At 34.1% G+C, this 115,343-nt stretch carries 96 protein-coding genes and 4 tRNA genes; 46 read left to right on the forward strand and 54 right to left on the reverse strand.

The window, feature by feature from the left end; translation table 11 throughout:
- On the forward strand, positions 1 to 248 hold a 248-nt coding region (locus AC3Y25_RS17890), incomplete at its 5' end, for a hypothetical protein (protein WP_489903677.1).
- Positions 249 to 881: 633 nt separating this feature from the next.
- Here AC3Y25_RS17890 and AC3Y25_RS17895 read toward each other — a convergent pair.
- The gene (locus tag AC3Y25_RS17895) at positions 882 to 1,898 is read right to left on the reverse strand and encodes an LLM class flavin-dependent oxidoreductase (RefSeq protein ID WP_489903678.1); all 1,017 of its coding nucleotides are present in this window, start codon (positions 1,896 to 1,898) and stop codon (positions 882 to 884) included.
- A gap of 174 nt (positions 1,899 to 2,072) precedes the next feature.
- Between AC3Y25_RS17895 and AC3Y25_RS17900 the strand changes: the two genes are divergently transcribed.
- The 16 genes from AC3Y25_RS17900 to AC3Y25_RS17975 all read left to right on the forward strand — a co-directional run bounded on the left by AC3Y25_RS17900 (position 2,073) and on the right by AC3Y25_RS17975 (position 21,225).
- Positions 2,073 to 2,588 (forward strand): DUF2975 domain-containing protein, encoded by a 516-nt coding sequence (locus AC3Y25_RS17900; protein WP_427872455.1) that lies wholly within the window; start codon positions 2,073 to 2,075, stop codon positions 2,586 to 2,588.
- Between the two features lie 2 nt (positions 2,589 to 2,590).
- Positions 2,591 to 2,797: a helix-turn-helix domain-containing protein gene (locus AC3Y25_RS17905; RefSeq protein ID WP_012024053.1), complete on the forward strand. Its 207-nt coding sequence runs from the start codon at positions 2,591 to 2,593 to the stop codon at positions 2,795 to 2,797.
- Positions 2,798 to 2,912: 115 nt separating this feature from the next.
- Positions 2,913 to 3,797: an ABC transporter ATP-binding protein gene (locus AC3Y25_RS17910; protein WP_489903679.1), complete on the forward strand. Its 885-nt coding sequence runs from the start codon at positions 2,913 to 2,915 to the stop codon at positions 3,795 to 3,797.
- 4 nt (positions 3,798 to 3,801) lie between these two features.
- Positions 3,802 to 7,341 carry an ABC transporter permease/M1 family aminopeptidase gene (locus AC3Y25_RS17915; protein WP_489903680.1) on the forward strand — a complete coding sequence of 1,180 codons (3,540 nt, stop codon included), beginning with the start codon at positions 3,802 to 3,804 and terminating at the stop codon, positions 7,339 to 7,341.
- 355 nt (positions 7,342 to 7,696) lie between these two features.
- On the forward strand, positions 7,697 to 9,043 hold the full coding sequence (locus AC3Y25_RS17920; protein WP_489903681.1) for a sigma-54-dependent transcriptional regulator: 1,347 nt from the start codon (positions 7,697 to 7,699) through the stop codon (positions 9,041 to 9,043).
- A gap of 477 nt (positions 9,044 to 9,520) precedes the next feature.
- Positions 9,521 to 9,802, forward strand: coding sequence for a DUF7674 family protein (locus tag AC3Y25_RS17925; RefSeq protein ID WP_012024048.1), 282 nt, complete (start codon positions 9,521 to 9,523; stop codon positions 9,800 to 9,802).
- 193 nt (positions 9,803 to 9,995) lie between these two features.
- On the forward strand, positions 9,996 to 10,073 hold the full coding sequence (gene kdpF, locus AC3Y25_RS17930) for a K(+)-transporting ATPase subunit F (RefSeq protein WP_073099479.1): 78 nt from the start codon (positions 9,996 to 9,998) through the stop codon (positions 10,071 to 10,073).
- Between the two features lie 105 nt (positions 10,074 to 10,178).
- Positions 10,179 to 11,900 carry a potassium-transporting ATPase subunit KdpA gene (kdpA, locus tag AC3Y25_RS17935; RefSeq protein WP_489903682.1) on the forward strand — a complete coding sequence of 574 codons (1,722 nt, stop codon included), beginning with the start codon at positions 10,179 to 10,181 and terminating at the stop codon, positions 11,898 to 11,900.
- A 271-nt stretch (positions 11,901 to 12,171) separates the two neighbouring features.
- Complete coding sequence (gene kdpB, locus AC3Y25_RS17940; protein ID WP_489903683.1) at positions 12,172 to 14,229, forward strand: potassium-transporting ATPase subunit KdpB; 2,058 nt, start codon at positions 12,172 to 12,174, stop codon at positions 14,227 to 14,229.
- A 123-nt stretch (positions 14,230 to 14,352) separates the two neighbouring features.
- On the forward strand, positions 14,353 to 14,904 hold the full coding sequence (locus AC3Y25_RS17945) for a K(+)-transporting ATPase subunit C (protein ID WP_489903684.1): 552 nt from the start codon (positions 14,353 to 14,355) through the stop codon (positions 14,902 to 14,904).
- Positions 14,905 to 15,333: 429 nt separating this feature from the next.
- Positions 15,334 to 16,413 carry a porin gene (locus AC3Y25_RS17950; protein WP_489903685.1) on the forward strand — a complete coding sequence of 360 codons (1,080 nt, stop codon included), beginning with the start codon at positions 15,334 to 15,336 and terminating at the stop codon, positions 16,411 to 16,413.
- 148 nt (positions 16,414 to 16,561) lie between these two features.
- Positions 16,562 to 17,686, forward strand: coding sequence for a sensor protein KdpD (locus tag AC3Y25_RS17955; RefSeq protein WP_489903686.1), 1,125 nt, complete (start codon positions 16,562 to 16,564; stop codon positions 17,684 to 17,686).
- Positions 17,687 to 17,823: 137 nt separating this feature from the next.
- On the forward strand, positions 17,824 to 19,539 hold the full coding sequence (locus AC3Y25_RS17960) for an ATP-binding protein (protein ID WP_489903687.1): 1,716 nt from the start codon (positions 17,824 to 17,826) through the stop codon (positions 19,537 to 19,539).
- Positions 19,540 to 19,865: 326 nt separating this feature from the next.
- Positions 19,866 to 20,627, forward strand: coding sequence for a phosphatase PAP2 family protein (locus tag AC3Y25_RS17965; protein WP_489903688.1), 762 nt, complete (start codon positions 19,866 to 19,868; stop codon positions 20,625 to 20,627).
- 76 nt (positions 20,628 to 20,703) lie between these two features.
- On the forward strand, positions 20,704 to 20,883 hold the full coding sequence (locus AC3Y25_RS17970) for a hypothetical protein (protein ID WP_489903689.1): 180 nt from the start codon (positions 20,704 to 20,706) through the stop codon (positions 20,881 to 20,883).
- 33 nt (positions 20,884 to 20,916) lie between these two features.
- Positions 20,917 to 21,225, forward strand: coding sequence for a hypothetical protein (locus tag AC3Y25_RS17975; protein ID WP_489903690.1), 309 nt, complete (start codon positions 20,917 to 20,919; stop codon positions 21,223 to 21,225).
- Positions 21,226 to 21,234: 9 nt separating this feature from the next.
- Here AC3Y25_RS17975 and AC3Y25_RS17980 read toward each other — a convergent pair whose 3' ends face one another.
- Genes AC3Y25_RS17980 through AC3Y25_RS17990 form a run of 3 tightly spaced genes read right to left on the reverse strand, consistent with a single transcriptional unit; the run spans position 21,235 to position 23,022 of the window.
- Positions 21,235 to 21,684 carry a GNAT family N-acetyltransferase gene (locus AC3Y25_RS17980; RefSeq protein ID WP_489903691.1) on the reverse strand — a complete coding sequence of 150 codons (450 nt, stop codon included), beginning with the start codon at positions 21,682 to 21,684 and terminating at the stop codon, positions 21,235 to 21,237.
- 13 nt (positions 21,685 to 21,697) lie between these two features.
- Positions 21,698 to 22,225, reverse strand: a complete 528-nt coding sequence (locus tag AC3Y25_RS17985) for a hypothetical protein (protein WP_427872444.1) — start codon at positions 22,223 to 22,225, stop codon at positions 21,698 to 21,700.
- Positions 22,226 to 22,248: 23 nt separating this feature from the next.
- The gene (locus tag AC3Y25_RS17990) at positions 22,249 to 23,022 is read right to left on the reverse strand and encodes an XRE family transcriptional regulator (protein WP_095928784.1); all 774 of its coding nucleotides are present in this window, start codon (positions 23,020 to 23,022) and stop codon (positions 22,249 to 22,251) included.
- Between the two features lie 90 nt (positions 23,023 to 23,112).
- Here AC3Y25_RS17990 and dinB point away from each other — a divergent pair, with 90 nt between their 5' ends.
- The 6 genes from dinB (at position 23,113) to AC3Y25_RS18020 (ending at position 30,965) form a co-directional block, all read left to right on the forward strand.
- The gene (dinB, locus tag AC3Y25_RS17995; protein WP_095928783.1) at positions 23,113 to 24,294 is read left to right on the forward strand and encodes a DNA polymerase IV; all 1,182 of its coding nucleotides are present in this window, start codon (positions 23,113 to 23,115) and stop codon (positions 24,292 to 24,294) included.
- Positions 24,294 to 27,347, forward strand: coding sequence for a DNA polymerase III subunit alpha (locus tag AC3Y25_RS18000; RefSeq protein WP_489903692.1), 3,054 nt, complete (start codon positions 24,294 to 24,296; stop codon positions 27,345 to 27,347). The genes dinB and AC3Y25_RS18000 overlap by 1 nt, the downstream gene beginning before the upstream one ends.
- 386 nt (positions 27,348 to 27,733) lie before the next feature.
- Positions 27,734 to 29,116, forward strand: a complete 1,383-nt coding sequence (locus AC3Y25_RS18005) for an exonuclease domain-containing protein (protein WP_489903693.1) — start codon at positions 27,734 to 27,736, stop codon at positions 29,114 to 29,116.
- Between the two features lie 39 nt (positions 29,117 to 29,155).
- Positions 29,156 to 29,782, forward strand: a complete 627-nt coding sequence (locus AC3Y25_RS18010; RefSeq protein ID WP_379801257.1) for an alpha-ketoglutarate-dependent dioxygenase AlkB family protein — start codon at positions 29,156 to 29,158, stop codon at positions 29,780 to 29,782.
- 161 nt (positions 29,783 to 29,943) lie between these two features.
- Positions 29,944 to 30,405 (forward strand): DUF1810 domain-containing protein, encoded by a 462-nt coding sequence (locus tag AC3Y25_RS18015; protein WP_427872439.1) that lies wholly within the window; start codon positions 29,944 to 29,946, stop codon positions 30,403 to 30,405.
- Positions 30,406 to 30,563: 158 nt separating this feature from the next.
- A complete protein-coding gene (locus tag AC3Y25_RS18020; protein ID WP_379801253.1) occupies positions 30,564 to 30,965 on the forward strand; it encodes an MFS transporter in 402 nt (133 codons plus the stop codon).
- Between the two features lie 86 nt (positions 30,966 to 31,051).
- Here the strand turns inward: AC3Y25_RS18020 and AC3Y25_RS18025 are convergent, their stop codons facing one another.
- Positions 31,052 to 32,461, reverse strand: coding sequence for an APC family permease (locus tag AC3Y25_RS18025; RefSeq protein ID WP_489903694.1), 1,410 nt, complete (start codon positions 32,459 to 32,461; stop codon positions 31,052 to 31,054).
- A gap of 273 nt (positions 32,462 to 32,734) precedes the next feature.
- On the opposite strand from AC3Y25_RS18025, the gene AC3Y25_RS18030 reads away from it, so the two are divergent.
- The 5 genes from AC3Y25_RS18030 (at position 32,735) to AC3Y25_RS18050 (ending at position 36,509) form a co-directional block, all read left to right on the forward strand.
- Complete coding sequence (locus AC3Y25_RS18030; protein ID WP_489903695.1) at positions 32,735 to 33,022, forward strand: hypothetical protein; 288 nt, start codon at positions 32,735 to 32,737, stop codon at positions 33,020 to 33,022.
- A gap of 3 nt (positions 33,023 to 33,025) precedes the next feature.
- Entirely contained in the window at positions 33,026 to 33,424 is a 399-nt protein-coding gene (locus tag AC3Y25_RS18035) for a DUF5958 family protein (protein ID WP_489903696.1), read from the forward strand.
- Positions 33,425 to 33,530: 106 nt separating this feature from the next.
- Positions 33,531 to 34,289 carry a methyltransferase domain-containing protein gene (locus tag AC3Y25_RS18040; RefSeq protein WP_489903697.1) on the forward strand — a complete coding sequence of 253 codons (759 nt, stop codon included), beginning with the start codon at positions 33,531 to 33,533 and terminating at the stop codon, positions 34,287 to 34,289.
- Positions 34,290 to 34,705: 416 nt separating this feature from the next.
- A complete protein-coding gene (locus AC3Y25_RS18045) occupies positions 34,706 to 36,130 on the forward strand; it encodes a sensor histidine kinase (protein WP_489903698.1) in 1,425 nt (474 codons plus the stop codon).
- On the forward strand, positions 36,120 to 36,509 hold the full coding sequence (locus AC3Y25_RS18050) for a response regulator (RefSeq protein WP_489903699.1): 390 nt from the start codon (positions 36,120 to 36,122) through the stop codon (positions 36,507 to 36,509). Before AC3Y25_RS18045 ends, AC3Y25_RS18050 begins: the two co-directional genes overlap by 11 nt.
- Here the strand turns inward: AC3Y25_RS18050 and AC3Y25_RS18055 are convergent.
- Positions 36,506 to 37,660 (reverse strand): C40 family peptidase, encoded by a 1,155-nt coding sequence (locus AC3Y25_RS18055; RefSeq protein ID WP_489903700.1) that lies wholly within the window; start codon positions 37,658 to 37,660, stop codon positions 36,506 to 36,508. The genes AC3Y25_RS18050 and AC3Y25_RS18055 overlap by 4 nt on opposite strands.
- Before the next feature lie 240 nt (positions 37,661 to 37,900).
- On the opposite strand from AC3Y25_RS18055, the gene AC3Y25_RS18060 reads away from it, so the two are divergent.
- Positions 37,901 to 39,280 carry a Kelch repeat-containing protein gene (locus AC3Y25_RS18060; RefSeq protein WP_489903701.1) on the forward strand — a complete coding sequence of 460 codons (1,380 nt, stop codon included), beginning with the start codon at positions 37,901 to 37,903 and terminating at the stop codon, positions 39,278 to 39,280.
- 210 nt (positions 39,281 to 39,490) lie between these two features.
- Complete coding sequence (locus AC3Y25_RS18065; RefSeq protein WP_489903702.1) at positions 39,491 to 40,894, forward strand: Kelch repeat-containing protein; 1,404 nt, start codon at positions 39,491 to 39,493, stop codon at positions 40,892 to 40,894.
- A 76-nt stretch (positions 40,895 to 40,970) separates the two neighbouring features.
- Here AC3Y25_RS18065 and AC3Y25_RS18070 read toward each other — a convergent pair whose 3' ends face one another.
- The 4 genes from AC3Y25_RS18070 to AC3Y25_RS18085 all read right to left on the reverse strand — a co-directional run bounded on the left by AC3Y25_RS18070 (position 40,971) and on the right by AC3Y25_RS18085 (position 48,967).
- Positions 40,971 to 43,235 (reverse strand): aconitate hydratase, encoded by a 2,265-nt coding sequence (locus tag AC3Y25_RS18070; protein WP_489903703.1) that lies wholly within the window; start codon positions 43,233 to 43,235, stop codon positions 40,971 to 40,973.
- Between the two features lie 118 nt (positions 43,236 to 43,353).
- Complete coding sequence (locus tag AC3Y25_RS18075; protein WP_489903704.1) at positions 43,354 to 46,125, reverse strand: bifunctional aconitate hydratase 2/2-methylisocitrate dehydratase; 2,772 nt, start codon at positions 46,123 to 46,125, stop codon at positions 43,354 to 43,356.
- Positions 46,126 to 46,504: 379 nt separating this feature from the next.
- Positions 46,505 to 47,458 (reverse strand): AAA family ATPase, encoded by a 954-nt coding sequence (locus AC3Y25_RS18080; RefSeq protein WP_095928768.1) that lies wholly within the window; start codon positions 47,456 to 47,458, stop codon positions 46,505 to 46,507.
- Positions 47,459 to 47,536: 78 nt separating this feature from the next.
- Complete coding sequence (locus AC3Y25_RS18085; protein WP_489903705.1) at positions 47,537 to 48,967, reverse strand: peptidylprolyl isomerase; 1,431 nt, start codon at positions 48,965 to 48,967, stop codon at positions 47,537 to 47,539.
- Between the two features lie 487 nt (positions 48,968 to 49,454).
- Between AC3Y25_RS18085 and AC3Y25_RS18090 the strand changes: the two genes are divergently transcribed.
- Both AC3Y25_RS18090 and AC3Y25_RS18095 read left to right on the forward strand, forming a co-directional pair.
- Positions 49,455 to 50,897, forward strand: a complete 1,443-nt coding sequence (locus AC3Y25_RS18090) for an alpha-amylase (RefSeq protein ID WP_489903706.1) — start codon at positions 49,455 to 49,457, stop codon at positions 50,895 to 50,897.
- Positions 50,898 to 51,047: 150 nt separating this feature from the next.
- A complete protein-coding gene (locus AC3Y25_RS18095; protein ID WP_177210637.1) occupies positions 51,048 to 52,640 on the forward strand; it encodes a peptide chain release factor 3 in 1,593 nt (530 codons plus the stop codon).
- Between the two features lie 95 nt (positions 52,641 to 52,735).
- Here AC3Y25_RS18095 and AC3Y25_RS18100 read toward each other — a convergent pair whose 3' ends face one another.
- The 21 genes from AC3Y25_RS18100 to AC3Y25_RS18200 all read right to left on the reverse strand — a co-directional run bounded on the left by AC3Y25_RS18100 (position 52,736) and on the right by AC3Y25_RS18200 (position 71,375).
- Positions 52,736 to 52,996 carry a hypothetical protein gene (locus tag AC3Y25_RS18100; protein WP_489903707.1) on the reverse strand — a complete coding sequence of 87 codons (261 nt, stop codon included), beginning with the start codon at positions 52,994 to 52,996 and terminating at the stop codon, positions 52,736 to 52,738.
- A complete protein-coding gene (locus tag AC3Y25_RS18105; RefSeq protein WP_489903708.1) occupies positions 52,983 to 53,471 on the reverse strand; it encodes a hypothetical protein in 489 nt (162 codons plus the stop codon). The genes AC3Y25_RS18100 and AC3Y25_RS18105 overlap by 14 nt, the downstream gene beginning before the upstream one ends.
- Before the next feature lie 352 nt (positions 53,472 to 53,823).
- Positions 53,824 to 54,135 carry a DUF3467 domain-containing protein gene (locus AC3Y25_RS18110; RefSeq protein ID WP_055094614.1) on the reverse strand — a complete coding sequence of 104 codons (312 nt, stop codon included), beginning with the start codon at positions 54,133 to 54,135 and terminating at the stop codon, positions 53,824 to 53,826.
- Between the two features lie 10 nt (positions 54,136 to 54,145).
- Complete coding sequence (gene rpoC, locus AC3Y25_RS18115; protein ID WP_250833872.1) at positions 54,146 to 58,456, reverse strand: DNA-directed RNA polymerase subunit beta'; 4,311 nt, start codon at positions 58,454 to 58,456, stop codon at positions 54,146 to 54,148.
- A 260-nt stretch (positions 58,457 to 58,716) separates the two neighbouring features.
- Entirely contained in the window at positions 58,717 to 62,529 is a 3,813-nt protein-coding gene (rpoB, locus tag AC3Y25_RS18120) for a DNA-directed RNA polymerase subunit beta (RefSeq protein ID WP_248729635.1), read from the reverse strand.
- A gap of 264 nt (positions 62,530 to 62,793) precedes the next feature.
- Positions 62,794 to 63,165 carry a 50S ribosomal protein L7/L12 gene (gene rplL, locus AC3Y25_RS18125; RefSeq protein WP_008466917.1) on the reverse strand — a complete coding sequence of 124 codons (372 nt, stop codon included), beginning with the start codon at positions 63,163 to 63,165 and terminating at the stop codon, positions 62,794 to 62,796.
- 94 nt (positions 63,166 to 63,259) lie between these two features.
- The gene (gene rplJ / locus AC3Y25_RS18130; protein WP_012024014.1) at positions 63,260 to 63,763 is read right to left on the reverse strand and encodes a 50S ribosomal protein L10; all 504 of its coding nucleotides are present in this window, start codon (positions 63,761 to 63,763) and stop codon (positions 63,260 to 63,262) included.
- A gap of 22 nt (positions 63,764 to 63,785) precedes the next feature.
- Positions 63,786 to 64,475: a 50S ribosomal protein L1 gene (gene rplA / locus AC3Y25_RS18135; protein ID WP_025572415.1), complete on the reverse strand. Its 690-nt coding sequence runs from the start codon at positions 64,473 to 64,475 to the stop codon at positions 63,786 to 63,788.
- A gap of 13 nt (positions 64,476 to 64,488) precedes the next feature.
- The gene (gene rplK, locus AC3Y25_RS18140) at positions 64,489 to 64,926 is read right to left on the reverse strand and encodes a 50S ribosomal protein L11 (protein WP_008466923.1); all 438 of its coding nucleotides are present in this window, start codon (positions 64,924 to 64,926) and stop codon (positions 64,489 to 64,491) included.
- 67 nt (positions 64,927 to 64,993) lie between these two features.
- The gene (gene nusG / locus AC3Y25_RS18145; protein WP_008466925.1) at positions 64,994 to 65,545 is read right to left on the reverse strand and encodes a transcription termination/antitermination protein NusG; all 552 of its coding nucleotides are present in this window, start codon (positions 65,543 to 65,545) and stop codon (positions 64,994 to 64,996) included.
- A gap of 10 nt (positions 65,546 to 65,555) precedes the next feature.
- Positions 65,556 to 65,753 (reverse strand): preprotein translocase subunit SecE, encoded by a 198-nt coding sequence (gene secE / locus AC3Y25_RS18150; RefSeq protein ID WP_008466927.1) that lies wholly within the window; start codon positions 65,751 to 65,753, stop codon positions 65,556 to 65,558.
- A gap of 18 nt (positions 65,754 to 65,771) precedes the next feature.
- Positions 65,772 to 65,842: transfer RNA gene (locus AC3Y25_RS18155), tRNA-Trp, on the reverse strand.
- 56 nt (positions 65,843 to 65,898) lie between these two features.
- On the reverse strand, positions 65,899 to 67,086 hold the full coding sequence (gene tuf / locus AC3Y25_RS18160) for an elongation factor Tu (protein WP_026730432.1): 1,188 nt from the start codon (positions 67,084 to 67,086) through the stop codon (positions 65,899 to 65,901).
- 55 nt (positions 67,087 to 67,141) lie between these two features.
- A tRNA-Thr gene (locus tag AC3Y25_RS18165) sits at positions 67,142 to 67,213 on the reverse strand.
- An 87-nt stretch (positions 67,214 to 67,300) separates the two neighbouring features.
- Positions 67,301 to 67,381: transfer RNA gene (locus AC3Y25_RS18170), tRNA-Tyr, on the reverse strand.
- A 59-nt stretch (positions 67,382 to 67,440) separates the two neighbouring features.
- Positions 67,441 to 67,514, reverse strand: a tRNA-Thr gene (locus AC3Y25_RS18175).
- A gap of 91 nt (positions 67,515 to 67,605) precedes the next feature.
- Complete coding sequence (gene hpf, locus AC3Y25_RS18180; RefSeq protein WP_008466930.1) at positions 67,606 to 67,908, reverse strand: ribosome hibernation-promoting factor, HPF/YfiA family; 303 nt, start codon at positions 67,906 to 67,908, stop codon at positions 67,606 to 67,608.
- A gap of 32 nt (positions 67,909 to 67,940) precedes the next feature.
- Positions 67,941 to 68,834, reverse strand: coding sequence for a tyrosine-type recombinase/integrase (locus tag AC3Y25_RS18185; RefSeq protein WP_489903709.1), 894 nt, complete (start codon positions 68,832 to 68,834; stop codon positions 67,941 to 67,943).
- A gap of 89 nt (positions 68,835 to 68,923) precedes the next feature.
- The gene (gene rpsU / locus AC3Y25_RS18190) at positions 68,924 to 69,118 is read right to left on the reverse strand and encodes a 30S ribosomal protein S21 (RefSeq protein WP_026730435.1); all 195 of its coding nucleotides are present in this window, start codon (positions 69,116 to 69,118) and stop codon (positions 68,924 to 68,926) included.
- Positions 69,119 to 69,331: 213 nt separating this feature from the next.
- The gene (locus AC3Y25_RS18195) at positions 69,332 to 70,474 is read right to left on the reverse strand and encodes an acyl-CoA dehydrogenase family protein (protein ID WP_489903710.1); all 1,143 of its coding nucleotides are present in this window, start codon (positions 70,472 to 70,474) and stop codon (positions 69,332 to 69,334) included.
- A gap of 13 nt (positions 70,475 to 70,487) precedes the next feature.
- On the reverse strand, positions 70,488 to 71,375 hold the full coding sequence (locus tag AC3Y25_RS18200) for a ComEA family DNA-binding protein (protein WP_427872424.1): 888 nt from the start codon (positions 71,373 to 71,375) through the stop codon (positions 70,488 to 70,490).
- A 263-nt stretch (positions 71,376 to 71,638) separates the two neighbouring features.
- Between AC3Y25_RS18200 and AC3Y25_RS18205 the strand changes: the two genes are divergently transcribed.
- Positions 71,639 to 73,105, forward strand: coding sequence for an APC family permease (locus tag AC3Y25_RS18205; RefSeq protein WP_489903711.1), 1,467 nt, complete (start codon positions 71,639 to 71,641; stop codon positions 73,103 to 73,105).
- Positions 73,106 to 73,154: 49 nt separating this feature from the next.
- Here AC3Y25_RS18205 and AC3Y25_RS18210 read toward each other — a convergent pair whose 3' ends face one another.
- The 7 genes from AC3Y25_RS18210 to AC3Y25_RS18240 all read right to left on the reverse strand — a co-directional run bounded on the left by AC3Y25_RS18210 (position 73,155) and on the right by AC3Y25_RS18240 (position 83,812).
- A complete protein-coding gene (locus tag AC3Y25_RS18210; protein ID WP_008466940.1) occupies positions 73,155 to 73,382 on the reverse strand; it encodes a PspC family transcriptional regulator in 228 nt (75 codons plus the stop codon).
- A 72-nt stretch (positions 73,383 to 73,454) separates the two neighbouring features.
- Entirely contained in the window at positions 73,455 to 74,726 is a 1,272-nt protein-coding gene (locus AC3Y25_RS18215; protein ID WP_489903712.1) for a DUF2851 family protein, read from the reverse strand.
- A gap of 75 nt (positions 74,727 to 74,801) precedes the next feature.
- On the reverse strand, positions 74,802 to 75,284 hold the full coding sequence (locus tag AC3Y25_RS18220) for a 3'-5' exonuclease (protein WP_489903713.1): 483 nt from the start codon (positions 75,282 to 75,284) through the stop codon (positions 74,802 to 74,804).
- An 81-nt stretch (positions 75,285 to 75,365) separates the two neighbouring features.
- Positions 75,366 to 76,727 carry a pyridoxal-phosphate dependent enzyme gene (locus AC3Y25_RS18225; protein WP_250833880.1) on the reverse strand — a complete coding sequence of 454 codons (1,362 nt, stop codon included), beginning with the start codon at positions 76,725 to 76,727 and terminating at the stop codon, positions 75,366 to 75,368.
- Positions 76,728 to 76,773: 46 nt separating this feature from the next.
- The gene (locus AC3Y25_RS18230; RefSeq protein WP_489903714.1) at positions 76,774 to 78,759 is read right to left on the reverse strand and encodes a putative porin; all 1,986 of its coding nucleotides are present in this window, start codon (positions 78,757 to 78,759) and stop codon (positions 76,774 to 76,776) included.
- Positions 78,760 to 79,006: 247 nt separating this feature from the next.
- Positions 79,007 to 80,521 (reverse strand): SusD/RagB family nutrient-binding outer membrane lipoprotein, encoded by a 1,515-nt coding sequence (locus tag AC3Y25_RS18235; RefSeq protein WP_489903715.1) that lies wholly within the window; start codon positions 80,519 to 80,521, stop codon positions 79,007 to 79,009.
- 3 nt (positions 80,522 to 80,524) lie between these two features.
- Positions 80,525 to 83,812 (reverse strand): SusC/RagA family TonB-linked outer membrane protein, encoded by a 3,288-nt coding sequence (locus AC3Y25_RS18240; protein WP_489903716.1) that lies wholly within the window; start codon positions 83,810 to 83,812, stop codon positions 80,525 to 80,527.
- A 661-nt stretch (positions 83,813 to 84,473) separates the two neighbouring features.
- On the opposite strand from AC3Y25_RS18240, the gene rnhB reads away from it, so the two are divergent.
- Positions 84,474 to 85,136, forward strand: a complete 663-nt coding sequence (rnhB, locus tag AC3Y25_RS18245; RefSeq protein ID WP_489903717.1) for a ribonuclease HII — start codon at positions 84,474 to 84,476, stop codon at positions 85,134 to 85,136.
- A 33-nt stretch (positions 85,137 to 85,169) separates the two neighbouring features.
- Here the strand turns inward: rnhB and AC3Y25_RS18250 are convergent, their stop codons facing one another.
- From AC3Y25_RS18250 to AC3Y25_RS18265, 4 genes are all read right to left on the reverse strand, one after another.
- Positions 85,170 to 86,021: a nuclear transport factor 2 family protein gene (locus tag AC3Y25_RS18250; RefSeq protein ID WP_489903718.1), complete on the reverse strand. Its 852-nt coding sequence runs from the start codon at positions 86,019 to 86,021 to the stop codon at positions 85,170 to 85,172.
- Between the two features lie 276 nt (positions 86,022 to 86,297).
- Positions 86,298 to 86,996, reverse strand: coding sequence for a lipoyl(octanoyl) transferase LipB (gene lipB, locus AC3Y25_RS18255; RefSeq protein WP_489903719.1), 699 nt, complete (start codon positions 86,994 to 86,996; stop codon positions 86,298 to 86,300).
- Positions 86,997 to 87,001: 5 nt separating this feature from the next.
- The gene (locus tag AC3Y25_RS18260; RefSeq protein WP_489903720.1) at positions 87,002 to 87,745 is read right to left on the reverse strand and encodes a hypothetical protein; all 744 of its coding nucleotides are present in this window, start codon (positions 87,743 to 87,745) and stop codon (positions 87,002 to 87,004) included.
- A gap of 68 nt (positions 87,746 to 87,813) precedes the next feature.
- The gene (locus AC3Y25_RS18265; RefSeq protein WP_489903721.1) at positions 87,814 to 88,617 is read right to left on the reverse strand and encodes a hypothetical protein; all 804 of its coding nucleotides are present in this window, start codon (positions 88,615 to 88,617) and stop codon (positions 87,814 to 87,816) included.
- A gap of 293 nt (positions 88,618 to 88,910) precedes the next feature.
- Between AC3Y25_RS18265 and lysS the strand changes: the two genes are divergently transcribed.
- The 6 genes from lysS to AC3Y25_RS18295 all read left to right on the forward strand — a co-directional run bounded on the left by lysS (position 88,911) and on the right by AC3Y25_RS18295 (position 97,074).
- Positions 88,911 to 90,611 carry a lysine--tRNA ligase gene (lysS, locus tag AC3Y25_RS18270; protein WP_489903722.1) on the forward strand — a complete coding sequence of 567 codons (1,701 nt, stop codon included), beginning with the start codon at positions 88,911 to 88,913 and terminating at the stop codon, positions 90,609 to 90,611.
- Between the two features lie 87 nt (positions 90,612 to 90,698).
- Positions 90,699 to 92,048: an AAA family ATPase gene (locus tag AC3Y25_RS18275; protein ID WP_489903723.1), complete on the forward strand. Its 1,350-nt coding sequence runs from the start codon at positions 90,699 to 90,701 to the stop codon at positions 92,046 to 92,048.
- Positions 92,045 to 92,539: a hypothetical protein gene (locus tag AC3Y25_RS18280; RefSeq protein ID WP_489903724.1), complete on the forward strand. Its 495-nt coding sequence runs from the start codon at positions 92,045 to 92,047 to the stop codon at positions 92,537 to 92,539. The genes AC3Y25_RS18275 and AC3Y25_RS18280 overlap by 4 nt, the downstream gene beginning before the upstream one ends.
- A gap of 16 nt (positions 92,540 to 92,555) precedes the next feature.
- Complete coding sequence (locus tag AC3Y25_RS18285) at positions 92,556 to 92,690, forward strand: hypothetical protein (RefSeq protein ID WP_489903725.1); 135 nt, start codon at positions 92,556 to 92,558, stop codon at positions 92,688 to 92,690.
- 349 nt (positions 92,691 to 93,039) lie between these two features.
- A complete protein-coding gene (locus AC3Y25_RS18290; RefSeq protein WP_489903726.1) occupies positions 93,040 to 94,185 on the forward strand; it encodes a S1 family peptidase in 1,146 nt (381 codons plus the stop codon).
- Positions 94,186 to 94,266: 81 nt separating this feature from the next.
- Positions 94,267 to 97,074 carry a DUF2135 domain-containing protein gene (locus AC3Y25_RS18295; RefSeq protein ID WP_489903727.1) on the forward strand — a complete coding sequence of 936 codons (2,808 nt, stop codon included), beginning with the start codon at positions 94,267 to 94,269 and terminating at the stop codon, positions 97,072 to 97,074.
- A 100-nt stretch (positions 97,075 to 97,174) separates the two neighbouring features.
- Here AC3Y25_RS18295 and AC3Y25_RS18300 read toward each other — a convergent pair whose 3' ends face one another.
- The 8 genes from AC3Y25_RS18300 to AC3Y25_RS18335 all read right to left on the reverse strand — a co-directional run bounded on the left by AC3Y25_RS18300 (position 97,175) and on the right by AC3Y25_RS18335 (position 105,041).
- The gene (locus AC3Y25_RS18300; RefSeq protein WP_489903728.1) at positions 97,175 to 97,771 is read right to left on the reverse strand and encodes a hypothetical protein; all 597 of its coding nucleotides are present in this window, start codon (positions 97,769 to 97,771) and stop codon (positions 97,175 to 97,177) included.
- A gap of 27 nt (positions 97,772 to 97,798) precedes the next feature.
- Complete coding sequence (locus tag AC3Y25_RS18305) at positions 97,799 to 98,818, reverse strand: 2-hydroxyacid dehydrogenase (RefSeq protein WP_489903729.1); 1,020 nt, start codon at positions 98,816 to 98,818, stop codon at positions 97,799 to 97,801.
- A 13-nt stretch (positions 98,819 to 98,831) separates the two neighbouring features.
- A complete protein-coding gene (locus tag AC3Y25_RS18310; RefSeq protein ID WP_095928740.1) occupies positions 98,832 to 99,086 on the reverse strand; it encodes a DUF6755 family protein in 255 nt (84 codons plus the stop codon).
- Between the two features lie 18 nt (positions 99,087 to 99,104).
- The gene (locus AC3Y25_RS18315; protein ID WP_489903730.1) at positions 99,105 to 99,614 is read right to left on the reverse strand and encodes a QcrA and Rieske domain-containing protein; all 510 of its coding nucleotides are present in this window, start codon (positions 99,612 to 99,614) and stop codon (positions 99,105 to 99,107) included.
- An 11-nt stretch (positions 99,615 to 99,625) separates the two neighbouring features.
- Entirely contained in the window at positions 99,626 to 100,195 is a 570-nt protein-coding gene (locus AC3Y25_RS18320; RefSeq protein WP_379799107.1) for a 4Fe-4S dicluster domain-containing protein, read from the reverse strand.
- Positions 100,196 to 100,214: 19 nt separating this feature from the next.
- Positions 100,215 to 102,431, reverse strand: coding sequence for a molybdopterin oxidoreductase family protein (locus AC3Y25_RS18325; protein WP_489903731.1), 2,217 nt, complete (start codon positions 102,429 to 102,431; stop codon positions 100,215 to 100,217).
- A gap of 84 nt (positions 102,432 to 102,515) precedes the next feature.
- Positions 102,516 to 103,565 (reverse strand): MFS transporter, encoded by a 1,050-nt coding sequence (locus AC3Y25_RS18330; protein WP_489903732.1) that lies wholly within the window; start codon positions 103,563 to 103,565, stop codon positions 102,516 to 102,518.
- Positions 103,566 to 103,571: 6 nt separating this feature from the next.
- Positions 103,572 to 105,041 carry an MFS transporter gene (locus AC3Y25_RS18335; protein WP_201998198.1) on the reverse strand — a complete coding sequence of 490 codons (1,470 nt, stop codon included), beginning with the start codon at positions 105,039 to 105,041 and terminating at the stop codon, positions 103,572 to 103,574.
- 284 nt (positions 105,042 to 105,325) lie between these two features.
- Between AC3Y25_RS18335 and AC3Y25_RS18340 the strand changes: the two genes are divergently transcribed.
- Entirely contained in the window at positions 105,326 to 105,766 is a 441-nt protein-coding gene (locus AC3Y25_RS18340; RefSeq protein ID WP_489903733.1) for a DUF4890 domain-containing protein, read from the forward strand.
- Between the two features lie 43 nt (positions 105,767 to 105,809).
- On the opposite strand, the gene hemL is transcribed toward AC3Y25_RS18340, so the two are convergent.
- The 4 genes from hemL to AC3Y25_RS18360 form a co-directional block, all read right to left on the reverse strand.
- Positions 105,810 to 107,096 (reverse strand): glutamate-1-semialdehyde 2,1-aminomutase, encoded by a 1,287-nt coding sequence (hemL, locus tag AC3Y25_RS18345; protein WP_250833893.1) that lies wholly within the window; start codon positions 107,094 to 107,096, stop codon positions 105,810 to 105,812.
- Positions 107,097 to 107,226: 130 nt separating this feature from the next.
- On the reverse strand, positions 107,227 to 108,126 hold the full coding sequence (locus AC3Y25_RS18350) for a glucosaminidase domain-containing protein (protein WP_201998201.1): 900 nt from the start codon (positions 108,124 to 108,126) through the stop codon (positions 107,227 to 107,229).
- The gene (locus AC3Y25_RS18355; protein ID WP_489903734.1) at positions 108,119 to 109,027 is read right to left on the reverse strand and encodes a 1-aminocyclopropane-1-carboxylate deaminase/D-cysteine desulfhydrase; all 909 of its coding nucleotides are present in this window, start codon (positions 109,025 to 109,027) and stop codon (positions 108,119 to 108,121) included. Before AC3Y25_RS18355 ends, AC3Y25_RS18350 begins: the two co-directional genes overlap by 8 nt.
- On the reverse strand, positions 109,024 to 109,359 hold the full coding sequence (locus AC3Y25_RS18360; RefSeq protein WP_489903735.1) for a hypothetical protein: 336 nt from the start codon (positions 109,357 to 109,359) through the stop codon (positions 109,024 to 109,026). Before AC3Y25_RS18360 ends, AC3Y25_RS18355 begins: the two co-directional genes overlap by 4 nt.
- A 115-nt stretch (positions 109,360 to 109,474) precedes the next feature.
- Here AC3Y25_RS18360 and AC3Y25_RS18365 point away from each other — a divergent pair, with 115 nt between their 5' ends.
- The 5 genes from AC3Y25_RS18365 (at position 109,475) to ilvA (ending at position 115,292) form a co-directional block, all read left to right on the forward strand.
- Complete coding sequence (locus AC3Y25_RS18365) at positions 109,475 to 109,654, forward strand: C1orf53 family protein (protein ID WP_095928730.1); 180 nt, start codon at positions 109,475 to 109,477, stop codon at positions 109,652 to 109,654.
- A gap of 11 nt (positions 109,655 to 109,665) precedes the next feature.
- A complete protein-coding gene (locus AC3Y25_RS18370) occupies positions 109,666 to 110,640 on the forward strand; it encodes a 2-hydroxyacid dehydrogenase (RefSeq protein WP_489903736.1) in 975 nt (324 codons plus the stop codon).
- A gap of 451 nt (positions 110,641 to 111,091) precedes the next feature.
- Positions 111,092 to 113,068 (forward strand): urocanate hydratase, encoded by a 1,977-nt coding sequence (gene hutU, locus AC3Y25_RS18375; protein ID WP_489903737.1) that lies wholly within the window; start codon positions 111,092 to 111,094, stop codon positions 113,066 to 113,068.
- 116 nt (positions 113,069 to 113,184) lie between these two features.
- Complete coding sequence (locus AC3Y25_RS18380) at positions 113,185 to 113,721, forward strand: DUF4136 domain-containing protein (RefSeq protein ID WP_489903738.1); 537 nt, start codon at positions 113,185 to 113,187, stop codon at positions 113,719 to 113,721.
- A gap of 326 nt (positions 113,722 to 114,047) precedes the next feature.
- The gene (ilvA, locus tag AC3Y25_RS18385) at positions 114,048 to 115,292 is read left to right on the forward strand and encodes a threonine ammonia-lyase IlvA (RefSeq protein ID WP_489903739.1); all 1,245 of its coding nucleotides are present in this window, start codon (positions 114,048 to 114,050) and stop codon (positions 115,290 to 115,292) included.
- The last annotated feature ends 51 nt before the right edge of the window (positions 115,293 to 115,343 follow it).

Raw genomic sequence — 115,343 nt, forward strand, 5'->3', positions numbered from 1 at the left:
TGTCTACGAACGTGTCTTCTTTTTGTGTTTCGCCTGTGTTTCAAAGCGGGTGCAAAACTAAAACTTCTTTTTGTTTCTCGCAAGAAAAACTTGAAAAAATTTTGAAGCTTTTTTTTAGCTTCAGTTTCTCAACTTTCCCTTCCAGTCTTTCAATGAGCTTCCGTGTTTTGCGGGGTGCAAATGTAAAAAGCATTTTCAAATCTCGCAAGCTTTTCCGAATCTTTTTTTCTGAAAATTTCTTTTCTTAAAATCCTTCCTTCCTGCCAGTATTTCGATGAGCGCCTTTCGCTGTTGCGGGTGCAAAAGTAGAACCTTTTTCCGCTTAAGCAAGCTTTTTATCCGCCTTTTTTTGATCTTTTTCAAAACTTTTTCTTAACTCGCTGATAACGGATTCTTTACAGCACAAAGTTTTTTATCATCTTGTGGGGTTTTTCTGCGTTTGGCTATTGTTTTGCTGTTTTGCCGCGAAGGCGCTAAGGCGCAAAGCCTTCTTTTCTGCCCTTTTTGATATCGAAAACACGCAAAGGCGATGGGTTTTTAATGTGTTTTATTATGAAAACGTCTTTTTCTTCCGAAATTTTCTTCTGAAAACGCATGCCCTAGCCCCGATAGAAGCGGAAATCCTTTTGCTTTTTTCTTTAAAAAGCAAAAGATTGGAGCGGATAGCGGGATTAAGCTCCTAATAAACCACATTACTCAAATCTCAATTCCAAAATTACTCCTGCAAAAGAGCTTCACCTTCGCTCAGACAAAAATATTCGCTTTTACTCTTATATATTATAGTATACTTCTCTACTTATATATGCACAAAAACAAACCCGACAGGTTTTCAAAAACTGTCGGGTTATGGGAATGAAATCTACTCTTATATAATAGTATACTTATATATGTATATTTTCATTTAAACTATCGATTGCTTCTTTTGTGATTTGAATGCTTTTTAGTTTTGCCTGATGGTCGAAGATTGGACTTGTTACCATTAGTTCGTCTATTCTGGCATAGTCGATAAATTTTTTCAAATCGGTTATTAATTGTTCTTTGTTTCCTGTGAAAGTTCCTGCAGTCATTTGATTGACATGGAAATGCTCTTGCTCGTTCATGATATCATCTAATGACGGAACTGGCGGCTGTAAACCTTTACGGTCGTTTCTAATTAAGTTCAAGAACATTTGATACAAACTTGTAGACAATAGTTCTGCTTCTTCGTTTGTGTCGGCCGCAATGATATTAACACAAGCCATTGTTTTTGGTTTGTCTAAATATTCTGAAGGCTGGAAATTTTCGCGGTAAAACTCAAATGCCTGAATCATTAATTTTGGCGCAAAGTGTCCGGCAAAAGCATAAGGCAATCCGTATGCTGCCGCTAAAGCTGCGCTGTCCATGCTTGATCCTAAAATCCATATTGGGACTTTTAAGCCTTCGGCTGGGAATGCGCGGACTTTTCCTGTTGCATTTTCGCTTGAAAAATACTCTTGAAGTTTGCTTACGTTTTGCGGAAAACGCTGCGCCTGTTCGAAAAAGTCTTTTCGAATTGCTTCGGCAGTTGGCTGATCTGTTCCTGGTGCTCTTCCTAAACCTAAATCGATTCGGTTGGGATAAAGCGTTTCCAAGGTTCCAAATTGTTCGGCAACTACTAAAGGAGAATGATTCGGCAACATAATACCGCCAGAACCTACACGGATATTTTTTGTCTGACTTGCCACATAACCAATTAAAACCACTGTTGCCGTACTTGCAACGTGTGCCATATTGTGATGTTCTGCAAGCCAAAATCGCTTGTATCCTAAAGTATCTGCTAATTGCGCTATGTCTTTTGTTTTTTGAAATGTTTCTGTGGCATTGCTATCCTGAGTAATGATAGCGAGCTCTAATAATGAGACTGAAATTGGGTTTTTCATATAAAAAAATGCTAATATGCAAAATTAAGCCTTTTATATGGATGCCTTTTGTTTTCTAATGTTAATAGATTTATAATATTTCTAAAACCATCTAAAAGTTTATTTTACAATAATTAATTATTGTTTTACAATAATTAATTATATATTTGCAATATCAATCTAATTTTTCATTATATGAAGACAACTCATATTGTATCTAGAATATTATTTTACTTTACCCGATTTTTGTCTGTGGTTTATTTCTTTTTGGCCGGATATTCTGTTTTTACTTTACTAACGGGATTGTTTTTGACTTTTAAGGACAACGGAAAGTATTTTCAAGTTTGTTATCCGTTTACAACTCATCCAATAATGTTAGGTGATTATAATCTGCCGTATATTCTTTTTGATTTTTTGGCTCCGCTGAGTTTGTACGGGCTTTTCTTTTTATTAAGCAGTAATGTATTCAAAATATTTTTTCAGCCTAAATTGTTTACTCTTAACGGAATTTCTCATTTAAGGCGTTTCTATTTATCCAATTTATTAATTCCAGGTATTGTAATATTTGTGGCTTTCTTTTTTGTTCCGCTGGATAATGAAGTTTCACTTTTTATATTATTACACGGAATGCTGGGTGTTTTCGCTTACTTTTTAGCCGCCATTTTTAAACAAGGTTTAAACCTTCAGAACGAACAAGACTTATTTATATAGCTATGCCAATAATTGTAAATGTTGATGTAATGCTTGCCAAACGCAAGATGCAAAGTAAAGAGTTGGCAGAAAAACTAGATATTACGCCTGCCAATTTATCGATTCTAAAAACTGGAAAAGCAAAAGGAATTCGGTTTGATACTCTTGAAGCTATTTGTAAAATATTGGATTGCCAACCCGGTGATATTTTAGAATACGTGGCAGAATAGCTTTCTTTTAAATCTTATTTCACTCTTAATAAATCGGTTTTTGAAGCCGACAGGCATTCTATTGCCTAAATTTTTCAAATCATAGTTTAATTCAATCATCAAAATCAATCAAAAAATGAACAGTTTATCCATCAAAAATCTCAGCAAAACGTATGAGAACGGCACAAAAGCGATTGACCAATTATCGCTTGAAATTACAAACGGAATGTTTGGTTTGCTCGGGCCAAACGGCGCCGGAAAATCGACTTTAATGCGAACTATTGTCGCTTTGCAGGAACCTACGTCGGGAATTATTGAATTTAACGGAATTAATATTCTGGAAAATCCAATGTTTATCAGGCAAAATCTAGGTTATCTGCCACAGGAATTTGGCGTTTATCCTAAAATTTCTGCTTATCGCCTGCTCGATCATTTGGCGGTTTTAAAAGGAATCGTCGAAAAAAAAGAACGTCACGATCAAATTTTGTATTTATTACAGCAGACTAATTTACTGCAGCATAAAGACAAAGCAGTTCATTCTTTTTCGGGAGGCATGCGTCAAAGGTTTGGAATTGCTCAGGCTTTACTGGCAAATCCGAAGATAATTATTGTGGATGAACCTACTGCAGGACTTGATCCAGAAGAAAGAAACCGATTTAATAATTTGCTAAGTGAAATTGGCGAAAACATTATTGTAGTTCTATCGACTCATATTGTAGAAGACGTTCGCGATTTATGCCCAAAGATGGCCATTATCTCTAACGGAAAATTGATTTTGGAAGGAAAACCAAACGAAGCAATCGATTCTTTGAAAGATAAAATCTGGATGAAAGCCATTCAGAAAAGAGAACTGAAAGAACATCAATCGAACTTTAATATCATTTCGTCCAACTTAAATTCAGGGAAAATCAATATTCATGTTTTCTCCCATCAACGTCCAGATTCTGGGTTCGAATTGATATCGCCAGATTTAAGCGATGTTTATTTTAGTGTTTTAGCTCAAAATCAACTTAAAAATTAATGTTATGCTTTCTAAATTAATTCAATTTGAATGGCATAACAATACCAGAAGCTGGACTTTTTATGCCACATTTATCATTTATTTGGTTTTAGGATTTTTTGTGAGTGCTTTTGCGAATTTTTCTTTTTCGGGCGCTTACAAAAATAGTCCGTATGTGCTTACGTATGCAATTGGCCTGATTTCGCTAATGACGATATTTTCGATTACACTTCAGGTCGCGCAGAGTTTTTTAAAGGAATATGAAACGAAATTCGATTCGATTATTTTCTCCTCTCCTATTTCTAAGTTTCATTATTTGGCTCCCAAATTTATTACTGCATTTATAATCGCTGTAGTTTCTTTTGGAATGTTTATCGTCGGAATGATCGTTGGACATCAAATGTCTTGGATTCCGAAAAGTGAGATTGGTCCTTTTGAAATTATAAATTATCTCTGGCCGTATTTTGTAATTGTGATTCCGAATATTTTCTTGTGCCTTGCAATATTGACGGCTTTGGTCTGGCTTACGCGAAGTAAGCTTTTCATTTACGTTGGGGGTTTATTAATTTACATTTTATATATCGCAGGTTCCATTTTTTCTAATTCGCCCATCTTTGCAAATGCTTCTCCGTCTTCGGCGAAAGCCATGTCTTTGGCAGCTAAAATAGATCCGTTTGGTTTGGCAGCGTTTTTAGAACAAACGAGATATTGGACTTCAATTGAAAAAAATACGGAACTGGTTTCCCTTTCGGGGAACTTTTTATTTAACCGATTGTTGTGGATTTTGGTTTCACTGTTTTTGCTTTTTATTTCCTATCGATTGTTTACCTTCCGAAAAACGAAAACCAAAAAGGTAAAAACGCCTAAAGTTATTTCAAAAGAAGCAAAAATCCTTTCTTCGGAAATTCCGAAACGCATCGAGTTCAAAACTTTGAGGCATAATTTTACTGTTTTTAAAAGCAATATCAAGCTGGATATTTTTTTAGTTCTAAAAGGAATTCCGTTTTTATTGATTGTTCTTTTATTTTCGGGATTATTGGCAATCGAAATTTCGGATGAAATTGAAGGCGGAATAAGATTAGCCGAAAAAATTACAGATACGGCTTTAATGATTTCCACCATAATGGATCGTCTACCTTTTATTCTGATCTTGATTCTGCTTTTTTACAGCAGCGAATTATTAAACCGAAGCGAAAATTCGAGATTTGAAATGCTCGAAAATACTGCACCGTATTCTCAATTTATGGTTTTACTGGCAAAATTGACGGCACTTTTTATTATTCCACTAATCATTATCAGCATTAGTATTTTGATTGGATGCAGTTTTCAGATTGTGAATGCAAATGCTCCAATCGAAATTGGTCTTTACTTTTCTTTGTTTTATTATCTGGGATTTCCGTTGCTGTTGATCTCGATTTTGGTAATTGCGATTCAGACTTTTATTAAAAATAAATATATCGGACTTTCGGTTGCTGCTTTTGTCTGCATTTTGTTTTGTACAGGAATTGGAGAACAATTGGGAATTTCGCATCCTATACTTCGATTTGGAGATGCTTTTAAAAGAGAATATTTTGATTTGAATGGTTTCGGAAAATATACTTTTCCGTTTCATATTTCGATGTTGTACAATTTCGGATTGGCTTTACTGCTTCTTACTTTGACAGGAATTTTATGGAAAAGAAATGCTTCAATCGTAAAAACCTTTCGAAGAAATTTATTGAATGGTATTCAAAAAACAACTTTTGCTTTCGGAGTTATTCTTTTTCTTGGTTTTGGAAGTTATCTTTTTTATAAAACGAATATCGAATATCCTTATTTGACCGAAGACGATCAAAACAACTGGAGCGAACAATATGAAACTCAATTTAAAAAATATACCAATCTTGCCCAGCCCACGATTGTTTCTGTAAAAAGTAAAGTCGATTTATTTCCTGATGAAAATCGTTATGAAGTAAAAGGCACTTATGAATTGATCAATAATTCTGAAAAATCAATTGATAGTTTACTCCTATATATAGATCGAAATTCAAAGCTGACTTCTCTTGAAATTCCGAATTCTAAAAACCTGGATGATGTTTCGGCATTTCATCATTATTGGTATCAATTGGAAAAACCTTTGTTACCTCAACAGAAAATGAAAATGAGTTTTTCTTTTGAGTCGTCGTGGTCGCCATTTAAAGGACATACTGCCTTTAATTCTATAATCGAAAATGGTTCATTTATGCGTATAAGCCGTTACTTCCCGCTTTTTGGCTATCAGGAATCGAATGAAATCAGCAGTAAAAAAGAGCGTGCAAAAAGACATTTGAAACCGCAGGCACCTCTTAAAAAACTGGAAGACAAATCGGAAATTAAATATGATTTTGTTGATTATGATGCTGTGGTTTCGACTTCTAAAAATCAAACGGCGATTGGCATTGGAGATTTAATTGGAAATTGGAAAAAAGACGACCGCAATTATTTTCATTATAAATCTAACGGCAAGATTCCGTTTCGATTTGCTTTTTCTTCTGCTGAATATGAAATTCAAAAAACGAATTATAAAGGTATTTCCATTGAAGTTTTTTACGATAAAGGACATTCGAGAAATATCAAAAAACTAATTCAGGATGTAAAAAACACTTTGGATTATTGCCAGAATAACTTTGGGAAATATCCATACAAAACGATTCGTTATGCCGAAGTTTCAGCTTTCGCGGATGGATTTGCTGCGACTTCTTATCCGTCGACGGTTTTTATGAAAGAGAATTTCGGATTCTACAGCAACCTCAACAACAAGGATAAAGAAGATGTGATTAATCAATTAACGGCGCATGAATTGTCGCACGAATGGTGGGGAAATTCACAAATAAGTCCGGAACAAAAAGAAGGAAGCTGGATTTTGACTGAAACCTTGGCGCAATACACCGAATTGATGCTTTATGAAAAAGAGCATGGCTTGGAAAAAGCGCTCGAAACTTTAAAAATTCATCTGGATCTATATTTGAGTAGCCGAAGTTATGATCCTGAAACGCCTTTGTATAAAACGAATTATGACACACCGCATTTACCTTATGATAAAGGAATGCTGGTAATGCATCAGCTTCGAGTTTTAATTGGTGAAGAAAAAGTAAATCTGGCTTTGAAAAATTTTCTGAATCATTATAAATATCCAAATCCGTTTCCTGATTCTGAGGCTTTATTAAAAGAAATTTATGCTGTAACGGATAAAAAGTTGCATTCTAAACTAGACGAAATGTTTAAGCAGATTATCACGTATTCTTCAAAAATAGAGTCAGTTTCAAATAGTAAAAAGAATGGTTTTTATGAAGTTTCTTTTAAAGTTTATTCTAAAAAGTATCAGGAAAATGCGACCGGAGAACGAAGACAAATTGATAATGATACCACAATAGATATTGGAATTTATGATGAAAACGGAAAATTATTTCGTTATCCTTTTGCCATCAAAAAAAATAAAATTGAAGGTAAAGTTAAACTCAAAATAAAACCTCAACGCATTGTTATTGATCCGTATTTAATGAACATTGATACTTTTATAAAGGACAACGAGAAAGAAATTGATTAGATTTTTTTGCCATTATCCGAGCGATAGCGAACAGGCGAATCAATTCACCAATTTTTACTAATTTTTAATTTTAGTTTTTCGCAAATGCTCAAAATATAGCTCGCGATTTCAACCGCGGGACACGTCACGAATTGGGTGTAATTATATATTGTGTACCCGTGGTTGAAACCACGGGCTATGTTTTAAATAAAAACCAGTCAACAAATAGGAATTAGAGAAATTCGTGAATTGCTTCGCCTGTTCGCTATCGCTCGAGTCGTGGCAAAAAATTATTTCAGCTGAATCAAAAAAGGAAAATGATTTAAAACCTACATTTGTACATCAAAATACCAATTCGGTTTTAGCTTATATGCAAATGACACACAAAATTTTAATTATAGACGACGAAGAAAAACTGAGAAGTCTGTTGGTTCGTATTATAAAATCGGAAGGATTTGAAGTTTTTGAAGCAAAAGATTTAAAGTCTGGTTTTAAAAAACTGGAGCAAACTGATATTGACGTTGTTTTGTGTGACGTAAAACTGCCTGACGGAAACGGTGTTAATTTTGTTCAAAACATAAAAGGAAGTTTTCCGCTGACAGAGGTTATTCTGTTAACTGCTTTTGGGAATATTCCCGATGGTGTTCAGGCCATGAAAAACGGTGCTTTTGATTATATTGTAAAAGGCGACGATAACGATAAAATTATTCCGCTTCTTTATAAAGCTGTCGAAAAAGTACATTTACAGAAAAAAGTTCAGCAATTAGAAAAACGTATTAACGATAAATATTCTTTCAATACCATTATTGGAAAATCGAAAGGAATTGAACAAGTTATTGATCTTGCCCAAAAAGTAGCCAAAACAGATTCTACTGTTTTATTGACTGGTGAAACTGGAACCGGAAAAGAAGTTTTTGCACAGGCCATTCACGAAAACAGCAATCGTGTAGGTAAATCTTTTGTGGCATTAAACTGCAGTACTTTTACAAAAGAAATTTTAGAAAGCGAACTTTTCGGTCATAAGCAAGGTGCTTTTACGGGAGCTGTAAAAGATAAGAAAGGTTTTATTGAAGAAGCAAATGGCGGAACTTTATTTCTGGATGAAATTGGAGAAATGCCAATTGATCTTCAAGCCAAATTATTGCGTGTTTTAGAAACTTCTGAATATATCCCTGTTGGAGACACCACTCCGAAAAAGTCAAATTTCAGATTAATTGCAGCCACGAACCGAGATTTAAAAACAGAAAGCGACGAACATCGTTTCCGTTCTGATTTGTATTTCCGTTTGAATATTTTCGAAATCAAATTGCCTTCTTTGCGAGAAAGAATTAAAGATATTCCGCTTTTGGCTAATTATTACGTGAAGCAGTTTTCTGAAAAAACGAATAAAAAAGCTTTAAATATAGCTGATGATTTTCTGCAAAAATTAGAAAATTATTCGTGGCCGGGAAATATCCGCGAACTTAAAAACATCATCGAAAGATCGGTTATTTTGAGTAATGGCGATACTTTAACTTCGGATGTTCTACCTTATGAAATGCAACATCAGGCTGAAAATAATTCAAAACCAATGTCGGCTTTCTCGATGCAGAGTGTTGAAAAACTGCATATTCAAAAGGTTTTAAATTATACGAAAGGAAATAAAGCAGAAACAGCTAGATTATTAGAAATTGGAATTGCGACTTTATATAGAAAGTTGGAAGAATACAATATACAGTTGTAGTCCTACAAGGTTTTGAAAACCTTGCAGGTTTAGATTTTAAATAATTTGAACTTTACACTTAAATAGAATACCTACAAGGTTTTGAAAACCTTGCAGGAATAATCGAAGCAACCTTAATGTCAATGACAAATTCCAAATCCAATTTTTAAAAGCTTCAGAGAAGCACAATATTTATAGATTATTTATTGCCAATGAGAAAAAGCTCCAGAGGAGCGACACCTACGCAATCTGAAAAAATATGTCACCCCGCTGGGGCTCTGATAAATGTGGATTCATCATTTCTATAAATATTTCGCTCCTCTGGAGCTTGACAATAACATATCAAAACGAGAAAAGCTTATCAAAATGATAGGCTTTTTTTATGCCTAATTTTTGGCACAAAACCACATTCCTTTTATTTACAACACTTTAGGCAGAACTCAACTTTTTCGGAACATATTTTGGCATAAGGAGGAAGAACATTAAAATTCATTCCAAATGAAAAATCAAGTCACCTCAATCTACAAACAAGCCGAACGGTTTGCTGAGATAACCAAAAAATCTATTATTTCTGGAAATATAGTAAGAGCTAAGAAATGTCTGGCTCTTGCCGAACGTTTATTCATAACCGGAAGCATCGAAACTAAAAATGCCATTTCTAATGTGTATGTTTTTTCAGTTTCGTCTTTTATGGAAATGCGTCACTGCAATATTTCTCATCTTTTTCCTCAAACGCTTAAAGCGGAATATATCAAGCAGGTTAATGCTTCGGGAGTCTAATGTGAAATGTTGTTTGTGAAATGTAAGATGGTATTCTCACTTTTCACAAATCACATTTTACTTCTCACATTTCACAAATCTAAAATCTAAAATCTAAAATAATATTATGATCTCTTTTCTTTTACTCGCATTGGCCGTTGTGCTTTTTGCCATTTGTTTTCTCTCTGTTGAATTCTTTGAAAAAATCTAAATCATGACTGCACTATTTATCATTTCAATCGCCGTTTTCGTGTATTTGATATATGTATTAATCAAACCCGAAAAATTTTAATCTAGTGAAAAGTTATAAGTGAGAAGTAAGATGTATACCTCAATTCTTATTTATAAATCACATCTCACTTTTTACAAATCACATTTTTACAAAAACTCACATATTATGAACACAGAATTATTAGGCGTCATTGGTATTTTTCTCCTCACCATTGTTTTAGCGATTCCATTAGGAAAATATATTGCTAAAGTTTATTTAGGAAATAAAACACTTCTTGACCCGATTTTCAATCCAATTGAAAAATTTATTTTTAAAATCAGCGGTATTAATTCGGCTGAAGAAATGAACTGGAAACAACACTTAAAAGCACTTTTAAGTATCAATATGGTTTGGTTCTTTCTTTGCTTTTTTGTCTTATTATTTCAGGGCTCTTTACCATTAAATCCGGATAACAACCCTTCTATGACTCCTGATTTGGCATTTAATACTGCCATTTCATTTTTAGTCAATTGTAACTTACAGCATTATTCAGGCGAAAGCGGGGTTTCTTACCTTTCACAAATCGTCTTGATGTTCCTTCAATTTGTTTCTGCCGGTATCGGGATGGCTGCTGCTGCTATGATTTTTACAGCAATGAAGGAAAGAACAACAGAAAAACTGGGTAATTTTTATAATTATTTCATCAAAAGCTGTACTCGTATTTTATTACCACTTTCAGCAATTGTAGCTGTAGCACTAGTGTTTAGTGGTACTCCAATGACATTTGAAGGTAAAGATGCTATTACAACGCTTCAAGGCGATCATGTAGAAGTTTCTCGCGGACCTGCTGCAGCCTTTATTGCGATTAAACATATTGGTACAAATGGTGGCGGATTTTTTGGAGCCAACTCAGCGCATCCATTAGAAAATCCAACTTATTTTACGAATGGAGTTGAGCTTTGGGCGCAAATGATTATTCCGTTTGCGATGATCTTTGCTCTTGGATTTTTCCTCAACAAAAGAAAATTAGCGAATATTATTTTTGGAGTTATGACGGTTGGTTTCTTACTCTTGGTTGTTCCAACAGTTATGAGTGAAATCAATGGAAATCCTGCTATCGAAAAAATGGGTATTGCGCAGGCAACCGGAGCGATGGAAGGAAAAGAAGTTCGGTTTGGCCCAGCAATTTCAGGTTTCTGGAGTATTTCTACAACGGTAATTTCTACAGGTTCAGTAAACAGTATGCACGATAGTTCAATGCCAATGTCTGGAGCTATGCAATTATTATCGATGATGGTAAATGCCTTTTATGGCGGATGTGGTGTTGGTATTTTGAACTATTATGTTTTCATTATTCTGGCTGTATTTATCTCCGGATTGATGGTTGGCCGAACTCCCGAATTTTTAGGCAAGAAAATCGAAGCGCGGGAGGTTAAAATTGCTGCTTTTATTGCCATTCTTCATCCTTTATTAATATTAGCAGGAACTGCTTTAGCTTCTTATTTTGCCGCACATGATACCGCAATGGGTTATTGGTTTAACGGAAATGCAACAGGCTGGTTAAACAATCCTGGTAATCACGGATTCTCAGAAATGTTATACGAATACACTTCAAGCGCTGCCAATAATGGTTCTGGTTTTGAAGGTCTGGGAGATAATAATCCGTTCTGGAATATCACTACAGGAATTGTATTGCTGTTAAGCCGTTTTATTCCAATCATTGGGCCATTAGCAATTGCAGGTTTACTGGCAGGTAAAAAATACATTCCAGAGAGTGCAGGAACTTTAAAAACCGACACCTCAATTTTCGGAATTATGACTTTTGCCGTAATCGCTATTATCGCTGCTTTATCATTCTTCCCTGCGTTGGCGCTTGGACCTTTAGCGGAATTCTTTACACTAAAATAAAAATGCTGGATAATTTAAACACATAGAAACATAGAATTTAAATCAATAAAAAAGAATAAAAAGAAAACTCGTTTTCACACATAGTTAAAATAACGATTTTGCTATTCGTATTTAATATAGCCCGTGGTTTCAACCACGGGAAACGGGTTGCACGTCCACAGATTATGATATACGCTGCGTCCCAGCGGTTGAAACCGCTGGCTATGTTCTATAATCCATGTGTTTTTAGCACACAACATTTAACAAATAACATTTAACTTTTTACAAGAAAATGACAACTAATAAATCCACATCATTGTTTGAAAGTAAACAGGTAAAAGAAGCCTTAGCGCAGTCTTTTGTGAAGTTGAACCCAAAAATGATGATCAAAAATCCGGTAATGTTTACCGTAGAAATTGGAACAGCCATTATGTTTGCTGTTTGCGTTTCGATCTTAATGGGCGCAAATGACCAAGGAAGTTTTACTTATAACCTAATTGTATTTTTAATTTTACTGGCAACGCTTTTATTTGCCAATTTTGCCGAAGCTATTGCCGAAGCAAGAGGAAAAGCACAAGCCGATAGTTTAAGAAAAACAAGAGAAGAAACTCCTGCTAAACAAATTTTACCTAACGGAGAAATTAAAAACATTAGTTCTTCGGCATTAAAAAAAGACGATATTTTCGTTTGTGAAGCCGGCGATTTAATTGCTGCCGATGGTGAAATTATCGAAGGTCTGGCTACAATCGACGAAAGTGCTATTACCGGAGAAAGTGCTCCTGTTATTCGGGAAGCTGGCGGAGATAAATCTTCAGTAACCGGAGGAACAAAAGTATTATCTGATAAAATTAAAGTAAAAGTAACTTCTGAACCTGGCGAAAGCTTTTTAGACAAAATGATTGCTTTGGTTGAAGGTGCGAGCCGTCAGAAAACACCAAACGAAATCGCCTTAACCATTTTATTAGCCGCATTTACTTTGATCTTCGTGATTGTGTGCGTCACGCTAAAACCGTTTGCCGACTATGCCAACGCACCCATCACGATCGCGGCTTTCATTGCTTTGTTCGTTTGTTTGATTCCAACTACCATTGGAGGTCTGCTTTCTGCGATTGGTATTGCGGGAATGGACAGAGCTTTACGAGCTAACGTAATTACAAAATCGGGGAAAGCGGTTGAAACTGCTGGAGATATTGATGTTTTACTTTTGGATAAAACCGGAACTATTACCATTGGAAACCGAAAAGCAACCAATTTTTATCCCACAAAAGGAATTTCTTTTGATGACTTTGTAAAATCGGCTGTTTTGAGTTCGCTTGCAGATGATACTCCAGAAGGGAAAAGCATTCTGGAACTCGGTAAAATGTTAGATGTAAATAGTAAGATGCAGTCAGACATTTCACTTTTTACAGAAAACATCTCACACAGTATAAAATTTACTGCTGAAACCAGAACTTCTGGAGTAGTATTAAAAGACGGAACTAACATTCGAAAAGGTGCACAAGACGCTGCAAAAAACATTGCACAGCAAGCCGGAAATTCTTTCCCAGAAGATACTGCACAACAAGTAATCACCATTTCGTCTAACGGAGGAACTCCATTAGTAGTAATCAAAAACAATGAAGTTCAAGGTGTTATCGAACTTCAGGATATTATTAAAACCGGAATGAAAGAACGTTTTGAACGTTTGCGAAGAATGGGAATCAAAACGGTTATGGTTACAGGAGATAATCCGCTTACAGCTAAATTTATTGCCGAAGCAGCTGGTGTTGATGATTTTATTGCCGAAGCTAAGCCTGAGGATAAAATGAACTACATTAGAAAAGAACAGGCTGAAGGAAGATTGGTTGCCATGATGGGTGACGGAACAAATGATGCTCCTGCCCTTGCCCAGGCGAATGTGGGTGTTGCGATGAACAGCGGAACTCAAGCCGCAAAAGAAGCAGGAAACATGGTCGATCTTGACAATGACCCAACGAAACTAATTGAAATTGTTGAAATTGGAAAACAGCTTTTAATGACTCGAGGCACTTTAACTACTTTTTCTATTGCAAATGACGTTGCGAAATATTTTGCTATTGTTCCTGCTCTTTTTATTACTGCGATTCCTGCGCTGCAAGGTTTAAATATCATGCATTTGCACAGTCCTGAAAGTGCGATTTTATCAGCGGTAATTTTCAATGCGATTATCATTCCGATATTGATTCCGCTTGCGCTGAAAGGTGTTGATTATCGACCAATTGGGGCAAGTGCGATCTTAAAAAGAAACCTTTTAATTTATGGACTTGGCGGATTGATTGTTCCTTTTATCGGAATTAAAGTAATTGATTTGCTAGTAGCATTATTTATGTAAGATGCTAAGGCGCTAAGTTGCTAAGATTCTAAGTTTTTTTTCTTAGAATCTTTTAAAACTTATTTATCACAATTAAAAAAACTTAGAAACTTAGAGACTTAGTCTCTTAGAAACTTTAAAAAAATGAAAAATCTATTTTCTATAATAAAACTTACTGTGGTTACATTAATCTTATTCGCAGTTATTTATCCCCTTGCTATTTACGGAATTGCACAAATTGCTCCAAATCAAGGAAAAGGAGAAACGATTTTGGTTAACGGAAAAGTCGTTGGTTACCAAAAAATCGGTCAGAAATTCGATAAGTCGAATTATTTCTGGGGAAGACCTTCGGCTGTTGATTATAACGCGGCAGGAAGTGCCGGAAGCAACAAAGGTCCAAGCAACGCTGATTATCTGGCTTTGGTTCAAAAAAGAATTGACACACTTTTACTGGTTCATCCTTACTTGAAAAAAACTGATATTCCAGCTGATATGGTTACAGCTTCAGGAAGCGGTTTAGATCCGAATATTTCTCCGCAAGGCGCTTTGATTCAGGTTAAACGAATTGCCAAAGAACGAAAACTGGGTGAAGCGAAAGTGAAATCTTTGGTGGAATCTAAAATTAATTCGGCTGTCGTTGGTCCAGAAACAGTGAATGTTTTGGAATTGAATGTGGCTTTGGATCAGCTTCGCTAAAGCTCTAAGATGCTAAGGTTCTAAGATACTGAGATTCTAAGTTTTTCTCTTGCAAGGTTTTGAAAACCTTGCAGGTATGATAGACGTATTAGAAATTATTGTACAGTGACCACACCGTTTGTCATTCCGAGGAACGAGGAATCTCCGCAAGCAGCTCGACAAAGATTGGCGATTAACTGTCCGGAGTTTCTAGTGTGATTTCTCCTTCGTCGAAATGACAAACTAAGCGATAAAAAATAATCTTTAAAATTAAATACCTACAAAGTTTCAAAAACCTTGCAGGTAACGGAAACGCCTTTTTTACCCCAAATGCCCTAGCCCCGATAGTAGTGAAAATCCTTTTGTGCCGGGGTTCGGCACAAAAGATTGAAACGGATAGCGGGATTAGCTCCTAAAAAATCTACTAATAAATAATTGAATACCACAAAAATGAAAAAAATAATACTTACTGCTTTAATCGCTTTTGGTTTTAGCAATTTACATGCGCAAGAAGAATCTAAAAGTCCGTTGACGTTTTCAGGATATGTAGAAACTTATTATAGCTACGATTTTGGGAAACCTGAGAATCATACTCGTCCCAGCTTTTTTTATAACTTTAATAAAAGCAATGAAGTCAACATTAATTTAGGTTTGGCAAAAGTAAATTATACGAAAGAAAATGTTCGTGGAAACTTTGCCTTAATGGCCGGAACGTATGCTGAATATAATATGTCGGCTGAACAAGGTTTGCTGAAAAATATCTACGAGGCAAATGTGGGTGTGAAAATTTCGAAAAGTCATAATTTATGGATTGATGCAGGGATTATGCCTGCTCACATTGGTTTTGAGAGTGCAATTGGAAAAGACTGCCAGACTTTAACGAGAAGTATTTTGGCTGAGAATTCGCCTTATTATGAAGCGGGAGTCAAAATTGGTTATACTTCTGAATCTGGAAAATGGTACTTGGCAGCGATGTATTTGAACGGTTGGCAGAGAATTCAGAAAATCGATGGGAATCAAACCCCTGCTTTTGGAACTCAAATAACTTACAAACCATCGGACAAAGTGGTTTTGAACTGGAGTACGTATGTTGGAAATGAACAGCCAGATATTGACAAAAAATGGCGTTACTTCAATAATTTTTATGGACAATTTAAAGTGGCCGAAAAAATAAATCTAACGGCTGGTTTTGATATTGGATCTCAACAATCGGCTAAAAGCAGTAATAAATATGATACTTGGTTTTCACCAGTTTTGATTCTGCAATACAAACCAGTTGATAAAATTCAGCTTGCAGTAAGAGGTGAATATTATAGTGACGAAAAAGGTGTAATTATCGCAACTGAAACGCCAAATGGTTTTAAAACATACGGATTTTCAGCTAACTTTGATTACTTAGTTACTGATAATGTTATGTTTAGAATTGAAGCCAGAAATCTTTCGAGTAAAGACGAAATCTTCACAAACAAAGAAAATCTTCCAACGGATACGAATACGTTTGTAACGACTTCGCTGGCGATTTCTTTCTAAACATTAAAAGATTTTTTACCATTAAGAGATTAAGAAAATTAAGTTTTAGCACCTCATTTAAATCTAGAATACAAAACATTAAGCTTAATGTTCTGTAGACTAAGAAAAGCTTAACTTCCTTAATCTCTTAATGGTTAAACCAAAAAATATGGAAAACGAAAATAATAACGCACAGCACTTTCTCGATTTAATTCAGAAATCACGAAAGGGGAAGTTTAAAATCTACATTGGAATGAGCGCCGGTGTGGGCAAAACTTTTCGTATGCTTCAGGAAGCGCATTCGTTATTGAAAAACGGAATCGATGTAAAAATTGGCTACATTGAAACGCACATGCGGAAGGAAACGCATGAATTACTTGCCGGTCTTCCGATTATTCCGAGGCGGACTATTTTTTATAAAGGAAAAGAACTCGAAGAACTCGACGTTCAGGCTATCATCAACCTTAGACCAGAAGTGGTTATTGTTGATGAATTGGCACATACAAACGTTGAAGGAAGCAAAAATGAAAAACGCTGGCAGGATGTTTTAGAAATTCTGGAAGCTGGAATTAATGTGATTTCAGCAGTGAATATTCAGCATATTGAGAGTTTAAATGAAGATGTAAAAAGGATTACCAACATTGATGTTCAGGAACGCATTCCAGATAATGTTTTACGATTGGCAGATGAAGTAGTGAATATCGATTTAACATCAGAAGATTTAATTGCGCGCTTGAAAGAAGGAAAAATTTATACTCCGGATAAAATTCAGACGGCTTTAACGAACTTTTTTAAATCGGAACAGATTCTGCAATTGCGTGAATTGGCTTTGAAAGAAGTAGCAAGTCAAGTGGTTCGAAAAGTAGAAAGCGAAGTACCGAATCTGCATGCTTTACGACATGAGAAACTTTTGGCCTGTATTAGCAGTAATGATAAAACGGCCAAAATTGTAATTAGAAAAGCAGCTCGCTTGGCAAGCTATTATAACGGAAGCTGGTATGTTTTGTATGTCGAAACTCCGCGGGAAAGCAGTACAAGAATTGCACTTGATAAACAAAGACATTTAATTAATAACTTTAAACTTGCCGTGCAACTAGGAGCCGAAGTTATTAAACTCGAAAATTCGAATATTGCCAATGCAATTTTGACAACCGTAGAAGAAAAACAAATTACAACTGTATGCATCGGAAAACCGCATTTGAATTTATTTAAAGTAATTTTGTCTACAACAATTTTCAGACGTTTGCTAAACAAGCTGTCTTTATCAAATGTTGATCTTGTAATACTGTCGTAATTTTTCTAACCATTAAGATATTAAGAAAATAAAGGCTATACTTAATTTTCTCTTTGTAAGTTTCATTAAGTTCAAAAGCTTAATTTCCTTAATATCTTAATGGTTCAAATAAAAAAACTTGTTTTTAAATAAACGTCATGAGAATTAAAACCAAATTGAATCTGGGTGTTGGATTGTTATTTTTAATGATCATCATTCTCTCGTTAGTGAGTGCTTATTCTGTTTTTTTGATTAAGCAGGACACCGAGAATATTCTGAAATCAAATTACAATACGTTGGAATATTCCCGAAATATGATTTTTGCTTTAGACGGAATCAAATCGGGTTCAAAAGAGACGATTCAGAATTTTGAGGAAAATCTCGAAAAGCAGACTCAAAACATTACAGAACCAGGCGAAAAACAAGCCACTGAAAAACTGAAAGCGAGTTTTGCTCTTTTAGACAAAAACAATGCTGATGAATCTGTAAAAGCTCAGATTCGTCAGGATATTTTTGCGATTATGAAACTGAATCTGGACGCCATAAAACAGAAAAGCGATATCGCTAAACATTCGGCTGAAACGGCCAATTTGTCGATTGCCATTGTGGGAACTTTATGCTTTCTGATTGCTTTTAATCTATTGGTTAATCTGCCCAATAATATTGCGAATCCGATTAGAGAATTAACGCAGAGTATTAAGGAAATTGCCAATAAAAACTATTCCGAACGTGTTCATTTTACGAGTCACAGCGAATTTGGAGATCTTGCGAAATCATTCAATACCATGGCGCAAAAGCTGGAAGAATATCATGACAGCAATGTTTACAAACTTCTTTTTGAAAAGAAACGACTAGAAACCCTCATCAATAATATGAATGATCCTATTATTGGTTTGGATAACGAAGGAATTGTTTTGTTTGTGAATGATGAAGCGCTGAAAATTATCGGTCTAAAATCGGAAGATATTATTGGAAAACCTGCTTCTAAATTAGCCGTTTCCAATGATTTAATTCGTTCTTTAATTCTGAAAGAAACTGAAACTCCTAAAAAACAGGCTCTCAAAATTTTTGCTCACGGAAAAGAAAGTTATTTCGAAAAAGAGATTCACAATATCACGATAACACCAACAGGCGAAGAAAAAGAAATCAATATTGGCGATGTCATTATTCTTCGAAATATTACACTTTTTAAAGAATTGGATTTTGCTAAAACGAACTTTATTGCCACCGTTTCGCACGAATTAAAAACACCAATTGCTTCTATAAAATTAAGTCTTCAATTGCTTGAAAATGCTAAAACGGGCAATATGAACGACGACCAAAAACAATTGGTTGAAAGTATAAAAGATGACAGTCAGCGTTTGTTGAAAATTACAGGTGAATTACTGAATTTATCACAATTGGAAACTGGAAATATTCAGTTGAATATTGGAAAAAGCAATCCACAGGAAATTGTGAAATATGCCGTAGAAGCTGTAAAAGTTCAAGCAGATCAAAAACAGATTCAATTAGTTGTTGATGCCAATGAAAATCTCAAAAACGTAAAAGCAGATGCTGAAAAAACAGGCTGGGTTTTAATTAATTATTTATCGAATGCCATTAGATATTCGTCTGAAAAAAGCACAATTCTTATTAAATTAAAAGAAGAAAATAATCAAATGTTTTTTCAGGTTATTGATACCGGAAAAGGAATTGATGCAAGATATAAAGACAGGGTTTTTGATAAATATTTTCAAGTTCCGGGAAGTCAAAAATCTGGAACCGGATTGGGATTAGCCATTAGCAAAGAATTTATTGAAGCCCAAAACGGAAGTGTTGGCGTAGAAAGTAATTTAGGATTGGGAAGCACATTTTGGTTTTCGTTGAAAGTTTAGATTTTTTTGCCACAAAGACACTAAGTCGCAAAGTTTTTTTAAGCCACAGATTGCACAGATTAAAAGGATTTTTAATGGCTTTGTCTAAATTTAATTATTTGTATCAATTTATTGCATCTGTCAGTATGAGCGAAGTCGAAGACCTTTTGTACTGTAAAGCCCTTCGACTTCGCTCAGGGTGACACTCAGAATAATAAAAAATAAGCCAATCTTAATTCAACTACCTCATTTAAAACCAACAAATTAATATTCCCTTAAGGTTCAATTAAGCCCAAAATACCTGCGTCGAACATTCGTTAATTTTGTACAATATAACGACAAAAACAATGTTCCTCAAAACGATTTCCCTTGTATTCCTGTTCGGATTATTTTCTGCGAATGCACAGCAAAACGATTCGATTACAAAAATTGACAGTACTTCGCATCAGCTAAAATTCAATTACAAACAATTGATTATTCCTGGTGTATTAATTGGGTATGGTGTTATTGGACTTGAAAGCGATCAGCTGTTAAGCTTCAATTCACAAATCAAAAAAGAAGTTACTGAAGACATTGACGAGAAAGTTACAATTGATGATTTTTCTCAGTATGCGCCTGCTGCATCGGTGTATGCGTTGAATGCTTTTGGCGTAAAAGGCAAAAACAATATGCGTGACCGCTCTGTGATATTGGTGACTTCGTATGCCATTATGGCTACAACGGTTTTAGGTTTAAAATCAATTTCACATGTAGAAAGGCCCGACGGAAGTTCAAACAACTCCTTCCCTTCTGGACATACTGCAACTGCATTTATGGGTGCCGAATTTTTGTATCAAGAATACAAAGACAAATCAATTTGGTACGGAATTGCAGGTTACGCCGTTGCAACAGGAACTGGCCTGTTCAGAATTTACAACAACCGCCATTGGCTAACAGACGTCGCTGCCGGAGCTGGAATCGGGATTTTGAGTACCAAAATTGCTTATTGGATTAATCCGTATATCACTAAAAAATTGTTCAAATCATCAGCCGAAAATAAATCTACTTCTATGATAATGCCCTTTTATAATGGACAGCAATATGGTTTGGGATTTGCGAAGGTTTTTTAATTTATAATTTGTCATAAAATGCTATTATTCTTTATTTAATATTTTAAGTTTGTTAGAAAAACAAATCAAAAATTAAATGAGTTATATAGTTGTAGACATAGAATCAGACGGACCAATTCCTGGAGATTATTCCATGATATGCTTTGGTGCTGTGCTTGTAAATGAAAAGTTAGATAAAACTTTTTATGGAAAATTAAAACCTATTTCTGATAAGTTTGATCCGCAAGCTTTAGCAATTTCAGGTTTCGACAGATAAACAACTTTAGAATTTGATGATCCAAAAGAGGTAATGCTAAATTTTGAAGAATGGATAAAAGAAAATTCAAAAGGAAGGCCAATATTTATTAGCGATAATAATGGTTTTGACTGGATGTTCATTTGCTGGTATTTTCATCATTTTTTGAATAGAAATCCTTTTGGATATTCATCAAGAAGAATAGGTGATTTATACTGTGGTTTAGTAAATGATACTTTCGCTCAATGGAAACATCTTCGAAAAACGGAACATACGCATAATCCCGTTGATGATGCCATGGGAAATGCTGAAGCATTATTGCATATGAAAAATGAAATGCAACTGAAAATTGATTTAAAATAAACTCCAGAATTAAAGATTCATTTCCATAATCGGCATAAATCTATTTTTTATGGAAGTTTCAAATTCGCCGATTTTTGTAAATCCGATTTTCTGGTAAAATTGTTCGGCATTTGGTTCTGAATCTAAAATGATTTTCTGGCATTTTTCATTTCGCATTCTTTCCAAAAAATCATTCATTAGAAAAGAACCAAATCCTTTTCCTATATATTCAGGTAAAATAAATAAGTTATCCAATTTTACCTGATTACTTTCTAATCTTAAATAAGAATAATAACCAACAATCTGATTCTCATCAACCAAATTAAAAGCAGGATTTGTTTCGATATAATCTATCGTGATCGTTAGACTTTTACTCCATTTCTCCATTTGCTCATCCGAATATCCCCAATACGCTTTTGACTTTTTGGTGATTTCCGTTAAACGGATATGATCTTCGATTTTGGCTTTTTGGATGTTCATTTAAAATATCGGTTTAAAGTAATTTTCTATTTTCGACAATTGCTTTTTCATATTCGATTGAATCCTTTTTCTGTAAATTATCAATCAAATAATCTATTTGTGCTAAACCAATTTCTTTATATCTTTTGATATCCTCTTCGCTTAATTTAATTTCTCTTTGAACATCTGCTATTCCGCCTAAAAAGCACCACAGAAAATATTCTTCATTAAACACTCGAAATATAAAATTCCAATCTTCAAAATACAAAATCTGTCCTTCTATAGCTGTAAAATCTAAATAATTTTCAGCATATCTAAAACCTTCAAAAGCTTTGTTTGTAATTCGAATACTGATAAAACTCTTTTTACTGATTATTTCATTAATCTCTTCAACAGTCTTATCGTCAACACGATATAAAAATCGGAGTTCGTCCAGAAATTCTTCATCACTAATAAAACCAATAACTCTTAGAAACTTGTGAAATCGTTTATCCCATTCTGCAAGTGTTAATTCTGTTCTTGTTATAAAACTCACTGTGCCTGTATAAACAATAAATATCATTACTCTTAATTTCTATAGAACCTCTAGGTATTCGAAGTGTTATTCTTAATCTCTCGAACTTCACGTTTCAATTCTAAAAGCAAATCTTTCATTGCTCCGGTTTCTGTCATTTCTTGTTTTTTATCCGAACGGCCAATATTACATTCGTATTCCCAAATCTCCAAAATATCAGAAGCTTTCACTTCATAATTCGGATAAAAGCTATTATCGGATTCTAAAACCAAAGAGTTCTTTTTGTTTTTATTCAGACGCTTATACACCATTCCTTCATTTTTAGTAATCAGAATATAGGTTTTACCATCCATCACCTCTCCTAGTTTTTCTACATAACGGCCAATAATGATAGAACCGTCTTCGTGTGGAGGCATTGAATCGCCTTCAACGGGAAATCCGCGATGTTTTCCAGGTCCTAAAAACGGAAGTGTAATTTGCTGTAAACTTTCAATATATTCAGGATCAGCATATCCGTTCAAATATCCTGCTTTTGCTTTTTGAGATACAATTTCAATAAAATTTTCTCCAAAACTATCCACTTGAATGGGCAAAATAAGTCGATTGCCTTCCAGTTTTATCAAATTTTGCACATCAATTTTACGGATATCGACAGATAATATCAAGTCAATACTCATGTGAAAATATAATGCAATCTTCTTTAGAATATCATACGGTGCTTCCGAAGTTCCGTCTTCGTATTTCACGTATCTTCCTCTTGTAATACTAAGGTTTTCAGCTAATTTCTCCTGTGATATTTTATGCTTAACCCTTAACGCTCTGATGTTGTCTGAAAATAAGGACATAATAAATTTGTTATAATTTGGAACAGCAAATATACAAAAAAATGTTACCACCTGTACTAATTTTGTTTCATACAAAAACAATAAGGAAAAATGGCACGGGCAATTGTACATATGGATTTGGATACCTTTTTTGTATCCTGCGAACGACTCACCAATTCTGAACTTAATGATATTCCGCTTATTATTGGCGGAGGCGATCGTGGCGTTGTGGCTTCTTGTTCGTATGAAGCCCGCAAATTTGGTGTACGTTCTGCAATGCCTATTGCAATGGCAATGAAACTTTGCCCACAGGCAAAAGTCATGAAAGGAGATATGGAATTGTATTCGCGATTATCTCACGATGTCACAGAGATTCTCCAAGAAAAAGCACCTGTTTTAGAAAAAGCAAGTGTCGACGAATTTTATCTGGATATTACGGGAATGGATAAATTTCATGGAAGCTATAAATGGACAGATGAATTGGCACAAAAGGTAATTAAGGAAACTGGACTTCCGATCAGTTTTTCGTTATCGATCAACAAAACCGTTTCTAAAATCGCTACAGGCGAAGGTAAACCGGTAGGAAATCTTGAAATTCCAGAACATAAGGTACAGACTTTTTTGAATCCGCTTTCGATTCAGAAAATACCAATGGTCGGAACCGTAACTTTCCAACTCTTGTCCCGAATTGGTGTTCGTAAAATTCAGACTTTGGCCGAAATGCCTGCTGAGGTTTTACAGCAAATGATTGGAAAAAACGGCCTTGATATTTGGAAAAAAGCGAACGGAATCGATCATACACCTGTAGAACCATATAGCGAAAGAAAATCTATTTCTACAGAACATACTTTTTCTCAAGATACCATTGATATTGCAAAACTCAAAAGAGTGCTTTTGGGAATGGTCGAAAAACTGGCTTTTCAATTGCGTTCAGAACAATGGCTGACTTCAACAGTTACAGTTAAAATTCGTTATGCCAATTTTGATACCGAAACCAAACAATGCCGAGTTGCTTATACTTCAGCCGATCATATTTTGACTAAAAATGTAATGGAACTTTTTGAAAAAGTGTATCAGCGTCGTATGCGTCTGCGTCTAATTGGCGTTCGCTTCAGCGGATTGGTGCGCGGAACGTATCAAATTGATCTTTTTGAAGACACTCAGGAAATGCTTTCACTTTATGAAGCGATGGATAAAATGAAAAGCCGTTATGGTTTTGATGCCGTAATGCGCTGTGCCGGAGCTCATTTTAAACCAAATACTAAAGACGAAATTTTAAAACGTAAGAAATAATGTATCTCAATTGTCATTCTTATCATTCTCTGCGCTACGGCACGATTCCGCTTAAGGATTTGATTGCCGAAGCTGTTTTGCATGGAGTAAAATCAATGGCATTGACGGATATAAATACCGTTACCGGAATTTACGATTTTATAAAAGCGTGTCAGGAAAAAGAAATCAAACCTTTGATTGGAATGGAATTTCGATGCAATCATGAATTCCGATATATTGGTCTGGCGCAAAATACAGAAGGTTTAGCAGAAATGAACAGATTCTTAACTGACCATAATTTCAGCGGAGAAACTTTGCCTTTACGTGCTCCAAAATTCAAATCGGTTTTTGTGATCTATACTTTAGAAAATGCTCCAGAAACGCTTTTTGAAAATGAATTTATCGGAGTTCGCCCTGAAGAAGTTTCAAGTCTTTTGACTTCAAAACATAAAAATAAAATCTCCAAAATGGTGATTTTACAGCCTGTAACTTTTAGAAGTAAAAAAGAATACAACCTGCATAAAGTGCTTCGTGCTATTGATACGAATATTATTTTATCGAAACTTACGGAAGCTGATTATTGCAAAGTTTCTGATGTGATGAAACCTGTAGAATCGATTCTACCATTCTATGAAAAATATCCTGAAATCATTTTAAATACACAGCGCATCATTGACGATTGTAATTTTCAATATGATTTTTCAGCTAAAAGAAATAAAAAATTCTATACAGAAAACCGTCAAAAAGATTTAGAAAAACTGACCGAATTGGCTTGGGAAGGATTTGAAAAACGTTACGGAAACGAAAATATTGAAGCAAAAGCTCGTGTAGAAAAAGAATTAAAAGTTATTGACGAATTAGAATTCAGTGGTTATTTTTTAATTACTTGGGATATTATTCAATATAGCAATAGTCAAGGTTTTATGCACATTGGTCGCGGAAGCGGTGCCAACAGTATCATTGCCTATTGTCTCGGAATTACCGATATCTGCCCTATTGAACTCGATCTCTATTTTGAACGTTTTTTAAATCTAAATCGTAAAACACCACCTGATTTTGATATCGATTGGAGCTGGCAGGAACGTAATGTAATTTTAGAATATATCTTCAGAAAATACGGTAAAGATCACGTTGCTTTTTGTGGAACGAATGTCGAATTTAAATACAGATCTATTTTTAGAGAAGTTGGAAAAGTTTTCGGTCTTCCTAAAGAAGAATTAGATCTTTTGGCAAAAAATCCGGAAGAACTTCATCCAACCAATAAAATTGTAAAATTGGTTCAGGAATATGGACAAATGATGGGAAAATATCCCAATCAACGAAGCATGCATGCGTGTGGAATTCTGATTTCTGAAGAACCAATTACCAATTATACTCCTTTGGAAATGCCTCCAAAAGGTTTTCCAATTGTACTTTTTGACATGCATATTGCCGAAGAAATCGGTTTTGACAAATTCGATATTCTAAGCCAGCGTGGTATCGGACATATTGATGATAGCGTAAAATTGATTGAAAAAAATAGAGGTATAAAAGTAGACATTCGCAATACTTCTATTTCTAAAGATGAAGCGGTTTGCAATTCTTATTTGGCAAAAGGAGACACAATTGGCTGTTTTTATATCGAAAGCCCTGCGATGCGCGGGTTATTACGCCGATTGAATTGTGATAATTATAAAATTCTGGTGGCGGCTTCGTCTATTATTCGTCCTGGAGTTGCACAATCTGGAATGATGAAAGAGTATATTTTTCGTCATAATAATCCAAATCAGTTTGAATATTTTCATGAGGTTTTTAGAGAACATCTTGGCGAAACATATGGCATTATGGTGTATCAGGAAGATGTGATAAAAATTGCCCAGCATTACGGCGGACTTCCTGCTCCTGATGGTGATATTCTTCGTCGCGCCATGTCAGGAAAAGGAAGATCTCTAGAAGCACTTCAGAAAGTAAAAGATAATTTCTTTGCAAGCTGCGCGCAAAAAGGGCATCCAGAAGCTTTGAGTCAGGAAATTTACCGCCAGATTGAATCTTTTGCGGGCTATTCTTTCTGCAAGGCGCACTCGGCTTCTTATGCCGTTGAGAGCTATCAGAGTTTGTATTTGAAAGTTAATTATCCTGTAGAATTTATGACAGCGGTAATCAATAACCAAGGCGGATTTTATAGAACCGAAGTTTATGTACACGAAGCTAGAATGTCGGGCGGAACTGTCCATAATCCGTGTGTGAATAAAAGCGAATATCAAACGACTTTGTACGGAACCGATATTTATTTAGGGTTTATGCACTTGCAGAGTTTAGAATCTAAAATTGCGAATTTAATAGCATCAGAAAGAGAGAAAAACGGCGATTATCTTTCTCTGGAAAATTTCATCAATCGCATTCCAATTGGAATTGAAGGCGTTAAAGTTCTCATTTTTATTGGTGCTTTTCGCTTTACAGGAAAAACAAAAAATCAGCTTTTGATTAGTGCGAGTTTGCTTTTAAACAATTTTAAACCCGAAAATCGAAATTTGATGCTTTTGCAAGAACCGGTAAAAGAATTCAAATTACCTGTTTTGGAACGTTCTATTTTTGAAGATGCTTTTGATGAAATCGAATTGCTGAGTTTTCCTGTTTCTTGTACGGTTTTCGATCTTTTACAAACCAAACATAGAGGCGATATTATGGCAAAAGATTTAGTAAAATACCATAAAAAACAAGTTAGAATGCTGGCCTATCTCATTTCCAGAAAACACGTCCCGACCAAAAAAGGTTCGATGTATTTTGGAACTTGGATCGATCATGAAGGCACTTATTTTGATACGGCACATTTTCCAGATAGTCTTGCAAAACATCCTTTTCAGGGTGGAGGCTGTTATCTTTTGTTAGGAAATGTTGAGGTCGACTATCATTTTCCGACCATTACGATTCTCAAAATGGCCAAAATGCCTTTTATTCCAGATCCACGATATATGGATTCTAAAGATCAATACAAAACACAAAATCAGATAAAGGAAGATGTTAGTTTAACGCATCGAGCGCCTTATCCGCAAGGACATGAAATTAATCTTCCGAGACATCGAATGAAGTTTTAGTCTTCAGTGTTCAGAATTTAGTGTTCAGTCACAGTCTCAGTTTTCAGTCGCGGTATTCAGAATACTGAACATTTTTGACTGAATACTAATTTTTACTAAACGCCAAAAATTGCTCGCAAAGACGCAAAAGCGCAAAGTTTAATTTAAAAAACTTAAAAAAGAAAATGCTTTGCGCTTTTGCGACTTTGCGAGATTAAAAAATAGAAATAACTAAAGAACAACTTAAGTTATACACATAATGAAGAAAGAAGATATAAGCCTTATCCGTAAGGACATGAAGTCACGGTATTCAGAATACTGAACATTGTGACTGAAAACTGAACACTAAATTCTGAACACTGAACACTAAAAAAAAATAACTAAAGAACAACTTACGTTATACACAAATGAAGAAGCAAGAATATGCCATAGTCGATATTGAAACCACAGGCGGAAATGCCAGTGGAAGCCGTATTACAGAAATTGCCATTATTATTCATGACGGTACAAATGTATTGGATCGTTATGAAACACTTGTAAATCCTGAACAGGACATACCTCCTTCTATTTTTGGATTGACAGGAATTAACAATGAAATGGTAGCCAATGCGCCCATTTTTGATGATATTTCAGAGAAAGTTTTGGAAATGCTTACCGATCGTGTTTTTGTTGCGCACAACGTGAACTTTGATTATTCGTTCGTTCATCATCAACTGGAGCAGGCTGGTTTTAAATGGTCGGCAAAAAAGCTTTGTACAGTTCGTGCAGCTCGAAAAATCAAACCTGGACTGGGTTCGTATAGTTTAGGAAATCTGTGCAATTCTTTAAATATATCTTTAGAAAACAGACACCGTGCCGGCGGAGATGCCGATGCGACTGCTCTTTTATTTTCGCTTTTATTGGAATGGGACGATGCTGGAGAAATTGATAAAATGATCAAGAAAACAGCGCAAGATCAGCGTTTGCCACCCAATTTACCACAAGAAGATTTTAATAATTTACCTGACAAACCAGGAGTCTATTATTTTTATAATCAGGCAAAAAAAGTGATTTATGTTGGAAAAGCAATCAACTTAAAAAAGCGTGTCACTTCTCATTTTACAGGAAACAATATCAAACCGCAAAGACAGCATTTTTTAAGAGATATTCACGGAATTTCTTTTGAAGTCTGCGCTACCGAACTCATGGCGCTTCTTTTAGAATGTACGGAAATCAAAAAACTTTGGCCCACTTATAATAGAGCCTTAAAACGTTTTGAAGCCAAATTTGGCATTTATCAATACGAAGCTCGAAACGGCTATAAATATTTGGCAGTTGGTAAATTGAGTAAATTTCAGACTTGTATTCATGAGTTTAATAGCCAATACGATGGCATTAATTTATTGCGAACTCTAGCCGAGCATTTTGAAATCGATCATCGTTTTTGCAAATATACAAGACCCGAAGAAGGCGAATTTTTCCAAAATAATGAAACCAAAGATTTACCAGACGTTTCATTTCATAACGAACAAGTTGACAATGCTATTGAATTTTTATTGAATAACAGACCAAGTTTTGCCATTATAGACAAAGGACGTTCTAGAGACGAAAGAAGCTGCATTTGGATCGAAAATGGTCATTTTCATGGAATGGGATACATTCCGAGAGATGTTGCCATCAACGATTCTGATGAAGTAAAAAATTATGTTACCCCTTATAAAAGCAATCAATATATTGAACAGTTAATTTTTGCTTACGCAGAAAAACATCCGAGAAAAATATTCTTTAACAAACAACTTTTCATTTCCTAAACCAATAAAAAATAGAGCTGTAAAACTAAAATCTGAATTATGACACTATTTAGCGACACCGAATTATTTACTACAGGTTTGGGAGGGAAAAAAGTATTTGACATTCCAGATTCTGAATTAATTTTAATCGATAACTTTTTCACCAAAGAAGAATCTGATGCTTTTTACGAAAGAATACTTCGCAAAACCAAATGGAGAGAATATGAAATGGAAATTTATGATAAAACTTATACCGTTCCGCGAATGATTTCTTGGTATGAAGATAAAGATAATCCTGGCGCAGATCCAAACGGACCAGATTGGACTTATGAATTGTTAAAAATTAGAGGCCGTGTAGAAAAAGAAACACAGCTTGATTTTAATACCGTATTATTGAATTTATACCGAGACGGAAATGATGGCGTAGGTTGGCATAGCGACAAAGAACATAATACCGGACCAAATCCTATTATTGCTTCCGTTACTTTTGGAGAAACGAGAATGTTTAAACTTCGCCATAAATTCAGAAAAGAAATTCCTCCAATTGAGATTCCGCTTCATCATGGATCTTTTTTATTGATGGCTGGAACTACTAATAGTTTTTGGCAACATCAAGTTCCAAAAACGGCTCGTGATGTTTTGCCAAGGATCAATCTTACCTTTAGAAGAACCAATCGAAATCTTTGATTTTTATAGCATTGAATCTTTAAAAAGAAGCAATTTTTACTCAAAACAACGTAAGATATTCCTTCTTTAAAAAGTTAAAACATGCACTATATGAACCTTTTACTAGGCAAAACCTATCTTTTTTACTATTTTTGCAACCTTTTTTAAAATACAATACCGTAATGGCTTATTCGAACAATGATTTAGCGCGTTTCTTAGACGCACAGAACAAACTTTATCTTACCGCTCTTTCTGAAATCAGTAAAGGGAAAAAAGAAACACACTGGATGTGGTTCATTTTCCCGCAAATAAAAGGCTTAGGAAAAAGCGATACTGCAAATCTTTATGCCATTAATGATTTAAAAGAAGCTACAGATTATTTGGAGCATCCAATTTTGGGAAAACATTTAATTGAAATTTCAGAGTTGTTTTTGACTTTTAAAATGAAATCGGCTGACGGAATTTTAGGAGATTTAGATGCTCGAAAATTGCGTTCATGTATGACTTTGTTTTCTTTGGTTGAAAATGCAAATCCGATATTTCAGGAAATTTTGGACGCTTTCTTCTCTGGAGAAACCGATCCGCTTACTTTGTCTATTATTAATTCAACTATAAAATCTGTTGATGAACCAGTTACCATATAACTAGAGTTTTCGACGATTATTTACATTTAAAAGACACTAATTATAGTGTCTTTTTTTTGTTTGCAAACTTAGCAGTTTAGTAAAACTCAAACATAAATCATTCATTTAAAAAGAATTAATCTTAAATTGCATGATCAACCTCAAATCTAAACCAAATTATGACCGAAAAAATCAAAGCTTTACAAATTATCCATCTTGGCATTTGCGCAGGAACCATTATCGCTTATTTTATTGTGGGCGATATTTCGCTAGAAACACTACAAGTTCCAACTGTCGATTCTGCTTCCATAATATATCTTGCAATTCCTGTTCTAGCTTTTGTTTTGAGTAGCATATTATTTAAAGCACAATTAAAACAGATTGACCCAAAGCTAAAACTTGAAGACAAATTGCCTATCTATCAAACAGCTTCAATTATGCGATGGGCAGTTTTGGAAGGCGCTGCTTTTATTATTTTATTTCTGAAACCCGATTTTATACTATTTGGAATTCTTCTCATTATCTATCTTCTTTTTCTAAGGCCAACAGAAGAAAAAATTAATAACGATTTATCCAATTAGTAAACCGTACATACCTTAATAAAAAAGCATCTTGAAAATCAAGATGCTTTTTTATTAAGTAATTTTCCAACTTCAAATAGAAAATATTATTCGCTTGGTTTGGTTAAATAGTAAACTGGAATTCCAGTTAACATAATTAATACTCCCCAGCCACAGGTTGAAAATTTTGTAATTAATAACGAAACACAAATTGCTGATGCTACAATAATATATACCATTGGCAAAAACGGATATCCAAAAGCTTTATAAGGTCTTTCTACATGTGGCATTTTTTTTCTTAGAATAAAAATTCCGTAAATAGTCAAAATGTAAAAAATCAGTACAATGATAATTACAAAATCTAATAAATCGCCATACTTCCCTGTTAGACATAAAGCCGAGGCCCAAACACATTGCGCCCAAAGTGCCCAAGCAGGAACACTCGAACTATTTAAAACAGCTGCTTTTTTGAAAAACAAACCATCTTTTGCCATTGTATAATATACTCTTGCTCCAGCCATAATTAATCCGTTGTTGCAGGCAAAAGTCGAAATCATGATCATAATTGCGATAATCAAAGCCCCAATATTTCCAAAAATATAATCTGAAGCCACAACTGCAACACGATCAAACTTTGCCGTTGCAATTTCGTCAAACGGAATTACAGCCAAATACATCAGATTTGTCACAACATACAGAGAAGTTACAATAAAAGTTCCTAGAAACAGGCTAAGACCAACATTTCGCTTCGGATTTTTAATTTCACCAGCGATAAAAGTCACACCATTCCAAGCATCGCTAGAAAACAATGATCCAACCATTGCTGCCGAAATTCCAGAGATCAAAGCCGTTCCGCTAATTGGAAGCCATGAACCGCTTTCTTTGTCAAATGTTCTTGTACTCCATCCGTCTGCCCAGTTTGCATCCCAAACAGAAGCTTTCGCGGCAAGCGTTAATCCAAAAATGACTAACCCAAGAAGCGATAAAATTTTAATTATGGTTAAAACGGTTTGTAGAATTTTTCCGTTTTTCACTCCACGACTATTAATAAAAGTCAGAATGATAATGGTTAAAATCGAAACTAGCTGTGCTGCATTCAGTTTAAAAGCGCCTAATTCGTAAAGAATATTTTCATCACTTAACGGCTCATACAAATAAGCTGCAAATTTTGAAAAAGCCACTCCTACTGCCGCGATAGTTCCAGTCTGAATAACCGCAAAAAAACTCCAGCCGTATAAAAAGGCGATCAGCTTGTTGTAGGCTTCTTTCAGGTACACATATTGTCCTCCTGCTTTTGGGAACATCGCACTCAATTCGCCGTAACTAACTGCTGCGACAACAGTAATAAATCCAGACAAAAGCCAGATCAATGTAAGCCATCCCGCCGAGCCCACTTGTCGGGCTATATCGGCGCTTACAATAAATATCCCGGATCCGATCATAGAGCCAACCACAAGCATGGTTCCGTCTAAGAGGCCGAGTTCTCTTTTAAAATGTTCTTGGTCGTTTTCTTGCATTTTTATTGGTTTAGGTTGGCTAAAGATATACTTTTTTTGGAAATCATAATCTTTAATTTATAAATTCTATAAATTCTTAAAAAAGATCATATTTAGCAAGATTTAGCCCTAATCTTTATTAAAAATAGTTTGGGCGTATCCCTTCGGGTCGGGCTATTCACTGTATCTTTTATGGTGAACCCCACCATAAAAGGATGCCGTTCCTATCCCTTACGCAAACAACGACAACAAGACAAAAATCTTTTTTATATTTGGCAGCTAAAACCAATTAATATGAACCAAAAAATAGTTTTCAGATTATTAATTTTTATTACTCTTTTCTTCATCATTTATCTATTACAGAATAACTTCAAGCAACATAAAATTCAAAAAACTAACAAAGCTATTGAGCAATTTTATACTCAATTAGACGAACGTTATATTGGTGATTATATGCAAATCCAAAGAGATTTACAGCAAATATTTTTAAATAATGAATTAACTGAGAGCCAAAAGAAAAGACTCTTATTTACTCAAGACAGCTTGAGAATAGAATTTGGAAAGTCAATTCAAAAGAAATAAGAATTGAAAGATATAGAAATGCTTATTAACAAAATTGCTCAAGATAAAGTAGATTTTCATCTTGGATTGCATATTTTGCTAGAAGAAGAGTACAGTTTTAAAGAGCTTTTTAATACTCTACATAACTATATTATCAATTCCATTCCAAACAAAACAGATTATAATTCAGAAGCGTATCAAAGAGCAATAAATAGTATTCCACTAAAACCAACTTTCACGCCAATTATAATCTTAAAAAGTTTCTCCACTAAAATTGCTTTCTATAAATTGGCTTCACTGCCAGAAAATGAAAATAAAAAAGTAATAACCTCTTTACTTTGGATATTTAAAATTACAGATAAAGAAAGAAGAAATACAGAATGCAAAAACGGTTGCGGTCATCTTTGGCATGAATTAGAATAACTTTAAATAAGTTTTTCAATTTTAAATTGAAAAACAACAGAACGATCTTTTTCCCTTGGTTTTGAAGCATTAGAATTTTTCATTAATTTTAAATAAAAACAGCATCATGACTTGGGATCCAAAAAAATACAACGAATTTAAAGAAGAACGTTCTAAACCTTTTCATGATCTTACAAGTCATATTGTTGACAAACCCAATCTGAAAGTTATAGACCTGGGGTGTGGAACGGGTGAACTTACCCAAAAATTATATCAAAAACTTACCAATCCATTTGTTTTGGGTATCGATAATTCTGCTGAAATGTTGACGAAAGCTCCAATACAAGAAAATCTTGAGTTTAAAGATAAAACCATTTTAGAACAGATTGCTGACGAAACCAAATGGGATTTGATTTTTTCAAATGCCGCATTACAATGGATTGATAATCATTATGAGCTTTTCCCAAAAATTATATCACGCATTAATTCAGGCGGACAGCTGGCGGTTCAGATGCCACAGCAAAATGAAAATATCCTCAATAAAATACTTTTCCAATTGGTGCAAGAAGAGCCCTTTACATCGTATCTTAAAAATTGGACACGTCCTTCACCAGTATTGACTTTAGATGAATATGCCAAAATCCTTTTCGAAAATGGCGGTACAGATTTGGTTCTGTATGAGAAAGTTTATCCTATTATTTCTACTAAAAAAGATGACTTTTTTGAGTTCATTTCGGGTTCTGCCTTAACTGTTTATCAAGAAAGATTGAATGAGCAGGAATTTACTGCTTCAACAACAGAATTTAAGAAAAGAATAGATGCTTATTTCCCTTCAGTTCCTTCAATCTATGCATTTAGACGATTGATTATTTACGCTAAATTTTAAAAAGACGATTCACTGAGTCAGCCTTTAATCTTTAAACAAAAACAATTCTTGTTTTTGTTTATTTTGATAGCTTATAAATTCGTTTTTTCACTTCAAAATTGAAATCAAAAGTTGCTTTCTTTCAACAATATTCCAATAAAAAAGCCTTCAAAAAAGCACAACGAATTAACCGCCAAATACTTAAACAAAATTATTTAGAATGGAAATATTTTTGTTTCGTATCTTTTTTTTTTCTTAAAACCATAAGATAAATTTTACTATATTTGAGATAATCATTACAAAAGCATTTATAAAGAGCAAAATACCTTAACAAGTGTTTAATGTTAAATATAGATTAATTTCCCCAAATAATTATTTATTCATACTGACAAAAAACGCAAAAGGCACTTTTTCATTAACCTACTAATTTTAAGATTATGTCTAAACTGCAAGCTTTAAAAAACTTTCGTTTCCCAAATGTTTTCATCCTTATTTTAATCGTTTTTATTTCGTGTGCATTGCTAATCTGCATCAATTTTTTTACAATTAAAATCTTATCTGCTAATAGAGCTTATGTAAACGGGGAATCACATTATTCGAAAGGACAAAAAGATGCATCAAGACATTTAATTACCTATTTATTCACCAAAAACCATACACAATGGAAATTGTTTCTTGAAGAATTAAAAGTACCGCAAGGAGATGGTATTGCAAGAATCACCCTTTTGAAAGCTGGAGACAATAAAGTTGCTCGCAATGGATTTTTAATTGGCCGAAATCACGAAGATGATCTAGATGATCTTATCTGGCTATTCGAAAATTTTAAAAATGTCAGCTTTTTATCTAAAGCCATAAAAGAATGGGGAGAAGGAGACAAATTAATCTTTGATTTATTTGTTATCGGCCAGCAGATTAATGCAAAAATCGAACATAATATTTTAACCTCAACAGATCAGAAAAAACACTTAAAGCAAATTAGCTCAATAAGTGACCAATTAACCATTAACCAACGTAATTTTTCTAATACGCTTGGTGAAGGAACCCGAAAAATAAAGGATTTACTAATTATTACAAACATCTTTTTTATTCTGGTTATAATCTGCAGCGTTTGTCTTTATTATTCGATAATGGTCAAAAGACTACTGATTTCGAAGAAAGAAACGGAAGTGAAAAATGAAAATCTGATTATTGTAAATCGCGAATTGGATCGATTTGTTTACAGTGCCTCTCACGACTTGAGATCTCCAATTACTTCTTTAAAAGGCCTTATCGAAATAACAGCATTGGAGGACGATGCACAACAGGTTCGGAACTATTTAGAAATGATGCATCAAAGTCTTGAAAGGCAGGATCAATTTATTAGCGACATTATTGATTATTCTAAAAACAAAAGAAAAGAGATAATCTTGGAACCCGTAAGCCTGAAAGAGTTGTGCAATGAAGCCATCCTTCAATTAATGCATATTGAAAATGCAAACAAAATTAAATTCACGCAAGAACTTTTAGTAGATCAGATTGAAAGTGACGGTCTTCGTTTAAAAATAATCATCAACAACCTACTCTCGAATGCTATAAAGTATGCAGATTGCAGCAAACAAGAAATGTTTATCACCATAAGAACCTATTTTAGCGAAGGCTTAAATAAAATTGAAGTAACAGATAACGGAATTGGAATTCATGACGATCATAAAGCCAATATTTTTGATATGTATTTTGGAACAAACAAAAATAAAGGTTCAGGATTAGGCCTATATATTGTAAAAGAAGCTGTTGAAAATATCAAAGGAGATATTTCTGTTTTTTCAGAAAGCAGTGTTGGAAGTAAATTTATAGTAACAATACCAAGTTCATATGCCGTATAAATCTCAATTTATAATTATAGAAGACAATTTGATTGATCAATTTGTCACTAAAAAATTACTTAAAAAAGGGCTCGACATTAATCCTATCTACATAGCTAATAACGGACGAGAAGGAATTAATTGGATACTAAAGCATCAGCCTCAAAACACTTTGATTATTCTTTTAGACATTCAAATGCCTATTATGAATGGTTTTGAATTTTTGGAAGAATTTGACAGATTACCAGAAAATTTAAAAGAAAGAACCGAAATTTTCGTGCTTTCTTCGACTTTAGATATCGATGAAATTAAAAAAGTCAAAGAGAACAAATATGTGTCTGACTTTTGGACCAAACCTTTTAGATTAGAAATATTGAAAAATGCTTTTCTAGAAGCTTAATTTAAAACGCGATTTACTTGAGAAAAAGCTCTTGTATAATATGGTTCTTTTGTCGAAGAAATCATAACCCCGCCATGAGTTGATGAATGTACAAATTTAATCTCACCATCAACATTTTCAACAACCATACCTACATGATTTATATGACGTCTGCCGTTGGTTCTAAAGAAAATCAAATCGCCTTTTTGAGCCTCATCTGAAGCAACTTTTGTTCCTATTCGAGATTGCTCTATTGAGCTTCTCGGCAATTTAATATCAAAATTACCAAAAGTACAGAACATTAATCCCGAACAGTCGAAACCTGCTTTTGTTGTTCCGCCTGATCTATATCTAATACCTATATTCTCAGTTGCACTTGCTATTATCTGATCAATTAATCCAGAATAATCTCCTGTCCTTACAACAGTTGAATCTCTTTTTATTTCTGGAGCAGCTTGAGCTACTTGATTAGAAGGAGTATCTATTTGTGAATTATTATCTTGTAATGCTTTTGCAGACTGAATTGCATCTGCTTTTTCTTTTGGAACTCGAATCTTCAACAAATACCCAACAGGAACTTTTCCTTTAATTGAGGGATTCTGACGTTCTAATTCTGCAACTGTAATACCATATTCTTTAGAAATGCCGTATTTTGTTTCTTTAGCTTTTACTTCTCTATAAAGTTCTACATCTGTCGAAACCGCTTCAGCAACTGTTTCTACTGGCTTTTCATTAATTGAAACTATATTATTAGAAGGAATAATAATTTGCTGTCCTATTTTTAAGCCTTCGGTTTCCAGAGATGGATTTGCTTTCTTTAGATCATCAACAGAAACATTATATTTTTTAGAAATTCCCCAAAGCGTTTCTTTTGAGGCTACTTCGTGAGTTCCAGAAGTATTAAGAGGAGTATCGTTTACTGCAATTTCTTCATTTTTTGACTTTGTCTTTGCAGTACTTTTGTTTTTATTCGGAATTAAAAGTGTCGAGTTTAGTTTTAATACCTTGGGAGCATTCGGGTTTGCATCTGCAATATCCTTTACTTTCACTCCATATTTTTTAGCAATAACAGAAAGATTTTCCCCTTTTGAGATCTTATGCTTAATGAAATTATCCTGTGCAAAAGCTCCAACACTGAAAAAAAACAACACTATTATTAACCGATAAATCATACTCTCTTATTAAAGTTTTTACACTTTTTTAAATTATACATTTATTTCAACTCAAAAAAAGCAAATATATTGCCTAAAAAGCGAATTTAACTTTTTAAAGTAGAAAAATCGGTATTTTTAACAATTATTTTACCTCAAATTAACAGCCTCGGCATAAAAATTGAGCCAACTTTTTGAAAAGCAGTTTTTTATAAAAAACAACCTTTTTAAAAATTTCTAACCAAACTAAAACCTAAGATTGTGAAAAAATTACTCTACATTGTCATTTTATTGCCTTTTATTACAAATGCGCAAACAATAAGCGGAATTGTTAAATCTGAAACTACCAATTTACCAATTGAAGATGCAAACATATATGCACTACGAGCTCAAATAGGAACCATAACCAATGACATTGGAGAGTTTTCATTAAGCAAAGCAAAAGCAAGCGATACACTCCAGGTATCACATATTGGCTACCTAACAGCAAAAATTGCAATTGCTGATTTTAAAAAGTCAAATTTTATCATAGCGCTTAAAGAAGACATTGAAACTCTTAACAATGTAGAAATCACAAATCGTCAGACCAAATTAAAATCTCAACTTGACTTTACTAAGCTTGAATCTTTAAATAATGTTCTATATTCTTTTGGTTCGACAGTCGTAAATGGCAAAATTTACATCATAGGCGGTGACATCAGCGAAGAAGAGAATGTACTAAAGATTTTAAAGGAAAGAAGCATAAGCTATGACAACGATCCTAACTTCCAAAAAAAATATCTACAATTACTTCAAATGCAAGTAGCCAAAAAATTTTACAGGGAAGACTTGCTTATTTACGATCCTAAAACAAATGTATGGGAGAAATCAAATACAAAATTCAAGAGAAGAGCTTATCATAATGTAAATTGCTACAACAATACACTTTATGTTTTAGGAGGTAAAAGAATGTCTACAAACCAAAAATTTGAATATTTAGAAAACGAAATTGAAGTTTTTGACCTTAATAAAAACTCGATTACCATTGACAAAACCAATCCTCATATGGCTGCAGACTTTGCTTCTTTTGTCTATAAAGACAATATTATTGTCATGGGTGGCTCTACAAAAAAGACCGAAAAGGGAGAAAAAACTTTTACAGACAAAGTGCATATGTACAACATCACTTCTGGATTATGGTATGAGCTAGAAAAAATGCCAGTTGCCAAAGAAGTAAAAGGAGTTTTGATTGGCGATAAAATTTTTACCGTTGGAAATAATGACAACAAAAGCTTATCTGAGATTCAGAGTTTTGATTTAACAAATGAAACTTGGAAAAATGAAGCAACTCTAATTTCTCATTTAGAAAATCCAGCAATTGCTTACAATGTTGATGACATTTACCTTTTTGAAGATGGGAAGCTTTCAATCTACAATACAAAATCAAAACAAATTAAAGAATACTTTGCTGATCTTCAATTAAGAGATGCCACCATGCATCTTATAGACAACAAATTGTATATTCTTGGAGGCTATTCATTTGGTTCGTTCATGAAAATTCCTTCATCAAAAGTGTACAGTATTTCTATTGACGAATTTGACACTACCGCACCAAACCGTATTAGAATTTTATCTCAAAATAATGTTGCTCAAAGAAACTAACTCATGATAAAAATGCTCTGCAAAAAACAGGGCATTTTTTTATGTCTTATTTTTAAAATAGAAGTAAACTTTGATTTTTAACTGAAAGTCTATTTTATTTCATTGGAACTCAAAAAATTTAATACTAAATTTACTTCAAATAAGTCACTACAATCCTCAGTTTTAAGAGACTTTTTTAAAGAATTTAATCCAAGACAAAACTTATTTACCGTGAAAAAACTACTGTATATTATCGTTTTACTACCTTTTATTACAAATGCGCAAACAGTAAGTGGAATTGTTAAATCTCAAGCGACAAATTTACCGATAGAAGACACCAATATCTATTTATTGCGTACTCATATTGGAACTTTAACCAATAAAAAAGGAGAATTTTCATTGAATAATAAAATAAATCCAAATGACACTCTTCAGGTTTCTCATATCGGATTCATCACAACAAAAATTGCGATTACAGATTTAAAAAAGTCAAATTATGTTATCTCGCTTGAGGAAGATATTGAAACCTTAAAAAATGTAACTGTAACTGATAATAGGTGGTCTAAATTAAAATCGAAACTTGACTTCACCAAATTATCACCTTTGGAGTATGGTATTTATTCTTTTGGATCTGTAGCAGTAAATGGTAAAATTTATGTTGTTGGAGGTGACAATAGTGAACAATGGAATGTTTTAACTACTATAAAATCAAAAGACATTGGTGGCGGTGATCCTACTAGATTTAATGATCCTATTTTTTTAAACAAATATCTTCAAGAGATTGGAGGCGATCAAGGTAAAGTTTTTTACAAGGGAGATCTCCTTATTTATGATCCAAAAACAGATGTATGGGAGAAATCAAATCAGAAATTAAAAAAACGAGCTTACCATAGTATAAATTTTTACAATAACACACTGTATGTTTTGGGAGGAAAAAGAGGGCCTCTAGGCAATAAAAAACATGAATTTCTAGATAATGAAATTGAAGTTTTTGACCTTAACACAAATCAAATTGCAATTGACAAAACAAATCCACATAAAGCCGTAAACTTTGCTTCCTTCAGCTACAAGGACAACATTATTGTTATGGGTGGATCAATAAAATCAACTGTAAGAGGTGCAAAAATTTTTACAGATAAAGTACATCTGTACAATTTAACTTCTGGCCTTTGGTATGAGTTAGCAAAAATGCCAGTAGCCCAAGAAGTAAGCGGAGTTTTGATTGAGGACAAAATTTTTACAATTGGCAATTCCGACAATAGAAGTTTTTCTGAGATTCAGAGTTTCGATTTAACAAATGAAAGCTGGAAAAAGGAAGCAACTTTACTTTGCCGACTCGAAAATCCTGCAGTTACATACAATGACGACACTATTTACCTATTTGAAGACGGAAAACTGTTTGTTTACAATACAAAATCAAAACTAATTAAAGAATTTTATATTAATCTTGAACTAAAATGTGCTGCAATGCACTTTATTAATGACAAATTATATATCATTGGAGGATACGATTTCAGCAATTACTACGCATCTCCTTCATCAAAAACATACAGCATTTCTATAGATGAATTTGAGACCACAAGACCTTACCGAATTAGAGTTCTATCACAAGATAGTTTAGCAAACAAAAACTAATCGCATCAACATATTGTTTGTAAAAAATAAAAGCCCTGTTTTCACAGGGCTTTTACATTATATTAAATTTAAAATATTAAGCTTTTCCAGCTGCAATTAAATTTAATGCAGAACCCGCAACAAACCAGCCAATTTGACCTGCGTTGTAGGTATGGTTTGCCAAGATAATATCTTTTGTACCATCTGCATGAACAAATTCTAATGTTAATGGTTTGCCCGGAGCAAATTCTGTTAAATCTAAGAAGTTAATGGTATCATCTTCCTGGATTTTATCGTAATCTGCTTCGTTTGCAAATGTCAATCCTAAAAGACCTTGTTTTTTAAGGTTTGTTTCGTGAATACGAGCGAAAGATTTCACCAACACCGCTTTAACTCCTAAGAAACGTGGTTCCATAGCCGCATGCTCACGAGAAGAACCTTCTCCGTAGTTATGATCTCCAACTACGATAGATGGAACTCCAGCCGCTTTGTATGAACGAGCTACAGCAGGAACAGCATCATATTCGCCAGTCAATTGGTTTTTAACCGAATTTGTTTTTTGATTGTAAGCATTTACCGCTCCTATCAACATATTGTTTGAAATATTATCTAAGTGTCCACGGAAACGCAACCAAGGTCCAGCCATAGAAATGTGGTCTGTAGTACATTTTCCGAATGCTTTAATTAACAATTTAGCACCAGTAATATTTTTACCATCCCAAGCATCAAATGGAGCTAATAATTGTAAACGCTCTGAAGCTGGATTAACCACTACTTGAACACTTGAACCATCTTCCGCTGGAGCTTGAAAACCTGGATCTTCAGCATAAAAACCTTTAGCAGGAAGTTCGTCTCCTGTTGGCTCGTCAAGCATTACTTCTTCTCCATCTTCGTTGATTAATTTATCTGTCAATGGATTAAAACTTAAATCACCCGCAATAGCCAAGGCTGTTACCAATTCTGGCGATCCTACAAAGGCCAAAGTATTTGGGTTACCATCTGCACGTTTTGAGAAGTTACGATTGAAAGAGTGCACAATGGTATTTCTTTCTTCTTTTTCCGCTCCTTCTCTATCCCACATACCAATACATGGTCCGCAAGCATTTGCAAAAACTGTTGCACCAATTTTATGGAAAGTATCAATAAATCCATCTCTTTCGATTGTAGAACGTACAACTTCAGAACCTGGAGTGATTGTAAACTGTGATTTTGTTTTTAAATTTTTATCAGCAACCTGTCTTGCCAATGAAGCTGCACGAGAAATATCTTCGTAAGAAGAGTTTGTACAAGAACCAATCAAACCAACTTGAATTTGTAATGGCCAATTATTTTTAACTGCTTCTTCTTTCATTTTAGAAATTGGAGTCGCTAAATCTGGAGTAAAAGGACCATTTAAATGCGGTTCTAATGTAGATAAGTCTATTTCGATAACTTGATCAAAATATTTTTCTGGATCTGCATATACCTCTGGATCTCCAGTTAAGTAAGAAGCAATTTTATCTGCAGCATCAGCCACTTCTGCTCTATTTGTCGAACGTAAGTAACGGCTCATTGAATCATCGTAACCAAAAGTTGAAGTTGTAGCTCCAATCTCAGCTCCCATATTACAAATTGTTCCTTTACCTGTACAAGACATAGCTGTTGCACCTTCACCAAAATACTCTACAATAGCTCCAGTACCACCTTTTACAGTAAGAATCCCTGCCACTTTAAGAATAACATCTTTTGGAGCCGTCCATCCCGATAATTTACCGGTTAATTTAACTCCGATTAATTTAGGAAACTTAAGTTCCCAAGCCATTCCAGACATAACATCTACAGCATCTGCTCCACCAACACCAATTGCCACCATTCCTAAACCACCTGCATTTACAGTATGAGAATCGGTACCAATCATCATTCCGCCAGGAAATGCATAATTTTCAAGTACAACTTGGTGAATAATTCCAGCTCCTGGCTTCCAGAAACCAATTCCGTATTTATTAGAAACAGAAGATAAGAAGTCAAAAACCTCATTACTCTGTGTTTTTGCTCTTGCCAAATCGGTTACAGCATCTACTTTTGCCTGAATTAGGTGATCACAGTGAACCGTTGTTGGAACCGCCACTTTAGATTTACCAGCGTGCATAAACTGTAATAATGCCATTTGTGCAGTTGCATCTTGACAAGCTACGCGATCGGGTGCAAAATCGACGTAATCAATTCCTCTTCCAAACGCCTTCGTAGGATTTCCATCCCAAAGGTGATTGTATAAAATTTTCTCTGTTAAAGTAAGCGGACGACCAACAATCTCGCGCGCTTTATCAACGCGACCTGGCATGTTCTCGTACACTTTTTTAATCATTTCGATATCAAAAGCCATAGATTTTTTGTTTTTATTATTCTTTTTTGAACATGACAAGTTACAAAAAATAGGAGAGTTAAAAAAGAAAAAGCCCGAGTTTATCGCTCGGGCTTTTGATATCTTAATAATCGTAAGATTACATTACTAACGATTTATTAGAAGGTGCAAATTTAGTCAAGTTAATACCTTCAACCGCAGTTGTATATTCTGCTAATGTTGGAGTTCTTCCTAAAATTGTAGACAAAACTACAACTGGTGTAGAAGAAAGTAACGATTCTCCTTTTTTACCTTCTTTATCTTCCACAACTCTTCCTTGGAATAAACGAGTAGATGTCGCCATTACTGTATCTCCTTTAGCTGCTTTTTCTTGGTTACCCATACAAAGGTTACATCCTGGACGCTCTAAGTATAACATGTTTTCGTATTCTGTACGAGCTGCACCTTTTGGCGCATTATCGTCAAACTCGAAACCAGAATATCTTTGTAGAACTTCCCAGTCACCTTCTGCTTTCAACTCATCAACAATGTTATAAGTTGGAGGAGCAACTACAAGAGGAGCATTAAATTCTACTTTTCCTGTTTGTGCCTCTACGTTTTTCAACATTTGAGCAAGGATTTTCATATCTCCTTTGTGAACCATACAAGAACCAATAAATCCAAGATCTACTTTTTTCTCTCCACCATAGAAAGATAATGGTCTAATGGTATCGTGAGTATAACGTTTAGAAACATCAGCATTATTTACGTCTGGATCGGCGATCATTGGCTCAGCAATTTGATCAAGATCAACTACAACTTCAGCATAATATTTAGCATTTGCATCTGGAGTTAAAGCTGGTTTCTCTGCCGATTTAATTTCAGCAATTCTCTTATCAGCTTTATTAATCAATCCTTGAAGAACGTGTTTCTCGTTATCCATTCCTTTGTCGATCATAATTTGGATTCTGCCTTTAGCAATTTCCAATGATTCGATTAAAGTATCATCTTCAGAAATACAGATAGAAGCTTTAGCTTTCATCTCTGCAGTCCAGTCTGTAAATGTAAAGGCTTGGTCAGCAGTTAATGTTCCAATGTGAACCTCAATGATTCTTCCTTGGAAAACATTTTCTCCTCCAAATTGGTGAAGCATTTGAGCTTGAGTAGCATGAACAACATCACGGAAATCCATATACCCTTTCATATCTCCTTTGAAAGTAACTTTTACAGATTCTGGAATTGGCATTGAAGCTTCTCCAGTAGCCAATGCAAGAGCAACAGTTCCTGAATCAGCACCAAAAGCAACACCTTTTGACATTCTTGTATGAGAGTCACCACCAATGATGATAGCCCACTCGTCAATAGTAATATCGTTAAGTACTTTGTGGATAACGTCAGTCATTGCATGATAAACGCCTTTTGGGTCACGAGCTGTGATCAAACCAAAATCGTTCATAAATTTCATCAATTTAGGAATATTAGCTTGTGCTTTTTTATCCCAAACCGAAGCAGTGTGACAACCAGATTGGTAAGCACCATCAACAATTGGAGAAATCACTGTAGCAGCCATAGATTCTAATTCCTGAGCAGTCATTAGACCTGTAGTATCTTGAGAACCTACAATATTTACTTCTACACGAACGTCAGAACCAGCGTGTAATACTTTACCTGGCGCAATACCAACTGCATTTTTGTTAAAGATTTTCTCTACTGCAGTAAGACCTTGTCCTTCATGAGAAACCTCTTTTGATGGAGCGTAAACAAGAGGAGCTTCAACATTTAAAACTTTCGCAGCCAATGTTTGAAGTTTTTTACCAAATACGATAGCATAAGAACCACCCGCTTTGATAAATTCCATTTTTTGAGGAGTAAATGCTTTAGAAATATCAATCAATTCCTGATCGCCATTATAAAGCTTTTTCTCTTTAATATTTATTGTAAGAACCGTTCCTGTAGCAACAGAATATGCTTGCTCTAAAATTGGCTCATCATTTTCATTACGAATAACGTTGCCATCTGCATCAACTTTCTTTACCCAGTTTTTAAGGTCTAAACCAATACCACCAGTAACATCAACTGTTGTTAAGAAAATTGGAGAAATTCCGTTTGTTCCTCCAACAATTGGAGCGATATTAACGAATGGAATATATGGACTTGCTTGCTTTCCTGTCCAAAGTGCTACGTTGTTTACACCTGACATTCTAGAAGAACCAACTCCCATTGTTCCTTTTTCAGCAATTAACATTACGCTTTTATCAGGATGTTGTGCTTGTAACGCCTTAATTTCTTGTTGCGCTTGAGGAGTAATCATACACTGACCATGAAGTTCACGATCTGAACGAGAGTGAGCTTGATTTCCTGGAGAAAGTAAATCTGTTGAAATGTCACCTTCACCAGCAATAAAAGTAACCACTTTAATTTCGTCTGCTACTTCTGGAAGTTTTGTAAAAAACTCAGCTTGAGCATAACTTTCAAGGATTTCTTTTGCAATTGCATTATCATTTTTGAATGCCTCTACCAAACGATCTGTATCTGCTTCGTAAAGGAAAACTTGTGTTTTTAATACTTTCGCCGCTTCTTTTGCAATTGCAGCGTCACTACCTAAAGCTAAATCAAGCAATACTTCAATTGATGGCCCACCTTTCATGTGTGAAAGCAACTCAAAAGCAAAAGCTGGAGTGATTTCTTTTACTACCGATTGGCCAAGAATAATTTCTTTTAAAAACTTTGCTTTTTCACCTGCAGCACTTGTAGTACCAGGTAATGTATTGTAAATAAAAAACTTAAGAGAGTCTTCGCGATTGGCGTTATCTGCATCTTTAATTTGGGAAATGATTTCGCTTAATAATTCGGCTCCATCAATTGGTTTAGGGTGTAACCCTAGATTTTTTCTTTCTTCAATTTCTTGAATGTAATCCTGATAAATATTCATAATAAAAGCGGATTTATTTTTTTGAGGCAAATTTAAGCATTAAAGGCGATAATTAAAAAAAATTTAATAGAACAAGCCTTTTCAAAAATTATTATTGCTAAAAAACGATTTTCACTGCTTGTTTTTGCCAAAAACTCAATTTTACATCAAAATAATGAATTATTAACATTTAAAGATCTTTTCTTTAACAAAGTCGAAATTTGATGTTAGAAAACAAGTAAGTTTTTACCTCTATTTTCATAAAGAATCTTTCTAAATAAGCAATTATAACGTTATAGTTGGGATTTTACACCTCTTTTGAGAAGAGTTTTTGACGTGCTAAAAACAAAAAAATCCTGACAATAAATTATCAGGATTCTATAAATGTAAATATTAAATTTTACATTAATTTTTTAATAATAACTTCTTCTGTTATACCTTCAGCATCAGCTTTATAGTTTTTAATAATTCTGTGTCTCAAGATACCTGTCGCAACGGCTTGAACATCCTCAATATCTGGTGAAAATTTCCCATTAAAAGCCGCATGCGCTTTTGCTGCTAGAATTAAATTCTGCGAAGCTCTTGGCCCAGCTCCCCAATCTAAATAGTTTTTCACAAAATCGTTAGTTAAACTATTATCTGGACGAGTTTTGCTTACTAGAGTTACCGCATATTCTATAACATTATCTGCAACAGGAATTCTGCGAATTAGGTGCTGAAAATCGATAATTTCCTGAGCTGTAAATAACGGATTAATTTCTGTTTTGACATCAGAAGTTGTTCTTTTTACAACTTGAACTTCTTCTTCAAAAGTTGGATATTCCAATTTAATAGCAAACATAAAACGGTCCAATTGCGCTTCTGGCAAAGGATAAGTTCCTTCTTGCTCAATAGGGTTTTGAGTTGCTAAAACAAAATAGGGCAAATCTAATTTATGGTGCTGTCCTGCAATTGTCACCGATCTTTCTTGCATTGCTTCCAGCAAAGCTGCTTGTGTTTTTGGTGGCGTTCTGTTTATCTCATCGGCCAAAATAATATTAGAAAAAATAGGTCCTTTGATGAATTTGAAGTTCCTATTTTCATCTAAAATTTCGCTTCCTAAAATATCAGAAGGCATCAAATCTGGCGTAAACTGAATTCTTTTAAAATCCAGACCTAAGGCCTGAGACAAAGTATTTATCATTAAGGTTTTTGCTAAACCAGGAACTCCAATTAAAAGTGCGTGTCCTCCAGAAAATATACAAAGTAAAATTTGATCTACAACGGCGTCTTGCCCTACAATGATTTTCGCTATTTCTTTTTTTAATTCATTTCTTTTTTGAACTAAATTGTGAATTGCTGTTACGTCAGACATTTATGAATGTATTTAAAATTAAAAAGAGTTAATTCTATGAATTCATAAAACTAACTCTTTTTATTTATTTATTAAAACTTATTTTTTCAACCAATTGTTTGCAAAAGAACAGTCTTTATACTCGCCGATAATTTTGATGTAAGTGTCTTTAATTTTAGCATCAAACCATTTTGCAATGGCATTAATCTGCTTCTCTTTTAATGCTAATTCTTTGATCTTAGTATAATCTTTAGCATAATCTGCAGTATGATCTTCAATTCTGTTGGTAACTGTAATTAACTTATATGTTTTTTTACCTTTATCATCAGTATTTAAAAGTGGCTGAGAAATCTCATCTCCTTTTAAATTTGAAACCTGGCTGTATAATGTCGGATCCATTTTTGTCAACTCAAATCGAGTATCTTGTGTTGTTGGATTTACCAATGTTCCTCCGTTTGCTCTAGTTTCCTTTTCATCAGATTCTGTTCTTGCCGCTTCAGCAAAAGTCAACTCTTTATTGATGATTTTATTTCTAATATTTGTAATTCTTTCCTTTGCTTCTTTTAAAGCTGCTTCAGAAACAGTTGGAGCAATCAAAATATGACGAAGCTCTACTTCTTGCCCTTTAATTTTTTCTACCATAATAATATGGTATCCAAAAGTAGTTTCAAATGGCTGAGAGATCTCACCCGCTTGCAAACTAAATGCAACATCTTTAAACTCTTTAACAAAAGGAGTTTTTCTTGTCATTTTATAATATCCTCCGTTTGGCGCAGATCCTGGATCTTGAGAATACAAAACTGCTTTTGTTGCAAAACTAGAACCTTCTAGAACGTCTTGTCGAATTGCGTTTAATCTATCGATAACTTTTTGCTTGTCTTCTTTAGAAATTTTAGGCTCAACAACAATTTGCGCTACTTCCATTTCAGCTCCAAAAGTTGGCAATTCATCTTTTGGGATTTTCTTGAAGAAATTACGAACTTCTTCTGGAGTGATTTCAACATCTTTAACGATTTTATCTCTCATTTCTGATGCTAATTTTTGCTCTTTTAAGATATCAGCAAAATATGTCTTAAACTCTTCTACAGAGCTTTTTTTATAGTATTCAACAACTTTATTGATATCTCCTACCTGTTGCGTCATGTAATTAAGACGATCTTCCATCATTCCTCTTACCTCCGCATCACTTACGATAATACTATCCTGAATTGCTTGGTGAGCATATAATTTATCTTCTAAAAGTTTACCAAGCATCTGGCATCTTGTAATATCTTTTACAGATCCGCCTTGCGCAGTAATTTCTAAAAATCCTTTATCGATATCAGAATCCAAAACGATATAATCTCCTACTGTCGCAATAATTCCGTCGATTTTCAATTTCCCACCAGAAGGAACTTCAATTGGTTTTTGGGCCACAACATCAGGAATAATTTCTTGCGCTGAGATAATTGGAGTAAAAAAAAGAAAAAAACAAATTGTTAGTGCAAACTTGTAATCAATTGTTTTTAGCTGTAATTTTTTTAATAGCATTATTTTAATTTTTATTTGAATGTAAGCCTGTTTTAGATAATCCCTCTGAAACTATGTATGTTCATCAACATAAATAATTAAAGTATAGTTCTTTCGTAACTTATAACGAACAAAAATAACAATTCAATTACATAATCCAACTATCCGATATAGTATTAACAAAAAATTATAGGATAGTTCTCTTTCAATGTACGAAATCATTTCTTCCAATTTTTCTAATTCAATGAAAGACAGTTTGTAATTGCTTCATAAATTTAGTTTTAAACATCAAATAAACACCTAATTATAAGCACCATAAAAAAAAGTTCTCAACACTACAACGTTTTCGTTGACCTCTATTTTATTGCAAATTAAAATTAAATCAAAAAAACTTTACTTTAGATGCGTAATTAATAATTTACAGGGTAAAAAAATAGAAATATCTGCGTTTTTAAACCTTATAATTAAACAATTACAAAGCTCACTATTTAACTTAACCACATCTATTATGAAAAAACCTATTTTAAAATTATGCCTTATTACGGCATTTAGTGCACTTCTGTATTCGTGTTCTGAAAATGAAACCAGTGAATCGGATGCAAAAACTGAAAGTCAAAAATTTAAAATTATTGATGTTACGCATCACGATGGTAAACCTTTCAGTACAGGAGCTTCAAGCAATTCTACAACAGGAAAATATGTTGATAATCCTGGTGGAGGCGTTATGATGCAAGCTTTCTATTGGGATGTTCCCGCTGGAGGAAATTGGTGGAATACAGTAAGCAGTAAAGTAACGGCTTGGGGAAATGCTGGAATTGGCTCAATTTGGCTTCCACCTGCTTCAAAAGCGCAAAATGGAGCATTTTCTATGGGATATGACCCAACAGATTATTTTGATTTTGGAGATTATAATCAGAATGGAACAACAGAAACAAGATTCGGATCAAAAACCGAATTAGTCAATTTAATTACAGCTGCACACGCAGAAAACATTAAGGTTTATGCGGATATTGTAATTAACCATAACAGTGGCGGACAATCTGAAGCGAATCCTTTTACTGGAACAAATACTTGGACTAATTTTAATGGAATAGCTTCAGGAAAATTTAAACGTACTTATGCCAATTTTTACAAAAACAGCTATGGCAATAATGACGAAGGCTCATTTGGAGGATTTCCTGACTTATGCCATGCCGATCCGTATGTAAAAGATTGGTTGTGGATTAGAGCTGATGGAGTTGGCAAATACTATAAAAATACCATGAAATTTGATGGCTGGAGATTCGACTATGTAAAAGGATTCGGTGCTTGGGTTGTAAATGCTTGGAATGCTAATGTAGGCGGATTTTCTGTTGGAGAACTATGGGATTCAAATGTAAATGTACTAAATGACTGGGCAAACGCAGCTAATAGTTCTGTTTTTGACTTTGCCTGCTATTACAAAATGAATGATGCTTTTGACGGAAATAACCTTGCTCTTTTGAATGATGATATGATGTGGAAACGCAATCCATACAAAGCGGTAACTTTTGTAACTAATCATGATACTGATGAAATTTGGAGCAAAATGCTTGCCTACTCCTATATATTAACTCACGAAGGTTATCCAACTATTTTTTATAGAGATTATGAAGAATGGCTAGATAAAAACAAATTAAATAATCTAATCTGGATCCACAATAACAAAGCAACAGGAACAACTTCTATTTTATATTCTGACAATGACGAATATGTTGCGAGAAGAAACGGATATAACGGAAATCCAGGATTGGTAGTTTACATTAACAACTCAGATGTTTGGCAAGAAAGATGGATTCAGACCAATTGGGCCAATACTCAAATTAAAGATTTTACAGGAAACTCAACTTGGTACCCAACTACTCAGGCAGACAAATGGGTAAAAATACAATGTCCTCCAAAAGGATATTCAATTTGGTCAATTAATCAGTAATTTTAAAAATGACTATTTAAGGCTGTTGCAAAACAGCCTTATTTTTTTGTTTAAAAATCCCGTTAGAAGTAAAGACTACCAAATTTAGGAACTGAATATTTTTATAAAGCCGTAATTTAATAGTACTTTTGCAACCTATTTATACGAAATATGAGCTTTTTAAAAGAAATACAACGCAGAAGAACATTTGGAATTATATCGCATCCCGATGCCGGTAAAACGACATTAACAGAGAAATTACTTTTATTTGGAGGTGCAATTCAAGAAGCAGGAGCTGTAAAGAATAACAAAATTAAAAAAGGAGCAACGAGTGACTTTATGGAAATCGAACGCCAAAGAGGTATCTCGGTTTCGACTTCTGTGCTTGCTTTTAATTATAAAGATAAAAAAATCAATATCCTTGATACTCCTGGACACAAGGATTTTGCTGAAGATACATTTAGAACTTTAACTGCCGTAGACAGCGTAATTGTTGTAATTGACGTTGCTAAAGGGGTTGAGGAACAAACAGAAAAATTAGTTGCTGTTTGTAGAATGCGTAATATTCCTATGATTGTTTTCATCAACAAATTAGATCGTGAAGGTAAAGATGCTTTTGATTTGATGGATGAAGTAGAACAAAAATTAGGTTTAAAAGTTACACCGTTAAGTTTCCCAATCGGAATGGGTTACGATTTCCAAGGAATTTATAATTTATGGGAAGAAAATATTAACCTTTTCAGCGGAGACAGTCGTAAAAATATCGAAGAAACAATTGCTTTTTCTGATGTACAGAACAATCCAGAATTAGATAAAATTGTGGGTGAAAAAGCAGCCAACAAACTTCGCGAAGAATTAGAATTAATTGACGAAGTATATCCTAAATTTGAACGTCAAGATTATTTAGATGGAAAAATTCAGCCCGTATTCTTCGGTTCAGCCTTAAATAATTTTGGAGTTCGTGAATTATTAGATTGTTTCATTACAATTGCTCCATCTCCAAGGCCGAAAGATTCTGAAACTCGTACAGTTGAACCTACAGAGGAGAAAATGACGGGATTTGTTTTTAAAATCCACGCCAATATGGATCCAAAACACCGTGACCGTTTAGCCTTTATCAAAATTGTTTCTGGAACTTTCGAAAGAAACAAACCATATTACCACGTTCGCCAAAAGAAAAATTTAAAATTCTCAAGTCCGAATGCCTTTTTTGCTGAGAAAAAAGAAATTGTAGACATTTCTTATCCTGGTGATATTGTTGGTTTACACGATACTGGAAACTTTAAAATTGGAGACACTTTGACAGAAGGCGAAATTATGAGCTTTAAAGGAATTCCGAGTTTCTCTCCAGAGCACTTTAGATACATTAACAACGCTGATCCGATGAAAGCTAAGCAATTAGAAAAAGGAGTAGATCAGTTAATGGATGAAGGTGTAGCGCAGTTATTTACTTTAGAAATGAATAATCGTAAAGTTATTGGAACCGTTGGAGCACTTCAATATGAGGTAATTCAATATCGTTTAGAGCACGAATATGGTGCTAAATGTACTTACGAGAACTTCCCTGTTCATAAAGCGTGCTGGGTAAAACCAGATGATGCTAAAAATGAAGAATTTAAAGAGTTTAAACGTATCAAACAAAAATTCTTGGCTCACGATAAATATGGTCAATTGGTATTTTTAGCCGATTCTGATTTTACAATTCAAATGACGCAAAGCAAATATCCAACTGTGAAATTGTATTTTACATCCGAGTTTGATTAAATGAGCTTTCTTTAGATAAAAAAAACAAAAAGGCTGTCAAATTTTATTTAGACAGCCTTTTTTCATTTACATTCCCCAATATGTAAATTTGAATATTACTTAGTATAATTAATTCCTAATCCGCCGGCAATATATATTCTGTTAAGTTCTTCTGAACCAACAATTATATTTTTCATTAAAATATTATTTTTAACTGATTTCACATCAAAGGATATCTCTTTTGAAAGGTAATAATCATTAGCTGTGATTGTAACCATTAACGTTTTACTATTCTTTAGAACCTTGGATTCTATAGAAAACTCTCCTGTTTTATAATTTACTTTTACAGGATTCTGCGAGCCACTAAAAGCAATCATTAAATTTAGAATAAGTTTCTCTGTTAAAAGGTTTATTGGTTTTTGCCTCTAATAATTCCCCTTTAATTATTACTGAAACTTCTTCATTTTGAATTTGATTGTAAGCCACCTTACCTACTTTATATACATCTGGTTTAGGGCAGTTTATTTCTGTTTTAATAGGTTCTTTTTCTTGTGCCACAATATTTGATGCCAACAAAACAGAAGCAGCAACAGTCGCATATTTTAAACTATTTATTTTAGAAGTTTCATTATAAACAAATTCCTCTTCCAACTGCTTCGTTTTCAATCGCGCGCAGATATTTTTATCCTTATTTTCATTAATAAACTTGGCTACTTCTGAATTTGTCTTTTTACTCAAATCGATAACATTCTTCATACATGAATTACAGAATGAACCCTGTGAGTTTGGAATCATCTTATCAAAATTTTCAGAACAAGGAGTTGCAATTTCTAAGGTGAATTTCTTTTTCATACTCTATTGTATATAAGTTATAAACTTTCGAGAAGCTTCTTATTTATATAGAGTATTGATTTAATAAAAAGGTTGGGAGAACAAAAAAATATTTTTAATGCTCATTATAAAGATCTCATTTTTAAACATAAAAAAAGCGCTAATACTTAAATCAGCGCTTTTTTATAATTTGAATTAATCAACCTTTACTAAGTCATTATATTTCAAAATTTAATCTTTTTTAGGCAATAGCAAGTTAAATAAATACTTTCTTGAAAAGAAAATTACCCGACTAAAGTAAATTAAATCCGACAAACTGCATTTTAACTCAAAAGCCATAAAAAAAGCCCCTTAAAAAAGGGGCTTTTAAAGTTTATGCTTGTCCAGTTGGACCAAAATTAAGCGGAATTGGCGCTTGTTCCGTTTCTTTGATTTCGCCATGAGCAGCCTCAAATCTATGGATATTTTCACCTATTGCTTTTAATAATCTCTTAGCATGTTGTGGTGTCAAGACAATTCTTGATTTTACCTTGGCTTTAGGAATACCTGGCATAATACTCACAAAATCTAAAACAAACTCAGATGATGAGTGATTGATAATTGCAAGATTAGAATAAATTCCTTCTGCAATAGTTTCGTCCAACTCAATATTAATTTGCTCTTGTTGTTGTTTCGGATTACTCATAGTTTCCTAATTAATAAATGTATTCTTCTTTATTTGCCATCATTTCGTTGTAATCGTCTTTAGATCCTACGATAGTGTTATCGTACTCTCTCATACCAGTTCCCGCAGGAATTCTGTGTCCAACAATTACATTTTCTTTTAATCCTTCTAGATCATCTACTTTACCAGCTACAGCAGCTTCGTTAAGTACTTTTGTTGTTTCTTGGAAAGAAGCAGCAGAGATGAATGATTTAGTTTGTAACGAAGCTCTTGTAATACCTTGAAGAACTGGCGTTGCAGTTGCAGTGATTACGTCTCTTGCTACAACAAGATTTTTATCTGTACGTTTTAATAATGAATTTTCATCACGTAATTCACGAGGTGTAATGATCTGACCTGGTTTCAATACTGAAGAATCTCCAGCATCTTCAACTACTTTCATACCGTACAATTTATCGTTTTGAACGATGAAATCTTTAGTATGGATTAATTGGTCTTCTAAGAATAAAGTATCACCTGGATCCTGAACTCTTACTTTACGCATCATTTGACGAATAACTACCTCAAAGTGCTTATCATTAATTTTTACCCCTTGTAAACGGTAAACCTCTTGAATTTCATTTACCAAGTACTGTTGAACAGCAGCTGGACCTTGAATTCTTAAGATATCATCTGGTGTAATCGCACCATCAGACAATGGAACTCCCGCTCTTACGAAGTCATTCTCTTGTACTAAGATTTGGCTAGAAAGTTTAACTAAATACTTTTTAATCTCACCAAATTTAGATTCGATAACGATCTCACGGTTACCTCTTTTGATTTTTCCAAAAGAAACAACACCATCAATTTCAGATACAACTGCTGGGTTAGAAGGGTTACGAGCCTCAAGAAGCTCAGTAATTCTTGGTAAACCTCCCGTGATATCGCCCGCTTTAGAAGAACGACGTGGGATTTTTACTAATACTTTACCTGCTTTAATTTTCTCACCGTTTTCAACCATTAAGTGTGCACCTACTGGTAAGTTGTAAGAACGAATCAATTCACCTTCTTTACCATAAACTAATAAAGTTGGGATTAATTTTTTGTTTCTAGCTTCAGAAATTACTTTTTCCTGGAAACCAGTCTGCTCATCGATCTCCACCATGAACGATTGTCCTTGCTCTAAATCTTCGTAAGCAATCTTACCTGTAAACTCAGAAACAATTACACCGTTATATGGATCCCATTTACAGATTACAGTTCCTTTAGCTACAGTTTCTCCATCTCCAACAAAGATACTAGAACCGTAAGGAATGTTATGTGTATTTAAAACAATTCCAGTTTTCTCGTCAACTAATTTTAATTCCGTTGAACGTGAAACTACGATATCAACAGAGTTACCTTCTCCGTCCTCTCCTTTAACTGTTTTTAAATCTTCAATTTCAAGTCTACCTGCGAATCTTGTAACGATACTAGACTCTTCAGAGATACCTCCAGCAACCCCTCCAACGTGGAACGTACGAAGTGTCAACTGTGTACCTGGCTCTCCAATAGACTGAGCTGCAATAACTCCGACAGCTTCACCTCTTTGTGTCATTTTACCAGTAGCTAAGTTTCTACCGTAACATTTAGCACAAATACCTTTTAAAGCTTCACAAGTTAATGGAGATCTAACCTCTACTTTTTCAATTGGAGAAGCTTCGATAGTTCTCATAATTGCTTCAGTAATTTGCTCTCCAGATTTAACCATTACTTCGTTAGTAAGAGGATTAATAACGTCTTGTAATGCAACACGTCCTAAAATTCTCTCTCCTAAAGATTCAACGATTTCCTCATTTTTCTTCAATGCAGCAACTTCAACACCTCTTAAAGTTCCACAATCTTCGATGTTAACAATAACATCTTGAGAAACGTCATGAAGCCTTCTTGTTAAGTAACCAGCATCGGCCGTTTTAAGAGCCGTATCCGCAAGACCTTTACGAGCACCGTGAGTAGAAATAAAGTACTCAAGGATCGAAAGACCTTCCTTAAAGTTAGAAAGAATCGGGTTTTCAATAATCTCACCACCACCAGCAGTAGATTTTTTAGGCTTAGCCATCAAACCACGCATACCAGTTAACTGACGAATCTGTTCCTTAGAACCCCTCGCCCCAGAGTCAAGCATCATATATACAGAGTTGAAACCTTGTTGGTCTTCTCTAATATTTTTCATTGCTAACTCTGTTAACTGAGCATTTGCTGAAGTCCATACGTCAATAACTTGGTTGTAACGCTCGTTATTTGTAATAAGACCCATGTTATAGTTAGTTGAGATACCTTCAACTTGCTCTCTAGCATCTGCAATTAACTTCGTTTTTTGTTCTGGAATTCTAATATCACCTAAAGAGAATGATAAACCTCCTCTAAATGCAAATTTATACCCCATATCTTTCATATTATCCAAGAAAGCTGCCGTTGTAGGTACATCAGTTACACTTAAAATGTGTCCGATAATATCTCTAAGGTTTTTCTTAGTCAATACGTCGTTGATATATCCAGCTGCTTCAGGTACTACTTCGTTAAATAATACACGTCCTGCAGTTGTTTGAATAATTTGATACACTAATTCTCCAGCATCATTAAAATCTTTTGCTCTAATTTTTACACGAGCATTCAATTCTAATCTTCCTTCGTTTAATGCAATGTTTACTTCTTCAGCAGAATAGAAAGTTAAATCCTGACCAATAATTTTGTGGTCTTCTGTAGAAATACGCTCTTTGGTCATATAATATAGACCCAAGACCATGTCCTGAGAAGGTACAGTAATTGGAGCACCATTTGCAGGGTTCAAGATATTGTGAGAAGCCAACATTAATAATTGTGCCTCTAAAATAGCCTCTGGTCCTAATGGTAAGTGAACCGCCATCTGGTCACCATCGAAATCGGCGTTGAATGCCGTACATACTAATGGGTGTAACTGGATCGCTTTTCCTTCAATTAATTTTGGCTGGAAAGCCTGAATACCAAGTCTGTGCAAAGTAGGAGCACGGTTAAGTAATACTGGGTGTCCTTTAATTACGTTTTCAAGGATATCCCAAACTACAGGCTCTTTCTTATCAATGATTTTCTTAGCAGATTTTACTGTTTTTACAATACCTCTTTCGATCAATTTACGGATAACGAATGGTTTGTATAATTCAGAAGCCATATCTTTTGGCAATCCACACTCATATAATTTTAACTCTGGACCAACGACAATTACCGAACGAGCAGAATAATCCACACGTTTACCAAGTAAGTTTTGACGGAAACGTCCTTGCTTACCTTTTAAGGAATCAGATAATGATTTTAATGGTCTGTTAGATTCTGTTTTAACAGCAGAAGCTTTACGAGTGTTATCAAATAATGAATCTACAGATTCTTGCAACATACGCTTCTCGTTTCTTAAGATAACTTCCGGAGCTTTAATCTCCATTAATCTTTTCAAACGATTGTTACGGATGATTACACGACGATATAAATCGTTCAAATCTGAAGTTGCAAAACGACCTCCATCAAGTGGCACAAGCGGACGTAATTCTGGCGGGATAACTGGAACCACTTTCATAATCATCCATTCTGGACGGTTTTCGCGGTTTTCGTTAGACTCACGGAAAGACTCAACAACTTGTAATCTTTTTAAAGCCTCAGTTTTTCTTTGTTTAGAAGTCTCGTTGTTGGCACTGTGTCTTAATTCATAAGATAAAGCATCTAAGTCAATACGAGCTAATAAATCCATAATACACTCTGCTCCCATTTTGGCAACAAATTTATTAGGATCTAAATCATCTAAATATTGGTTTTCTTGTGGAAGAGTATCTAAAATATTCAAATATTCCTCTTCAGTTAAGAAATCTAATCTTTGTAAAGATTCTCCATCTGCATTTTTAGCAATACCAGCTTGGATTACTACGTATCTTTCGTAGTAGATGATCATATCTAATTTCTTAGATGGAAGACCAAGGATATAACCAATTTTGTTTGGAAGAGAACGGAAGTACCAGATGTGAGCAATTGGCACAACAAGGTTGATGTGTCCTACTCTATCACGACGTACTTTTTTCTCAGTAACTTCAACACCACAACGGTCACAGATGATACCTTTGTAACGAATTCTTTTATACTTACCACAAGCACATTCGAAATCTTTTACTGGTCCGAAGATTCTTTCGCAGAAAAGTCCGTCACGCTCTGGTTTGTGCGTTCTATAGTTAATTGTTTCTGGCTTTAAAACCTCTCCTCTTGATTCTTTCAAGATAGATTCTGGTGAAGCCAATCCAATAGAAATTTTGTTAAATCTTTTTACTGGATTCTTATCTTTATTATTGTTTCTGTTATTCATCATAGTTTTTACTATTGATTTATTTGCAATTAAAAAATTGAATTTAGATTTATAATCTACTCTTAAAAAAAATAAGAGTTAATCATTCAGCTACTACCTCGGGTTACTTCTCTAAACCTCAAATTCTTATTTGAAGCGCTAGTTATAAAATGCCTTGCATTGTTATAAAAAATCGGAACGGGTTACGGGTATAAATCTTTAAAAACTTATTATAAATGAGTAATCAGTCCCATTAAAAAATGAGACTGATTCCAAAACTTTTATTATTCTTCCAAACGAAGATCCAATCCTAGACCTTTCAATTCGTGCATTAATACATTGAATGATTCTGGTAAACCTGGTTCTGGCATAGTTTCACCCTTAACGATAGCTTCGTAAGTTTTAGCTCTACCAATAACGTCATCAGACTTAACAGTTAAGATTTCACGTAAAGTACTAGAAGCTCCATAAGCCTCAAGTGCCCAAACCTCCATCTCTCCAAAACGCTGACCTCCAAATTGAGCCTTACCTCCAAGTGGCTGTTGCGTAATCAATGAGTATGGTCCGATAGAACGTGCGTGCATCTTATCATCAACCATGTGTCCTAATTTAAGCATGTAAATTACACCCACAGTTGCTTTTTGTGCAAAACGCTCTCCAGTTCCACCATCATAAAGATATGTATGCCCGAAACGTGGTACGTTAGCCTCATCAGTCAAAGCGTTGATCTCGTCTAGAGAAGCACCGTCAAAAATTGGAGTAGCAAATTTTCTACCCAAGTTCATACCAGCCCATCCAAGAACAGTCTCATAAATCTGACCAATGTTCATACGTGAAGGTACCCCAAGTGGATTCAATACGATATCTACTGGTGTTCCATCTTCTAAGAAAGGCATATCTTCATGACGAACGATTCTTGCAACAATACCTTTGTTACCGTGACGTCCTGCCATTTTATCACCAACTTTTAACTTACGTTTTTTAGCGATATAGATTTTAGCCAATTTCAAGATTCCAGATGGTAATTCATCTCCAACCGTAATAGTGAATTTCTCTCTTCTTAAAGCTCCTTGTAAGTCGTTCAGCTTAATTTTATAGTTATGAATTAAATCATTAACCATTTTATTTGTAGCATCATCAGCAACCCACTGACCTTTGCTTAAGTGAGCAAAATCTTCTACTGCGTAAAGCATTTTTTGAGTATATTTTTTACCTTTTGGTAAAACTTCTTCACCCAAATCATTCATTACACCTTGAGATGTTTTTCCGTTAACGATCAAGAATAATTTCTCAACTAATCTGTCTTTTAATTCAACAAATTTAGTTTCGAATTCCATTTCTAAAGCGCCTAAAGCATCTTTATCTTGAGTACGTTTACGTTTATCTTTTACGGCTCTTGCAAATAATTTTTTGTCAAGAACTACACCATGTAATGATGGAGAAGCTTTTAATGAAGCATCTTTCACATCACCCGCTTTATCTCCGAAGATTGCACGAAGCAATTTCTCCTCTGGAGTAGGATCTGATTCTCCTTTTGGTGTAATTTTCCCAATCAAAATGTCGCCAGGTTTAACCTCCGCTCCAATTCTGATCATACCGTTTTCATCTAAATCTTTAGTAGCTTCTTCAGAAACGTTAGGAATATCGTTTGTTAACTCTTCGTTTCCTAACTTAGTATCTCTAACCTCTAATGAATAATCATCAACGTGGATAGATGTAAAAATATCATCGCGAACTACTTTCTCAGAAATTACAATCGCATCCTCGAAGTTGTATCCTTTCCATGGCATGAACGCAACTTTTAAGTTTCTACCTAAAGCTAATTCTCCATTTTGAGTAGCATATCCTTCAGACAATACTTGTCCAGGAACAACTCTATCACCTCTTCTTACGATAGGCTTCAAGTTGATACTTGTACCTTGATTGGTTTTTCTAAATTTAATTAAGTTGTACGTTTTCTCATCAGCATCAAAACTTACCATTCTCTCGTCTTCTGTACGATCGTATTTAATAGTGATGATGTTAGCATCTACGTATTCAACAGTACCATGCCCTTCAGCATTGATTAATACTCTTGAATCTGAAGCTACCTGACGCTCTAAACCTGTACCAACAATCGGTGCTTCAGGACGGATCAAAGGAACTGCCTGACGCATCATGTTCGATCCCATCAACGCACGGTTCGCATCATCATGCTCCAAGAAAGGAATCAAAGATGCAGAAATCGAAGCGATCTGGTTAGGAGCAACGTCTGTATAATGTACTGAACTTGGTTCAACAACTGGGAAGTCACCCTCTTCACGAGCAATAACATTACTAGCTGTAATTTTACCAGAAGCATCCATTTCAATGTTTGCTTGAGCAATCATTTTACCTTCTTCTTCTTCAGCACTTAAATAGATTGGTGCGCTTTCTAAATCAACAACACCATCTGTAACTTTACGGTATGGAGTTTCGATGAATCCCATTCCGTTTACTTTTGCATAAACACCAAGAGATGAAATCAAACCAATGTTTGGTCCCTCAGGAGTTTCAATCGGACATAAACGACCATAGTGCGTATAGTGAACGTCACGAACCTCGAAACCAGCTCTCTCTCTCGAAAGTCCACCTGGCCCAAGTGCAGAAAGTCTTCTTTTGTGTGTAATCTCAGCTAATGGATTCGTTTGGTCCATAAATTGAGATAACTGGTTAGTACCAAAGAAAGAGTTGATAACTGATGATAATGTTTTAGCATTGATCAAATCAATTGGTGTAAACACCTCGTTATCTCTAACGTTCATTCTCTCACGAATAGTTCTAGCCATACGTGCTAAACCAACACCGAACTGTTGAGACAATTGTTCACCAACTGTTCTAACACGACGGTTTGATAAGTGATCAATATCATCAATCTCTGCTTTAGAGTTGATCAACTCGATCAAATATTTAACGATTGTAATGATATCTTCTTTAGTAAGCACTTGCTTATCCATAGGGATATCTAAATCTAATTTTTTGTTCATTCTGTAACGACCAACTTCACCTAAGTTATAACGTTGATCAGAGAAGAACAATTTATCTATAATACCACGAGCAGTTTCCTCATCAGGCGGTTCAGCATTACGCAACTGACGGTAAATGTGCTCTACAGCTTCTTTTTCAGAGTTTGTTGGATCTTTTTGTAACGTGTTGTGGATAATAGCATAATCTGCTTGGTTATTATCCTCTTTGTGCAACAAAATAGATTTTACGTTAGAATCGATGATCTCTTCAACATTATCTTTGTCGATAATAGTATCACGATCAAGGATGATTTCGTTACGCTCGATAGAAACTACCTCTCCAGTATCCTCATCTACGAAATCCTCGTGCCATGTATTCAAAACACGCGCAGCAAGTCTTCTACCAATATATTTCTTAATTCCTGTTTTAGAAACTTTAATTTCTTCTGCTAAGTCGAAAATTTCAAGGATATCCTTATCTCTTTCGAAACCGATAGCACGGAATAAAGTTGTTACAGGTAATTTTTTCTTTCTATCAATATACGCGTACATTACGCTGTTAATATCAGTAGAGAATTCTATCCAAGATCCTTTAAAAGGAATTACTCTCGCAGAATAAAGTTTAGTTCCATTTGCGTGGAATGACTGTCCAAAGAAAACCCCTGGAGAACGGTGTAATTGAGATACTACAACACGCTCGGCACCATTAATAACAAAAGTACCACTAGGAGTCATGTAAGGAATTGTTCCAAGATAAACATCTTGTACAATAGTTTCAAAATCTTCGTGTTCTGGATCTGTACAATATAGTTTTAACCTAGCTTTTAAAGGCACACTATAAGTAAGACCTCTCTCTATACATTCTTGAATTGTATAACGTGGAGGATCAACAAAATAATCTAGGAATTCCAATACAAAGTTATTTCTTGTATCTGTAATTGGGAAGTTTTCCATGAAGGTATTGTATAACCCTTCGTTGCCTCTTTCGTCAGATTTCGTTTCTAATTGAAAGAAATCTTTAAAAGATTTAACCTGAACATCTAAGAAATCTGGATAATCAGGGATATTTTTTGTAGAGGCAAAATTCAATCTTTCAGTCTGATTTGTTATCATCAATGGACAAAATTTTGATTAAAAAAAAGTAATTTTTGTTTGTGTAAACACACTGTTTAATCTATACTTTCTTATTATAATCAATACATCTTTAAAAATAAAACAATAAAACAAGTTCGATTTTCTTTCTTCGTATTGATCAAAAACTTTTTCGTATTTTAAACTATGGGATAATAAAATTTATAATATTTTATTATACGAAAAATGGTTTAGGCCTTTGAGTGTTAACTCAAGACCTAAACCTAGTTCTTAAACTGAGTTTAATTATTTAAGCTCAACAGTAGCTCCAGCCTCTTCTAAAGATTTTTTAAGACCTTCAGCCTCTTCTTTAGAAACACCTTCTTTAACGTTGCTTGGTGCACCGTCAACTACATCTTTAGCTTCTTTAAGACCTAAACCAGTTAATTCTTTAACTAATTTTACAACAGCTAATTTAGAAGCTCCTGCATCTTTTAATACAACTGTAAATTCAGTTTGTGCTTCTTCAGCAGCACCGTCTCCACCTCCAGCAGCAACTACTACAGCAGCAGCAGCAGGCTCGATTCCGTACTCATCTTTTAATATTGTTGCTAATTCGTTAACTTCTTTAACTGTTAAGTTAACTAATTGTTCTGCGAATTGTTTCAAATCTGCCATTTTTTCTATCGTTTAAAATGATTTGTGTAAAAAATATAATTTAATTATTGTGCGCTAATTAAGCAGTAAGGAAGCAAACTCCCTTACGATAAAATTACTCTGCTCCTTCTTCTTCGCTTCCAGCGAATTTGTTTTGTAAAGCAGAAATAATTCTTTGAGCTGGAGATTGTAATAATCCAATGATTTCTCCAATAAGCTCTTCTTTAGATTTAATCGTAGCTAATGCATCTAATTGGTTGTCTCCAATATATACTTCAGAATTGATGTAAGCTCCTTTTAAAACTGGTTTATCAGATTTCTTACGGAAATCTTTGATAATTTTTCCAGGCGCGTTAGCAACATCAGAAATAAAGATAGCACTGTTACCTGATAAAACTGTAGGTAAATCACCATAATCATTAGAAGAAGCTTCCATTGCTTTTGCAAGCAAAGTGTTCTTTACAACCTCTAATTTGATACCTGCTTTAAAACAAGCTCTACGCAAGTTTGAAGTTGTCTCTGCGTTTAAACCAGAAATATCAGAAATGTAAATGATATTTGTACCAGCTAACTGCGCAGTTAAATTTTCAATCGCGATTGATTTTTCTTCTCTAGTCATACTAAAAATTTTTAACTACCAATTATACTGCTTTTGGGTCTAATGCGATAGCAGGACTCATTGTGCTTGTAAGGTGAATACCTTTGATGTATGTACCTTTAGCAGCAGTTGGTTTAAGTTTTATTAATGTTTGAATAATTTCGTGTGCGTTGTCAACAATCTGCTCAGCTCCAAAAGAAACTTTACCGATTCCTGCGTGTACGATACCAGTTTTATCAACTTTAAAGTCAATTTTACCAGCTTTAACTTCTTGAACAGCTTTAGCAACATCCATAGTTACTGTACCTGTTTTAGGGTTTGGCATTAAACCTCTAGGCCCTAAAATACGACCTAATGGACCTAATTTACCCATAACAGCAGGCATAGTAATGATCACATCAACATCTGTCCAACCGTCTTTAATTTTTTGTAAGTAATCGTCAAGACCAACGTGATCTGCTCCAGCCTCTCTTGCTTCAGCTTCTTTATCTGGAGTAACCAATGCTAATACTTTAACGTCTTTTCCTGTTCCGTGAGGTAAAGTAACTACACCTCTAACCATTTGATTCGCTTTTCTTGGATCAACACCCAAACGAACTGCGATATCAACAGACTCATCAAATTTTGCAGAAGCAACAACTTTAATTAATGCCGCAGCATCTTTTAAAGAGTATAATTTGTTCTTTTCAATTTTTGAAGCAGCCTCTTTTTGCTTTTTTGTTAATTTTGCCATTTCTTTTTCTTAATTAAAAAGGAGCATCTCCTGATACAGTTATACCCATAGATCTAGCTGTTCCAGCAACCATACTCATAGCTTTCTCAATTGTGAAAGCGTTTAAGTCTGGCATTTTGTCTTCAGCAATAGTTCTAATTTGTTCCCAAGTAACGCTAGCTACTTTTTTACGATTAGGCTCACCAGAACCAGATTTTAGCTTTGCAGCTTCCATTAACTGAACTGCCGCTGGAGGAGTCTTAACAACAAAATCAAATGATTTGTCTTTGTACACAGTGATTTGCACTGGACAAATTTTGCCAGGTTTATCTTGAGTTCTAGCATTAAATTGCTTACAAAACTCCATGATATTAACCCCAGCAGCTCCTAAAGCAGGTCCAACCGGTGGCGACGGGTTCGCAGCACCTCCCTTAACTTGTAGTTTAACTACCTTACTAATTTCTTTAGCCATTTTTAAAAAATTTTACACTGTAATCAATGGAAGCGATTACAATGGTTTATTATAGTGTAACAAAAAATTATACTTTTTCAACTTGCATAAAGCTCAATTCCAATGGTGTCTTTCTTCCGAAAATCTTAACCATTACCTCAAGTTTACGCTTCTCTTCATTGATTTTCTCAACAGATCCATTAAATCCATTGAAAGGTCCATCAATAACCTTAACTGTTTCACCTACACTAAATGGAATAGAACGAGTATCTGTATTTACAGCTAACTCATCTACTTTACCTAACATACGGTTTACTTCAGAAAGTCTTAAAGGAACAGGTTCTCCACCTTTAGTTTCTCCTAAAAATCCAATAACACTAGTAATTGACTTAATAATATGAGGGATTTCACCAACTAAGTTAGCTTCAATCATAACATATCCAGGAAAGTAAACTTTATCCTTAGATGATTTTTTCCCATCTTTTACAGTAACCACTTTTTCAGTAGGAACCAAAACCTGAGAAACATAATCCTCCATACCTAATCTCGCAATCTCAGTCTCGATATAAGCTTTCACTTTATTCTCTTGACCGCTAACTGCTCTAACTACGTACCATTTTTTCACATTATTATCTGCCATCACAAAAAAATTATCCTTTTAACCAGTTAAAAAATCCAGCCAAAGCTTTTGCAAAAAATTCGTCTACTCCCCAAGTTGCCAAAGCGAATAAGATCGAAAATACAGCCACAACAATTGTCAATTTCTGTACTTCAGCCCAAGCTGGCCAAGTAACATTTGACTTTAACTCTTCGAAAGCCTCTGATAAATAATTAGTAACTTTTGTCATTTGATATATTTTTTATTGCACGGGCGGAGGGATTCGAACCCCCATCAACGGTTTTGGAGACCGCTATTCTACCCTTGAACTACGCCCGTAATTAAAGCCAGTGATTAAAAAAATAATCACTGGCTTTTTTATTTATTTTATAGAATTACTCTACGATTTCAGTAACCTGACCAGCTCCAACTGTTCTACCACCTTCACGGATAGCGAAACGTAAACCTACGTTCATAGCGATTGGGCTTAATAAAGCAACTTCAATAGTTAAGTTATCACCTGGCATTACCATCTCTACACCTGCTGGTAAAGAAATAACTCCTGTTACGTCAGTTGTACGTACGTAGAACTGTGGACGGTAGTTATTGTGGAATGGAGTGTGACGTCCACCTTCTTCTTTTTTCAAGATATAAACCTCAGCTTTGAATTTAGCGTGTGGTTTTACTGAACCTGGCTTAATAATAACCATACCTCTTTTGATATCAGCTTTATCAATACCTCTTAACAATAAACCTACGTTATCTCCAGCTTCACCTCTATCAAGGATTTTACGGAACATCTCAACTCCTGTAATAGTAGAAGTTAATTTTTCAGCTCCCATACCAATGATTTCAACAGGATCTCCAGTGTTAGCAACTCCAGTTTCGATACGACCTGTAGCAACAGTTCCACGACCTGTAATTGTAAATACGTCCTCAACTGGCATCAAGAATGGTTTAGCAACGTCACGTACTGGCTCTTCGATCCAAGCATCAACAGCTTCCATTAATTCGATAATTTTAGGAACCCAGTTAGGATCATTGTTCAATCCACCTAAAGCAGAACCTTGAACAACAGGACCATTATCTCCATCATATTCGTAGAAAGATAATAAATCTCTAATTTCCATTTCAACAAGCTCTAATAACTCAGCATCATCAACCATATCCACTTTGTTCATGAAAACAACGATTCTTGGAATACCAACCTGACGACCTAAAAGGATGTGCTCACGAGTTTGTGGCATTGGACCATCTGTAGCAGCAACTACTAAGATAGCTCCGTCCATTTGAGCAGCACCAGTAACCATGTTCTTTACGTAATCCGCGTGACCTGGACAGTCAACGTGAGCGTAGTGACGGTTAGCAGTTTCGTACTCTACGTGTGATGTATTAATAGTAATACCTCTTTCTTTCTCCTCTGGAGCGTTATCGATTTGATCAAACGATTTTGCTTGACAGTAACCAGCATCTGACAATACTTTTGTAATTGCAGCAGTTAATGTAGTTTTTCCGTGATCTACGTGTCCAATTGTACCTATGTTTAAGTGCGGTTTGGAACGATTAAAATTCTCCTTTGCCATTTTACTTAATTTTTAATCTTAGTTATATATTAATTTTCAATTTCCTACTTACTTGAGCCAATGTCGGGATTTGAACCCGAGACCTCTTCCTTACCAAGGAAGCACTCTACCCCTGAGCTACACCGGCAGAGAGTTCTGAGTTTAGAATTCAGATTTTAAATTTTAGAATTTATTAATCCAAAACCTACAACCTAAAACTTCAACTTCTTTTTAGTGGGGAGAGCAGGATTCGAACCTGCGAAGTTCACACAGCAGATTTACAGTCTGCCCTCGTTGGCCGCTTGAGTATCTCCCCTAATTTTAAAATTCCATTATTTTAAAGAACCAATTTCAAATCGCATTTGAAATATATTGAGCCGATAGAGGGACTCGAACCCACGACCTGCTGATTACAAATCAGCTGCTCTAGCCAGCTGAGCTACATCGGCGAATACATTAAAAAAGTCCGCTATTTCTAACGGACTGCAAATGTAGGTATTTTATCTTTTAATCAAAACATTTTTTGAAAAAAAATTTCAATTAAATGTGTGCTCTAATTTTTTCCTTCCTTTTTACAAGTAAACGTTCTAGCGATTCTGCCGAAAGCTCAACAGCTTCTTCAAATGTTTTACACTGTTTTTTTACCAAAAAATCATCACCAGGAACATTAATCTTTATTTCCACCACTTTATTCTCTTTATCACTCGTTCTTTCAACTTTTAAAAAAACATCTGATGAAACCACTCGATCGTAGTATTTCTCTAGCTTACCCATTCTTTCTTGGATAAAATCGACTAATTTTCTGTCGACAGTAAAATTAACTGCATGAACATCTACCTTCATAATAAAAATTTTAGGGTTAACATTTAGAACCACTATTTATTTCTAGGATGCGCATCTTTATACACTTTTTTAAGTTCCGCCAAACTGTTATGAGTATAAACCTGTGTAGACGCCAAACTAGAATGCCCTAGCAATTCCTTAACTGAATTCAAATCTGCCCCATTATTTAATAAGTGAGTTGCAAAAGTATGACGAAGCACATGCGGACTTTTTTTCACCTTTTCTGAGACCCTACTAAAGTATGAATTTATTAAACGATAAACAAAAGATTCGCTCAATTTTAACCCTTTTTTTGAAACGAAAAAATAGTCACAATCCGTCAAACTTTCCAAACCATCTCTTTCTCCCACATACGAATCAATTTGATCAGCAATAATCGGCAAAATTGGAATAATGCGTTCTTTATTTCTTTTCCCTAAAACCTTAATCGTATTATTTGAGCGATCGACATTTTTAATCATTAAATAAATTAATTCAGCGCGACGCATTCCTGTCACATAAAACATTTCCACAATTAATTTATCCCGAATCCCCTCAAAATCAACCGGAACCTCAATTATAGCAAGTAAATCCTTCAACTCTTTTTCTGAAAAAGGAACCTGAACCACTTTCGGAGTCTTTAAAGACTTATGCTTCAACATCGGATTAACTTCTATCTGCTTCGTCTTCAAAAGAAACTTATAAAAAGCTTTCAAAGAAGCCATCTTTCTATTAACCGAAACATTAGAAATATTATGATCAACCAAAAAGACAATCCAACTTCTGACCTGACTATAATTTACCAAATCAATACTTTCTTGATCAAAAGATTCTTTTACAAAAGCTTCAAAAGAAACCACATCATTCAAATAAGCCTCAACTGTATGCGGAGAATATTTTTTCTCCAGCAAAAGATAATCCGAAAAAGCTTCTCTATTCGTTTTCATAAATCTAAAAATTAAGCATAAAAAAACCGTTAGCATCAAAATTAAAACATTTTGACCACTAACGGTAATTATTTTTGAAAAGCTAAATACTAACTTTCTAAACTGTCTTTCAAGCCTTGAATGTAAGCTGCTTTTTGAATCTGAGCTCTTTTGATAACAGATGGTTTAATAAAAGCAGTACGTGCTCTTAATTGACGAACAGTTCCTGTTTTATCAAATTTTCTTTTATAGCGCTTTAATGCTCTATCGATATTTTCTCCGTCTTTAATTGGTATAATTAACATAATATAGACACCTCCTCTCGTTAAGGCTGCAAATGTATATATTAATTATGAATTATGAATTATAAATTGTGAATTATTTTTAAAAAAGAGAAAAAGAGTATAGAGAAAAAGAGTATAGAGAAGAGATAAATAGATATAATTCTTTATTCTTTATTCTTTATTCTTTATTCTTTATTCTTTATTCTTTATTCTTTATTCTTTATTCTTTATTCTTTATTCTCTTAACAAATTCCTCGAAATAACAACCTTTTGAATCTCAGTTGTCCCCTCTCCTATAGTACACAACTTAGAGTCTCTGTAGAATTTTTCTACTGGAAAGTCTTTAGTGTAACCGTAACCGCCATGAATTTGAACTGCATCATTTGCGATTTTAACACACGCTTCTGAAGCATACATCTTTGCCATAGCTCCTGATGTTGTTACTGGTTTATGCTTTTGTTTCAAGAAAGCCGCTTTATGCAATAGTAATTCTGAAGCTTCAATTTCTGTTGCCATATCTGCCAATTTAAAAGAGATTCCTTGAAAATTACTGATTGGTTGCCCAAACTGATGTCTTTCTTTCGAATATTTCAATGCAGCTTCGTAAGCTCCCTTTGCGATTCCTAAAGACAGAGCTCCGATAGAGATTCTCCCGCCATCCAGAATTTTCATTGCCTGAACAAAACCTTCTCCAACTTCTCCTAATCTATTTTCATCTGGAACGCGACAATTATCAAAAACCAGCTCTGCGGTCTCACTTGCCCTCATTCCTAATTTATTTTCTTTTTTACCTGATGAAAAACCTTTCATTCCTTTTTCAAAAACAAAAGCCGTCATTCCTTTAGAATCACCTTTTTCTCCAGTTCGCACTACCACAACCGCAATATCTCCAGAGATTGCATGCGTAATAAAGTTTTTAGCGCCATTTACAATCCAATGGTCTCCGTCTTTAACAGCTGTTGTATTCATTCCGCCAGCATCAGAACCTGTATTATGTTCTGTAAGTCCCCACGCGCCAATATGTTCAGCAGTAGCTAGTTTTGGAAGCCATTTTTTCTTTTGCTCTTCATTTCCAAAAGTTAAAATATGATTGGTACACAATGAATTATGCGCCGCAACTGATAATCCGATTGAAGGATCTACTTTTGAAATCTCTTCTATTACGGTAATATACTCGTGATAACCTAAACCTGAACCGCCATATTCTTCCGGAACCAAAACGCCCATGAAGCCCATCTCGCCAAGTTGCTTAAACAACGGAATTGGAAAAATTTGCGCTTCATCCCATTCCATTATATAAGGTCTAATATTTTTTTCTGCAAAGTGTTTTATAGACTGTGCAATCATTAGTTGTGTTTCGTTGTAATCAAAGTTCATGAGTTAGTTTCTTTTAGAACTCCAAATATAAACTAATTATTTTTGCTTTTTCAACAGGAAAATCTTTAATTTTTGCCAAATCCTCAATATTATTAAAATTTCCATTCATACTTCTATAGGTTACAATTTGTTTTGCTAGCCCATATTTGAAATATGAAAATTGAGCCAATTCTTTTAAGGAAGCGTCATTTACATTTATTTTCTTCAAGTTTGAGGGAATTACAACTTTAAAATGAGCATTTAGTTCATTTATAACTTCAGGCGAAAGCCCCCAAATCTCTTTCATCTGCTCCATCGATACAAATGACCCAACGATTTCTTTCTGCTTTAAGATTCTAGATGACAACCCTTCTCCTATTCCGTAGATTTTCATCAAATCTTCTTGCGTTGCCTCATTAATGTTCATTATTTCTAACTTTTCTTTTTTAGGAAAACTTTTTACGATGAAATCTTTTTTCTCTACACTATAATTCTTTTTATTCTGTTTCCAATCTGGAAATTTAAACAAAGGAGAAATTTCCTTTAATAGAGAATCCGAAACTCCAGTAACCGCCTGAAACTCTTCTGCAGAGTTAACATATTTATTTTCTTTACGAAATGCCATTAAACGATCTATTTCCTCTACAGACATTCCAAGCTTATATCCTTTATAATCTGAAATAAAATTAGGATTGAAAAGATAAGTAATTGGTTTTACGCTTTTATCAGTTAATTTCTGTTGATCAATTTCTGACTGAAGAGCAAGCCACTCCTCTCTTTCAGAGTTTTTTGCTTCTGAAATATTGAAATCAGATAAAAAATAAAATAATTGCAGTCCTATCATAATAAGAAAAAGCATAAAAATACCAATCCGTTGCTGTTTAGTAAAATGAAAATATTGGTTTAAAGACTTAAAATTCATGATTAAAATTACTTTTCAAGGATAACTTAAGAAAAATCTTTCAAATTTATTAAGAAAATTAGTAAGAAAAGTAACTTTTAAAAAATTATCGAATCTCTTATAAAAGTCCAATTAATTTAATGAATGTCAATACTTAGAGAATCTTTCTTACGAGTACTGTAAAAAAAACAAAGATTTTATAACTTAAAACATGATAATTGTTTTTATTTTTTACAAAAAACAATACATTTGGCACTTAATAACAAATAAACCAATAAAATAATATGTCAATTTGGAGAGTTAAACCTATATCAGCCTTTGAGGCCGATATGAAAAAGAGTGATTTAAAGAGAGTCCTAGGAAAATGGAGCCTTACTGCCATTGGTGTTGGTGCCATTATCGGTGGTGGAATTTTTGTACTTACAGGTACTGGGGCTTATTATCATGCAGGTCCAGCATTAGCTATTTCGTTTATCATCGCAGGTATTGCGTGTGTATTTGCAGCTCTTTGCTATTCTGAATTTGCTTCTATTTTGCCTGTTGAAGGATCTGCTTATGCATATGCTTACGGTACAATTGGAGAAGTTTTTGCATGGATAATTGGATGGGGACTAATTCTAGAATATGCAATGGGATCGATGACTGTAGCGGTTTCCTGGTCTGGATACTTTAACAAATTGCTCAAAATATTTCACATTCACCTTCCTGATTGGCTAACTACAGATCCTGCAAGCTACACAGGAGAAGGTTTTTCTATGAATCTTCCAGCTTTCTTAATCGTTCTTTTAGTTATTTCATTGCTTATTAAAGGAACAAAAAGCGCTGCTAAAGCAAATAACGCAATTGTTATTCTTAAAGTATCTGCTGTAATCTTTGTAATTATTGCTGGTCTTTTCTTTATTAATACAGCAAACTGGAGCCCATTTATTCCTGAAGCAACTCAGATTATTGAAAAAGAAACTACGCACAATGCTTACGGAATTGGAGGTATTATCTCTGGAGCTGCAGCTATTTTCTTTGCTTATGTTGGTTTCGATGCTGTTTCTACACAAGCTGGAGAAGCTATTAATCCTAAAAAAGATGTTCCTTTTGCAATTATCGCTTCTTTATTAATTTGTACTACTTTATATATTCTTGTTTCTTTAGTATTAACAGGAATGATGAATTACCAAGACTTTAATCCACTAGGAAAATATCCTGAAGCTATAAAAGCTCCTGTTGCTTATGCATTTGATATTGCAGGACAAGGCTGGGCAGGTTCTATTATTACTGTTGCTGCAACTATTGGTTTGGTTTCAGTATTAATGGTAATGATCATGGGACAATCTAGAATTTTCCTTGGAATGTCTAAAGACGGTTTAATTCCATCTGTATTCTCTAAAGTAAATCCTATTTCTGGAACTCCAAAAACAAACTTAATGATTCTTGGAATTATTATCGCAACAGTTGCTGCCTTTACACCGATCAACAAATTGGCTGACATGACCAGTTTTGGTACTTTGTTTGCCTTTACAATGGTTTGTATTGCTGTTTGGATTTTAAGAGTAAAACAACCAGGATTAACCAGAACATTTAAAGTTCCTGCTTTACCAGTTATTGCGGTATTAGGAATTGCAATCAATTCTTATTTAATTTTTAATTTAAGTAAAGATGCACAGCTATTATCTTTTGGATGGCTTATTCTTGGTATAATTGTATACTTTGGATATAGCAAGAAAAGATCTAAACTTAACAATCCTAGTGAAGAATAATAAATACAACTTCATAAAAAAAGCTCCAAATTTTCATTTGGAGCTTTTTTTATAAATCAAATACCGATGTTCTTTTTGATCGAATTAAATCTTTCAACCTAATCCAGAAAGCGAGAGTCAAATAGACTCCAAATCCTAAACCCGCTGTAACAAAAGAAATGTAGATAAAAAACAGTCGCACACTGGTTACGCGCATTCCGAGTTTATCTGCTAATCTTGAAGAAACATGGAAACCATATTTTTCAAAAAAGAATTTAAGTTTTAAAATTGCTGACATTTCTATATTTTAGATTTAAGACTTTACATTTTTAGATTCCTGACTGCTCAGGATTGCAAAAGTACAAATAATCTAATTATTTTTAAGCAACTCTAATCCGATAGCGCATTTTAGACAAGACTTGCGCTCGCAATATTCATTTTTAAGTTCTAATAGCGTCTGACTTTCAAATGCAGTTTTTGATTGAATACCAAAAGAATTAAACTTGTCCATAATGACGTTTTTCTCTGAAGTAACTTCATTCATAAAATCAATTAAATTTTCGGAAATGGATTCGCCCATAATATTTGAATAAGTAAATTGAAGCGGAATAATAGTATTTATAATCAGCAGATCTATAAATGACTTAGAAAGCGTTTTAGACTTCTTCGGACTCTCTTTGTCAAATTGGTAATGATTTTGCCAATACGAGCTTGCAGACACACTTAGTAAACGATATACAGCATCTACTGATTTTAATTCGATAATCTTAGAAAACAAATTTTGATGTTTATGGTATAAAGCTGCCAATTGAGAAAGTCTGATTGTTGGAAAATTATCGGGACGAAGTTTAAAAAACTGGAGAGGTTCTGTGTACGTCTTTTCTATTTGATACTTATGCAATAAATAAAAATAGCGAAACCTTAAATCTTTATAATAAACATCTTCTTTCTCGACCTCCAACAAACCAGCAGTGCCAAAAAGGAGCGCTTCTAAATTTTCGATTTCAAAACTTTCTTTTCTGATTACCGAAAACGAAATTGCCATCGAGATTTGCAGAAAGGAATTTCCGTTCGTATTTAGTCCAAAATTCTTTGCTAGAAGGCAAAATAAGACCGCTTCCCAATCTTGATTGGTTTCTTCCAATAACTGAACAATAAATTTAGATTTACGCTCTAATCGCTCAAAAAACAATCTTTCTTGCCAGTTTTTTAAAACAAATCTGTCTATGTCTTTTAATTGCTTTTCGCAGAAAATCCAAGTCTTTGGAGAAACCAATGCCTTATAATTTTCGATTATTTCTCTTGAAACATAATCTTTAAGAACTAAAACAGGAATTTCTGTATTGTTTTCCCTAAAAATAGCCGTGTCGTTTTCCCAAACAACATGAAGAATAACATTTTTATAAGCAGGATCTTTCTCGTGATTGTGCAAATACCAATCTGAAGATTTCAAATGGATCTCTACATTGCCCGCCCATTTTTGATTTCCAATTTCTATATGAGCATTAAAAAAATCTGGCCCAGCAAGTTCTAGATAATCGCCAGTTTTAAGAATCGTTATCGATTCGCCTTGAACCGATTTTAAATTCAAAGAATCAAATTTCTTGAATTTCCAGATATAATGAAGAAAGTCCTCTTTCATTTTTAGATTTTATAATAGAATTACAAAATCTAAAAGTAATTAATTTTTAATATTATTCTTACAAAATTAAAATTTTTAACGAAGCATATATAATTTAGCACAAGCTCTAGCATCTGACAAAGCTTCATGGTGATTCAACTGGATATTCATTTCTCGACAGCAATCACTTAATTTTGTTGGTTTTATGCCTTTTGCTTTGTAGATTTTAACCGTGCATTCCCACTTTGTGGCAATATTTAAATCGTCGTAATTTAAGCCATGCAGGAGCATTGTTTTCATTAAAACATTTCGATCAAAACTTTCGTTATGTGCTACTACAACTTTATTTTTTAGCCTCTTTTCAATCTCTGGATAGATCTGAAAGAACGATTTTGCATTCATAGTATCTTTAGGATAAATTCCATGAACACGAATCGTAAAAGGATTATACTCGTTATTTGGCGGTTTAATTAAAGTCACATATTCGTCCACAATAATTCCGTTTTCGACGGTCACAATACCTACCGAACACGGATGATATCCTGTCGCAGTTTCAAAATCTATAGCTGTAAAATTCATTTTCTAATTTTAAAAAGACAAATCCATAAATCTAATTGTTTACCAACAAGATTTATGGATTATTTGATATTTATAAGAGGCTTACTTTATTGCGCCAATAATATCATATTTAGTAATAATGTGATGGTGTCCGTTTCCTAAGTCAACCAAAACAGCATCATTTTCTTTGCTAAAAAGCTTTGAAACCTCTTCAATCGGTGTTCCTAGTTTCACAATTGGGAAAGGCTTGCCCATTACTTCTTTAATTGGTTTTTCAGCAACATTTTTATCCGCAACATAGCTTCTAAATAAGTCTGTTTCGTCAACAGAACCTACAAATCCATTGATATCAACAACCGGAATTTGTGAAATCTTATATTTACGCATACGCTCGATTGCATGCGAAACTAATTCTTCAGTACGAACAACGATTAATTCTTTATCAATATGATCTTTAATAACGTCTTCTGCTTTTGTAATGTTTTCTTCCAAGAATCCGCGCTCGCGCATCCAGTCATCATTAAACATTTTTCCAACATAACGGCTTCCAGAATCGTGAAATAATACCACAACAACATCTTCTGGTTTAAAATGTTCTTTTAACTGCAACAGACCTTTTATACAAGCTCCTGCAGAATTTCCAACAAAAATACCTTCTTCAAGCGCAATCTTTCTAGTATAAACTGCAGCATCTTTATCGGTTACTTTTGTAAAACCATCAATTAGAGAAAAGTCAACATTCTTAGGCAAAATATCTTCTCCAATACCTTCTGTTATATACGAGTAGATTTCGTTCTCGTCGAAAATTCCAGTTTCGTGGTATTTCTTGAACACAGAACCATAGGTATCAATTCCCCAGATTTTAATATTTGGATTTTGTTCTTTCAAATATTTTCCAACTCCAGAAATAGTTCCTCCTGTTCCAACTCCCACAACAAAATGTGTAATTTTTCCATCCGTCTGTTTCCAAATTTCAGGTCCAGTTTGCTCATAATGCGCCAACGAATTTGACATGTTATCGTACTGATTGACATACCAAGAATTGGGTGTTTCTTCTGCTAAACGCTTTGAAACCGAATAATAGGAACGTGGATCTGTAGGCTCAACATCTGTAGGACAGACAACAACTTTTGCTCCAACAGCACGAAGAATATCCATTTTTTCTTTAGACTGCTTGTCTGAGATCACACAAATTAGTTTGTAGCCTTTTACAATTGCCACAAGTGCAAGTCCCATTCCTGTATTTCCAGAAGTTCCTTCAATAATAGTTCCTCCAGGTTTAAGTCGGCCATCTGCCTCTGCATCTTCAATCATTTTTACAGCCATTCTGTCTTTTACAGAATTACCCGGATTAAAGGTTTCGACTTTTGCCAATACTAACGCATCAATTTCAGCAACAATTTTGTTGAGTTTTACCAATGGTGTATTACCAATTGTTTCTAAAATATTATTTGAAAAGTCCATTTTTATTTAAGTTTATTTAGTGGTTCGAAATAAAAAAAGCCAGTTTTTATTGGAAGAAATTCCAAACTAGACCAAAGCGCAGTACAAAATCACGATACGGATTATGAGGCGCTGAGTAATAATTACTTTGTGAAAACAAAGCATTAAAATGTTCCGCTTTTAAATAAAAACGTGTCTGGCGTATTCTGGCATTCACAAAGAAATCGAATGTTGCAAAACCACCGATTTTCTTGTCTTGCTGCACAAAAAATTCTGCTATAACAGGATTATAATCATCTCCATAATATTTCGTAAGATAATTAAAGACAAGACCTGTTTGCATGAATAATGCTTTTTTAAAGAAATGATTCGAGTAATAGAATGTATTTCTAGTTACAAAATCTGGCACATTTAAAACTAAATCTGACTGACCTACTTTTTGATACAAAAGGGTATTATCTAACGCAAAAGGTCCAAATTTGAATTCTCTACTAGCCTTAATCTCTAAATAATTAATCGCATTTCCGTACTGCATTGGATTAACGATCTGTATATTAGCCGCTTTTTGCGCATCTGTCGCTACATCTGTAAAATACAAATGATCTTTTAATACCGTATATTGAACTTGTCCTGTTAGCCACGGAGTTGTAATTTCTGCACTTAACGAATTAATTTTTTCGTTTTTAAAATCATTTGACCAATTGTACGAAATCCAACTACTTTGGTATAAATTATAATTGTTATTAGGCAGTTTATTGATGTTGCGATATCTAAAATCAAACTTAATTTCATCGCTCATATCATAACGTAATTTAGCATCTAAATCAGAAAGCGATTCATTAGTAATTGATCTTGAATATAAAAATCGACCATTCCATTTGTTTTTCTGATATTCGTACTGAGCACCAAAATTGTTAAACTGTAAATACAAATTGTCTGGAACGGCGTTTCCATCTGCATCAACAATAATTCTGTTATATCTATAATTAGATCTATAATCGTCAACAAAAAATATAAATTTACCTAACAGCGAATTTTCGTAAGCTGCTCCAACTTTATTATAAAGTCTTTCATATTTAGTCTGGTCGTTAATATTGCTTGCCGCGTACGACTCACCAAATCTCTGCACTCGACTAGTTGTTCCATCATTTGCAGTTACTGTAGAAATTACAGTTGGCTGCTTGTATTCATAATCTTTATACTCATAATTAAATTGATGTGTAAGGTATAAATTATTACTTCCGTCAGTTGGATTCACTCTAAAAGCATGATCAAAAAACAATCTTCTTCCTTTTAAGAATGATTCTGCATCGGTTAAGTAAACCTGTAATCTTTGTCTATTTTTATAATCTTGACTATCACTTTCAAAATCTGCATCGTTTGTTATACCGCCATTTTCCTCATTCAGAATATCCTGATTTGTAAAATGTGCATTTATCGCATATCGTTTGCTAGTTGTGGCATAACTGGTTGTAATTCTTAAATTACCAGCACTAACCAATTGATTATTATAATCTCCTTCAGATCTTAAACCTTTATAAGCAATCGAGAAATTAAGATTTTTAGAGACATTTAATGTGATAAAAGAATCTACATTCTGTCCTTTTTTTATCGTAGTATTAAAAAACAATTCTGTAAAAGGCGTTGCTACAGAATAATATCTTATTTGATCTGCTTGCATATAATTAGAATGCTTTCCGCTAAAACCAATTTCAGGATACGGAGAAAAACTTGTCAAACTGTATTGAATCGTATTTACAGGCTGTCCGATATTAGAAAACTCCATAAGACCAAAAAGATCTTTTCTCAGATGATTTTGCCTATAAGCACTTTTAAGCGTTAGCGACGTATCTGCATAAATAGTATCATGTTCTAATGTGACAATTTTATACTGATCTATTGTTGCAATCTTTTGTTTTTTCTTTTTTACGGTATCTGTGACACTTGAATATTCTGTATTCATATCTAAATTATTTTTAGAAGCAGTTTTTTTTTCTTGCGAAAACAATAAAGTTGGAACAACTAATAGATATAAAAAAATGAATATTCTCATTTGATGGCTTTGTATAAATTTATTTTGACAAAATTTGCTAAGCAAAGGTAATATAAAAAGGTATAAACGAAAAAACATAATATATAATATGAAGCTTGAATCGCTTTGGTCTTTTGAAACGAAAACCCCGTATACAAAAGTATACGGGGCTCTCAAAAAAAATCAAAATATTTATTATTCTTATTCCCAAACTGGGTATAATTTACTTTGAATATCAATTAAATTGATATGGATTATATTCTAAATATTAGAATTTATCCCAGAACAATTTAGTATTTAATAAATCTCCTCCAATATCAGCAGATGCTTTAGTATAATTTGTTTTATTGATACTTGCTTCTACACCTGGATAAGTATATCTAACAGGAACAGTAAAAATAAGTTTGTTAATAGCTGCTTGAGGCGCTTTTAACACAGGGAAATCCAATCTTCTGTAAGATGTCCATGCTTCGTACCCTCTATTGTAAAGAGCGAACCATGCTTGATTACCGATTTTTTCTTTATACGTAGCTCCACTTAACGGATTATTATAATCTACTTTTGGGCTTGCAATGTAAGCATCGATAGCTGTAGTGCTAGTTACTCCCCAGTCTGCCATAGAAGCTTTAATACCTGCTTCGTAATATACTTTTGCCTGAGCAGAACCACCTGGAATTAAGCTTTTCTCAGCAGCTTCTGCTAATAAGAAATTCAACTCAGCAAAATCAAAGATAGTTCCTGGAAAAACTGGATTGTTTAATGTAGACGTAATTTGCGAATAAGCCGTGTAAACATTTGCCGAACCATAAGTACCACCAGTAAATGTTCTTCCTGCAGGAATAACTGGAGCTGGAGCAGTTAAATTAGTAAAATATTTAGGCATCCTTGGGTCACCACCAGGAACAATAGCATCCATAGCAGAAACAAAAGGCTCAGCAGGAATAAAATCAAATCTCTGACTAGTTACTAAATCAGCATATAATGGATTTTGATTTCCTGATGTAGTTAAATAAGTCAATTTTGTATTGTCAGCATTACTAGCTAAAGCACCAGAAGCAAGAGCTGCCTGAACTTGAGTAGTTGCATAAGCTGGATCAACATCAGACATATTAACTGCCATTCTAATGATTAATGAATTAGCAAATTTTGCCCATTTTGCATTACTAGCTGCATTACCAGAATAGATAATATCTGCAGCACCAAAGTTAGCTACTGTACTATTTGCTTTTAAAACTGCAGCAGATGCACTTAATCTTTTAATAAGATCTTGGTAAATCGTTTTTGCATCATCATAAGCTGGTAAAGGATATTTTTGAATATCAATTGCTTGTGAATAAGGAACGTTTCCAAAAGTATCTACCAATACACTATAAGCGTAAGCTTCTAAAATATCGATAAGCGCTAATTTATTTTGTTTGATTGCTTCATCAGCAGGAGTTGCAGGAGTTGTTGCTGCAATCATAACTCTTGAATCATGAAAATCGGCTAAAACATCTCTGTACAAAACCAAAAAGTGCGTATCTGGAATTTTTCTGTTTGTAATGTTATATTGACTCTCATCTGGATAAGTTGTCTCTGTCCATTGCTGTGCAAATAATCTAAAAACGTTATTATTCACACTAGTACTAACCATTTGATCGACTAATTTCTTCTCAGCATTGGTAAACAAAAATTCTGCTTTGGTTGTTGTTGGTCTTTTCGGATCAACATTCATATCTGTAATGTCCTGGCTGCACGAAACCATCATACCCACCACAGACATTAATAAAAGTACTTTTTTCATGATTTAAAATTTTAATGTTAGGTTACAACCAATATTTCTTGTTGTCGGAAGTGAACCTCCTGAATAACCTGATGATAAGTTACCTGAACTTATACCACTTTCTGGATCTGCATCTGGAAGATTTTTACTGATGATCCATAAGTTAGAACCTACTAAAGAAAGACGTAAATCATTCAAACCTGCTTTAGCTATAAATTGTTTAGGGAAACTATAAGTAATGCTTACCTCTCTTAATTTTACATAACTTGCATCATAAACAAATGCTTTTTGTGGGTTATTATTGTAACCATAGATACTTCCAGCTACCTCAGGACTTGGTGTTCTTGTAGTATTAGGAGTTCCATCTTCGTTTACTCCAGGTAAAATAACACCTCCACCATTAGCAAGTGTATTTCTTACAGGATTTCCAAGTTCATTGTTTCCTGCTGTAGAAGCATACAATCCAGAGCTTTGTCCATAATATTGATCAAGAGAGAAAATATCTCCTCCTTTTTGAACATCGATTAAGAAACCTAAAGAGATTTGTTTGTAAGTGAATTTGTTACGAACACCACCAATCCAATCTGGAGTAACATTACCAATTACATTATTAGTAGTTGCTGTTTGTAGATACACTCCATTTTTAGTTACTTTTTGTCCGTCTGCACTGTAAATAAAATCTTTTCCAAGAATATCTCCATAAGCATGTCCTTTTGTACCAACGATACTAACTCCTCCTTGGAATGTACCAATTGTTAAAACGTCAACACCTGGTGTTAAATCTACAACTGTATTCTCATTTTTAGACCAGTTTACGTTAATATCCCATTGGAAATCATTTGTTTTAACAGGAGTTACGTTGAAGATTACCTCAACACCTTTATTTTCTACAGATCCTGCGTTTACGTATCTAGAAGAGTTACCAGTTGCAGTAGAATAATCTACTGGGAAGATTTGGTCTTCACTTAAACTTTTGTAAACACTCACATCAAAACCTACTCTTCTGTCAAGGAATTGCATCTCTAAACCAAGTTCTTGAGATTTAGTTTTAACAGGACGTAATTCTGGATTATTAGCAATGTTTGGTCTTGAATAAAGTTGGTTTGAGCCAAATGGATTAAATTTAGTAAATACATCTTGCAATGCATAAGAATCGATGCTTCCTTGTGGGTTTTCAGCATAACTCGCTCTTAATTTACCAAAAGTTAACCATGGAGCATTAACATGTTTTGTAAACACATAACTTCCAGAAACTGAATAAGTATTAACATCATTGTCGTCTTGCGGCAACATAGAGAATGCATCATTACGTACTGTTCCTTCTACATAAAGGAAATCTCTGAATCCTACAGAAGCAGAAGCATAAACACTGTTCACAGCTGTATTGTCTTCCACCTCAATTGGGAATGGAGAAGGATTTATTGAATTTGATAATGCATAGATTCCAGGAATAATAAGTCCTCCATCTGTAGAAGCTAATGTAGATGTACGTCTAGTTCTTAAAGCATTATAACCAACTAAACCTGTTAATGAAAAATCATCATTAAGTTTTTTATTGAAGTTTAATGTAAACTGATAGTTTTGCTCAGAAAACATTCCAGTATATTTTTGGTATCCTGAACCAACAGCCAAACGGTTAATTCCAAATGTTCCAGCCAAAGATCCTACCGCTTTTCTTTCTTCACGTAGTTCTGAATAAGAATCTGTACTAATTTTTCCTGTAGCGCTTAACCAATCTGTAAATTTATAATCTAACTGACCGTAACCGATGAAACGATTTCTTTCGTCTGATTGGTAGTTTTTATATCTAGTGAAATATGGGTTATCCCAATATTTAGGATTTGTATTTCCATTAGAAGGATCTGCCATGTTCCAAGAAATATTTTGTCCGCCTGAATTTTGGAAAGCTTCTTCCTGAGATTTAATATCCACGTTAGTTCCCCACCATTGACGAAATAAACTCGCAACGTTATCACCACCGTAACCAGTAGTATTTCTACCTTGCGTAGTTTGCGCTAAATAATTTGCAAAAACACTAACAGATAATTTATCTGTTAATTTGTGATTGAATTTAATACTTGCGTTATTTTTTCTCAATTCACTATTTGGTAAAATACCATTCTCTTTATAGTTGTTGTAGTTGATAACAAAATTGCTTTTATCTGAACCACCTTCAAAAGAGATTGAGTTATTGAATGTTTGAGCTGTTTGAAAAAATGTAATTGGACCATTTTTAGCAGCAACCCATGGAGATTTTTGTCCAAATTTTGAAGAGTATGGAGTATACGATTCCCACGTATAAACTGAAAGATTTGGATCAAACGCAACACCGTAAGAAGCATCATCTGTAGTACTTACCACTTGGTTGCCATTTTTATCCATAACAAAAAACGCTCCTGTTGGTCCAACTGGAATTCCATTAGGAGTTCCATCAGTCTTATAAGTTGGTCCGTAACCTTGTCCATATTTGTTTTGGTAAACAGGGAAAGTATTTTTATCAACTGAACCTACCCCAAACTCACTTGAGATAGTAACTCCCATACCTTTTTGAGCTTTTCCTTTTTTCGTAGTAATCATGATTACACCATTACCAGCTTGAAACCCGTATAAAGCAGATGCCGCAGCACCTTTAAGAATATTTAATGTTTCGATATCATCTGGATTAATATCCATACCAGCGTTACCGTAATCATAAGTATTACGTGCTCCAGCTGTTTGTGCTCCATTGCTTGAATTCACATTCGCGTTATTAATAGGCATACCATCAATAACAATAAGCATTTGGTTATTTCCAGTAAGGTTTTTAACACCTCTTGAAACTGCGTTTGTAGATCCTCCAAAGTTGGTATTTCTTCTAATTTGCACCCCAGCAGATTTACCAGAAAGATCATTGATAAAGTTAGCACCTGTTGTTCCACCAACTAAATCTTCCCCTTTTATTTCCTGAGTAGTATATCCAAGAGCTTTTTTCTCTCTCTTAATACCTAATGCAGTAACAACAACACTTTCTAATTCTGTAGTATTACTAGTTAATTTTACACTTAGTGTTGTAGAACTAGCTGCAACTTCTTGCGTTTTCATTCCAATGTAAGTAAAAACCAAGACTTCACTTGGAGTTGCTTTGATAGAGAATTTTCCATCAAAATCTGTTTGCGTTCCGCTTTTAGTTCCCTTAACTAATACACTCACACCTGGAAGAGGCATTCCTGAATTATCGGAAACTATACCCGAAACAGTTCTTTCTTGCGCAAAGGTTAGTTGCGTAATCAGCGCCACCAAAAGCACTAAGAATCCATTTAACTTTAGTTTCATTTTTAAAAATTTTGAATTAGTATGTGGCAAACATCTTAATATTTTCTTAAAAGAACAATGCGTTCTAGTGTCTCGTTCTAACATTTTTTTAATATTTCTTTAACATATGCTTGTTAATAAATAGTTAATTAACACAAAAACAACTCAATACGTAATTTTAAGCGTAAAATACTGCAATTTTTTTAATTAAAAAATTAACATATATTTAACATTTAAGATAGCGCTTTTCTTAAAAAAACAAACAAAAAAATAAAATAAAACAAAGTATATTCTTACAATAAAGCCGATTAAATAAAACATTCTTGACTGAAAATGTTGTATTTGACAAATTTTTAATTTGCTTTTCGTTCTCAAATCGTAATAAATTGTAAATCAATTCTTCCAAGTTGAAAAAAACCGTGATTTTATCTTTTTCGAATCCATTTTTAGAAAATTACCAATTATTCATTTCATAAAAAAAATCATAAAAACCAAGTGTTTTCGCGGGTTTTTAACCAATATCGCAGACTTATAGTCAATTTGAAAAATAGCGTAATTTCTAACCGTATTACTCCCTGATAGGATTACTCTAAAAAAGCAATTATAGATTGTATTCCTTTCGATCTATTTAATGCTTTTTAGAAAAAAAAGTACAATATTTGTCTTTTTAAAACCTAAAAAAATGCTTGAAAAAAATTTCTCAGGATTTGTTTTAGAAACTGGAACTGATGAAGCCGGAAGAGGATGTCTAGCTGGCCCAGTTACTGCCGCTGCCATAATTTTACCCGAAAATTTTGAAAATAAAATTCTGAATGACAGTAAGCAGCTTTCTGAAAAAACAAGAGCGCTTTTAAGACCTATTATAGAAAAAGAAGCCCTATGTTTTGCCGTTACGCATTTGTTTCCCGACGAAATTGACGAAATAAACATTCTAAATGCTTCAATGAAGGGAATGCAGGAATGTATTTTAAAATTAAAACACGTTCCCGAATATATAATTGTTGATGGAAATCGTTCCTTAAATGCTAAACTCGGACTTAAAAATACTTTTGGAAAACAGTTTTCTCCAGATGAAATTGCGCTTTTAAAATCGATTCCGAATCAAAGTATTATAAAAGGCGATGGGAAATACTTAAGCATTGCCGCTGCGTCTGTTTTAGCAAAAACATATCGAGATGAATACATGGATCAAATTCATGAAGAATTTCCAATGTACAACTGGAAACAAAACAAAGGATATCCAACCAAAGAACATCGTGAAGCCATTAAAGAGTTTGGAACCACAAAATATCACAGAATGAGTTTTAGACTTTTACCTGAGCAATTAGAACTCGATTTATTTTAATAAAAAAACGACCTATAATAGGTCGTTTTTTTATTACTTTTTACTTTTTAAGAATTCTGCAAATGTTTTTGTATCATAATAAAAAGGTCTGACAGCCGTAATTTTTCCGTCCTTCAAATCAAAATGTTCTGAAATCGGAACCGACATTGTTTTTCCTGATTTCTTAGATCTACAGTTTATTGTAAAATAAATGATTACTTCATTTTTAGAACCATCACTAAAATAAACAGGTTCTTTTTCTATCTGCAAATCAAAAAACTCAGTCGATTTTGTAAACATTTTAGTCCATTCGCTAAAGCCAATATAAGTTCCTCCATAAGGCAAACCTACAGCTTGATTATAAACGGCTCCGTCTGCAATTAAAGTTCCTAGCGCATCAAAGTCTCTTGTTTTAAAAAGACTTTCGTAATATTTTGCTACTACTTTCAAATTATCAGCTTCCAGATTTTTCAAAACATCTGCTTCAGAAGGCGCTGCTCCTTTATCCCAAAAACCAATAATTTTACTTACTTGACCTTTTCCATTCAAACGCGCAAAGTCACGGCCAGCCATTATAAGATTATTTTTAGAATCGAAAATTTTCCATTCCCAGGTGACATAATTATCTTTTACAATTTTGGCTCCCGAAGTTAAAACGGCATCTGGGTTTTTCTTGTAAAATTCGTTGATAACATTATTAAACGCAGCAGTTCCTTTTATAGAAGCCGAAGGATCTTCAAAAGTACTATCTTCTAACCAGATTGATTTAATCATCTTTAATCTGGTATCGCTGTTTTTTTCCTGCCACACTTTTTCATAAACGGCAACTGGATATAATTTATCTTTCTTTTGGGCAAAAAGACCATTAAGCACAAAAAGGAAACAGAATAAGTAGATTTTTCTCATAAGCAATCAGTTAGAATAAAATTTAAATTTAATAGTACAAAACCAAATTTAGCATAAATAGCTAAGAGAACTACAAGAAGTATAGAATTTGCCATCCCTGCAAAATCTTAACTTTTGAGAAATGGTTTTTCCGTTTTTTGTATATAAATTTAAGAAAAAAACTGTTTTCTATTAAAAATACAAGCCTGATTTACTATTCAATTCATCACTCAAAATAAAAAACCCGTTTCAAAAATCGACGCTTGAAACGGGTTACTTTTTATTAGCAATTCTTTTTTAAACAAATTCGGCTTCGAACAGCTCAGTTAAATGTTTGATGATTTTAGCTTTTACTTCTTCTTCATCTACTTTTTCTACTCCAAGTTCTACGTTTAAAGAAGTAACGCCTTTTCCACGAATTCCACAAGGAATAATATTGTCAAAATATCCTAAATCGACATTTGCGTTTAAAGCAAATCCATGCATGGTAACCCAGCGTGAGGCGCGAACGCCCATTGCACAGATTTTACGTGCAAACGGAGTTCCTGCACCAAGCCAGACTCCCGTTTCTCCTTCACTCCTGCCCGATTCTAATCCGTATTCTGCCAAAGTCAGAATTATGGATTCTTCTAATAAACGTAAGTATTTATGAATATCGGTAAAGAAGTTTTCTAAATCTAAAATCGGATAGCCTACAATCTGTCCGGGTCCATGATAGGTAATATCTCCACCTCGGTTGATTTTATAAAAACTCGCTCCTTTGGCTTCGAGCTGTTTTTCGTTTAATAGTAAATTTTCAAGATCACCACTTTTTCCTAAAGTATAAACATGCGGATGCTCAACAAAAAGTAAATAATTTGGTGTTGGCAGATCTAGTTCTTCTCTTCTGTTCTTGATTTTTAAATCTACTATATCCTTAAAGATTTCTTCTTGATATTCCCAAGTCGATTTATAATCTTTATTGCCCAGATCCTGAAGTTGGATTTTTTTGTTCATTTTAATTATTTTTCAAACTCAACATCAAAGTTCAGTTTGTCGGGATTCTCCATATAATCCGTAAAAGAGTATTGAATTGTAATCGATTTTCGATCGTCACTAAACAAAGCTGTTGCGTTAGAGACTTTCTTTATTTTTTTTGGAAAATGATATTTTACAATATAGCTAGACGAAGCAAACATCATTTTGGACATATCTCCAGCCGAATCTTTTGCCTTTGCTGCTTTTTTCTGCTCATCGACTACTGCTTTTCTTGTAAATTTCTTTCCGTCATAAGTATAACTTAATTTACTGCCATTATCTCCGAAACCGCTTCCCATAGGATTTGCGCCTCCTTCTAATTTTTGCAGTGTACCTAATGTTTGCAAAATATCCTGAAGTTCGTTTACATTTTTAAAATCAGTCGACATGTTCATTAAAAACTGTTTTTTCTCCGAACTTATTTTCGTTGATACAATATAACTCTCCAGTTTTTTAAGTTGTTTTTGGGTTTCTGGCGACAACTTGGCAATACTGTCTTTCTTCTCTTCAAACACTTTTTTGAAAGTAAAAGTAGTATCAATATCTTTTTTGTTATCTCCCATTTGACCCGCAATCTGATCTCCAGCCATTTCCATTAAAGGAGAACCATCCATATCTACAGAGAATTTCCCAGTTCCGTTATCGTTTATGTAAATATTCTCAGTGAAAGTACAGCTAGTTAAAGTCGCTATTAAAAAAGAAAAACTAAGTAGTTTATATAGTTTCATTAATGTTCTATTTTTTATCAAAGATACAAAGACTATTTTTAAAAACACATTTTATCGAAAACCTTGAATTATTGCTCAAATTCTACTTTAAAACCAAAATCTACACTACTCTCCTGCATATTATCCAGAGGAACTTCTACAGTAAAACCTTTTCTGTCTTTTGTTAGTACTGCATTTTTAAGCGAAACTGTTTTAATCTTTTTCGGAAATTGATACTCAGCGGTATATTTACATTCTTTCATCATTTCTTCCATTTTTTTAGAGAATGGATCGTCGCTTTTATCTTTCTTGTTTTCTTTTTTCTTTTTAACTTTTTTATCGTCTTTAGAAGGAGTAACCGTTTTAATGAAAACCTTACCATCATAAAAAATGGTGGTATTAGACTTTTCTTCTGGCTTTGGCGCAGCACTTAAAGCTCCTAATCTCTTTTTATCTGTCGCAGCCAGTGCTTCTAAACTTTCGGCAGGTGTTGCAATGGTTTTAAAATCTGTTCCACTAGGAAAATCAATTGCCATAGTATATTCAAATTGCTGTTTTTCGTCGTTTACTTTCATACTAACTTTAAAATTCTCCAAAATTTTAAGTTTCTCTTTTTCTTTCTCCAGCATCTCGATTTTCTCTTTATCCGCATCTGGTAATTTAGAAATACTGTCGCTTAACTTGTTAAGCATATCTTTGAAGGTAAAAGTAGTATCAACGACTTTATTGACTTTAGTCGAATCACTTTTTTTCATCCCCATTTTATACATCGGAGACATATCAAAACCGTACGAAAAAGTTCCAGAACCATCTTCGTTCATAGTCATCTTTTCTTTAAGGATACAGCTAGTAAAACAAAATGCAATAAAAAAGCAAAGTAGAATTTTTTTCATAATTGAGGTTTAAGTTATTCAAGCGAAGATACTTTCTTTTAAGAATTATTTTAGTTTCATTTTAAAACAACTTCAAATTTGTCATTTAAGGCTTTATCCAAACCCTGTAAATGAACAACTTGATATTAGAGCATATTTTACATTTGTTAGAAACACGTCTATTCCAACAACTATCGATGCCGACTAAAGTTAATTGAAACCCAATAATTTGATGCTGCAAAAAATCTAAAAACTGCATTAAAAAATCTACATTCTTTTCTTTATCTTTGCACACTTAAAAAAATAAAGCAAAAATGGCATTATCAGAACAAGAAATCATCAGAAGAGAAAAACTTCAAAACTTACGCAACTTAGGAATCAATCCTTATCCAGCTAATCTTTTTCCTGTAAATCATACATCTAAGCAGATAAAGGAGTCATTTGAAGAGGGTAAGAAGGTTATCGTTGCGGGTCGTTTGATGAGTGTTCGTGATCAGGGTAAAGCGTGTTTTGCTGAGTTGCAAGATAGCGAAGGACGTATTCAATTGTACGTAAATCGTGATGTATTGTGTGAAGGTGACGATAAAACTTTATACAACCAAGTATTCAAAAAATTAACCGATTTAGGAGATTTTATTGGCATTGAAGGTGAATTGTTTACTACACAAGTTGGTGCAAAATGTATTCGTGTTTCTGGTTTTACTTTCTTGAGTAAAACTTTACGTCCGCTTCCGTTGCCAAAAGTTGACGAAGAAGGAAATGTTCACGACGCATTTAATGATGCTGAGTTACGTTACAGAATGCGTTACGTAGACTTAACAGTAAACCCACAAGTAAAAGAAACGTTTATTAAGCGTACAAAATTATTTACTGCAATGCGTGGTTATTTTAACGACGCTGGATATTTGGAAGTTGACACTCCGGTTTTACAATCCATTCCTGGTGGAGCTTCGGCAAGACCATTTATTACGCACCACAACTCGCTTGATATTCCGCTTTACATGCGTATTGCAAATGAGTTGTACTTAAAAAGATTAATTGTTGGTGGATTTGAAGGTGTTTATGAGTTCTCTAGAAACTTCCGTAACGAAGGTATGGACAGAACGCATAACCCTGAGTTTACTGCAATGGAAATATATGTAGCTTACAAAGACTACAACTGGATGATGGAGTTTGCTGAAGGTTTATTAGAGCATTGTGCGATTGCTGTAAATGGTACAAGCGAAGTTACTTTTGGCGAGCACAAAATCAACTTTAAAGCCCCTTATGCACGCGTTACCATGACAGATTCCATCAAACATTTTACAGGTTTTGATATCTCTGGAAAAACAGAACAAGAATTGTTTGAAGCTGCAAGAGGAATGGGAATCGAGGTAGACGAAACAATGGGTAAAGGAAAATTAATTGATGAGATTTTTGGAGCTAAATGTGAAGGAAATTATATTCAGCCAACTTTCATTACTGATTATCCAAAAGAAATGTCTCCGCTTTGTAAAGAGCACCGCGATAATCCAGATTTGACGGAGCGTTTTGAATTAATGGTTTGCGGAAAAGAAATTGCAAATGCATATTCTGAATTAAATGACCCAATTGATCAAAGAGAGCGTTTTGAAGATCAAATGCGTTTGGCTGCAAAAGGTGATGATGAAGCAAACGGAATTATCGACGAAGATTTCTTAAGAGCTCTTGAATACGGTATGCCTCCTACTTCTGGAATGGGAATTGGAATGGATCGTTTGATTATGTATTTAACAAACAACGCTTCGATTCAAGAAGTTTTATTGTTCCCACAAATGCGTCCTGAGAAAAAACAACTAATTGAACTTTCTGATGAAGAAAAATTCATTGTAGATTTATTGAAAGGAAATGATAATAAAATGGATCTTCAGCAATTAAAAATTACTGCAAATTTAAGTGGTAAAAAATGGGATGCATCTATGAAAAACTTATCTAAACACGGTTTGACTAAAGTTGCTGTTGAAGGTGAATTTAAATTTGTGGAATTGGTGGGATAGATTCCTTTAAAATCATACAAAATTTAAAAAGGAGCTTTTATTGAAGCTCCTTTTTCATATATAAATATTTTCCTTAATTTTGAAAACATGGAAAGAGCAAAACTTATTGTTAAAAATTTCGGGCCTCTAAAAGATATCAATATTGAAGTTAGAGAAATGGTTACTTTTATTGGAGCACAAGCTTCGGGAAAAAGTACTTTGGCAAAACTGATTTCGATATTTGAAGATGAAAAATTCAGAAGAGATGATATTATATCTTTTGAAGAAGAATTAAAAAAATATAATATTCTTTCATATTTACAGAAAGAAACATTCATTGAATATACTAATTACAATAGCCAACTTCGATCTACAACTCCTTTCTTTCTAAAATATTCATCAGAAACTTTCATAAAACAAACTCCGGCGCATCTAATTGAAATGTATAAAGAAGTTAAAGATGATCCTCTTCTAATTTCTAATAAACATGGGGCGAATGAAAAATTCAAATCTTTAATAAAAGGGAGTCTCTATTACTGTAAATTTTATGATAAAGATTTTAATAAAAATATATATAACCTATTTCCGCTAAAAGAACAAAAAGAAAAATTTAAAGACTTTTTTTTCAATGGTTCTAAAGAAATTTTAAATGAAATACACATTGATGAAATTTTATCAATTTTAGGAAAAGAACACGTTTTTGAAAATTACTTATACTTGTATGAGGCTTTAGTAGAAATATTTCCTGCTATTTTTCTATATGATTCTATCTATATCCCAACAGAAAGAAATATTCTCCAAATAATCCAAACAAATATTTTAGGTTTGATTAATAATAACATCCAAATTCCTAAATACTTATTAAACAGTGGGCAAGAATATGAAAAAGCAATCAATACTATAACTGAATTACCTCTTCGAATTATTGATAATAAAATAAAATATAGAAGAGAAGGACAAAGTTCGTTTATCTATCATAATGAAAATGAAAAAGTTAATTTATTAGAATCTGCTTCAGGTTTACAATCAGTAATTCCAATTTTACTTTTAGTAGAGTATTCAAAATCATTAAAAGAAAAATACAATTTCAATTTTGTTGTTGAAGAACCTGAATTAAACTTATATCCAAAAGCACAACATGAATTAATTAAATACTTAGTTAAAAATTGTTTATATGAAAGAAAAAATTTAATTCTTACAACTCATAGTCCATTTGTTTTAGCATCAATAAACAATTTATTATTGGCTCATGATAAGGGACAAAAAAAACCAAAAGAGGTAAACAAAATTATAAAGAAAGAATCTTGGCTTAATCCTAAAAATTTTATTGCTTACGAATTGAAAAATGGAAAAGCAAAAAAGATTATGAATGATAAATTAGGACAGATTTCTGAAAATATGATTGATGGTGTTTCAGATGCTTTTGCAAATGAATTTGATAAATTGCTTGATCTATGATTCAACGTTTAATAGAAGCATTTCCTGAAATTGAAGTAAATTGCTTAAAAAAGATTAATGACAAGCATACCTTTGTCTTTGAAGATAATCCCGTTTTATTGGTTTCTGTAAAAGAACCTTGGCATTTGCATATTGAAAACAAATCAAATAATGAATTTTACTTTATTCAAAATGATGATTGTGTAATGCAAAAGGTTAAAGGTGGCCAATGTGATTATGTTATTTGTAATAATAAAGATGTCTTTTTTACAGAAGTTAAAGTTGCCAAAGGAAATCAGGCAAATCACAGAAAAGATGCTTATTCTCAGTTAGAAAACACATTTAAACATTATTCAAATTTGATAGATTTTAATCCATACAGCCTTAATGCTGTCGTTTGTTTTCCAAGTAAAAGAAGAATAATAAAGGCAAGCACCTCCACAAAAAGAAAAGAATTCAAAGATTCATACAAATTAAATCTTATTGAAAGTAATTATATTTCATTTGATTAATAACAAAAACTTAAAGATGAATAATCAAGAAATTTATCAATTTGATGAAGACGAAATAGACATCATTAGACAAAGTGAAGAAGATATAAAATATGGCAGAGTCATTTCTCAAGAAGATTTAGATAGAGAAGACCTAGAGTGGCTTTCTTAATTTATGCAACAAACCCGACAGGTTTTAAAAACCTGTCGGGTTTCTTTTTTTAAACGAATACTTCTTCCTATCACCATTTAAAACAAAAATCAAAACTTATTTTTAAAAAACTGAAAAACAACACTTTACTTTTTCTAAATTGTTTTACAAGAAAATACTTTCACAAGCCTTGCTATACCACTAAAAAACAAAACAAAATTTGGTTAACATTGAATATGCAATTGATTTTGTTTTTGCTTTTTTTTAGCAAACAAATTACTACATTTGAAGAAAAAATAGGCTTTATATAAAGTCTATTTTTTTTTAATCCCAAACCCATTCAATTAACATTTTTCAACCAATCCTTTAAATGAAAATTAGAAAAATCGCCCCAAACGAAGACTTAGAAACAACAGTCAACAAAAAAAGAAATCGTTACAAAATTGCTATCATCGCTGTTATCTTTATTTCAGCCGCTGGCTTTTTAGGATTTAAATATTTTACTCCTAAAAAAGAAGCTGTTTGTTTAGGCACAGATACCAAAATCTACGATACCTACAAAAACGCCGTTGTACTTGTAAAGCATAAATATGGCTATTTTGCTAAAATTAATGGAAAAGAAATTCCGCTTAATGTTGAGGATGCTAAGGACGAAACCATTTACGGAACAGGCTTTTTTGTAGATACAGAAGGAGACATGATTACCAATAGACATGTTTTACAGCCATGGAATTCAACTGAAGAAGAAAGTGAGAAAGTAAATACTACTATTCGAAATCTGCGAATGAAAATTGCTTCTATCCTTACTACCGATGTTTCTGAAGATGATTATGAAAGTTTTATTAGCAACAATTGGTCGCATGCTTCAGTCTCATATGACGAAGGTGAAGGAGAGGGAGAATATGAAGAATCGAGCGAAGAAACTAGTGAGTCAGCGGGTGAAGAATTTGTTAGTTCTAATGAAACAGAAACAGATACATCGCAAGTATCAACTGATATCGCAGCATCTATTCCAGTAAAAGAATATGTTTCTGCAGAAAATATCGAAGTATATGTAAAAACGGTAGATATTCAAGTTGCACTTCATAATTCTGATAGCGAATGGATTAATTGCGAAATGAAAAAAGTTTCCGATGACAGCAATATTGATTTAGGCATTTTGCAAGTAGCTGATCATAAAACTCCTAAAACCGTTACCAATATTATAAGTCTTGATAATATTGTTGACAATGACACCTCTCTAGCTCCAGGGCAAAAAGCGATAATGGTGGGCTATCCGATGGGAATAGATTTGGCACAAACCAATTCTGGTATAAAAGTGCAGCTTTACAATGGTCAAATAAGTAAAGAATCTGATGGCAACAAAATTCAATACAGTATAACTTCTACACATGGTGCTAGTGGATCGCCTGTTTTTAATGAATGTGGTCAACTTATTGCAGTTAATTTCAGTGGATTCGATCAGGTTCAGGGTTTCAACTTTGGAATTGTAGCTAAGCATATTCAAGCGCTCTAATTTTAAAAACCAAAAAAAAGACGCTTAAATCTAATCGGGTTTTCACATTTCCAATCAAATAAAAAATCGACTTAATCAATTATGAATAATTTTTTTAGCATCTGTGCACTACTGTTCTGTGGTGCCGCTTTTTCACAGATTCCAACTCTGGATGTCGAAAATCAGAAAAAAAATTCGGTAATCTTACAGGAAGTAAAAATTGAAACCAAAATTCTAGGAAATCTTGCCTCAACTACAGCTACTTACACATTTTACAATCCTGGGGACAGAATTTTAGAAGGAAATTTTACCCTTCCGTTGCCAGAAGGAGTAAGTGTCAGTGGTTATGCTTTAGACATTAATGGAAGCCTAAGAGATGCTGTTCCTGTTCCAAAAGAACGAGCTAAAGAGGTATTTGAAAGTATTGAAAAAAGAAATGTAGATCCAGGTATTATTGAAAAAGTAGCTGGAAACAATTTTAGAACTAGAATTTATCCCATTACAGCTAGAGGCAGCAGATTTATTAGAATTACCTACAATCAGGAATTGAAAAATTCGGCTACTGATTATCAGTATTTTTTAAGCTTTGCCAATGCGGTTAATATCCCAAAATTTAATCTGAAAGTAATAGTTAATGAAAGTTTAGCCACTCCTAAAATTACGGAAAATCCAGATGGAAGTTTTACTTTTCAGAAAAAAGGGAATCAATGGATTGCTGAAATTAATAAAGTAAATTTTACGCCAAATGAAAGCCTTAAAGTAGCTATTCCAAAAGTAAAAGAATCGTCAAATGTGATGCTTCAAAAAGCTTCTGACGATAAATCTTATTTTGCGGCAAGTGTTGCGATGAATTTCCCTGTAAAGGAAAAAACAAAATCTCAAAAAATTGCTATTATTTGGGATAATTCATTTAGCGGATCAAAGAGAGATCGTCAAAAAGAACTGGACTTTCTTAATGCGTATTTTTCAGACAACAAGAATGTTGCAGTCTCTTTTGTCCTTTTAAATAATACCCTTGAAAAAACAGAAGAATTTACTGTTTCTGGAGGAAACTGGAATGCCTTAAAAGACAGAATTCTTAATCTGAAATATGATGGCGGAACCGACTTTAGTGCTTTAAAAGAAATTTCATCTATAGACGAATATCTTTTATTTTCTGACGGAATTTCAAATTTTGGAGATTTAACTTTAAAATTCAAAAAACCGGTCAACACTGTAACGAGCACACCAACTTCTGATTTTAATCTGCTGAAACTTTTAGCATCACAATCTGGAGGAAATTTTATCAATCTTAACGAATTAGACACACAATCTGCTTTAAAAACATATAAAAGGCTTCCTATTTTATTTTTAGGTTTTAAAGAAACAAATACGCTTCAAGAATTGTTTCCAAATGTTGGAACCGCAGTAAACGAACCAGTGAATATATTTGGAATTTCCTCTTCAAACTTGAATAAACTTACTGCTGTTTTTTCAGTGGGAGATAAAAAATTTGAAGTGCCTGTAGATTTTACTAATGCTGTACAAGTAGACAATTGGCCTCTTGCACAATTTTGGGCGCAAAGAAAAATTAATGATCTTGAACTTAACTCAACACAAAACAGCGATGAAATTAGAAATCTGAGCGAACAGTTTGGAGTTGTAAGCAAGAACACTAGTCTTATCGTATTGGAAGATGTTAATGATTATGTTCGTTTTGGCATCACACCTCCACAGGAATTATTATCAGAATACAACAGAATCGTTTCGCAAAACAAAAAACAAATCTTAGAAAAAAGAAGAAATCTTCTATCTAAAGCTTTTGATAAAACACGAGAATTGACAACTTGGTGGAACAGTGAATTTAAGCCTACAGAAAAAAAACAGTACCCTACCATTTCTAAGCAGTCACAAAAATTGTCGTCGGCAGAAGAAAGTGTTGTTAGCGATAATGCTGTATATTCTGCAGAAAGTAGAGCAGGCGATAAAAAAACAGCTACAGGTAAAATAACTTTGGTAGATGTAGAAAGTACTCAAGAGTATATGAAAGATTTTCAGTCTTTACAATCACCTGAATTGATTTACCAGAAATATCTTGAAAATCGTCCGAAATACGAGAAACAGGTAACGTATTATTTTGATGTTTCTAAATTGCTTTTCAAAAAAGGAGACAAAGCTCTTTCTTTAAAAGTTTTAAGCACACTGGCAGAACTTGATTTGGAAAACGAAGAATTGTACAAAACGATCTCTTACTTATTGAAACAAAGAGGTAATTATGAAAAAGAATTGTGGATTACCCAAAAAATTCTAGAATGGAGACCGTTTGATCCTCAAAGCCACAGAGATTATGCATTGGCTTTGGTAGACAATAAAAAACCTCAAGAAGCTCTTAATATCTACAAAGGTATGCTGTATCAGGAATATACCGATGAGATTTCTGTGAGGGATAATGGTATCGAAGAAATTTTGATTATGGAAATCAATAATATTCTGAGTCAAAACAAGAATGTTGATGCAAGCAAAGTTGATGATCGTCTAAAAGCAAATCTTCCAGTCGACATTCGTATTGTTATTAACTGGAATAAAGACAATACAGATATAGATCTTTGGGTAACAGACCCAAGAGGAGAAGATTGTTCGTACTCGCATAGATCTACAGAAATTGGAGGAAGATTAAGCAACGATTTTACTCAAGGTTTCGGCCCTGAACAATTTTTACTTAAAAAAGCGATCAAAGGGAAATATAAAATCAAAACGAATTTCTTCGGTGAGAGACAGAATATTCTTTCTGGACCAACCACTGTAATGGCAGAAGTTTATCTTTACTATTCTGATGGCAGACAGGAACGAAAAATTGCTGTTTTCCAGAGTCAAAAAGAAAACAAACGCGAAAGTGATAGTAAAATTCTAATTGGAGAATTTGAGTTTTAGAAAAACATAAAAAATCCAAGATTTAAAAATTCAAACTCCAAAATTAGGATTTATAATATTTCAAACCCGACAGATTTCAAAATCTGTCGGGTTTTTTATTTTAAAACAAATACTTCTCCAATTTTTTCCCTTGAATATCCAAAACCTTTGTGCTTTCTTTTGGAATATCACCTTTTATAACTTCTTGAACTGAAGGATTAGATGGATATTTTCCACCTTTCATTTTTAAAAGATGAAATTTTCCTCCGCTTTCAAATATCAGATCATAAAATTTTTCTGTTGATGAGGTAGTTACATAAATTGGAAAATCGGTTACAGAGAAACGATTAATCACAGTTCCGTCATTCTTTAAAATATAACCTGAACAGCCTCCGCTTCCGCAGAAATAAGAATTAGAGAAACCAACAAAATATTCCTCTTTCTTATCGTTATTTAAATCGAAAGCTTCATAGTAGAAAGATCTGTCTTCTTTTGTCATTGCGGGTAAATCTTTCTCCAATAAAATCAGCAATTGTTTTCGAATTAATGCTACTTCTTTATTATTTTTTTCGGAAACTTCACTTAAATCGGCCGTTCCGCCAAGAGTTTTAGACAAGGTATCTTGAACAATTGTTTTTACAATATTTTTTGAATTGTCTTTGTTTTGGCAAGATGATAATACCAAAATTATAATTAAAATCAGAAATCTATTTTTCATAATCTGATGTTTTAAATTCGCGATCGATTACACTAATAATGCTGCTTTATTTTCAATATCATTCTGCGTCAATAATGATTTTATATTATTGAAAGTCACCAATGCAATTTGAGTTAAAGCTTCGTTGGTAAAAAATGCTTGATGCGCTGTTACCAATACATTCGGAAAACTCATTAAACGCTGAATCGCATCGTCTTGAATAATGTCTGCCGATAAATCTCTAAAGAACAATTTTTCTTCTTGTTCGTAAACGTCAATTCCTAAATAACCTATTTTCCCTTCTTTTAAGCCTTCAATAACCGACGATGTTTCTATTAATCCGCCGCGGCTCGTATTGATGATCATAACACTGTCCCTCATGAAAGTAAGTGAAGTTTTATTGATTACATGTTTCGTCTGATCGTTTAATGGGCAATGCAACGAAATAATATCGCTCGCCTTGAAGATCTCTTCTAAACCAACAAAAGAAACGCCGTCTTTTTTCATTTCATCACTTTCAACAATATCATACGCCAAAACTTTACAGCCAAAACCTAATGCTATTTTAGAAAATGCTTTTCCGATATTTCCTGTTCCTATAATTCCAATTGTTTTTCCGAATAAATCGAAACCTAATAATCCGTTTAAAGAAAAATTCTGTTCGCGAACTCTATTATAAGCTTTATGTGTTTTTCTGTTTAAAGTTAAAATCATTGCCATAGCATGTTCGGCAACCGCCTGAGGAGAATATGCGGGAACACGGCAAACTTTTATGTGGTGTTTTTTAGCCGCTTCTAAATCGACATTATTAAAACCAGCGCAACGTAAAGCAATGATTTTTACTTTTTTTTCTGCTAATTGTTTAATAACCGTTTCGTTTACAATATCATTTACAAAAACACAAACAATCTCGCATTCTTCGATTAAAGCAACAGTCTGCGGATTTAACTGTGTTTCAAAAAAGTCCAGCTGAAAACCAAAATCTTCATTGTATTTATTGAAAAACGTTTTGTCGTAAGGCTGGGTCGAGAAAAAAGCGATTTTTTTTGCGCCAAGATTTGAGCTCATAATAGTGAATTATTTATGTTTTATTATTTCTAAAATTCCCTTTTGGCAGATAATACAGCCATCCAAAACCAATTAAAAATAAAATAAGCGAACCTATAAATGCTGGAATCAAAATCTCTTTATTATTATCTAATGCATTGTTTAAAGCGGCATACAACAACCAAATTTGGATGCTTACATTTAAGATTAAAACAAATATTAAAGTAGAAAGAATAACATTCAACTTATTTGGATTTGCCTGATTTTGGCTTTTTCTAAATGTACTCATAATATATTTCTTAAACAATTAACTCGCTTTATTTTCAAAAGCTTTTACAAAAATCTTTTCTCCTTTCAAAACCACTTCCAACTGAGGCAACGCTCTTGGCGGAGGTCCTGCAATAACATCTCCGGTCAAAGCATCAAAAGAACCTTCATGGCAAGGACAATGAATAATTCCTGTTCCCGGTTTGTAATAAACGGCACACGAAAGATGCGTGCATTTTTGCTCAAAAGCTCTAAACATGCCACTTTCTAAATGAACTAAAATATACGGAATGGCACTTCCTTCAATCACAAAACCTCTCGTTCCGCCTAACGGAATATCTTTTACATCGCATACAAAATGTTCGCCCACTACTTCATCAGCTGGCAGTAAATAGGCTTTTGCCGCAACCAGTCCGCTACCCACCATTAAACCACCAGAAACCAGCGTAAGGAATTTAGCAAAATCACGTCGGCTAACTTGTGTAGATTCCTGCTTTTTATAAGGAAAATCTTTTTTCCAATTTTCTTTTAAATTATCTTCTTTAGACATGGATTTTAGATTTAGAATATTCGTAATTCGTTGCTTCCCTTAGGCATCATGATATTTACTTTTGTATTTACGCGCTCTTTTCCAAATAAAAATGAATTTACAGGCGTACTATTTGGACGCATTTCTTCGATTTGAGCACGAGTACCATAAAATAATGCACCGCTCGGGCAAACCGTAGCGCACATTGGCTTTTTGCCAACGCTCGTTCTATCGTAGCACATATTGCATTTCATCATTAAATCGTATTCTTCCATTTTTTTTGGAACTCCAAACGGACAAGCCATCACACAATTGGAACATCCAATACAGCGTTCTGTATTTGCAGTATGAACCACTCCAAATTCGTCTTGCGAAATTGCATCGGCTGGACAAACATTGGCACAAACTGGATCTTCACAATGCATGCACACCTGAACTGTGGTCTGAATGGTAACGGCACGTTCTACATAATTAACATGAATCATCGATTCCTGACCATTGGTTTCGCATTCCGAACAGGCCATCTCACATGCTTTGCAGCCTATGCATCTTTGTAAGTCTACAAAAAACTCTTCGTTTTTATTATAATTGGTTAAATTCATAATTGTTGCTTTTTATAGATTAAACACTTGCATAAGCATTTGATTTGTCTGATGAATTTTCGATTTCTCCCAAAGGTTCCAGCTTGCAAGCACAAACTTTGAACTCTGGAATTTTAGAAATAGGATCTAAAGTTCCCGGCGTTAACTGATTGGCAGATTTTTTCCCTGGCCAATGATACGGTACAAAAACAGTATCTTTTCGGATGGTTTCTACAATATTGGCTGGGAAAATTCCTTCGCCTCTTCGCGTAGAAACTTTCACTAGTTCTCTCTGCTGAATATTATATTTCTGAGCCATTTCCGGATGAATTTCCAACAACGGTTCTGGAAACTGATCTACCAGTTTTCCGATTCTTCTTGTTTGTGTTCCGCTTAAATACTGAGATACAACTCGACCCGTAGTTAATATTATCGGATATTCTTCATCTGTAATTTCGCCTGGCAATTTATACGGAGCAGGATTAAAATGTGCTTTTCCGTCTGGAGTTGCAAACTTTTTATCTTCCCACAATCTTGGCGTTCCAGGATGATCTTCGGTTGGACATGGCCAGAAAACGCCCATATTATCTTCTACTTTTTTATAGGTAATTCCGTTGTAATCGGCAGTCCCCCCTTTTGAAGCAATACGTAGTTCATTAAAAATGGCTTCGCTGTCAGCGTAGGTAAACTTATCTTCCTCCCCTAACCTTTTGGCCAATTCTAATAATATTGAAGTATCTGTTCTGGCGTCTCCCGGAGGTGTTACGGCTTGCCGAATTCGGATAACTCGTCCTTCAGCTGAAGTTGTTGTTCCTTCCTCTTCTTCCTGCAATGAACCCGCTAAAACAATATCCGCATGACGGGCAGTTTCATTCAAAAAGAAATCTATCGCAACATAAAACTCTAATTTTTCAAGAGCAGAACGCACATAATTATTGTTTGGAAGAGATACTAACGGATTAAAACAAATCGAAATCAATCCTTTTATTTCACCGCTGTGAATTGCTTCTATAATTTCATAAGCTGTAATGCCTTTATGTGGCATATCTTCTTCCTTAATTTTCCAGACATCGGCAATGTATTTTCGATGATCCATATTTTCGATATCACGGTTTCCAGGCAGCTGATCACATTTATGACCGTGCTCTCTTCCACCCTGACCATTTCCTTGTCCGGTAATCGTTCCGTAACCGCAATAGGGTCTTCCAATTCTTCCAGTTGCCAAAACCAGATTAATGCATCCCAAAACATTATCGACACCTTTTGAGTGATGTTCGATTCCTCTTGCGTGAAGTAAAAAACTCGTTTTAGCTTTTCCCCATAATTCGGCCGCTTCTTTAATTTTTTCTTTTGCAATTCCTGTAATCTCTTCGGCCCATTCTAACGTATATTCTTTTACAGCATCAATCGTTTCCTGAAATCCTGAAGTATGATTATCAATAAAATCATGATCTAACATATCGTGATCTACGAGATATTTCAGCATTGCACCATATAAAGCAGAATCAGTTCCTGGCCTTACATCCAAATAAATATCGGCTGTTCTCGCTAACGGAATAACACGCGGATCGACAACAATCAGTTTTGCACCTCGATCTCTGGCTTTCCAAATCCAATGGGTTAAAGTGGGAAACGTTTCGCTGATATTCGCTCCAGCCACTATAATAACCTCAGCATATTCTAAGTCAGAATAATTGTTTGAAGCGCGGTCTAAGCCAAATGCCTTTTTATTTCCTGCGCCAGCACTTACCATGCAAAGGCGTCCGTTGTAATCTAAATTTCTTGTTTTTAAAGCCACTCTGGCGAATTTTCCAACCAAATAACTTTTTTCATTAGTTAACGAAACTCCAGATAACATCGAAAACGCATGTTTCCCATATTTTTCCTGAATTCTTTTGATTTCAGAAACGGTTTTATCCATTGCTTCATCCCAAGTGGTTTGTTCAAAACCTTTGCCTTCCACTCTTTTTATCGGATGCAATAATCGGTCGGGATGATTGTTCTGCATATAGCGCTGAACACCTTTTGGACACAAACGCCCTTCGTTGAACGGAAATTCCATCCAAGGCTCAAAACCAACCACTTTATTGTCTTTTACAGATAATTGAATACCGCACTGCATGCCGCAGAAACAACAATGTGTTTTAACCGTTTTATCTGGTTCATCACGTCCTGAATACCCTTCTTTTGGCGTATAATTCAGATGCGGACCAAATGCTTCAATTATTTTTTCAGTTGATACAGGTAGTTTTGCCATGATTTTTTTGTTATTTTTTGGTTTCAGGTTTCAGGTTTCAAGTTCTGCGACGAAACTTGAAACTTGAAACCTGAAACTATATTTTTATCCAAATAAATTTCCGCCTTCAATTCTGGCTTTTAAATGTGCTTTTGCCAAACGATCTCGTTTCCCTTCGGGACTTAAATCCAAGTGTGAATTTCCTTCATCATCACTAAAGTCAAAACCTAATTGTTTTGTTACTATTTTTAAATCGTCTATATGAAGCTGTGTTGTAAAAGGCTTTCCTGTTTCTTTACAAATTGCCATTCCTTTTTTCATTCCTTCCTTTTTGTAAATATGCGCACCAATTTGAGCCGGTCGCTGAATGATGTGGAAGAACTTTCCAAAGGGAATCCATATCAAAAACATTATAACCGTTACAGCATGAATTACGGCTAGAAAATCATACGCGAATCCTTTCATAAACTGATACGAATACGTTAGGCATAATCCAGTGACCGAAATAGCAATTAATAAAAGAAGTGGCAGTAAATCGCCTTCAAAAGTCTGTGTGGCAATTAATCCTGGATTGGTTAAACGTCTTCTTAAATAATAAAGAGAACCGAAAATAACCAGATAAGAAGACCAGTTTAAGGCATGGAAAGTCAAAAATGCCATAATAGAATCCAATCTGAAATCCATTACTTTAAAACCAAAAAAATGAGCTTCGTAAACGGAAATGGAATTGGGTGCCAAAGTAAAATGGATCCATCCAAATGTGAGCGGGAAAGTAATAGCAAAAGCAGAAAAACAGCCAATTGCAATACAAAAATGGGCCAGCCATCTGTATTTTCCTCTTGGATAAATGAATTTCTGAAAAGCGATATTCTGAACTGATTCTTTTCCTAAGAACCACAAATGCGAAAATACTTTTCCTGTAAAGAGAAAATGAATTCCGCGTTTGAAATACATCCAAGTTGGCGGGCGTTGCAGCCAAACCGTATAGCGATACACAACTCCGAAAAATGCAAACAGAGTTCCGAACAGATAGGTAACCAAAGCCGCATCAAAATTTTGCAGTTTTCTTGATCCATAGAAAACCAATACGACCATAAAAACCGAAGCGGCCGTTGCAATTAATAAAGCTTTTGTATTAAATGTTTTTTCTTTCATGACAGATTATTTTCGATCAATATCTTTAGCCATTTCAGGCAGTTTTTCTTTTGTCATTTTCACAATTACACGATGCATCCAGATTAAACAAGTTAGCGACAATGCCAAAATAAAGAGCCACGAGCTCGTCCAGAATCCTGTAAATGATAATAAATACCCGAAAATAATGGGCCCGAAGAATCCGCCTAAACCGCCTAAGAGTCCGACCATTCCGCCAATTACTCCCACTTCATTAGGAAAATAATCTGGTATATGTTTGTAAACAGCAGCAGAACCAATTCCCCACGAAATTCCTATTAGAATAACCAAAACTAAATACACCCACATATTGGCTTCAAAATGAATTTGTGTAATTCCTTCTGCCAATAAATCTTTCTTTTGCACTTTTTGGTTTTGCTCTACAACCACTTCCTGCCATGTTTTTTTGGATGGAAAAAATTTAGAATGCGGCTGACTTTCGTCTTTCTGGGCGATGTTATATTCTTTATCATCTATTACAATTTTATCTGGTGCTACAGACGTAACTGTCCCTGCTTTGCTAGATAACAACCCACTTCCTGATGTTGTAATATCCATTTTAGGAAATAATAGTAAAAAGCTTAAAACGACTGAAGAACTCAAAACCCAATACATTACTTTTCTAGCCCCGAATTTATCCGATAAAAAACCTCCAAAAGCGCGTACGACACCTGCAGGTAAACTAAAACAAGAAGTAAAGATTCCGCCTAAAACTAAAGTCGTGTGATAGACATTCATAAAATTTGGCAGAAGCCATTGTGAGAAAGTAACAAACGACCCAAATACTAAGAAATAATAAGTTCCGAAACGCCAAACACGCACGCTCTTTAAAGGCTGTAATAATTGTTTTACCGTTTTGGACTGTGCTTCTATTTTTTTGTTTTTGGCAAAAATCAGAAATACAATCCCCATCAATAATAAAGCAGAACCGTAGAGAATAGGTAGCCATTTCCAACCATTTTCAGGATCGCTTTCTGAAAATGTACTTAATAAAGAAGGGGCAAGAAATGGTGTAATTGAGGCTCCTGCAGTTCCCATTCCGAAAATTCCTAAAGCTCTTCCCTGCCATTCTTTTGGATACCAAACAGAAGTTGATGCTACGCCTACAGCAAAACTGGTTCCGACCATTCCGAATAAGAAACTTAGAATAGCAAAAACAGTAAAAGAAGTCGCAAAGGGTAAAAGAAACAATGGAATTGATGCCAAAATCAATAAAGCAGAATGCACAATTTTACCTCCAAACTTATCAGTTAAAATTCCCATTGGCAATCTCATAATCGATCCTGTAAGAACAGGAATCCCTAAAAGCCAGCCGATCTGTACAACACTCCAGTTAAAAATTTCCTTATCAACTAAAAAAGTGACCAGTACTCCGTTGAGTGTCCAGCATGCAAAACAGATTGCAAATGCCAAAGTGTTTAAAAAAAGGATGCGGTGGGCTTGGGAAAGATCTGCCATAGAATAAAGTATTAAATTGTGTTTTTGAAAATCTATTACTGAAATATGGGAATCATGGAAATTGCTTTTACTAAACAACAAAAAAGCAATAGTTTACTAAAGTTAAAAAAAATATCCAAAGCAAAGCACTTACTGTCAAATATTTAGCGTTATAATAATCTTATTTAAATTCATTCTTAGAAAAACTGGTAATCAATCTGTTAAATAAAACACAATTTCAAAAGAGTGATTAAACCTGTTTTAATTAATAAAGTCTAATCTGTAAACAATTAAAAAACTTGAATATGAAAAAATTATTTATTGCAGCTATGTTATTTGTTGGAATAGCAAGTTTTGCACAAGAAACAGATCAAAAACCGGCGCGTGAGCAAAGAGAGAGAATGACTCCGGAACAGCGTAATGAGAAACAACTTCAAAAACTGACTACAGAATTAAGTTTAGATGCTAGTCAGCAAGCACAGGTAAAGCAGCTTTTAGCAGATAGAAGTGCAAAAGCCGAAAAATTTAGAGAAGCTAGAAAAGAAAAAAAAGATAGCAACACAAAACCAACTGCTGAAGAAAAAGCAGCTTTCAAAAAACAAATGGAAGACGAAGTTACAGCAAATGATGCTAAAATGAAATCAATCTTAAAAGCTGATCAATACACAAAATGGAAAACCCTTCAAGAAGAGAAAAAAGACAAAATGAGGGATAAAATGAAAGAGCACAAAAAAGATAAAATCTAATTGATGCAAAAAAAAGAGGCTTTGAAAGCCTCTTTTTTGTTATTTAAAATGTTTTCGATACTTTATCGATCGCATTGATTGTAAAATCTAAATCTTCGTAAGTTAATGCATCTGTAATAAACCACGTTTCGTATGCAGATGGTGCGATGTAAACACCTTCTTGCAATAATCCGTGGAAGAATTTCTTGAATGTTTCGTTATCTCCTTTTGCAGCAGTTTGGAAATCGGTAACTGGATTGGCATCAAAGTGAACCGAAATCATAGAACCAACTCTATTAATAGTAAACGCAACATTATTTGCTTTTAAAACTCTATCAATTCCCGCTTCTAAATAAGCCGTTTTTTCTTCTAAACGAGTAAAAACTTCTCTGTCAGAATCAAGTGCTTTTAGCATTGCCAATCCCGCTGCCATTGCTAACGGATTTCCAGATAATGTTCCCGCTTGATAAACTGGTCCAAGAGGAGCTAAATAATTCATGATTTCTTCGCGTGCCGCAAAAGCTCCAACCGGCAATCCACCACCGATAACTTTTCCGAAAGTCACGATATCAGCATCGATACCATATAATTCCTGTACACCACCGCGAGCCAAACGGAAACCTGTCATTACTTCATCAAAAATCAATAAAATTCCGTTTGCAGTACACAAATCTCTTAAACCTTGCAAAAATCCTTCTTGAGGCGGAATACATCCCATATTTCCTGCAACTGCTTCAATGATAATCGCAGCGATTTCTCCTTTATTAGCTTCGATTAAAGTTTTTACATTCTCTAAATCATTGTATTTGGCTAACAAAGTATCTTTTGCTGTTCCTTCTGTTACACCAGGACTATTTGGCGAACCAAAAGTTACGGCTCCACTTCCTGCTTGAATCAAAAATGAATCTGAATGTCCGTGGTAACAACCCGCAAATTTTACAATTTTATCTCTTTTTGTAAATCCTCGAGCCAAACGAATTGCACTCATACAAGCTTCTGTACCTGAATTTACAAAACGAATTTTGTCAATATTTGGAACCATAGAAACAGCCAAAGCCGCAATTTCAGTTTCCAATTCGGTCGGCATACCAAATGAAGTTCCTAGTTTTGCTTTTTCAATAACAGCATCAACAACTGGCTGATAGGCATGACCCAAAACCATTGGTCCCCAAGAGTTAATATAATCTATTAATTTGTTTCCATCTTCATCATATAAATAAGCACCTTTGGCACTTTTTACAAAAATCGGAGTTCCGCCAACGGCTTTAAATGCTCTTACTGGTGAATTTACTCCTCCCGGAATTACTTTTTCTGCTTCAGCAAAAAGCTGACTACTTCTTTTATATAACATTCTTATTTTTGATTTTAGAATTCAGATTTTAGATTAAAACTGAAAACCTATTTTAATTTCTAGATTAATTTCAACAGAACTGGAAACTGCCACTGAGACTGAACACTAAAAACTGAACCTGACCACTTAATTACTTAACCTTAAGTCTCTGTCCAATTGAAATAGCATTATCCGTTAGATTATTTTTTCTTTTTAAATCTTCAACCAATAAATTGAATTTCTTTGAAATGGAATACAATGTATCTCCTTTTTGAACTTCGTATGAATTTGGATCATATTGGTTCATATTGATCTTTGGATCAGAAGCGACATCATAAGATGATTTTTTAGGTGGAGCCGAAGTATTAATTGGCACATAGTTTCTTCCTGTAACCTGACAATCATATTGATGTAGATTATAACGTTCAATATAACTAATCAGTTTGTCTGGATATTTCGGATCGGTTGCATAACCTGCCGCTCTCAAGCCTTTTGCCCAAGATTTATAATCGTCTTTTTCGTAAGTAAATAAAGTTGCATATCGCTTTTTTCCAACCAAAAATAAAGCATGATCTCTATAGGATTCTGATGCCTGAGGATATTTTCTGAAACATTCCTGAGCCGAATCATCGTCGTGGCGAACACTTTCTCCTAACCAATCGTTATGACATTTTATACCAAAGTGATTATTAGCATCTACAGCCAAATCTCCTCTCCCTGCGCCCGATTCCAAAATTCCTTGCGCTAGAATAATACTCGCTGGAATTCCGTACGTTTTCATGTTTCCCATTGCAATATCTTTGTAAAGCAAGACATAATTATTAATCAAATCGCTGGTAACAACTGTTTTGGAAGTAGATTGAATAACCTCAGTTGTATTATTTGTAGAAGGGTAATTTTTACCGATAGGCTTAACAGGAGTACTTCTTTTTGTCGCTGCCGTTCGAGATTGAACTGCTGCCGCTTTTTTAGTCGTCGCGATAGCAGGCTTACTAGAAGAGCAGCTTGCTAAAGCTAATATTACGAGAAGTAATACAATTTTTTTAATCATTGGTTTTTAGTATTGGTAATTTCTTCTGCTTCAATTTTATATTCATTCCATCAATTCCCTGCAATCCACCTGTGTGAATGAGTAAAATTTTTGAATGTGCAGGAAAATAATTTTTGCTGATTAAATCTATAACGCCAAAAACCATCTTTCCTGTATAAATTGGATCTAAGGGCACTTTATTTTCTTCAAAAAAAGCATTAATAAATTCAATTAATTCTAAATTTATCTTTCCGTAACCTCCAAAATGATAGTCAGAAATTAAATTCCAGTTATCTTTTTTTGCAAAAATACGAATTTCATCGGTTAAAAAGTCACCTTTTAACGCTGGAAAACCCAAAATTTTCTGATTTTGCAACGAACTATTAATTAATCCCGAAATCGTGCCGCCTGTTCCAACTGCACAACAAACATAATTAAAAACCGAATCTTCTTCTGTTAAAATCTCCTCGCAACCTTTTACTGCCAATTCGTTTGTACCTCCTTCGGGAACCAAATAAAAATCTCCAAATTTATCTTTCAACTTTTGTATAAAAGATTTTTCAGCTTTCAAACGATACTCTTCTCTTGAAACAAATTCAAATTGCATTCCGTTTTCTTGGGCAAATTTCAAAGTTGGATTCTCTTCTATTTTATCTAAAAGTTCATCGCCTCGAATTATTCCGATGGTTTTGAAGCCTTGTTCTTTTCCTGCATAAGCAACTGCTGCAATATGATTGGAAAATGCTCCGCCAAAAGTCAGTAAAGTGGTTTTATTTTCGGCTTTCGCCTGAAGTAAATTGTATTTCAGTTTTCTAAATTTATTCCCCGAAACAAAAGGATGGATGAGATCTTCACGCTTTATCGTCAACGAAATATCATTCGGAAATTGAATATTGATGGACTGATTGAAAACTGGATTCATTTTAATTTAATGTAATGTAGAAACTGGAAAAAAGATCTGTTTTTCAGATAATTTAAATCGGTTTCTTTTGTGTAAGCTTCTCTTTCAAAACTAATATTTCGATACGCTAGATCTTTGTTTTTGTATTGAATTAAACGAATTAAAAATTCCAGAACATACCAAATAAAGAATGGCAGAACTAGCATTTCTAGCTGTTGCCTCAAATGTATTTTTTCATGATTTACAAAAATCCCGTTTGCTTTATCAAAATCATATTTAACTAAAACGAAAGGAAATAAAGCCATTCCTCGATACCCTTTCGGAATTAAATATTTAGCAACAATCAGAAACATTGGCTGTAAAATTTATAAATTTGTAGCTATAAAATTGTTCGATTTCAATAAAATCATAATCAAATATTTATATTTTTGATTTTAGTTTATCCGAAAAAGAACCCGAAGCAGATTTATGAAAGAGCAAAGTAATGAAAATAAATTAATCGAAGGCGAAGATTTTTACTATACGCCCGAAGGTTACAAATGCTTTACTGAAAAACATCATTTAAAACGTGGTTATTGTTGCAAAAGCGGTTGTCGCCACTGTCCGTACGGATATGATAAAAAAACAGGAAGAATAAATAAAAATTAGAATACCACAGGATGAAGGTTTTTATCAATAAAAATATACCAGAAGATGGCATTAAATTGCTTCAAGACAAAGGCATTACCTTTACAATAAATCCAACAGAAAATGTATTGTCAAGAGATGAGTTTATAAAAATCTGTCAAGAACATGATGCGTTGCTTAATGTTGGCACAAACAAATTTGATGAAGATTTTTTTCAGCAATGTCCCAATTTAAAAGGAATTGCTTTGTTCTCTGTCGGATTTGATTCTGTCAATATTCCATCAGCAAACAGCAGAAAAATTCCTGTTGGAAATACGCCCGACGTTTTAAGCAGAGCTACATCAGATGTTGCTTTTTTATTGATGCAAAGTGTTGCGAGAAAGTCATTTTTCAATCATAAAAGAATTTTAAACAATGATTGGGGAAGTTTTGACCCTTTGGCTAATTTAGGACAAGAACTTTACGGTAAAACGGTGGGAATTTTCGGTTTGGGAAGAATTGGTTTTGAAATGGCTAAAAAATGTAAAGCCGCATTCGGAATGAACATAATTTACCACAATCGTTCTCATAATGAAATTGCCGAAAAAGAATTGGATGCGAAATATGTAGATTTTGAAACGCTACTTTCACAAAGTGATGTTTTGAGTGTTCATTCGAATTATACAGAAGAAAATAACGAAATTTTCAATAAAAATGCTTTTGCTAAAATGAAATCTAATTCGATTTTCATCAACACGGCAAGAGGAAAATTTCATAATGAAAATGATTTATTTGAGGCGCTAACGAATAGTATTATCTGGGGCGCAGGATTGGATGTTACCAATCCTGAACCAATGAAATCAGATAATCCGTTATTATCACTTCCTAATTGTTGCATTTTACCACATATTGGCTCTGCAACTTATGAAGCTAGAAACGCAATGGCGATTTGCGCAGCTCAAAATATTATTGCGCTTTTTGAAAATAAAAAAATGCCGTTTTGTGTTAATGAGGAAGTTTATATTTAAAATTCCAATTTTTTAAATTCCAAATTCCAATTTAAAATCAACAATCTAAAATCTAAAATTATAAATGGATATTCGTTCAAGAAAGTTTAAGATTACGATTTACAAATCGTATCATAGGTCGGATATCCGTTATCCCTAGTTTTTTAATTAGAAAATGTGGCAAAGTGGATAATTAGATATTTTGCCTAAATGAATATTTCGCTCCGCTGGAGCTTTTGTATTGGGTGATTATTATTTTCTATAAATATTTCGCCTTTCCAAGGCTTTTCTTGATTTATTTAAATTTCATAATGCTCCAGAGGAGCGAAATATTTATAGAAATCATTTAAACGTTTGTCACATTTAAGCCCTAGAGGGGCGACATAATTAAAAAAACAAAAATTAATCTGATGTTAATCTAAGCTCAATATCTTAGTAACTTAGAATCTCAGCATCTTAGAATCTTAAAAAAATGACTTTCAAAGAACAAATACAACAAGGAATACCTTCTATATTACCAGCAAAGCAGGCTTACGATCCAGCAATTAATCATGCTCCGAAACGAAAAGAAATTCTTTCGGCAGAAGAAAAAAAGCTGGCGCTGAAAAATGCTTTACGTTATTTTGATCCAAAACATCACGCCGAATTACTTCCTGAATTCTCAGAAGAATTAGAAAAATACGGCCGTATTTATATGTATCGTCTTCGTCCAGATTACAAAATGTATGCAAGACCAATTGACGAATATCCTGGAAAATCTTTACAGGCAAAAGCGATTATGCACATGATTCAGAACAATTTGGATTATGCTGTGGCGCAACATCCGCATGAATTGATTACGTATGGAGGAAACGGAGCCGTTTTTCAAAACTGGGCGCAGTATTTATTGACGATGCAATATTTGTCTGAAATGACAGATGAGCAGACTTTAACCATGTATTCAGGACATCCAATGGGATTGTTTCCTTCGCATAAAGAAGCGCCAAGAGTTGTGGTTACCAACGGAATGGTTATCCCGAATTACTCGAAACCTGACGATTGGGAAAAAATGAATGCGTTAGGAGTTTCTCAATACGGACAAATGACGGCTGGAAGTTATATGTACATTGGCCCTCAAGGAATTGTACACGGAACGACAATTACGGTTTTAAATGGTTTTAGAAAAATAAAACAAAATCCTGAAGGAAGTTTATTTGTAACTTCTGGTCTTGGCGGGATGTCGGGTGCACAGCCAAAAGCAGGAAATATTGCAGGTTGCATTACGGTTTGTGCTGAGGTAAATCCGAAAATTACTAAAATCCGTCACGAACAAGGATGGATTAATGAAGTGGTAACTTCAACTGACGAATTGGTTGCCAGAGTAACTTTAGCGAAAGCGAATAAAGAAACCGTTTCCATTGCTTATTTAGGAAATGTCGTGGACGTTTGGGAGCGTTTCGATGAGGAAAATATCAAGATCGATTTAGGTTCAGACCAGACTTCGCTTCATAATCCTTGGGCTGGAGGTTATTATCCGGTTGGAATTTCTTTTGAAGAAGCAAATGATTTGATGGCCAATAATCCGGAATTATTTAAAGAAAAAGTTCAGGAAACCTTACGCCGTCACGCAGATGCTATTAACAAACACACCGCAAAAGGAACTTACTTTTTTGATTACGGAAATGCCTTTTTATTAGAAGCTTCCCGTGCAGGAGCCGATATAATGGCCGAAAACAATATCGATTTTAAATATCCAAGTTACGTTCAGGATATTATGGGCCCAATGTGTTTTGATTATGGATTTGGTCCTTTCCGTTGGGTTTGCACTTCAGGGAAACCTGAAGATTTATTAAAAACAGATGCGATTGCTTGCGAAGTTTTGGAAAAAATGGCTGAAACTGCTCCAAATGAAATTCAGCAGCAAATGCAGGATAATATTAAATGGATTAAAGGCGCACAGGAAAATAAATTGGTTGTAGGTTCACAAGCTCGAATCTTGTATGCTGACGCTGAAGGCAGAATTAAAATTGCCGAAGCTTTTAATCAGGCAATTGCAAAAGGTGAAATTGGCGCGGTTGTTTTAGGACGCGATCATCACGATGTTTCAGGAACTGATTCTCCTTATAGAGAAACTTCAAACATCTACGACGGATCTCGATTTACAGCCGATATGGCAATTCATAACGTAATTGGAGACAGCTTTAGAGGAGCAACTTGGGTTTCTATTCATAATGGAGGCGGAGTTGGCTGGGGCGAGGTTATAAACGGCGGATTTGGTATGGTTCTTGATGGTTCTACAGAGGCTTCAAAACGTTTAGCATCAATGCTTTTCTGGGATGTTAACAACGGAATTTCAAGAAGAAGCTGGGCTCGAAATGAAGGTGCTGTTTTTGCCATAAAAAGAGCCATGGAAGTTGAGCCTTTATTAAAAGTGACTTTACCCAATTTAGTTGACGAAAGTTTGCTTTAAAATAACGTAATGTCATCATGAGCATCGCGATGATTCGGAAGTCTTACAATAACGAAAAGGCTTCGATTCCGCTCAGCCTAACAGACTTAAAAAAAGAACATTTAATTTTTGAATATATGAAAACACTAAAGTTAATTCCGTTTTTCCTGCTTTTGATCCTTACTTCATGTAGCAGTGTGACTGTTTATTCTGATTATGACAAAACTGTCGATTTTGCGCCTTATAAAACGTACGCCTATTTTAAGCCCGGAATTGACAAGGTTGAAATATCAGATTTAGACAAAAGAAGAATTCTACGCGCTATTGATGATCAAATGCAGGCTAAAGGGTTTACCAAAAGCGACAATCCAGATTTACTGATCAATATTTTTACAAAATCAAGAGAGCAAGTAGATGTAAACCAATTTAGTGCTGGCTGGGGTTACGGCTGGGGCTGGGGTTGGAATCCTTATATGATGTATGGAAATCAAACTACTGTTTCAACTTCTACTGAGGGCACTTTGTACATTGATTTGATCGATGCTAAAAAGAAAGAAATGATCTGGCAAGGTGAAGGTGTTGGAACTCTGACAAGAAACATCGATAAAAAAGATGAAAAAATTGCTGAATTTGTAGGCAAAATTTTAGCTCAATATCCGCCAGTTAAAAAATAGTTTTCATTCCCAATTGGCAGTTTTCAGTTTTTATAAAACTTTAAATAGTTTCGAACTTTTCAGAAATAATTAATACATTTGCTACTCAATCAGCTAAAAAAATGAAAAACTTTAACAACATTATTATCGCTATTATTAGCATTATTGCAATTCAGCAGTAATGGCGAGGTGTTATATAAGTTTGTAAAATATAATTTATAGAAACCTCCCAATTGGGAGGTTTTTTTATTTTAAAAATAATTTTAAACAGCCACGAATTCACGAATTTATATGTTCAAAGATTATCAAAAATAATTCGTGAATTCGTGGCAAAAAAACAAATTCTCATGAGTTTATTTAACGAAGTACTTAATGCCCAAAAGCAGCTTGAAAATGTAGTTGCCGCAACGCCTCTAACCCAAAATTTGAATCTTTCAGACGAATTTGAATCTACTATTTTATTAAAAAGAGAAGATTTGCAAATTGTTCGTTCTTATAAAATTCGGGGCGCTTACAATAAGATTTCTTCATTAAATGAAAAAGAAAAAGCAAACGGAATTGTTTGCGCCAGTGCCGGAAATCATGCTCAAGGTGTTGCTTATTCTTGCAATCTTTTAAAGATTCAAGGCAAAATTTACATGCCAAAAACAACTCCAAAACAAAAAGTAAAACAAGTTCAATTGTTCGGAAAATCGTTTGTTGAAATTGTTTTAACTGGCGATACTTTTGATGACGCTTATGCTTCTGCAACTGCTGATGCGATCAAAAATCATAAAACATTTATTCATCCTTTTGATGATGAAAAAGTAATTGCTGGACAGGGAACCGTAGGGTTAGAAATCTTAGAAAGCTGTAAAGAACCTATCGATTATGTTTTTGTTCCAATTGGCGGCGGCGGACTGGCTTCTGGTCTATCTGAGGTTTTCAAGCATTTGAGTCCGCATACCAAAATAATTGGAGTCGAACCAAAAGGTGCGCCTTCAATGAAAACTTCGATTGAAGAAAACAAAAATACACCACTAAAAACAATTGACAAATTTGTAGATGGAGCTGCTGTAAAACAAGTTGGGGATAAAACTTTTGAAATCTGCCGTTATAATCTGGAAGATATAATTTTGGTTCCCGAAGGAAAAGTCTGCACTACAATTTTAAGATTGTATAATGAAGAAGCAATGGTTGTTGAACCAGCAGGAGCATTAACAATTGCAGCTTTAGATTTTTATGCAGCTAAAATTAAAGGTAAAAATGTAGTTTGTATTGTAAGCGGAAGCAATAATGACATTGAAAGAACTGCCGAAATAAAAGAGCGCTCTCTACTTTATGAAGGTTTGATGCATTATTTTATGATTCAGTTTCCACAGCGTCCAGGGGCTTTAAAAGAATTTGTCAATAATATTTTAGGGCCTGATGACGACATCACGTATTTTCAGTTTGCTAAGAAAAACAGTCGAGAAGTTGGTTCTGTTGTCGTTGGTTTAGAATTGAAAAACAAAAATGACATTATGCCTATTAAAATAAAAATGACCGAAAATGGTTTTGAGTTTCAATACTTGAACGATAATCAAGATTTGTTTACACAATTGATTGGATAATCTTGTCTAAAATGATAAATGTCAGAAAACAAAAAAGAAGTTATCGTATTT

Source organism: Flavobacterium sp. LK-23, assembly GCF_058135255.1.

What these genes read in the sequence shown, in the direction of transcription:
- AC3Y25_RS18055 (WP_489903700.1), bottom strand. Translation starts at nt 37,660, where the DNA reads ATGATTTATCGGTTAATAATAGTGTTGTTTTTTTTCAGTGTTGGAGCT.
- AC3Y25_RS18075 (WP_489903704.1), bottom strand. Translation starts at nt 46,125, where the DNA reads ATGAATATTTATCAGGATTACATTCAAGAAATTGAAGAAAGAAAAAAT.
- AC3Y25_RS18230 (WP_489903714.1), bottom strand. Translation starts at nt 78,759, where the DNA reads ATGAGAATATTCATTTTTTTATATCTATTAGTTGTTCCAACTTTATTG.
- AC3Y25_RS18100 (WP_489903707.1), bottom strand. Translation starts at nt 52,996, where the DNA reads ATGATTGCTTTTAGTGGCTCGCAGAATCCTGTAAAAGTAAATTATAAA.
- AC3Y25_RS17920 (WP_489903681.1), top strand. Translation starts at nt 7,697, where the DNA reads ATGACACACAAAATTTTAATTATAGACGACGAAGAAAAACTGAGAAGT.
- AC3Y25_RS18000 (WP_489903692.1), top strand. Translation starts at nt 24,294, where the DNA reads ATGTATCTCAATTGTCATTCTTATCATTCTCTGCGCTACGGCACGATT.
- AC3Y25_RS18025 (WP_489903694.1), bottom strand. Translation starts at nt 32,461, where the DNA reads ATGCAAGAAAACGACCAAGAACATTTTAAAAGAGAACTCGGCCTCTTA.
- rpsU (WP_026730435.1), bottom strand. Translation starts at nt 69,118, where the DNA reads ATGTTAATTATACCAATTAAAGACGGAGAAAATATCGATAGAGCATTA.
- AC3Y25_RS18210 (WP_008466940.1), bottom strand. Translation starts at nt 73,382, where the DNA reads ATGTCAGCAATTTTAAAACTTAAATTCTTTTTTGAAAAATATGGTTTC.
- AC3Y25_RS17945 (WP_489903684.1), top strand. Translation starts at nt 14,353, where the DNA reads ATGAAAAATCTATTTTCTATAATAAAACTTACTGTGGTTACATTAATC.
- AC3Y25_RS18265 (WP_489903721.1), bottom strand. Translation starts at nt 88,617, where the DNA reads ATGAAAAAAATTCTACTTTGCTTTTTTATTGCATTTTGTTTTACTAGC.
- AC3Y25_RS18290 (WP_489903726.1), top strand. Translation starts at nt 93,040, where the DNA reads ATGAAAATTAGAAAAATCGCCCCAAACGAAGACTTAGAAACAACAGTC.
- AC3Y25_RS18070 (WP_489903703.1), bottom strand. Translation starts at nt 43,235, where the DNA reads ATGGCTTTTGATATCGAAATGATTAAAAAAGTGTACGAGAACATGCCA.
- AC3Y25_RS18110 (WP_055094614.1), bottom strand. Translation starts at nt 54,135, where the DNA reads ATGAGTAATCCGAAACAACAACAAGAGCAAATTAATATTGAGTTGGAC.
- AC3Y25_RS17900 (WP_427872455.1), top strand. Translation starts at nt 2,073, where the DNA reads ATGAAGACAACTCATATTGTATCTAGAATATTATTTTACTTTACCCGA.
- nusG (WP_008466925.1), bottom strand. Translation starts at nt 65,545, where the DNA reads ATGGCAGATAATAATGTGAAAAAATGGTACGTAGTTAGAGCAGTTAGC.
- rpoB (WP_248729635.1), bottom strand. Translation starts at nt 62,529, where the DNA reads ATGATAACAAATCAGACTGAAAGATTGAATTTTGCCTCTACAAAAAAT.
- rpoC (WP_250833872.1), bottom strand. Translation starts at nt 58,456, where the DNA reads ATGATGAATAACAGAAACAATAATAAAGATAAGAATCCAGTAAAAAGA.
- kdpA (WP_489903682.1), top strand. Translation starts at nt 10,179, where the DNA reads ATGAACACAGAATTATTAGGCGTCATTGGTATTTTTCTCCTCACCATT.
- AC3Y25_RS17990 (WP_095928784.1), bottom strand. Translation starts at nt 23,022, where the DNA reads ATGTCCTTATTTTCAGACAACATCAGAGCGTTAAGGGTTAAGCATAAA.
- AC3Y25_RS18015 (WP_427872439.1), top strand. Translation starts at nt 29,944, where the DNA reads ATGGCTTATTCGAACAATGATTTAGCGCGTTTCTTAGACGCACAGAAC.
- lysS (WP_489903722.1), top strand. Translation starts at nt 88,911, where the DNA reads ATGGCATTATCAGAACAAGAAATCATCAGAAGAGAAAAACTTCAAAAC.
- AC3Y25_RS18315 (WP_489903730.1), bottom strand. Translation starts at nt 99,614, where the DNA reads ATGTCTAAAGAAGATAATTTAAAAGAAAATTGGAAAAAAGATTTTCCT.
- rnhB (WP_489903717.1), top strand. Translation starts at nt 84,474, where the DNA reads ATGCTTGAAAAAAATTTCTCAGGATTTGTTTTAGAAACTGGAACTGAT.
- dinB (WP_095928783.1), top strand. Translation starts at nt 23,113, where the DNA reads ATGGCACGGGCAATTGTACATATGGATTTGGATACCTTTTTTGTATCC.
- rplJ (WP_012024014.1), bottom strand. Translation starts at nt 63,763, where the DNA reads ATGACTAGAGAAGAAAAATCAATCGCGATTGAAAATTTAACTGCGCAG.
- AC3Y25_RS18020 (WP_379801253.1), top strand. Translation starts at nt 30,564, where the DNA reads ATGACCGAAAAAATCAAAGCTTTACAAATTATCCATCTTGGCATTTGC.
- ilvA (WP_489903739.1), top strand. Translation starts at nt 114,048, where the DNA reads ATGAGTTTATTTAACGAAGTACTTAATGCCCAAAAGCAGCTTGAAAAT.
- AC3Y25_RS18235 (WP_489903715.1), bottom strand. Translation starts at nt 80,521, where the DNA reads ATGAAAAAAGTACTTTTATTAATGTCTGTGGTGGGTATGATGGTTTCG.
- AC3Y25_RS18105 (WP_489903708.1), bottom strand. Translation starts at nt 53,471, where the DNA reads ATGAAAAAGAAATTCACCTTAGAAATTGCAACTCCTTGTTCTGAAAAT.
- AC3Y25_RS17905 (WP_012024053.1), top strand. Translation starts at nt 2,591, where the DNA reads ATGCCAATAATTGTAAATGTTGATGTAATGCTTGCCAAACGCAAGATG.
- AC3Y25_RS18325 (WP_489903731.1), bottom strand. Translation starts at nt 102,431, where the DNA reads ATGGCAAAACTACCTGTATCAACTGAAAAAATAATTGAAGCATTTGGT.
- hemL (WP_250833893.1), bottom strand. Translation starts at nt 107,096, where the DNA reads ATGTTATATAAAAGAAGTAGTCAGCTTTTTGCTGAAGCAGAAAAAGTA.
- AC3Y25_RS18380 (WP_489903738.1), top strand. Translation starts at nt 113,185, where the DNA reads ATGAAAACACTAAAGTTAATTCCGTTTTTCCTGCTTTTGATCCTTACT.
- rplL (WP_008466917.1), bottom strand. Translation starts at nt 63,165, where the DNA reads ATGGCAGATTTGAAACAATTCGCAGAACAATTAGTTAACTTAACAGTT.
- rplA (WP_025572415.1), bottom strand. Translation starts at nt 64,475, where the DNA reads ATGGCAAAATTAACAAAAAAGCAAAAAGAGGCTGCTTCAAAAATTGAA.
- hutU (WP_489903737.1), top strand. Translation starts at nt 111,092, where the DNA reads ATGACTTTCAAAGAACAAATACAACAAGGAATACCTTCTATATTACCA.
- AC3Y25_RS18090 (WP_489903706.1), top strand. Translation starts at nt 49,455, where the DNA reads ATGAAAAAACCTATTTTAAAATTATGCCTTATTACGGCATTTAGTGCA.
- AC3Y25_RS18310 (WP_095928740.1), bottom strand. Translation starts at nt 99,086, where the DNA reads ATGAGTACATTTAGAAAAAGCCAAAATCAGGCAAATCCAAATAAGTTG.
- AC3Y25_RS18200 (WP_427872424.1), bottom strand. Translation starts at nt 71,375, where the DNA reads ATGAATTTTAAGTCTTTAAACCAATATTTTCATTTTACTAAACAGCAA.
- secE (WP_008466927.1), bottom strand. Translation starts at nt 65,753, where the DNA reads ATGACAAAAGTTACTAATTATTTATCAGAGGCTTTCGAAGAGTTAAAG.
- AC3Y25_RS18260 (WP_489903720.1), bottom strand. Translation starts at nt 87,745, where the DNA reads ATGAAACTATATAAACTACTTAGTTTTTCTTTTTTAATAGCGACTTTA.
- kdpF (WP_073099479.1), top strand. Translation starts at nt 9,996, where the DNA reads ATGACTGCACTATTTATCATTTCAATCGCCGTTTTCGTGTATTTGATA.
- AC3Y25_RS17925 (WP_012024048.1), top strand. Translation starts at nt 9,521, where the DNA reads ATGAAAAATCAAGTCACCTCAATCTACAAACAAGCCGAACGGTTTGCT.
- AC3Y25_RS17965 (WP_489903688.1), top strand. Translation starts at nt 19,866, where the DNA reads ATGTTCCTCAAAACGATTTCCCTTGTATTCCTGTTCGGATTATTTTCT.
- AC3Y25_RS18280 (WP_489903724.1), top strand. Translation starts at nt 92,045, where the DNA reads ATGATTCAACGTTTAATAGAAGCATTTCCTGAAATTGAAGTAAATTGC.
- AC3Y25_RS18300 (WP_489903728.1), bottom strand. Translation starts at nt 97,771, where the DNA reads ATGAAAAATAGATTTCTGATTTTAATTATAATTTTGGTATTATCATCT.
- AC3Y25_RS18010 (WP_379801257.1), top strand. Translation starts at nt 29,156, where the DNA reads ATGACACTATTTAGCGACACCGAATTATTTACTACAGGTTTGGGAGGG.
- AC3Y25_RS18195 (WP_489903710.1), bottom strand. Translation starts at nt 70,474, where the DNA reads ATGAACTTTGATTACAACGAAACACAACTAATGATTGCACAGTCTATA.
- AC3Y25_RS17950 (WP_489903685.1), top strand. Translation starts at nt 15,334, where the DNA reads ATGAAAAAAATAATACTTACTGCTTTAATCGCTTTTGGTTTTAGCAAT.
- AC3Y25_RS18215 (WP_489903712.1), bottom strand. Translation starts at nt 74,726, where the DNA reads ATGAAAGAGGACTTTCTTCATTATATCTGGAAATTCAAGAAATTTGAT.
- AC3Y25_RS18225 (WP_250833880.1), bottom strand. Translation starts at nt 76,727, where the DNA reads ATGGACTTTTCAAATAATATTTTAGAAACAATTGGTAATACACCATTG.
- AC3Y25_RS17960 (WP_489903687.1), top strand. Translation starts at nt 17,824, where the DNA reads ATGAGAATTAAAACCAAATTGAATCTGGGTGTTGGATTGTTATTTTTA.
- lipB (WP_489903719.1), bottom strand. Translation starts at nt 86,996, where the DNA reads ATGAACAAAAAAATCCAACTTCAGGATCTGGGCAATAAAGATTATAAA.
- kdpB (WP_489903683.1), top strand. Translation starts at nt 12,172, where the DNA reads ATGACAACTAATAAATCCACATCATTGTTTGAAAGTAAACAGGTAAAA.
- AC3Y25_RS18205 (WP_489903711.1), top strand. Translation starts at nt 71,639, where the DNA reads ATGTCAATTTGGAGAGTTAAACCTATATCAGCCTTTGAGGCCGATATG.
- AC3Y25_RS18250 (WP_489903718.1), bottom strand. Translation starts at nt 86,021, where the DNA reads ATGAGAAAAATCTACTTATTCTGTTTCCTTTTTGTGCTTAATGGTCTT.
- AC3Y25_RS17985 (WP_427872444.1), bottom strand. Translation starts at nt 22,225, where the DNA reads ATGATATTTATTGTTTATACAGGCACAGTGAGTTTTATAACAAGAACA.
- AC3Y25_RS18095 (WP_177210637.1), top strand. Translation starts at nt 51,048, where the DNA reads ATGAGCTTTTTAAAAGAAATACAACGCAGAAGAACATTTGGAATTATA.
- AC3Y25_RS18080 (WP_095928768.1), bottom strand. Translation starts at nt 47,458, where the DNA reads ATGTCTGACGTAACAGCAATTCACAATTTAGTTCAAAAAAGAAATGAA.
- AC3Y25_RS18320 (WP_379799107.1), bottom strand. Translation starts at nt 100,195, where the DNA reads ATGAATTTAACCAATTATAATAAAAACGAAGAGTTTTTTGTAGACTTA.
- AC3Y25_RS18360 (WP_489903735.1), bottom strand. Translation starts at nt 109,359, where the DNA reads ATGTTTCTGATTGTTGCTAAATATTTAATTCCGAAAGGGTATCGAGGA.
- AC3Y25_RS18050 (WP_489903699.1), top strand. Translation starts at nt 36,120, where the DNA reads ATGCCGTATAAATCTCAATTTATAATTATAGAAGACAATTTGATTGAT.
- tuf (WP_026730432.1), bottom strand. Translation starts at nt 67,086, where the DNA reads ATGGCAAAGGAGAATTTTAATCGTTCCAAACCGCACTTAAACATAGGT.
- AC3Y25_RS18185 (WP_489903709.1), bottom strand. Translation starts at nt 68,834, where the DNA reads ATGAAAACGAATAGAGAAGCTTTTTCGGATTATCTTTTGCTGGAGAAA.
- rplK (WP_008466923.1), bottom strand. Translation starts at nt 64,926, where the DNA reads ATGGCTAAAGAAATTAGTAAGGTAGTTAAACTACAAGTTAAGGGAGGT.
- AC3Y25_RS18355 (WP_489903734.1), bottom strand. Translation starts at nt 109,027, where the DNA reads ATGAATCCAGTTTTCAATCAGTCCATCAATATTCAATTTCCGAATGAT.
- AC3Y25_RS18350 (WP_201998201.1), bottom strand. Translation starts at nt 108,126, where the DNA reads ATGATTAAAAAAATTGTATTACTTCTCGTAATATTAGCTTTAGCAAGC.
- AC3Y25_RS18040 (WP_489903697.1), top strand. Translation starts at nt 33,531, where the DNA reads ATGACTTGGGATCCAAAAAAATACAACGAATTTAAAGAAGAACGTTCT.
- AC3Y25_RS17975 (WP_489903690.1), top strand. Translation starts at nt 20,917, where the DNA reads ATGCTAAATTTTGAAGAATGGATAAAAGAAAATTCAAAAGGAAGGCCA.
- AC3Y25_RS18240 (WP_489903716.1), bottom strand. Translation starts at nt 83,812, where the DNA reads ATGAAACTAAAGTTAAATGGATTCTTAGTGCTTTTGGTGGCGCTGATT.
- AC3Y25_RS17980 (WP_489903691.1), bottom strand. Translation starts at nt 21,684, where the DNA reads ATGAACATCCAAAAAGCCAAAATCGAAGATCATATCCGTTTAACGGAA.
- AC3Y25_RS18330 (WP_489903732.1), bottom strand. Translation starts at nt 103,565, where the DNA reads ATGAAAGAAAAAACATTTAATACAAAAGCTTTATTAATTGCAACGGCC.
- AC3Y25_RS17955 (WP_489903686.1), top strand. Translation starts at nt 16,562, where the DNA reads ATGGAAAACGAAAATAATAACGCACAGCACTTTCTCGATTTAATTCAG.
- AC3Y25_RS18045 (WP_489903698.1), top strand. Translation starts at nt 34,706, where the DNA reads ATGTCTAAACTGCAAGCTTTAAAAAACTTTCGTTTCCCAAATGTTTTC.
- AC3Y25_RS18275 (WP_489903723.1), top strand. Translation starts at nt 90,699, where the DNA reads ATGGAAAGAGCAAAACTTATTGTTAAAAATTTCGGGCCTCTAAAAGAT.
- AC3Y25_RS18370 (WP_489903736.1), top strand. Translation starts at nt 109,666, where the DNA reads ATGAAGGTTTTTATCAATAAAAATATACCAGAAGATGGCATTAAATTG.
- AC3Y25_RS18335 (WP_201998198.1), bottom strand. Translation starts at nt 105,041, where the DNA reads ATGGCAGATCTTTCCCAAGCCCACCGCATCCTTTTTTTAAACACTTTG.
- AC3Y25_RS17895 (WP_489903678.1), bottom strand. Translation starts at nt 1,898, where the DNA reads ATGAAAAACCCAATTTCAGTCTCATTATTAGAGCTCGCTATCATTACT.
- AC3Y25_RS18305 (WP_489903729.1), bottom strand. Translation starts at nt 98,818, where the DNA reads ATGAGCTCAAATCTTGGCGCAAAAAAAATCGCTTTTTTCTCGACCCAG.
- AC3Y25_RS17915 (WP_489903680.1), top strand. Translation starts at nt 3,802, where the DNA reads ATGCTTTCTAAATTAATTCAATTTGAATGGCATAACAATACCAGAAGC.
- AC3Y25_RS18295 (WP_489903727.1), top strand. Translation starts at nt 94,267, where the DNA reads ATGAATAATTTTTTTAGCATCTGTGCACTACTGTTCTGTGGTGCCGCT.
- AC3Y25_RS18085 (WP_489903705.1), bottom strand. Translation starts at nt 48,967, where the DNA reads ATGCTATTAAAAAAATTACAGCTAAAAACAATTGATTACAAGTTTGCA.
- AC3Y25_RS17970 (WP_489903689.1), top strand. Translation starts at nt 20,704, where the DNA reads ATGAGTTATATAGTTGTAGACATAGAATCAGACGGACCAATTCCTGGA.
- hpf (WP_008466930.1), bottom strand. Translation starts at nt 67,908, where the DNA reads ATGAAGGTAGATGTTCATGCAGTTAATTTTACTGTCGACAGAAAATTA.
- AC3Y25_RS17910 (WP_489903679.1), top strand. Translation starts at nt 2,913, where the DNA reads ATGAACAGTTTATCCATCAAAAATCTCAGCAAAACGTATGAGAACGGC.
- AC3Y25_RS18340 (WP_489903733.1), top strand. Translation starts at nt 105,326, where the DNA reads ATGAAAAAATTATTTATTGCAGCTATGTTATTTGTTGGAATAGCAAGT.
- AC3Y25_RS18365 (WP_095928730.1), top strand. Translation starts at nt 109,475, where the DNA reads ATGAAAGAGCAAAGTAATGAAAATAAATTAATCGAAGGCGAAGATTTT.
- AC3Y25_RS18220 (WP_489903713.1), bottom strand. Translation starts at nt 75,284, where the DNA reads ATGAATTTTACAGCTATAGATTTTGAAACTGCGACAGGATATCATCCG.
- AC3Y25_RS18285 (WP_489903725.1), top strand. Translation starts at nt 92,556, where the DNA reads ATGAATAATCAAGAAATTTATCAATTTGATGAAGACGAAATAGACATC.
- AC3Y25_RS18030 (WP_489903695.1), top strand. Translation starts at nt 32,735, where the DNA reads ATGAACCAAAAAATAGTTTTCAGATTATTAATTTTTATTACTCTTTTC.
- AC3Y25_RS18005 (WP_489903693.1), top strand. Translation starts at nt 27,734, where the DNA reads ATGAAGAAGCAAGAATATGCCATAGTCGATATTGAAACCACAGGCGGA.